103 protein-coding genes and 5 pseudogenes (1 of these 108 running past the window's edge) are annotated in these 112889 nt (G+C 73.3%); 43 read left to right on the plus strand and 65 right to left on the minus strand.

Annotation, left to right across the window (positions count from 1 at the left end; translation table 11 throughout):
• A pseudogene (locus tag FFT21_RS15970) lies at positions 1 to 91 on the minus strand (IS5/IS1182 family transposase); the annotation flags it as partial.
• Positions 92 to 248: 157 nt separating this feature from the next.
• Here FFT21_RS15970 and FFT21_RS15975 point away from each other — a divergent pair.
• Positions 249 to 887 carry an NsdA family TPR-like regulatory protein gene (locus tag FFT21_RS15975; protein WP_503826167.1) on the plus strand — a complete coding sequence of 213 codons (639 nt, stop codon included), beginning with the start codon at positions 249 to 251 and terminating at the stop codon, positions 885 to 887.
• A 16-nt stretch (positions 888 to 903) separates the two neighbouring features.
• Positions 904 to 1281: a hypothetical protein gene (locus FFT21_RS15980; RefSeq protein WP_137814676.1), complete on the plus strand. Its 378-nt coding sequence runs from the start codon at positions 904 to 906 to the stop codon at positions 1279 to 1281.
• Between the two features lie 19 nt (positions 1282 to 1300).
• Here FFT21_RS15980 and FFT21_RS15985 read toward each other — a convergent pair whose 3' ends face one another.
• From FFT21_RS15985 to FFT21_RS16000, 4 genes are read right to left on the minus strand one after another with little or no spacing between them, the layout of a single operon-like run.
• Positions 1301 to 2362, minus strand: coding sequence for an NAD(P)H-dependent flavin oxidoreductase (locus tag FFT21_RS15985; protein ID WP_137814760.1), 1062 nt, complete (start codon positions 2360 to 2362; stop codon positions 1301 to 1303).
• A gap of 8 nt (positions 2363 to 2370) precedes the next feature.
• On the minus strand, positions 2371 to 3117 hold the full coding sequence (locus FFT21_RS15990; protein ID WP_137814761.1) for a CoA-transferase subunit beta: 747 nt from the start codon (positions 3115 to 3117) through the stop codon (positions 2371 to 2373).
• Between the two features lie 2 nt (positions 3118 to 3119).
• Positions 3120 to 3977, minus strand: a complete 858-nt coding sequence (locus tag FFT21_RS15995) for a CoA transferase subunit A (protein WP_137814677.1) — start codon at positions 3975 to 3977, stop codon at positions 3120 to 3122.
• The gene (locus FFT21_RS16000) at positions 3977 to 4732 is read right to left on the minus strand and encodes an enoyl-CoA hydratase family protein (protein ID WP_137814678.1); all 756 of its coding nucleotides are present in this window, start codon (positions 4730 to 4732) and stop codon (positions 3977 to 3979) included. The genes FFT21_RS15995 and FFT21_RS16000 overlap by 1 nt, the downstream gene beginning before the upstream one ends.
• Positions 4733 to 4815: 83 nt before the next feature.
• Here FFT21_RS16000 and FFT21_RS16005 point away from each other — a divergent pair, with 83 nt between their 5' ends.
• Together FFT21_RS16005 and FFT21_RS16010 are read left to right on the plus strand one after the other, a co-directional pair.
• Complete coding sequence (locus FFT21_RS16005; protein ID WP_137814679.1) at positions 4816 to 5610, plus strand: SDR family oxidoreductase; 795 nt, start codon at positions 4816 to 4818, stop codon at positions 5608 to 5610.
• A complete protein-coding gene (locus FFT21_RS16010; RefSeq protein ID WP_137814680.1) occupies positions 5607 to 6521 on the plus strand; it encodes an SDR family oxidoreductase in 915 nt (304 codons plus the stop codon). Before FFT21_RS16005 ends, FFT21_RS16010 begins: the two co-directional genes overlap by 4 nt.
• A gap of 445 nt (positions 6522 to 6966) precedes the next feature.
• Here FFT21_RS16010 and FFT21_RS16020 read toward each other — a convergent pair whose 3' ends face one another.
• From FFT21_RS16020 to FFT21_RS16040, 5 genes are read right to left on the minus strand one after another with little or no spacing between them, the layout of a single operon-like run.
• Complete coding sequence (locus FFT21_RS16020; protein WP_137814681.1) at positions 6967 to 7413, minus strand: nuclear transport factor 2 family protein; 447 nt, start codon at positions 7411 to 7413, stop codon at positions 6967 to 6969.
• A gap of 12 nt (positions 7414 to 7425) precedes the next feature.
• Complete coding sequence (locus tag FFT21_RS16025; RefSeq protein ID WP_137814682.1) at positions 7426 to 8295, minus strand: TIGR03619 family F420-dependent LLM class oxidoreductase; 870 nt, start codon at positions 8293 to 8295, stop codon at positions 7426 to 7428.
• A complete protein-coding gene (locus FFT21_RS16030; RefSeq protein ID WP_137814683.1) occupies positions 8292 to 9467 on the minus strand; it encodes a thiolase family protein in 1176 nt (391 codons plus the stop codon). Before FFT21_RS16030 ends, FFT21_RS16025 begins: the two co-directional genes overlap by 4 nt.
• Entirely contained in the window at positions 9467 to 10522 is a 1056-nt protein-coding gene (locus tag FFT21_RS16035) for a thiolase family protein (protein ID WP_137814684.1), read from the minus strand. Before FFT21_RS16035 ends, FFT21_RS16030 begins: the two co-directional genes overlap by 1 nt.
• 18 nt (positions 10523 to 10540) lie before the next feature.
• Positions 10541 to 11494, minus strand: coding sequence for a Zn-ribbon domain-containing OB-fold protein (locus tag FFT21_RS16040; protein WP_137814685.1), 954 nt, complete (start codon positions 11492 to 11494; stop codon positions 10541 to 10543).
• A gap of 73 nt (positions 11495 to 11567) precedes the next feature.
• Here FFT21_RS16040 and FFT21_RS16045 point away from each other — a divergent pair, with 73 nt between their 5' ends.
• Positions 11568 to 12602 carry an LLM class F420-dependent oxidoreductase gene (locus FFT21_RS16045; RefSeq protein WP_137814686.1) on the plus strand — a complete coding sequence of 345 codons (1035 nt, stop codon included), beginning with the start codon at positions 11568 to 11570 and terminating at the stop codon, positions 12600 to 12602.
• A gap of 243 nt (positions 12603 to 12845) precedes the next feature.
• Here the strand turns inward: FFT21_RS16045 and FFT21_RS16050 are convergent, their stop codons facing one another.
• Entirely contained in the window at positions 12846 to 13673 is an 828-nt protein-coding gene (locus FFT21_RS16050; RefSeq protein ID WP_137814687.1) for a crotonase/enoyl-CoA hydratase family protein, read from the minus strand.
• Positions 13674 to 13759: 86 nt separating this feature from the next.
• Here FFT21_RS16050 and FFT21_RS16055 point away from each other — a divergent pair, with 86 nt between their 5' ends.
• The 3 genes from FFT21_RS16055 (at position 13760) to FFT21_RS16065 (ending at position 17252) form a co-directional block, all read left to right on the plus strand.
• A complete protein-coding gene (locus FFT21_RS16055; protein ID WP_137814688.1) occupies positions 13760 to 15397 on the plus strand; it encodes an acyl-CoA synthetase in 1638 nt (545 codons plus the stop codon).
• Positions 15398 to 15473: 76 nt separating this feature from the next.
• Complete coding sequence (locus tag FFT21_RS16060; RefSeq protein ID WP_137814689.1) at positions 15474 to 16577, plus strand: NAD(P)H-dependent flavin oxidoreductase; 1104 nt, start codon at positions 15474 to 15476, stop codon at positions 16575 to 16577.
• 75 nt (positions 16578 to 16652) lie between these two features.
• Positions 16653 to 17252: an HD domain-containing protein gene (locus FFT21_RS16065; protein WP_137814690.1), complete on the plus strand. Its 600-nt coding sequence runs from the start codon at positions 16653 to 16655 to the stop codon at positions 17250 to 17252.
• 18 nt (positions 17253 to 17270) lie between these two features.
• Here the strand turns inward: FFT21_RS16065 and FFT21_RS16070 are convergent, their stop codons facing one another.
• The 3 genes from FFT21_RS16070 to FFT21_RS16080 all read right to left on the minus strand — a co-directional run bounded on the left by FFT21_RS16070 (position 17271) and on the right by FFT21_RS16080 (position 21357).
• Complete coding sequence (locus FFT21_RS16070) at positions 17271 to 19661, minus strand: flippase-like domain-containing protein (protein WP_137814691.1); 2391 nt, start codon at positions 19659 to 19661, stop codon at positions 17271 to 17273.
• Positions 19662 to 19787: 126 nt separating this feature from the next.
• Entirely contained in the window at positions 19788 to 20159 is a 372-nt protein-coding gene (locus FFT21_RS16075) for a hypothetical protein (RefSeq protein ID WP_137814692.1), read from the minus strand.
• A gap of 67 nt (positions 20160 to 20226) precedes the next feature.
• Positions 20227 to 21357, minus strand: a complete 1131-nt coding sequence (locus tag FFT21_RS16080) for a cysteine--tRNA ligase (RefSeq protein WP_137814693.1) — start codon at positions 21355 to 21357, stop codon at positions 20227 to 20229.
• A 138-nt stretch (positions 21358 to 21495) separates the two neighbouring features.
• Here FFT21_RS16080 and acs point away from each other — a divergent pair, with 138 nt between their 5' ends.
• From acs to crcB (FFT21_RS16095), 3 genes are all read left to right on the plus strand, one after another.
• Positions 21496 to 23466, plus strand: a complete 1971-nt coding sequence (gene acs / locus FFT21_RS16085) for an acetate--CoA ligase (RefSeq protein WP_137814694.1) — start codon at positions 21496 to 21498, stop codon at positions 23464 to 23466.
• A gap of 233 nt (positions 23467 to 23699) precedes the next feature.
• Positions 23700 to 24245 carry a fluoride efflux transporter CrcB gene (crcB, locus tag FFT21_RS16090; RefSeq protein ID WP_137814695.1) on the plus strand — a complete coding sequence of 182 codons (546 nt, stop codon included), beginning with the start codon at positions 23700 to 23702 and terminating at the stop codon, positions 24243 to 24245.
• Positions 24242 to 24610, plus strand: a complete 369-nt coding sequence (gene crcB, locus FFT21_RS16095; RefSeq protein ID WP_137814696.1) for a fluoride efflux transporter CrcB — start codon at positions 24242 to 24244, stop codon at positions 24608 to 24610. Before crcB (FFT21_RS16090) ends, crcB (FFT21_RS16095) begins: the two co-directional genes overlap by 4 nt.
• Positions 24611 to 24634: 24 nt before the next feature.
• On the opposite strand, the gene FFT21_RS16100 is transcribed toward crcB (FFT21_RS16095), so the two are convergent.
• The 3 genes from FFT21_RS16100 to FFT21_RS16110 all read right to left on the minus strand — a co-directional run bounded on the left by FFT21_RS16100 (position 24635) and on the right by FFT21_RS16110 (position 26807).
• Positions 24635 to 25597, minus strand: coding sequence for a dienelactone hydrolase family protein (locus tag FFT21_RS16100; protein WP_137814697.1), 963 nt, complete (start codon positions 25595 to 25597; stop codon positions 24635 to 24637).
• 92 nt (positions 25598 to 25689) lie between these two features.
• Positions 25690 to 26220: a signal peptidase I gene (locus FFT21_RS16105; protein WP_137814698.1), complete on the minus strand. Its 531-nt coding sequence runs from the start codon at positions 26218 to 26220 to the stop codon at positions 25690 to 25692.
• Positions 26217 to 26807, minus strand: a complete 591-nt coding sequence (locus FFT21_RS16110; RefSeq protein WP_137814699.1) for a M73 family metallopeptidase — start codon at positions 26805 to 26807, stop codon at positions 26217 to 26219. The genes FFT21_RS16105 and FFT21_RS16110 overlap by 4 nt, the downstream gene beginning before the upstream one ends.
• A 288-nt stretch (positions 26808 to 27095) precedes the next feature.
• On the opposite strand from FFT21_RS16110, the gene FFT21_RS16115 reads away from it, so the two are divergent.
• Genes FFT21_RS16115 through FFT21_RS16125 form a run of 3 tightly spaced genes read left to right on the plus strand, consistent with a single transcriptional unit; the run spans position 27096 to position 30447 of the window.
• Positions 27096 to 28373 carry an iron-containing alcohol dehydrogenase gene (locus FFT21_RS16115; RefSeq protein ID WP_225978455.1) on the plus strand — a complete coding sequence of 426 codons (1278 nt, stop codon included), beginning with the start codon at positions 27096 to 27098 and terminating at the stop codon, positions 28371 to 28373.
• Positions 28374 to 28385: 12 nt separating this feature from the next.
• Positions 28386 to 29753, plus strand: coding sequence for a MadS family sensor histidine kinase (locus tag FFT21_RS16120; RefSeq protein ID WP_307722942.1), 1368 nt, complete (start codon positions 28386 to 28388; stop codon positions 29751 to 29753).
• A 49-nt stretch (positions 29754 to 29802) separates the two neighbouring features.
• Positions 29803 to 30447, plus strand: coding sequence for a MadR family response regulator transcription factor (locus FFT21_RS16125; protein ID WP_137814700.1), 645 nt, complete (start codon positions 29803 to 29805; stop codon positions 30445 to 30447).
• A 6-nt stretch (positions 30448 to 30453) separates the two neighbouring features.
• Here the strand turns inward: FFT21_RS16125 and mftM are convergent, their stop codons facing one another.
• The 14 genes from mftM to FFT21_RS16185 all read right to left on the minus strand — a co-directional run bounded on the left by mftM (position 30454) and on the right by FFT21_RS16185 (position 49162).
• Positions 30454 to 31401 carry a mycofactocin oligosaccharide methyltransferase MftM gene (mftM, locus tag FFT21_RS16130; RefSeq protein ID WP_225978456.1) on the minus strand — a complete coding sequence of 316 codons (948 nt, stop codon included), beginning with the start codon at positions 31399 to 31401 and terminating at the stop codon, positions 30454 to 30456.
• Positions 31398 to 32924: a VWA domain-containing protein gene (locus tag FFT21_RS16135; protein WP_137814701.1), complete on the minus strand. Its 1527-nt coding sequence runs from the start codon at positions 32922 to 32924 to the stop codon at positions 31398 to 31400. The genes mftM and FFT21_RS16135 overlap by 4 nt, the downstream gene beginning before the upstream one ends.
• Positions 32925 to 32936: 12 nt before the next feature.
• Positions 32937 to 34148 (minus strand): AAA family ATPase, encoded by a 1212-nt coding sequence (locus tag FFT21_RS16140; protein WP_137814702.1) that lies wholly within the window; start codon positions 34146 to 34148, stop codon positions 32937 to 32939.
• A 70-nt stretch (positions 34149 to 34218) separates the two neighbouring features.
• Positions 34219 to 35511 carry an NDMA-dependent methanol dehydrogenase gene (gene mdo / locus FFT21_RS16145; RefSeq protein WP_137814703.1) on the minus strand — a complete coding sequence of 431 codons (1293 nt, stop codon included), beginning with the start codon at positions 35509 to 35511 and terminating at the stop codon, positions 34219 to 34221.
• 30 nt (positions 35512 to 35541) lie between these two features.
• Positions 35542 to 35682 carry a hypothetical protein gene (locus FFT21_RS28845; protein ID WP_153816554.1) on the minus strand — a complete coding sequence of 47 codons (141 nt, stop codon included), beginning with the start codon at positions 35680 to 35682 and terminating at the stop codon, positions 35542 to 35544.
• 101 nt (positions 35683 to 35783) lie between these two features.
• Complete coding sequence (locus FFT21_RS16150; protein WP_225978457.1) at positions 35784 to 36779, minus strand: LacI family DNA-binding transcriptional regulator; 996 nt, start codon at positions 36777 to 36779, stop codon at positions 35784 to 35786.
• 158 nt (positions 36780 to 36937) lie between these two features.
• A complete protein-coding gene (locus FFT21_RS16155) occupies positions 36938 to 38305 on the minus strand; it encodes a GH1 family beta-glucosidase (protein ID WP_137814765.1) in 1368 nt (455 codons plus the stop codon).
• Positions 38306 to 38557: 252 nt separating this feature from the next.
• The gene (locus tag FFT21_RS16160) at positions 38558 to 40084 is read right to left on the minus strand and encodes an FAD-dependent oxidoreductase (protein ID WP_137814705.1); all 1527 of its coding nucleotides are present in this window, start codon (positions 40082 to 40084) and stop codon (positions 38558 to 38560) included.
• Complete coding sequence (locus tag FFT21_RS16165) at positions 40077 to 41450, minus strand: GH1 family beta-glucosidase (RefSeq protein WP_137814706.1); 1374 nt, start codon at positions 41448 to 41450, stop codon at positions 40077 to 40079. Before FFT21_RS16165 ends, FFT21_RS16160 begins: the two co-directional genes overlap by 8 nt.
• The gene (locus FFT21_RS16170) at positions 41443 to 43332 is read right to left on the minus strand and encodes a hypothetical protein (protein WP_137814707.1); all 1890 of its coding nucleotides are present in this window, start codon (positions 43330 to 43332) and stop codon (positions 41443 to 41445) included. The genes FFT21_RS16165 and FFT21_RS16170 overlap by 8 nt, the downstream gene beginning before the upstream one ends.
• 103 nt (positions 43333 to 43435) lie before the next feature.
• Positions 43436 to 45904: an alpha-mannosidase gene (locus tag FFT21_RS16175; protein ID WP_137814708.1), complete on the minus strand. Its 2469-nt coding sequence runs from the start codon at positions 45902 to 45904 to the stop codon at positions 43436 to 43438.
• Between the two features lie 209 nt (positions 45905 to 46113).
• A complete protein-coding gene (locus tag FFT21_RS16180; RefSeq protein ID WP_137814709.1) occupies positions 46114 to 47190 on the minus strand; it encodes a LacI family DNA-binding transcriptional regulator in 1077 nt (358 codons plus the stop codon).
• 11 nt (positions 47191 to 47201) lie between these two features.
• The gene (locus FFT21_RS28850; RefSeq protein WP_153816555.1) at positions 47202 to 47348 is read right to left on the minus strand and encodes a hypothetical protein; all 147 of its coding nucleotides are present in this window, start codon (positions 47346 to 47348) and stop codon (positions 47202 to 47204) included.
• Positions 47345 to 49162 (minus strand): MBL fold metallo-hydrolase, encoded by a 1818-nt coding sequence (locus FFT21_RS16185; RefSeq protein ID WP_137814710.1) that lies wholly within the window; start codon positions 49160 to 49162, stop codon positions 47345 to 47347. The genes FFT21_RS28850 and FFT21_RS16185 overlap by 4 nt, the downstream gene beginning before the upstream one ends.
• A gap of 174 nt (positions 49163 to 49336) precedes the next feature.
• On the opposite strand from FFT21_RS16185, the gene FFT21_RS16190 reads away from it, so the two are divergent.
• From FFT21_RS16190 to FFT21_RS16195, 3 genes are all read left to right on the plus strand, one after another.
• The gene (locus FFT21_RS16190) at positions 49337 to 51238 is read left to right on the plus strand and encodes a chloride channel protein (protein WP_225978458.1); all 1902 of its coding nucleotides are present in this window, start codon (positions 49337 to 49339) and stop codon (positions 51236 to 51238) included.
• An 84-nt stretch (positions 51239 to 51322) separates the two neighbouring features.
• Entirely contained in the window at positions 51323 to 51490 is a 168-nt protein-coding gene (locus FFT21_RS28855) for a hypothetical protein (protein ID WP_153816556.1), read from the plus strand.
• 115 nt (positions 51491 to 51605) lie between these two features.
• A complete protein-coding gene (locus FFT21_RS16195) occupies positions 51606 to 52592 on the plus strand; it encodes an oxygenase MpaB family protein (protein WP_137814711.1) in 987 nt (328 codons plus the stop codon).
• A 7-nt stretch (positions 52593 to 52599) separates the two neighbouring features.
• On the opposite strand, the gene FFT21_RS16200 is transcribed toward FFT21_RS16195, so the two are convergent.
• On the minus strand, positions 52600 to 52911 hold the full coding sequence (locus FFT21_RS16200; protein WP_137814712.1) for a hypothetical protein: 312 nt from the start codon (positions 52909 to 52911) through the stop codon (positions 52600 to 52602).
• Between the two features lie 187 nt (positions 52912 to 53098).
• Entirely contained in the window at positions 53099 to 53743 is a 645-nt protein-coding gene (locus FFT21_RS16205; protein ID WP_137814713.1) for a PadR family transcriptional regulator, read from the minus strand.
• A gap of 194 nt (positions 53744 to 53937) precedes the next feature.
• Between FFT21_RS16205 and FFT21_RS16210 the strand changes: the two genes are divergently transcribed.
• From FFT21_RS16210 to FFT21_RS16220, 3 genes are all read left to right on the plus strand, one after another.
• Positions 53938 to 54696, plus strand: a complete 759-nt coding sequence (locus FFT21_RS16210) for a sulfite exporter TauE/SafE family protein (protein ID WP_137814714.1) — start codon at positions 53938 to 53940, stop codon at positions 54694 to 54696.
• Between the two features lie 218 nt (positions 54697 to 54914).
• On the plus strand, positions 54915 to 56537 hold the full coding sequence (locus FFT21_RS16215; RefSeq protein ID WP_137814715.1) for a N,N-dimethylformamidase beta subunit family domain-containing protein: 1623 nt from the start codon (positions 54915 to 54917) through the stop codon (positions 56535 to 56537).
• A gap of 109 nt (positions 56538 to 56646) precedes the next feature.
• Positions 56647 to 57159, plus strand: coding sequence for a hypothetical protein (locus FFT21_RS16220; RefSeq protein ID WP_137814716.1), 513 nt, complete (start codon positions 56647 to 56649; stop codon positions 57157 to 57159).
• A 122-nt stretch (positions 57160 to 57281) separates the two neighbouring features.
• On the opposite strand, the pseudogene FFT21_RS16225 reads toward FFT21_RS16220, so the two are convergent.
• Together FFT21_RS16225 and FFT21_RS16230 are read right to left on the minus strand one after the other, a co-directional pair.
• Positions 57282 to 59827: pseudogene (locus FFT21_RS16225) on the minus strand (polynucleotide kinase-phosphatase).
• Positions 59824 to 61257 carry a 3' terminal RNA ribose 2'-O-methyltransferase Hen1 gene (locus FFT21_RS16230; protein ID WP_137814717.1) on the minus strand — a complete coding sequence of 478 codons (1434 nt, stop codon included), beginning with the start codon at positions 61255 to 61257 and terminating at the stop codon, positions 59824 to 59826. Before FFT21_RS16230 ends, FFT21_RS16225 begins: the two are co-directional and overlap by 4 nt.
• A 117-nt stretch (positions 61258 to 61374) precedes the next feature.
• On the opposite strand from FFT21_RS16230, the gene FFT21_RS16235 reads away from it, so the two are divergent.
• From FFT21_RS16235 to FFT21_RS16250, 4 genes are all read left to right on the plus strand, one after another.
• Positions 61375 to 62529 (plus strand): acyl-CoA dehydrogenase family protein, encoded by a 1155-nt coding sequence (locus FFT21_RS16235; RefSeq protein ID WP_137814718.1) that lies wholly within the window; start codon positions 61375 to 61377, stop codon positions 62527 to 62529.
• Positions 62530 to 62659: 130 nt separating this feature from the next.
• Complete coding sequence (locus FFT21_RS16240; RefSeq protein ID WP_137814719.1) at positions 62660 to 63826, plus strand: cytochrome P450; 1167 nt, start codon at positions 62660 to 62662, stop codon at positions 63824 to 63826.
• Positions 63827 to 64183: 357 nt separating this feature from the next.
• Complete coding sequence (locus FFT21_RS16245) at positions 64184 to 65215, plus strand: SDR family oxidoreductase (protein WP_137814720.1); 1032 nt, start codon at positions 64184 to 64186, stop codon at positions 65213 to 65215.
• 45 nt (positions 65216 to 65260) lie between these two features.
• Entirely contained in the window at positions 65261 to 66382 is a 1122-nt protein-coding gene (locus FFT21_RS16250) for an enolase C-terminal domain-like protein (RefSeq protein ID WP_225978459.1), read from the plus strand.
• Positions 66383 to 66420: 38 nt separating this feature from the next.
• Here the strand turns inward: FFT21_RS16250 and FFT21_RS16255 are convergent, their stop codons facing one another.
• The 4 genes from FFT21_RS16255 to FFT21_RS16270 form a co-directional block, all read right to left on the minus strand.
• Positions 66421 to 66900, minus strand: coding sequence for a nitroreductase family deazaflavin-dependent oxidoreductase (locus FFT21_RS16255; RefSeq protein ID WP_225978460.1), 480 nt, complete (start codon positions 66898 to 66900; stop codon positions 66421 to 66423).
• A gap of 83 nt (positions 66901 to 66983) precedes the next feature.
• Entirely contained in the window at positions 66984 to 68234 is a 1251-nt protein-coding gene (locus tag FFT21_RS16260; RefSeq protein ID WP_192909570.1) for an NAD(P)/FAD-dependent oxidoreductase, read from the minus strand.
• The gene (locus FFT21_RS29790) at positions 68231 to 68569 is read right to left on the minus strand and encodes a ferredoxin (protein ID WP_225978461.1); all 339 of its coding nucleotides are present in this window, start codon (positions 68567 to 68569) and stop codon (positions 68231 to 68233) included. Before FFT21_RS29790 ends, FFT21_RS16260 begins: the two co-directional genes overlap by 4 nt.
• A 3-nt stretch (positions 68570 to 68572) precedes the next feature.
• Positions 68573 to 69175 carry a ferric reductase-like transmembrane domain-containing protein gene (locus tag FFT21_RS16270; RefSeq protein ID WP_137814723.1) on the minus strand — a complete coding sequence of 201 codons (603 nt, stop codon included), beginning with the start codon at positions 69173 to 69175 and terminating at the stop codon, positions 68573 to 68575.
• 224 nt (positions 69176 to 69399) lie between these two features.
• On the opposite strand from FFT21_RS16270, the gene FFT21_RS16275 reads away from it, so the two are divergent.
• Positions 69400 to 70317 carry a DUF2961 domain-containing protein gene (locus FFT21_RS16275; protein ID WP_192909571.1) on the plus strand — a complete coding sequence of 306 codons (918 nt, stop codon included), beginning with the start codon at positions 69400 to 69402 and terminating at the stop codon, positions 70315 to 70317.
• Positions 70318 to 70494: 177 nt separating this feature from the next.
• Here FFT21_RS16275 and FFT21_RS16280 read toward each other — a convergent pair whose 3' ends face one another.
• A complete protein-coding gene (locus FFT21_RS16280) occupies positions 70495 to 70710 on the minus strand; it encodes a hypothetical protein (RefSeq protein WP_137814725.1) in 216 nt (71 codons plus the stop codon).
• A 1-nt stretch (position 70711) separates the two neighbouring features.
• Entirely contained in the window at positions 70712 to 70912 is a 201-nt protein-coding gene (locus FFT21_RS16285; RefSeq protein ID WP_137814726.1) for a hypothetical protein, read from the minus strand.
• Between the two features lie 177 nt (positions 70913 to 71089).
• On the opposite strand from FFT21_RS16285, the gene FFT21_RS16290 reads away from it, so the two are divergent.
• From FFT21_RS16290 to FFT21_RS16305, 4 genes are all read left to right on the plus strand, one after another.
• Positions 71090 to 71980, plus strand: a complete 891-nt coding sequence (locus FFT21_RS16290) for a helix-turn-helix domain-containing protein (protein ID WP_137814727.1) — start codon at positions 71090 to 71092, stop codon at positions 71978 to 71980.
• The gene (locus FFT21_RS16295) at positions 71952 to 72125 is read left to right on the plus strand and encodes a DUF397 domain-containing protein (RefSeq protein WP_137814728.1); all 174 of its coding nucleotides are present in this window, start codon (positions 71952 to 71954) and stop codon (positions 72123 to 72125) included. Before FFT21_RS16290 ends, FFT21_RS16295 begins: the two co-directional genes overlap by 29 nt.
• Positions 72126 to 72335: 210 nt before the next feature.
• Positions 72336 to 73487 (plus strand): right-handed parallel beta-helix repeat-containing protein, encoded by a 1152-nt coding sequence (locus FFT21_RS16300; protein ID WP_137814729.1) that lies wholly within the window; start codon positions 72336 to 72338, stop codon positions 73485 to 73487.
• A 130-nt stretch (positions 73488 to 73617) separates the two neighbouring features.
• Entirely contained in the window at positions 73618 to 74262 is a 645-nt protein-coding gene (locus FFT21_RS16305; protein WP_225978463.1) for a LamG-like jellyroll fold domain-containing protein, read from the plus strand.
• Between the two features lie 145 nt (positions 74263 to 74407).
• Here FFT21_RS16305 and FFT21_RS16310 read toward each other — a convergent pair whose 3' ends face one another.
• The 4 genes from FFT21_RS16310 to FFT21_RS16325 are packed head-to-tail and all read right to left on the minus strand — an operon-like array spanning position 74408 to position 77936.
• Complete coding sequence (locus tag FFT21_RS16310) at positions 74408 to 75367, minus strand: glycine betaine ABC transporter substrate-binding protein (protein WP_137814730.1); 960 nt, start codon at positions 75365 to 75367, stop codon at positions 74408 to 74410.
• Positions 75368 to 75389: 22 nt separating this feature from the next.
• Positions 75390 to 76145 (minus strand): ABC transporter permease, encoded by a 756-nt coding sequence (locus tag FFT21_RS16315; protein ID WP_137814731.1) that lies wholly within the window; start codon positions 76143 to 76145, stop codon positions 75390 to 75392.
• On the minus strand, positions 76142 to 77245 hold the full coding sequence (locus FFT21_RS16320; protein ID WP_225978464.1) for an ABC transporter ATP-binding protein: 1104 nt from the start codon (positions 77243 to 77245) through the stop codon (positions 76142 to 76144). The genes FFT21_RS16315 and FFT21_RS16320 overlap by 4 nt, the downstream gene beginning before the upstream one ends.
• 46 nt (positions 77246 to 77291) lie before the next feature.
• Positions 77292 to 77936 (minus strand): ABC transporter permease, encoded by a 645-nt coding sequence (locus FFT21_RS16325; RefSeq protein WP_225978465.1) that lies wholly within the window; start codon positions 77934 to 77936, stop codon positions 77292 to 77294.
• Between the two features lie 335 nt (positions 77937 to 78271).
• Between FFT21_RS16325 and FFT21_RS16330 the strand changes: the two genes are divergently transcribed.
• Positions 78272 to 79222, plus strand: coding sequence for an NADP-dependent oxidoreductase (locus FFT21_RS16330; protein ID WP_225978466.1), 951 nt, complete (start codon positions 78272 to 78274; stop codon positions 79220 to 79222).
• A gap of 33 nt (positions 79223 to 79255) precedes the next feature.
• On the opposite strand, the gene FFT21_RS16335 is transcribed toward FFT21_RS16330, so the two are convergent.
• From FFT21_RS16335 to mftB, 5 genes are all read right to left on the minus strand, one after another.
• The gene (locus FFT21_RS16335; protein ID WP_137814733.1) at positions 79256 to 79606 is read right to left on the minus strand and encodes a hypothetical protein; all 351 of its coding nucleotides are present in this window, start codon (positions 79604 to 79606) and stop codon (positions 79256 to 79258) included.
• 171 nt (positions 79607 to 79777) lie between these two features.
• Positions 79778 to 80521, minus strand: coding sequence for a mycofactocin biosynthesis peptidyl-dipeptidase MftE (mftE, locus tag FFT21_RS16340; protein ID WP_137814734.1), 744 nt, complete (start codon positions 80519 to 80521; stop codon positions 79778 to 79780).
• Complete coding sequence (gene mftF, locus FFT21_RS16345) at positions 80518 to 81903, minus strand: mycofactocin biosynthesis glycosyltransferase MftF (protein WP_137814735.1); 1386 nt, start codon at positions 81901 to 81903, stop codon at positions 80518 to 80520. Before mftF ends, mftE begins: the two co-directional genes overlap by 4 nt.
• Entirely contained in the window at positions 81900 to 82685 is a 786-nt protein-coding gene (locus FFT21_RS16350) for a mycofactocin-coupled SDR family oxidoreductase (RefSeq protein ID WP_137814772.1), read from the minus strand. Before FFT21_RS16350 ends, mftF begins: the two co-directional genes overlap by 4 nt.
• Positions 82685 to 82960, minus strand: coding sequence for a mycofactocin biosynthesis chaperone MftB (gene mftB / locus FFT21_RS16355; RefSeq protein WP_225978467.1), 276 nt, complete (start codon positions 82958 to 82960; stop codon positions 82685 to 82687). The genes FFT21_RS16350 and mftB overlap by 1 nt, the downstream gene beginning before the upstream one ends.
• A gap of 149 nt (positions 82961 to 83109) precedes the next feature.
• Between mftB and mftR the strand changes: the two genes are divergently transcribed.
• From mftR to mftC, 3 genes are all read left to right on the plus strand, one after another.
• Positions 83110 to 83742 carry a mycofactocin system transcriptional regulator MftR gene (mftR, locus tag FFT21_RS16360; protein ID WP_137814737.1) on the plus strand — a complete coding sequence of 211 codons (633 nt, stop codon included), beginning with the start codon at positions 83110 to 83112 and terminating at the stop codon, positions 83740 to 83742.
• A 92-nt stretch (positions 83743 to 83834) separates the two neighbouring features.
• Positions 83835 to 83945 (plus strand): mycofactocin precursor MftA, encoded by a 111-nt coding sequence (gene mftA, locus FFT21_RS16365; RefSeq protein WP_137814738.1) that lies wholly within the window; start codon positions 83835 to 83837, stop codon positions 83943 to 83945.
• Between the two features lie 3 nt (positions 83946 to 83948).
• Positions 83949 to 85118, plus strand: a complete 1170-nt coding sequence (mftC, locus tag FFT21_RS16370) for a mycofactocin radical SAM maturase (protein WP_137814739.1) — start codon at positions 83949 to 83951, stop codon at positions 85116 to 85118.
• A gap of 30 nt (positions 85119 to 85148) precedes the next feature.
• Here the strand turns inward: mftC and FFT21_RS16375 are convergent, their stop codons facing one another.
• The 6 genes and pseudogenes from FFT21_RS16375 to FFT21_RS16400 form a co-directional block, all read right to left on the minus strand.
• Complete coding sequence (locus FFT21_RS16375) at positions 85149 to 85925, minus strand: DeoR/GlpR family DNA-binding transcription regulator (protein WP_137814740.1); 777 nt, start codon at positions 85923 to 85925, stop codon at positions 85149 to 85151.
• Between the two features lie 9 nt (positions 85926 to 85934).
• Positions 85935 to 87245, minus strand: a complete 1311-nt coding sequence (locus FFT21_RS16380) for an MFS transporter (protein ID WP_137814741.1) — start codon at positions 87243 to 87245, stop codon at positions 85935 to 85937.
• A gap of 101 nt (positions 87246 to 87346) precedes the next feature.
• Positions 87347 to 88381 (minus strand): 4-hydroxythreonine-4-phosphate dehydrogenase PdxA, encoded by a 1035-nt coding sequence (pdxA, locus tag FFT21_RS16385; RefSeq protein WP_137814742.1) that lies wholly within the window; start codon positions 88379 to 88381, stop codon positions 87347 to 87349.
• Positions 88378 to 89631, minus strand: coding sequence for a four-carbon acid sugar kinase family protein (locus tag FFT21_RS16390; protein WP_137814743.1), 1254 nt, complete (start codon positions 89629 to 89631; stop codon positions 88378 to 88380). Before FFT21_RS16390 ends, pdxA begins: the two co-directional genes overlap by 4 nt.
• Positions 89632 to 89763: 132 nt before the next feature.
• Positions 89764 to 91397, minus strand: a pseudogene (locus FFT21_RS16395) (FAD-dependent monooxygenase).
• A 175-nt stretch (positions 91398 to 91572) separates the two neighbouring features.
• Positions 91573 to 92535: an MBL fold metallo-hydrolase gene (locus tag FFT21_RS16400; protein WP_137814744.1), complete on the minus strand. Its 963-nt coding sequence runs from the start codon at positions 92533 to 92535 to the stop codon at positions 91573 to 91575.
• A 403-nt stretch (positions 92536 to 92938) separates the two neighbouring features.
• On the opposite strand from FFT21_RS16400, the gene FFT21_RS16405 reads away from it, so the two are divergent.
• Both FFT21_RS16405 and sbnB read left to right on the plus strand, forming a co-directional pair.
• Positions 92939 to 93943, plus strand: a complete 1005-nt coding sequence (locus FFT21_RS16405; RefSeq protein WP_137814745.1) for a TauD/TfdA family dioxygenase — start codon at positions 92939 to 92941, stop codon at positions 93941 to 93943.
• The gene (gene sbnB / locus FFT21_RS16410; protein ID WP_137814746.1) at positions 93940 to 95010 is read left to right on the plus strand and encodes a 2,3-diaminopropionate biosynthesis protein SbnB; all 1071 of its coding nucleotides are present in this window, start codon (positions 93940 to 93942) and stop codon (positions 95008 to 95010) included. Before FFT21_RS16405 ends, sbnB begins: the two co-directional genes overlap by 4 nt.
• 23 nt (positions 95011 to 95033) lie before the next feature.
• On the opposite strand, the gene FFT21_RS16415 is transcribed toward sbnB, so the two are convergent.
• From FFT21_RS16415 to FFT21_RS16430, 4 genes are all read right to left on the minus strand, one after another.
• A complete protein-coding gene (locus FFT21_RS16415; RefSeq protein ID WP_137814747.1) occupies positions 95034 to 95705 on the minus strand; it encodes a response regulator transcription factor in 672 nt (223 codons plus the stop codon).
• Positions 95706 to 95768: 63 nt separating this feature from the next.
• Positions 95769 to 95990, minus strand: a complete 222-nt coding sequence (locus FFT21_RS16420; RefSeq protein ID WP_137814748.1) for a hypothetical protein — start codon at positions 95988 to 95990, stop codon at positions 95769 to 95771.
• Complete coding sequence (gene lanL, locus FFT21_RS16425) at positions 95977 to 98847, minus strand: class IV lanthionine synthetase LanL (protein WP_137814749.1); 2871 nt, start codon at positions 98845 to 98847, stop codon at positions 95977 to 95979. Before lanL ends, FFT21_RS16420 begins: the two co-directional genes overlap by 14 nt.
• Before the next feature lie 148 nt (positions 98848 to 98995).
• Positions 98996 to 99832, minus strand: coding sequence for an esterase/lipase family protein (locus FFT21_RS16430; RefSeq protein WP_137814750.1), 837 nt, complete (start codon positions 99830 to 99832; stop codon positions 98996 to 98998).
• 373 nt (positions 99833 to 100205) lie between these two features.
• On the opposite strand from FFT21_RS16430, the gene FFT21_RS16435 reads away from it, so the two are divergent.
• Positions 100206 to 101681: a sensor histidine kinase gene (locus tag FFT21_RS16435; RefSeq protein ID WP_225978468.1), complete on the plus strand. Its 1476-nt coding sequence runs from the start codon at positions 100206 to 100208 to the stop codon at positions 101679 to 101681.
• Here the strand turns inward: FFT21_RS16435 and FFT21_RS16440 are convergent.
• Positions 101623 to 103749 carry an ATP-binding protein gene (locus tag FFT21_RS16440; RefSeq protein WP_137814752.1) on the minus strand — a complete coding sequence of 709 codons (2127 nt, stop codon included), beginning with the start codon at positions 103747 to 103749 and terminating at the stop codon, positions 101623 to 101625. The genes FFT21_RS16435 and FFT21_RS16440 overlap by 59 nt on opposite strands.
• Positions 103750 to 103982: 233 nt before the next feature.
• Between FFT21_RS16440 and FFT21_RS16445 the strand changes: the two are divergent.
• The 3 genes and pseudogenes from FFT21_RS16445 to FFT21_RS16450 all read left to right on the plus strand — a co-directional run bounded on the left by FFT21_RS16445 (position 103983) and on the right by FFT21_RS16450 (position 106198).
• A pseudogene (locus tag FFT21_RS16445) lies at positions 103983 to 104857 on the plus strand (family 2B encapsulin nanocompartment shell protein).
• A 9-nt stretch (positions 104858 to 104866) separates the two neighbouring features.
• Positions 104867 to 105202, plus strand: a pseudogene (locus FFT21_RS29795) (germacradienol/geosmin synthase); the annotation flags it as partial.
• A gap of 105 nt (positions 105203 to 105307) precedes the next feature.
• Positions 105308 to 106198 carry a DMT family transporter gene (locus FFT21_RS16450; RefSeq protein ID WP_371856814.1) on the plus strand — a complete coding sequence of 297 codons (891 nt, stop codon included), beginning with the start codon at positions 105308 to 105310 and terminating at the stop codon, positions 106196 to 106198.
• Here FFT21_RS16450 and FFT21_RS16455 read toward each other — a convergent pair.
• The gene (locus FFT21_RS16455; RefSeq protein ID WP_137814753.1) at positions 106182 to 107306 is read right to left on the minus strand and encodes an isocitrate/isopropylmalate dehydrogenase family protein; all 1125 of its coding nucleotides are present in this window, start codon (positions 107304 to 107306) and stop codon (positions 106182 to 106184) included. The two genes, FFT21_RS16450 and FFT21_RS16455, sit on opposite strands and share 17 nt — an antisense overlap.
• A gap of 136 nt (positions 107307 to 107442) precedes the next feature.
• On the opposite strand from FFT21_RS16455, the gene FFT21_RS16460 reads away from it, so the two are divergent.
• The 4 genes from FFT21_RS16460 (at position 107443) to FFT21_RS16475 (ending at position 109872) form a co-directional block, all read left to right on the plus strand.
• Positions 107443 to 108264: an SAM-dependent methyltransferase gene (locus tag FFT21_RS16460; protein WP_137814754.1), complete on the plus strand. Its 822-nt coding sequence runs from the start codon at positions 107443 to 107445 to the stop codon at positions 108262 to 108264.
• A 52-nt stretch (positions 108265 to 108316) separates the two neighbouring features.
• Positions 108317 to 108883 (plus strand): peroxidase-related enzyme, encoded by a 567-nt coding sequence (locus tag FFT21_RS16465; RefSeq protein ID WP_192909575.1) that lies wholly within the window; start codon positions 108317 to 108319, stop codon positions 108881 to 108883.
• Positions 108884 to 109103: 220 nt separating this feature from the next.
• Positions 109104 to 109403, plus strand: coding sequence for a helix-turn-helix transcriptional regulator (locus tag FFT21_RS16470; protein WP_307722944.1), 300 nt, complete (start codon positions 109104 to 109106; stop codon positions 109401 to 109403).
• 40 nt (positions 109404 to 109443) lie between these two features.
• Positions 109444 to 109872, plus strand: a complete 429-nt coding sequence (locus FFT21_RS16475; protein WP_137814755.1) for a VOC family protein — start codon at positions 109444 to 109446, stop codon at positions 109870 to 109872.
• Positions 109873 to 109898: 26 nt separating this feature from the next.
• Here the strand turns inward: FFT21_RS16475 and FFT21_RS16480 are convergent, their stop codons facing one another.
• From FFT21_RS16480 to FFT21_RS16490, 3 genes are all read right to left on the minus strand, one after another.
• On the minus strand, positions 109899 to 110888 hold the full coding sequence (locus FFT21_RS16480; protein ID WP_137814756.1) for a MaoC family dehydratase: 990 nt from the start codon (positions 110886 to 110888) through the stop codon (positions 109899 to 109901).
• A gap of 97 nt (positions 110889 to 110985) precedes the next feature.
• Positions 110986 to 112200 carry a CoA transferase gene (locus FFT21_RS16485; protein WP_137814757.1) on the minus strand — a complete coding sequence of 405 codons (1215 nt, stop codon included), beginning with the start codon at positions 112198 to 112200 and terminating at the stop codon, positions 110986 to 110988.
• Positions 112201 to 112688: 488 nt separating this feature from the next.
• A protein-coding gene (locus FFT21_RS16490; RefSeq protein WP_137814758.1) for a hypothetical protein crosses the window boundary here: on the minus strand, positions 112689 to 112889 show its 3' portion. It continues 48 nt past the right edge of the window; 201 of the gene's 249 nt are visible here — the last part of the coding sequence; its start codon lies beyond the right edge, outside the window; its stop codon occupies positions 112689 to 112691.

Genomic DNA, 112889 nt, shown 5'->3' on the forward strand with positions numbered 1-112889 from the left:
ATCCGAGCCGCTTGCGGTGAGCGCGGACCAGGCCGGACACGAAGGTCAGGGTTCGATGTGACAACGGCAGAGCGGCACGGTAGAACAGCACGTGAAGCCCCTGGCATCTGCTGAGCGATCTTAATCGATAGTTCTGCTACCAGGGGCTTCGCCACATCCAGACGCCGACGCGCCAGTGCACATCAACCCGTGATCAGCAAGAAGCCTTGCACGCCAACACATCCAGCCCAGGATGAAAATGGCTCACCATGGCCGCTACCGCAGCCCGCGAGGCAGGTGCTTATGACCTGTGGGCTTGCGCGCTGACCAGACACGCGTTTATCGAGGTATATGAGAGGCATTTTGACAGGGCTGCTCCGATGTTGCACCTCGCGTCCGAACTCGCTCGCCGGGGCGATTCGCAGCTTTCCACACGCCACTGGGTCGCTGTCGTCCAAGCGGAAGCGTGGGCGGGACTCGGTGAACTGACCGCTTGCGAGCGCACGCTCGACGCGGCGGAGGAAGTGCACGGGCTGCCGGGGCCGGTGCACAACGGTGGATGGCTCAGGTTCGACGGGTCGCGCATGGCCGAGGAGCGTGGCACCTGTTACGTCGAACTTGGCCGGCTCGATCTCGCCGAGACGGCCCTGAACCAAGCACTGAACCAACCGTTGTCGGCGCGGCGACGGGGTTCGGTTCTCATCGATCTCGCCGCGCTGGGCGTGCGGCGCCAGGATGTGGATCAACTCGTCTCTTACACCAACGCAGCGCTCGTGACAGCGCGGCAGACCGGTTCGGGCGTGCTCCAACGTAAGCTGACCGTGCTGGCAGACCGGTTCGGCCCGGTCCTCCGCGACCGGCGTGCTCGCCAGGTTCGCGACGAGATTTCGTCGCTCGCTCACCCGTAACCGTATCGTGTGGACAATGGAGGAGGCATACATCGTGGCGAACGAGGGTGGCCGCATCTTTCGGGAGGCGTGGATCGAGGGAGTCAAGCGGCACTATCCAGGCGATCCGAAGCCTGGGTACATCGCGCCGTGGGAAGAGACTCCTGAGTGGGAACGGGAGAGTGCGGCGGCCGTCTTCGACCAGGTCCGTTCGTTCGTGGAAGCGTCGGCCGGTGCCACCGCCAAGCTGAGCCGGGAACAGAAGGCTCGATTCGTCGCGCTGTGCTGGATCGGCCAGATCTACAAGCACTTTCCGGACCCCAAGCCCAGTTATGTCGCCGATTGGGATGAGATGCCGGAGTGGCAGCGGGAGACGGACGCGGATATCTTCGAGCGGATCGAGCGCGAGTCGTGAGCTTCGGACCGCGCCACGGTCAGCGATCGGCCATTGCCAGGCCGCCCATGCGCTGAATGGTTTCGGTGGCCTGCTCCACCACGCCGGCGATCACCTCGGCGACGGTCGGCAGGTCGTCGATGACGCCGACGACCTGGCCGGCGGCCAGCACCCCAGCATCGGTGCGGCCCTCCACCAGGCCGGCGCGCAGCAGCATCGGGGTGTTCGCGGCCATGATGACCTGCGCCCAGCTCAGGTCGCGGCCGTGCCGCATGGCCAGGCCCTCCCGGATCATCGCCGACCAGGACAGCCCGGTGAGCCGGCGGAACCGGGCCGCGCTGGCCACCGCGCTCACCAGGCCGCGGACCGGGCCGGACCGCTCCAGGCGGTCCACCAGGTCGGTGCGCAGCACGCGGTGCGGCAGGCCGTCCACGCGGGTGGTGACCACGGTGCCGGTCAGGCCGCGCGCCAGGTACTCGCGCTTGACCGCCTCCGGCACGGTGCTTTCCCGGGTGAGTAGGAACCGGGTGCCCATGGCGACCCCGGCCGCGCCGTAGGCCAGCGCGGCGGCCAGACCGCGGCCGTCGAAGAACCCGCCCGCGGCGATCACCGGGATGTCCACCGCGTCGACCACCGACGGCAGCAGCAGGGTGGTGGCCACTCCTCCGGTGTGACCGCCGCCCTCACCGCCCTGAACGACCACCGCGTCGGCGCCCCAGGAGGCCACCTTCTCCGCGTGCCGCACCGCGCCCACCGAAGGGACGACTAGCACGCCGGCGTCCTTGAGCTTGCCGATCAGCTCCCGGCGCGGGGCCAGGGCGAAGGAGGCGACCCGGACACCCTCGCGGATCAGCAGGTCCCCCCGCTCGTCCGCGTCCACCGCGTCCGCGCGCAGGTTCACCCCGAAGGGGCGGCTGGTGCGCCGCCTGGTCTCCGCGATGGCGGCTTCCAGTTCCGGGTAGGTCATGGTGGCCGAGGCGAGGATGCCCAGCCCGCCGGCCTCCGCGGTGGCCGCCACCAGGCGCGGGCCGGCCACCCAGCCCATGCCGGTCTGCACCACGGGGTGACGCACACCGGCCAGCCGGGTCAACGCCGTCTCCAACCGGGCGGTCACGAGGGTACTTCCCTGTCGCGGAGCGACTTCGGATCGAGCACGGTGCGCAGCAGCCGCAGCTCCTCCGCGGTGGGCCGGCGGGTCTCGCCGACCTCGCCGGCGTCCACGGGAAAGCCGGTGCTCTCCCGGACCTCGTCCACCGTGACGCCGGGGTGGGTGGACACCAGCCGCATGGTGCGGTCAGGGGTGTCGAAGTCCAGCACGGCCAGGTTGGTCACCACCCGGTGCACCGCGTGGAACCGGCCGGCCGACGGATGTTTGGCCGCGTTGTCGTAGCCCACACCGGAGACGACGTGCACGGCGTCCACGAAGACGCGGGTGCTGTGCCGGGGCACCCAGTACGACGTCTTGTGGTTCACCGTGTTGCCGGGCGCGCCGCGGAACCCGAGCAGCTGCCGGGTCGGCCGGTCGTGCGGGCCGATGCAGGAGATGTTCTGGTTGCCGTACCGGTCGAGTTGGTTGGCGCCCATGACCACGTGCCGCCGGCCGTGCGCGACCACGTCGAACACCTTCCGGTACGGCAGCCAACCCTCCACAGTGGACGTCTGCTCGCCGGGCGCGGGCACCTCGGCCAGCAGGTACGCCTCGCCGTCGGAGAGCAGCAGGTCGGGCTCGCTGGTCAGCCGGGCCAGCCGGGCGCCCAGTGTGGGAATCAGCCCCATCGGGCTGGCCAGCACCTCGCCGTCGCCGCGGAACAGGTTCGCGCACGCCACCACGCAGATCTCCGCCCTGGTCGCGTCCATGGTCACGCTCCCACCCGCGCCGCGTTCACCGCGGCCTGGTAGTCGGTCTCCGTACCGGACAGGAACTGGTCCACAAAGGACGGCCACTGGTCGGGGTCGGCCGCGGCGTCCGCGTACCGGCGCTGGAATGCCTCGTCCCGGCCGTAGTCGGGCACGCAGCTGGTGAAGTGCGCGCCGCCGGGCGTCTCCACCACCCCCTCCACCATCATCCGGTTCAGCAGCAGGGACTGCGCCGGTCCGCCGGCGGTCAGCTCGGCGGTGTCCACGATCCGCTCGCACGAGACGTACCGGCGGTCGGCGGCCAGGCAGAACAGGTCGTCGAAGTACGGGTCGGGGCCGAGGTACTGGGCGTTGCCGTGCCGGTCGGCGCGGTTGAGGTGCACCAGCGCGGCGTCCAGGCGCAGCGGGGGCATGGCGAGTACCTCCTCGCCGTCGTACGGTGATCGCACCGTGCGTAGGTCCGGGTTGACCCGGAGCACGTCCGAGCCCAGCCCGGCGCGGATGGGCAGGAACGGCAGCCGGTGCCCGGCAGCGCGCAGCCCGCACTGCAGCATGCCCTCGTCCAGTTCGCGCACCCGTAGCTCGCCGGATTCGCGGGCGCGGCGGAACCACGGGTCGTACGGGATGGAGTCCAGCGAGACGAACCCGTAGACGAGTTCGCGGACCTTGCCCGCGGCGCAGAGCAGGCCCACGTCCGGGCCGCCGTAGGAGACCACGGTGAGGTCCCGCAGCGGGGACCGCAGAATGGCCCGTACCAGCGCCATCGGCTTGCGCCGCGACCCCCAGCCGCCGATGCCGACGGTCATCCCGTCGGCGAGTTCGGCGACCACCTCGTCGGCGGTCATTCGCTTGTCGCGCATCATCGCCCCCTGGAGTTGCCGTCCAGGAACGCCTGCCGCGCGGTGTCGGCGGCGTCGGTGAGGTTCAGTTCGAAGGTGAAGCCCTGCTCGAACCGGTAGCTGCGGTGCACCGGTTGCGGGTCGATCCCGTTGATCGCCTCCTTGGCGCGGCGGATTACCCGGGTGTCCTTGGCGGCGATCTCGCTGGCGACGGCGAGCGCCGCGGCGTCCAGTTCCGCCGGCGGCACCACCTGGTAGACCGAGCCGTGGTGGTGCAGTTCCGCCGCGCCGATCGTGCGGGCCGTGTAGTACAGCGCGCGCATCAGGTGCTGCGGCACCAGCCGGCCCAGGTGGGTGGCCGCGCCCAGTGCGCCCCTGTCCACTTCGGGCAGTCCGAACGTGGCGTCGTCGGCGGCCACCACGATGTCGGCGTTACCGACCAGGCCGATGCCGCCGCCGAGGCAGAAACCGCGTACCGCGGCGACCACCGGCACCGCGCAGTCGTACACCGCGCCGAACGCCGCCGCGCACCCGTGGTTCGCGCCGAGCAGCCCCTCGTGGCCCGCGCTGCGCTGGATTTCCTTGATGTCCACGCCGGCGCAGAAGCCGCGGCCCGCAGCGCGCAGCACCACGACGTGCGTGTCCGGGTTCTTCCCGGCGTCGGTCACCGCCTCGGCGAGGTCGAACCATCCCCGCACCGGCAGCGCGTTGACCGGCGGGAAGTCGATGGTGACGGCGACGACGGCGGGTTCAGGCTGACTGCTCGAGATCCCCATGGCCTTCTTCCAAACCTAGCGATTGCTTGGTTAACTTAGCAGGGGACGGGCCGCCGGAACACCCGTCGGGGACGGAGGTGCGCGTGGCAGCCGAGTTGGGCCTGCGAGGCGCGGTGGTGCTGGTGACCGGCGGGATCCGCGGTGTGGGCGCCGGGATCAGCCGGGCCTTCCTGCGCGCCGGAGCCATCGTGGTGGCCTGCGCCCGCAACACGCCCGACGAACCGGTGCGCACCGCCGGCCGCGCCGCCGAGTTCCTGACCTGCGACGTGCGGGACGCCGAGCAGGTGGAGCGGATGATGGCCACCATCACCGAGCGGTACGGCCGGCTGGACGTCCTGGTGAACAACGCCGGCGGGGCGCCGTTCGCGGAGGCGGCCACGGCGTCACCGCGCTTCCACGCCAAGGTGATCGAGCTGAACCTGCTGGCCCCGCTCGCCGTCTCGCAGGCGGCCAATGCGGTGATGCAGGGCCAGGCCTCCGGCGGGTCGATCGTCATGGTGTCCAGCGTCAGCGGTCGCCGGCCGTCCCCGGGCACCGCCGCGTACGGCGCGGCGAAGGCCGGGCTGGACAGCCTCACCGCCAGCCTGGCCGTGGAGTGGGCACCGAAGGTGCGGGTGAACGGCCTGGGCGTGGGCATGGTGCGCACCGAGTCGGCGCACCGGCACTACGGCGACGAGGACGGCGTCGCCGCGGTGGCCCGCACCGTGCCGCTGGGCCGGCTCGCCGAGCCCGACGAGGTCGGCGCCTGCGCGGTGTTCCTGGCCTCGCCGCTGGCGTCCTACGTCACCGGGGCGACCCTGCCGGTGCACGGCGGGGGAGAGGTGCCCGCGTTCCTGCGCGCCAGCAATGCCAACCACGAGGAGACAACGAGGACATGAGTGGGCTGTGCGAGGACAGGGTCGTCATCGTCACCGGCGCGGGCCGGGGCATCGGCCGGGCGCACGCGCTCGCCTTCGCCCGCGAGGGCGCCCGCGTCGTGGTGAACGACGTCGGCGTGGCACTGGACGGCACCGGCGCCTCCGGCGGGCCGGCGCAGCAGGTGGTCGAGGAGATCCGCGCGGCGGGCGGGCAGGCGGTGACCAACACCGACGACGTGGCCGACTGGGACGGCGCGGCGCGGCTGGTGAACACCGCGATCGAGACGTTCGGGCGGCTGGACGTACTGGTCAACAACGCCGGGTTCCTGCGCGACCGGATGCTGGTCAACCTGGATGAGGCGGAGTGGGACGCCGTGATCCGGGTGCACCTCAAGGGCCATTTCGCGCCGCTGCGGCACGCCGCGGCCTACTGGCGTGCCGAGTCCAAGGCTGGCCGGCCGGTGGATGCCCGAGTGATCAACACCAGTTCCGGCGCGGGCCTGCAGGGCAGCGTCGGCCAAGGCAACTACTCGGCGGCCAAGGCGGGCATCGCCGGGCTGACCCTGGTCGCCGCGGCCGAGCTGGCCCGCTACGGGGTCACGGTGAACGCGATCGCGCCGGCCGCGCGCACCCGGATGACCGAGCAGGCGTTCGCGGAGACGATGGCCGCCCCCGACGGCGGCTTCGACGCGATGGCCCCGGAGAACGTCTCGCCGCTGGTGGTGTGGCTGGGCAGCACGCAGTCCGGCAAGGTCACCGGCCGGGTGTTCGAGGTGGAGGGCGGCAGGGTGTCCCTCGCCCAGGGCTGGCGGCATGGCCCGGCGGCCGACCGGGGCGCCCGCTGGCAGCCGAGCGAACTCGGCCCGGTGGTGGCGGACCTGCTCGACCGGGCCGAGCCGCCGGAACCGGTGTACGGGGCCGCCGGCAGCTAGGGCGCGCCTCGATGATCTGGATCGCAGACCTCACCCAGACAGTCCGTTGATCACGACTCGATGCGCTCCCTGGGCGTGGCTCCCATATGCGCGGTGAGGCGGCGCTGCGTGATCGCCGGGTGAGTCCGTTGCGGTACCGTTCGTTGTCCGAACAGATCGAGCCGTTGCCGCCGTCGAACGTCGGCCGGTGTGAACACGCGGCCCCTCAGTCGAGGCAGAACTCGTTGCCCTCGATGTCCTGCATCACGATGCACGACTCGTTGTAGCCATCGGCAGGCGCTCAGGTTCTGCGCAGTCGAAGGTGACCTGGAACTGCTTGACCGACGCCATCGTCCCACCATAGTGGCGCGTGCTGTCCACCGAGACCTCGGATGTCATCGCCGCGTCGGGTCGAGGTCTCGCGTGACATGAGTTGGGCGCGGGCGAACGCCGCGGTGTACCCGGCTCAGTCCGCCTGGCGCATGGTGGCCATGGCGCGGTCGACCTCCCAGAAGGCGCGCATGGACTTGATCAGGCCGTCGTCGCCGACCCGGTAGACGAACACGCCCTCGGTGTCCACCCGGGTACCGCCGGGCAGGAACGCGGTGATGGTGCCGATGTTGGCCACCTCGTTGCCGGCGGCGAACGAGTCCCGCATGACGAACTCGAACCGCTCGACCCCGGCGATGGCCATCTCCCAGAACGCGGCGATGCCGTCCCTGCCGTGGTGGCCCGTGCCGTCCGGGTCGAACATGGACGGCCCCACCGGGTCCTCGACCACGCCGTCCTCCGCGAAGAGGGCGAGCCATTCTTCCTTGGCGCCGCGGGACACCGCGTCCATCGACCGGCGGGACGCGGTGCGCGCCGGGTGCTCCTGGTCGGTGGCCGTCCAGGTGATCGTCGACGCCGTCATGGGGAACTCCCGTCACATCCTGCTGATCACGTTGTCGGCGAACCGCCTCATCGAGTCGGCCTTCTCCGCCAGCGGCGCGTCGAACCCGAGGCCGTCGAGGACCCAGGGCATCACGATCGCGTCGGTCACCCCGATCTCGGCCTGCTGCCGGTAGCCGTCCAGGCCGAACCGGTCCACGCACACGGCTTGGATCTCGAACGGCACGTCCGCGCGGTCGTGGTCGGCGCGCAGCTTCGCCAGCGTGGTGATGGTGTCCCGCAGGTCGTCGAAGCCGATCATCGCCGAGGTCCAGCCGTCGCCGACGCGGGCGGCGCGCTTGAGACCGGCGCGGCTGTGCCCGCCGACGTAGATCGGCACCGGCTCGCTGGGCGCCGGGCTCATCTGCAGCCTGTCGAAGTCGAAGAACTCGCCGTGGTACTCGACCATGCCGCCGCCGAGGATCAGCCGCAGCACCTCGATGGCCTCGTCGGCGCGGCGGCCGCGATGTGCGAACGGCACGCCGCACCACTCGAACTCCTCCGGTGTCCAGCCCAGCCCCACGCCGAGGCCGAACCGGTTGCCGGTCAGGTTGGCCACCGAGCCGACCTGGCGGGCCAGCGGCACCGGGTAGCGGGAACCCAGCTTGAGCACCTGGGTGTAGAACCGGATCCGGGAGGTCACCGCGCCCATCGCGGCGGCGGCGACCAGCGGGTCGACCCACGGGGTGTCGGCGTCCCAGAACCGGGCACCGTCCGGGGTGTACGGGTACTGCGCGGACACCTGCTCCGAGTAGAACACCGAGTCGGGCAGGGCCACGGAGGAGAAGCCGCACTCCTCGGCCACGCGGGCGATCTCGGTCAGTTGGTTGAGCGGGCTCAGCGCGACGCCGACGGTGAACTTCATGATGGCACTCCCTGCTTGGCGGCGCCGACCAGCCACATGGCGAAGAACTGCGAGCCGCCGCCGTAGGCGTGGCCCAGTGCGGTGCGCGCGCCGGCCACCTGGTGCTCACCGGCCCGGTCCATCACCTGCATCGCCGCCTCGGCGAACCGGAGTAGCCCGGAGGCGCCGATCGGGTTGGAGCACAGCACGCCGCCGGAGGGGTTCACCGGCAGCCGGCCGCCGATCTCCGTCTCGCCGGCCTCGGTGAGCTTCCAGCCCTGGCCCTCCGGGGCGAAGCCGAGATTCTCCAGCCACATCGGCTCGAACCAGGAGAACGGCACGTAGATCTCGGCGGCGTCGACCTGCTCCAGCGGGTTGGTCACGCCGGCCTGCCGCCACAGCGCGGCGGCGGCCTCCTGCCCGGCCTGCGGGTTGACCTGGTCCCGACCGGCGAACATGGTCGGTTCGGTGCGCATCGCGGTGGCGTGGATCCAGGCCACCGGCCGGGGCGCCATGGCGTCTGCGGTGGCCTCGTCGCCGATCACCACCGCGCACGCGCCGTCCGACGACGGGCAGGTCTCGTCGTAGCGGATCGGGTCCCACAGCATGGTGGACGCCTGCACCGACTCCAGCGTGATGTCCGGCTGGCGCAGGTGCGCGTACGGGTTGCGGGCGCCGTTGCGCCGGTCCTTCACCGCGACCATCGCGCCGACGTGCTCGGGCGCGCCGGAGCGTCGGATGTAGGAGCGGACGTGCGGGGCGAAGTAGCCACCCGCCCCGGCGTGCACGGGCATGACGAACGGCGGGTGGATGGACAGCGCCCACATCGCGTTGGACTCGGACTGCTTCTCGAACGCCACCGCGAGCACCCGGCGGTGGACGCCACCCTGTACCAGGCTGGCCGCGACCACCCCGGTGGAGCCGCCGACCGAGCCGGCGGTGTGCACCCGCAGCAGCGGCTTGCCGGTGGCGCCGATCGCGTCGGCGAGGAACAGCTCGGGCATCATCACGCCCTCGAACAGGTCCGGCGCCTTGCCCAGCACCACGGCGTCGATGTCCGCCCAGTCCACGTCCGCGTCCGCCATGGCCCGGTCGATCGCCTCGCGGCACAGGCCGGCCATGGAGACGTCCAGGCGTTTGGTGGTGTGGTGGGTCTGACCGGTGCCGAGCACCGCGGCGAGTTGCTTGCCCATTACTCGCGCCCCTCCATGACGCAGACCAGGTTCTGTTGCAGCGCCGGCCCGCTGGTGGCGTGCGCCAGCACCCGGCCGGCGGCGCCGCCCATGACCGCGCCGGCAGCCTCGCCGATGCGGATCAGGCCGCCGGCGAACATCGGGTTGCCCGCCAGCGGGCCGCCGGACGGGTTGACGCGAACGGCGTCGCCCAGCCCGAGCGCCTGGCGCAGCAGGATCTCCTGGTGGGAGAACGGCGCGTGCAGCTCGGCCACCTCGACCCCGTCGATGCCGGCGGCCTTGGCAGCCGCCACGGTGGACGGGGAGGTGGTGAGGTCACGGGCGCCGATGTGCGGGGTGTCCACCCGGTGCGCGAACCCGGTGATCCACGCCGGCCGCGCGGCGATCTCGCGGGCCTTCTCCCCGGCGGCCAGGATGATCGCCGCCGCGCCGTCGGTGATCGGCGCGCAGTCGTGTTTCCGCAGCGGGTCGACGAAGTACGGTTCGGTGAGCAGGTCGTCCACCTCGACCTGGCCGGCGAGCTGGGCGTGCGGGTTGTCCACCGCGGCGGCGCGGCTGCGCGCGACCACTTCCGCCATGTCCCGCTCGGTCCACAGGCCGGAATCCAGGCCGAGCCGGGCCTGCATGCCGGCGATGCCCACGGAGTCGGGCCACAGCGGCGCGACCAGGTAGGGGTCCAGTTGCAGGGCCAGCACCCGGCGCAACTGGCCGGCCGACGACTTGCCGAACCCGTACACCAGCGCGGTGTCCACCTCACCGGTCTGGATCTTCACCCACGCCTCGTACAGCGCCCAGGCGGCGTCCGCCTCCACGTGCGACTCGTTGATCGGCGGGTACGCCCCGATCGCGTCCACCGCGGACACGAAGGAGAACGCCCGGCCGGCCAGGTAATCCGACGATCCCGAGCACCAGAACCCGATGTCCCGTTTGGACAGCCCGGTGCGGGCGAACAGCTCCTGGAACACCGGCACCAGCATCTCCACCCCGTTGGTGGTGCCTTCCGTCTCGCGCACGTGCGGGGCCTGCGCGAAGCCGACGACGGCCACGTCCGTCACTTGTGGACACCCCCAGGGCTACAGGTGCTGGGCATAGGACTCGTACGGAGCATCTGGCTCCCCGGTCGGCCGGAAGTGGTCGATGTTCTCCAGCGTGGGGCCCCACTGCTCGCGCGGCTTCCACACCGCCTCGACCCGCATGCCCATCCGCACCTCCTTGGCGTCACAGCCGAGCACGAGGTGCTGGAAGGCGATGTCCGCGCCGTCCAGCAGGATGTACGCGGCCACGTACGGCGTGGGGATGCGCTGGCCGAGGTACGGCACGTTGACGATGCAGAAGGTGGTCACCGTGCCCCGGTCCGGCAGTTCCACCTCGTCGGTGGTCGGCACGCCGTCGGTGGGGCAGGCGCCGCGCGGCGGCACGTAGACCTTGCCGCACACCGGGCAGCGCTGGCCGACCACCCGCCCCTCGGTGAGCGCGCGCAGGAACCGGGACTCCTCGGCGGACGCGGAGTGCTGGTAGTGCAGGTGCACCGGGGTGGTCACCATGGTCACCGGCTCGGCGGGAGCCGGTTCCGGCCGCGGGCGTTCCGGCGCGTCCAGCGGTTCGAAGCAGGCGATGTCCCGGATGTGGCCGGCGGTTTCCTCGGCCCAGCGCACCCGCACCCGCATGCCGGTGCGCATCGCCTCCGGGGAGCCGGCGTCCACCGCGTGCAGCATCGCGGTGTCGGCGCCGTCCAGCCGCACCAGCGCCCAGGCGAACGGGCGGTCCAGCGGCTGGCCCTCCAGCGGTTCGGCGATCCACGACCAGGTGAGCACGGTGCCCTCCTGGCCGACCTCCACCGGTTCGGTCAGCGGCTCGGCGGTGACCGGGTCGTACTCGGCGGGCGGTACGAACACCCGGCCGTCCGATCCGCGCATGCCCTCGATCCGGCGTTCGGCGAGCGCGGTCATGAACCGGCCGAGGGTGGGGCCAAGTGACCGGGTGTAGTCGAAGCCGATGTCCAGCGGAGCGCTGAGCGGTCTGGTCACGAGGCGAAGTGAAACACGTTCTCGATTTGATGGCAAGATAGCGTTGTCCGCTCGCCGGGACAGGAGGTTCGCCGTGAAGTTGGGACTGCAACTCGGGTACTGGGGCGCCGCGCCGCCGGAGAACGCGCCGGCGCTGATCGCCGAGGCGGAACGGGCCGGCTTCGACGCGGTGTTCACCGCCGAGTCCTGGGGTTCGGACGCGTTCACCCCGCTGTCCTGGTGGGGGGCAAGCACGTCCCGGATGCGGCTGGGCACCTCGGTGGTGCAACTGTCCGCACGCACCCCGACGTCGGCCGCGATGCACGCGCTCACCCTGGACCACCTCTCCGGCGGCCGGTTCATCCTCGGGCTGGGCGTTTCCGGGCCGCAGGTGGTGGAGGGCTGGTACGGCCAGCCGTTCGCCAAGCCGCTGGCCAGGACCCGGGAGTACGTCTCGATCATCCGCAGGGTGCTGGCCCGCGAGGAGAAGGTGGAAAGCGACGGCCCGCACTACCCGCTGCCCTACACCGGGCCGGGAGCGCTCGGCCTGGGCAGGCCGCTGCGGCCGATCACCCATCCGCTGCGCGCCGACCTGCCCATCTGGCTGGGCGCGGAGGGGCCGAAGAACGTGGCGCTGGCCGCGGAGATCGCCGACGGCTGGCTGGCCATCTACTACTCGCCGCGGCTGGCGCCGATGTACGACCAGTGGCTGGACGAGGGTTTCGCCCGGCCGGGCGCGCGGCGCAGCCGGGCCGACTTCGAGATCGCGGCCACCTGCCACGTCGTGGTCACCGAGGACCGGGACGCCGAGTTGGCGGCGTTGCGGCGGGTCATGGCGCTCTACATCGGCGGAATGGGCGCTCCGGGGATGAACTTCCACGCCGACGTGTTCTCCCGGATGGGCTACGCCGAGGAGGTCACCGAGATCGGCCGGCTGTTCCTCGCCGGCCGGCGGGACGAGGCCGCCGCCGCCATCCCGGAACGGCTCCTGGACGACGTGGCCATTGTCGGCGACGCCGAGTTCGTCCGCGCCGAGGTGCGCCGCTGGGAGCAGGCGGGGGTGACCATGCTGCTGGTCACCGCGCCGCACCGGAAGGCGGTGCGCGCGATCGCCGAAGCCGTGCGCTGACCCGCCCCTTGTCCTGAACTGAAACGCGTTCTAGATTGGCGGGTCACGGGCGACGTCGGGCTGTGGCACATCGCGCGGACGCGGCCGGGGCTGACGGCCGTGGTCGACCCGAGCGGTCGGGAGGTCGGCTACCGCGAGCCACCCCGGGAAGACCGGCCGACGGAGACCACCGTGGTAACTCCCTCCCGGAGAACGCTGGACCGCCGTGAGACCCGCGGCGGTCCAGCGCTTCGCGGGAGGAGTTCAGCGGCCGCGGAAGTTCGGCCGGCGCTTCTCCGCGAACGCGCGCGGGCCCTCCTTGGCGTCCTCGCTCATGAACACCCGCAGGCCGAGCCGCGCGTCCACGGCGAACGCGTCGTTCTCCGGCATGCCCTCGGTCTCCCGCATGGTCCGCAGGATGGCCTGCACGGCCAGCGGCCCGTTCGCGGCGATCGTCTCGGCCATCTCCATGGCCTTGGCCAGCGCCTGCCCGTCCGGCACCACGTGGCCGATCAGGCCGATCTCCCTCGCCTCGGCCGCGGTGATGTGCCGCCCGGTGAGCAGCAGGTCGGCCGCTACCGTGTAGGGGATCTGCCGGGGCAGCCGGACCGCCGAGCCACCCAGCGGGAACAGCCCCCAGCGGGGCTCGGACACGCCGAACCGGGCGCTCTCCCCGGCGATTCTGATGTCGGTGGCCTGCAGGATCTCGGTGCCGCCGGCGATCGCCGGCCCCTCCACCGCGGCGATCAGCGGCTTGGTCAGCCGGCGACCCTTGAGCAGCGGCTCGATCCGCGACGGGTCGAACTCGCCGCGCGCGCCGGTGTCCCCGGGGTGGTTGTCGCTCATCGCCTTGAGATCCGCGCCCGCGCAGAACGCGCCGCCGGAGCCGGTGAGGACGCAGACCCGGATGTCCGGGTCCTCGTCCACCTCGTCCCACGCCTGCCGCATGATCGCCATCATCGGCCCGGACAGCGCGTTGCGCGCCTTCGGCCGGTTCATCGTCACCACCAGCACGTGGCCGTGCCGCTCGACGAGGCAGTGCGGCTCCTCGGCGTGCTCGGTCTGCGTCTCGGGCGCGGTGGTTGAGGTCATCGGGTCTGGCCTCCTGGTGCTCGCCGGCGGAAGGTCAAGCCGCCTCAGGGATTGTCCTCGACAATAACATGTTCTAGTTTTGGGACGTGGCACTCAATATCGCGGACCTGGTGGAGCACGCCGTCGATCTGGTTCCGGACCGCGTCGCGGTCATCTGTGGCGAGCGCCGGGTGACGTACGCCCAGTTCGAGGAGCGCACCAACCGGTTGGCTCACTACCTGGCCGAACGCGGGGTGGGGCCGGGCGAGCACATCGGTGTGTACGCGCGGAACTCCATCGCGGCGATCGAGGCGATGGTGGCCGCCTACAAACTCCGCGCGGTGGCCGTGAACATCAACTACCGGTACGTGCAGAACGAGTTGCGATACGTCTTCGACAACGCGGACCTGGTGGCGCTGGTGCACGAGCGCCGGTACGCCCCGCTGGTCGCCGAGGTGCTGCCCGGCGTGCCCAACCTCAAGCAGGTGCTGGTCGTCGGCGACGAGTCCACCGAGGACTTCGCCGGCTACGGCGGCGTGGCCTACGAGGACGCGCTGGCCGGGGCGTCCCCGACGCGGGACTTCGGCGAGCGCAGCCCGGACGACGTCTACATCCTCTACACCGGCGGCACCACCGGCTATCCCAAGGGCGTGCTGTGGCGGCACGAGGACGTGTGGCGCACCCTCGGCGGCGGCATCGACTTCCTCACCGGTGAACCGCTGGCCGACGAGTGGCAACAGGCCCGCGACGGCGCGAACGGCGGCGTACTGGTGCGCTTCCCGCTCGCCCCGCTGATCCACGGCGCGGCCCAGTGGGCCAGCCTGCAGAGCCTGTTCAGCGGCGGCACCGTGGTGCTGTCCCCGCGGTTCGACGCCGACGAGGTGTGGCGCGCCATCGAGCGGCACCGGGTGAACGTGCTCGCCATCGTCGGCGACGCCATGGCCCGGCCGCTGATCGAGGCCTACCACCGCGGTGGCTACGACGCGTCGTCCCTGGTGGCGGTCTCGTCCACCGGGGCGCTGTTCTCGCCGAGCGTCAAGGAGCAGTACCTGGACGCGCTGCCCAACGTGGTGATCACCGACGCGGTCGGCTCCTCGGAGAGCGGGTTCGCCGGGATCGGCATGCTCCAGCGCGGCGCGGACTTCTCCGGCGGCGTGCGGGTCAACCCGGGGCGGGACACCGTGGTGCTGGATGAGGACAACCGCCCGCTGGAGCCCGGGTCCGGGCTGGTCGGTCGGCTGGCCCGCGGCGGTCACGTCCCGCTCGGCTACTACAAGGACCCGGAGAAGACCGCGGCGATGTTCGTCGAGGTCGACGGCAGGCGCTACGTCACCCCCGGCGACTTCGCCCGGGTGGAGGCCGACGGCTCGATCACCCTGCTGGGCCGCGGCAACATGTGCATCAACACCGGCGGGGAGAAGGTCTATCCCGACGAGGTGGAGGGCGCCCTGAAGTCCCACCCGGACGTCTTCGACGCCCTGGTGGTCGGCGTGCCGGACGACCGGCTCGGTCAGCGGGTCGCCGCGGTGGTGCAGCCGCGGCCCGGGCACACCCTGGACTACGCCGCCCTGGACGCGCACGTGCGCACCCGGATCGCCGGTTACAAGACCCCACGCAGCCTGTGGGTGGTCGACGAGATCACCCGCACGCCGAGCGGCAAGGCCGACTACCGCTGGGCCCAGCGGCTCACCCGGGAACACCAGGCCACCCACGACACCGCTCCCGCGGCCACCGGCCGCGCCTGACCCGCCCGCCGGCCGATTTCCCTGGCCGACTCAAGCCGCGGCACGCAGCGAAACCACTGGCGGCCAAGGAGGCACGATGCGTACGGCCCTGTGTGACACGCTCGGCATCGAGCACCCGATCGTCGGCTTCACCCCGTCCGAGCACGTCGCGGCCGCGATCAGCCGGGCGGGCGGGCTCGGCGTGCTGGGCTGCGTGCGGTTCAACGACGCCGCCGAACTGGACCGGGTGCTGGACTGGATGGACACCCACACCGACGGCCGGCCGTACGGGGTGGACGTGGTCATGCCCGCCAAGGTGCCCACCGAGGTCGCGGGGATGGACCCGGACTCGCTGATCCCGGCCGGGCACCGGGAGTTCGTCGACCGCACGCTCACCAGGCTCGGGGTGCCGCCGCTGCCCGAGGACGAGGCCGCGCGCGCGGGCGTGCTCGGCTGGCTGCACTCGGTGGCCCGCTCGCACGTGGAGGTCGCGCTGAACCACCCGGTGAAGCTGATCGCCAACGCGCTGGGCTCCCCGCCGGTGGACGTCATCGAGCAGGCGCACCAGTACGGCCTGCTGGTCGCCGCGCTGGCCGGCAAGGCCGAGCACGCCAGGCGGCACGTGCACAACGGCGTGGACATCGTGGTCGCCCAGGGCTACGAGGCCGGCGGGCACACCGGCGAGATCGCCTCCATGGTGCTGGTCCCGGAGATCGTCGACGCGGTCGGCGACCGGGCACCCGTGCTGGCCGCCGGCGGCATCGGCACCGGCCGGCAGGTCGCCGCCGCGCTCGCGCTGGGCGCGGTGGGCGCCTGGACCGGGTCGATCTGGCTGACCACCAGCGAGTACGAGCTGACCGCGTCGGACACCGCGGTGCAGCAGGCCCTGCTCGGCGCGTCCTCCAGCGACACGGTGCGCTCCCGCATCTACACCGGCAAGCCCGCGCGGCTGCTGAAGACGAAGTGGACCGACGCGTGGGCGGAGCCGGACGCCCCCGAACCGCTGCCGATGCCGCTGCAGAACCTGCTGGTCAGCGAGGCACACCAGCGGATGATGCGAGCCGGCGACCCCGAGGTGGTGTCCATGCCGGTGGGTCAGATCGTCGGCCGGATGAACGAGGTCCGCCCGGTCGCCGAGGTGATGGCCACCCTGCTCCGCGAAACTGAGGAAACCTTCGCCCGCCTGGACAAGCTGCGCTAGTGCCGGGGTGGCGTTCCGGGCCGGTGCCGCGTGTGATGGGGGCACGGGCAGGGACACACATGGCGGGAGCGGAACGTGGCCGACGCGAGCGGGAACAGGGCGGCGCTGTTCGAGTTCGTCCGCTACTCGGCGCGGCTGCGCGAGGTGAGCCGGCACAACGAGGCGGTGCCCGGCCGGCGGGAGTCCGTCGCCGAGCACTCCTGGCACCTGGCGCTGGTCTGCTGGGTACTGCACGGCGAGTTCGAGCGGGAGTTCGGCACCGCACTCGACCTCACCCGGATGATCAAGATGTGCCTGATGCACGACCTGGTGGAGATCGAGGTTGGCGACATCTCCGCGTGGCACGGGGACGACCGGGTCAAGAGGGCGGCCGAGGACGCGGCCGCGCGGCGTATCTTCGGCACGCTGCCGGAGGAACTCGGTGGCGAGTTCCTCCGGCTGTGGCACGAGTACGAGTCCGCCACCACGCTGGAAGCCCGGCTGGTCCGCGGTGTCGACCGGCTCAACCCCGCGCTGCTGCGCCACCTCACCGGCCAGGGATGGTCCGATGTGGACGCCGCCGCGGCCGACCTGGACGCGCTGCAGCTTCCCCGGGTCGGGGTGAGCGCCACGCTGACCGAGCTGTACCACAGCATCCGGCGGGACGCCATCGCCGCCGGCCTGCTCCGCGAGTGAACCGAACGTGCCGCCGGCTCAGACGATGCCGTGGTGCTGCAGGTAGCGGAAGGCCGCGATACCGGGCAGGACCGGCAGCCAGTAGGTGAGCAGCCGGGAGGCGAGCACCGCGGCCACGGCCGCCGTCGGTGGGATGCCCAGCGCGGTCAGGCCGGCGACCATCAGCGCCTCCACCGCGCCCAGGCCGCCGGGGATCGGGGCGATGTGTCCCAGCGTCTGGCCGACCACGAACACCACCAGCACCGCCAGCCACGGCACGTGCGAGTCGAACGCGGCCAGGCTGGTGGCCAGGCCCAGCCCGGAGATCCCGAGGTAGGCGGCCGCCCCGCCGAACAGCTGCAGCGCGCGCACCGGCTGTCTCACGGTGTCCAGCAGGTCCCGCAGCACCGGCAGCAGGGTGCGGTTGAAGTGCCGGCGGCCGAACGGTGAGCCGAGCACCGCGCCGGCGACCACCAGCGCCCCGCCGACCCCCACCAGGACCGGCCAGCCGTGCGGGATGGACACCCCGCGCAGCAGGCCCAGACTGCCCACACCGAGCGCGCCGAGCACGCACCAGACCACCCCCACCGCGCCGGTGGCGGACAGGTTCAGCATCGTCACCCCGACCGCCTGGGACCGGCGCACGCCCAGCCGCTCCATGAACGAGATGTTGATGCCGAAGAACCCGATGCCGCCCGGCGTGGTGCGCCCGGTGAACGCGGCCGCGACCTGAACGACGGTGGTGCGCCAGAACGGCAGCGGGGTCGGGCTGGACCCCTGCACGGAGATGGCCGCCGGCACGATCGCCACCAGCCCGGTCACCGTGGCCACGACCAGCCAGACCCAGTTGGCCCGCCACAGCGAGTCGACCACCGCGCGCATGCTCGACAGCTGCGGCAGCAGCGTGTAGACCGCCGCACCGAACAGCAGCAGCGTGACCACCGTCCGCGGCCGGACCGGCGCGCGGAAACCGGGGATCGGCCGGCCGGTCCGCTCGGCGAGCGTCTCCCGCAGGTCGGGAAGCAGGTAGCGATCCTGGCCGAACTGGGACCGGATCCGGCGGGGCAGGGCCAGCGGCTGCAGATACTCCAGCGCCTGTTCGAGCATCTCCACCGGGAGGGCGCGGCAGGCGCTGGCCACCGCCCGTTCGACGCCCACGATCGAGGCCAGCGACACCAGCGCCTCGGCGACGTCCTGGGCGACGCGCGCCTGGGTGGCGCCGATCCGGCCGAAGGTCAGGTTGAGCACCCACGGCCGGCCCCGGGTGTCCACCAGGAAGTTCTTCGCGCGCAGGTCGTGGTGCGCGATCCTGGCCCTGCCGAGGGTGGCGATCTCCGCCCAGATGGCGTCCAGCAACGTGTCGTCGATCTCCTCGGCGGGCAGCTCGGTCAGCCGGCGACCCTCGACCTGCCGGCGGACCAGCAGCGGGGAGCCGCGGGTGTCGCAGGCCAGTACGACCGGCGGGGTGCGCAGCCCCGCACGCTCCGCGAACAGGGTGACCAGCGCCTCGTGCTCGGCCTCGTGGTAGGTGGTGGACAGCGGTGGCTCGTCCTCCACCTCCAGGGAGGCCAGCAGCCGGCGCAGCCGGTACGTCGGGCCGGCGCGGCGATGCATCCGGCGCACCACCTCGACCCGCAGCCGGTCGCCCTCGGCGGTGGTGACCGCGAACTCCAGTGGCCCGGTCAGGTGTTCCCGCAGCGGTACCACCTCGGCCGGCACCAGGCCGGCGTCGCGTAGCGCCCGGCACACCACCGGCTGGGACGTCCGGCGGCCCGGCGCGCCCCACACCAGGTGGAAGATCGCGCCGATGCCCCAGCCGAGGAACGCCCCGGCGAAGACGCCCAGCGGCAGGTTGTTGCCGAGGTAGACGTCCGCGGCGGCGACCAGCACCACCACCGCCCAGGCCACCCCGCGGTGGCGGGCCTTCAGGTAGGGCGCGGCGACCGCGACCATCGCCGCGGCGACCGCGGGGTGCCCGGCGGGGAAGAGGAAGCCGGTTACCGCCGGCAGGTGCGGCTCGGCAGGCTGGAGCAGCCAGCCGGGCACCGACCGCCCACCGACCGCGCCGCGCACCACCACCGTGAGTCCCCAGGCGAACGCTCCGGCCGCCGCGCACTGCAGGCCGAGCCGGAACCGCCGGAAATACAGCAGCACGGCGGCGACCACGGCGATCCCGGGCCAGCCGCCGAGCCAGGTGAGCACCCGCCACACCATGGTGGAGGCGGCGGGAATGCGCTGCACCTGCTGGTAGATCGCCACCTCGACGGGGTTGATCGCACCGGAGCGGGCCACCAGCGCGCACAGCACGACGACGGCGGCGGCACCGAGCAGCACGACCACGTCGCGCGGATGCCGTCCGATCGACATCGTCGAAGGGGCATGCTCGGCCACCGCGGCCGCCGGCTGGTCCATCGCGGGCCGCTCGCCCACCGTTCCAGTCCTCGGCTCGCCATCGTTCGGGTAGGTCGGCACGTCCCAGTGTGCCCGACGGCGGCGCTGATCACGTCACGCCCGGTGGGGCGATGCGGTGGCGGCCGCGCCCGACCAGCCAGCCGGTCAGGGGCAGTTGCCGTCCGGGTGCCCCTTGCACCGGCGGGAGGTCGACGGCCGGGGCGGCGGCCAGTCCGGCGGCGTGACCAGCGTCGGCACCCCGGGTGGCGCGGTGACCGGCGGAGGTCCGGGAGTCGTGGCCGGGGCGGCTGGCGGCGGTGTGGTTGGCGGCGGCAGGGTCGTCGGTGGGGTGACGACGGTGACCTCCTGCTCCACCGGCGCCGAGGTCGTCGTGGGCGTGGTGGCGGTGGCGGGGACGGTGATCGGGTGCGGCGGCGGGAGCCGGCTGGCCCACAGTGTCCCGGTGCCGAGAAACGCCACCGCCAGGCCGGTCGCGAGCACGATGAACACCGCCGGCCGGCCCGCACCTGATGCCATTCCGCTCCCTTGTGTCGCGGTGACGCTTGCCCTACCTAACGCCCGAACGGAGTAACCGTTACGCGTTTCAGGTGAGCCCGAGGGTGGTGGCCAGCAGGCGGGCCGGTGCCCCACCGGCGTCGATGGCGACGTCCAGCGCCCCGGAGACGTCCAGGTCGCCGGCGAGCCGCCGCCGGGTTTCCGCCACGGCTGGGGCGCCGACCTCCGTGGTGCGGCCGGCGGCCCGGTAGAGGTCCTCCAGGCGGCGGGTCGCGGCCGCGAGCCGCTCGGGGGTGTAGTCCCAGGACTGCGCCCACGGCCGGTCCAGGATCATCAGCCGGACCGCGCCCGCGGGGTGGTCCGCCAGCAGGTCGTCGAGCATCACGAGGTTGCCGGCGGACTTGGCCATCCTGGTGCCGCCCACGGTGACCGTGCCGGCGTGCAGCCAGGCGCGGGCGTAGGGGGTCACGCCGGTGAACGCCTCCGCCATGGCGGCGTGGTAGGCGTGGTGCGGGAACCGCAGGTCGGCGCCGCCAGCGTGGACGTCGACGCCGAGCCCGAAGACGGACAGAGCCATCGCCACGCACTCGGCGTGCCAGCCGGGCCGGCCCGGTCCCCACGGCGAGTCCCACGCGGGGTGACCCGGTTCGGCGGCCTGCCACAGCGCCACGTCCAGCGGGTCGTCCTTGGCCGGGTCGTCCGGCCGGCCGCCGTACTCGGCGGACAGCCGCACCGCCTCGGCATGGTCGAGGCCGGCCCGGTCCGCCACGGCCCGGCCGCGGAAGTAGACACTGCCGCGCCTGACGTACGCGGCGCCGGCGTCCAGCAGCCCGGCGGCCAACCGGACGACGTGCCGCACGTAGCTGTGCGCGCGTGGCTCATAGCTGGGGACACGCACGTTGAGCGCGGCCATGTCGCGCTGGAACTCGAACTGCTGGATGGCCGCGAACGTGTCGTAGCGCGACCCGGCGCGGTCGGCCGCCGCGTCCAGCACGTCGTCCACGTCGGTGACGTTGCGGCAGATGTCGGGCTCGACGCCGAGGTGGCGCAGCACCCGGCCGAGCACGTCGACCCACACGAAGGTGGCCGCGTGGCCGAGGTGGGTCACGTCGTAGGGGGTGATCCCGCAGGCGTAGACGCGTGCCCGGTCCAGCAGCGCGATCCTCCGGCCGCCGATCACCACCGCGCCGGGCGGGGCGATCCCCCGGCTCTCACCCATGCGCCCAGTGTGACGCCGGACATCCCGGCGAGCACGCCCGTGATGACCGGAATGTGGGCCGTTGTGCCTTATCGACGCCGGTGGGCGCCGGGAACAGTGGGTCAGGGACGCCTCGGGGACACGTGAGGAGGGTCCGTGATGAGCGAGGACGCGACGCTCGCCGACCTGCTGCGCGAGTCCCGGCGGTTCCCGCCGCCGGCGGCGTTCGCCCGCGCCGCGAACGTCACCGCGGACGTCTACCGCGACGCCGAGCGGGACCCGCTGGGCTTCTGGGCGGGCACCGCCGAGCGCCTGTCCTGGGCTCGGCGGTGGGACCGGGTGCTGGAGTGGCAGCCGCCGTTCGCCACCTGGTTCGTCGGCGGCCGGCTCAACGTCGCGGAGAACTGCGTGGACCGGCACGTGGCCGCCGGCCGGGGTGACCGGGTCGCGTTCCACTGGGAGGGCGAGCCCGGGGACACCCGCACCGTCACCTACGCCGACCTGCACCGCCAGGTGTGCCAGGCGGCGAACGCGCTCACCGACCTTGGTGTGCGCACGGGCGACCGGGTGGCCATCTACCTGCCGATGATCCCGGAGACGGTGGTCGCGATGCTGGCCTGCGCCCGGATCGGCGCCCCGCACACCGTGGTGTTCGGCGGCTTCTCCGCCGAGGCGCTACGCGGCCGGATCCAGGACTGCGACGCCCGCGTGGTGGTCACCGCCGACGGCGGCTACCGGCGCGGCGCGCCCAGCGGGCTGAAGGTGCACGTGGACGCCGCCCTGAAGGAGTGCCCGCAGGTGCGAAACGTGCTGGTGGTCCGGCGCACCGGCCAGGACGTCGACTGGGTGGCCGGCCGGGACCGGTGGTGGCACGAGGAGGTCGACCGGCAGCCCGCCGAGCACACCGCGGCGGCGTTCCCCTCGGAGCATCCGCTGTTCGTGCTCTACACCAGCGGCACCACGGCCAAGCCGAAGGGCATCCTGCACACCACCGGCGGCTACCTGGCGTTCGTGGCCTGGACCCACTGGGCGGTGTTCGACCTCAAGCCGGACACCGACGTGTACTGGTGCACCGCCGACGTGGGCTGGGTGACCGGCCACTCCTACACCGTCTACGGCCCGCTGGCCAACGGTGCCACCTCGGTGCTCTACGAGGGCACCCCGGACACGCCGCACCGCGGCCGGTGGTGGGAACTGGTGGAGAAGTACCGGGTGTCGATCCTGTACACCGCGCCGACCGCGATCCGCTCGTTCATGAAGTGGGGTGAGGACATCCCGCGCGAGTTCGACCTGTCCTCGCTGCGCCTGCTGGGCACCGTCGGCGAGCCGATCAACCCGGAGGCGTGGGTGTGGTACCGGGAGCACATCGGTGGCGCTCGGTGCCCGATCGTGGACACGTGGTGGCAGACCGAGACCGGCGGCATCCTGATCAGCCCGCTGCCCGGGGTGCACGACGGTAAGCCGGGCTCGGCGTCCCGGCCGCTGCCCGGCGTGGCCGCGGAGATCTACGACGAGGGGGGCAGGCAGCTGCCGCGGCGCAACGCGGCCGGCTACCTGGTGCTCACCGAGCCGTGGCCGGGGATGATGCGCACCATCTGGGGCGACGACCAGCGCTACCGGGAGACCTACTGGTCCCGGTTCCCCGGCGTGTACTTCGCCGGAGACGGCGCCAAGTGGGACGACGACGGCGACATCTGGCTGCTCGGCCGGGTCGACGACGTGATGAACATCTCCGGGCACCGCATCTCCACCACCGAGGTCGAGTCCGCGCTGGTGTCCCATCCGGGGGTCGCCGAGGCGGCCGTGGTGGGTGCCCCGGACCCGACCACCGGGCAGGGCATCGTGGCGTTCGTCATCCCCCGGGCGGGCGGCGAGGACACCGCGGGCGAGGACGTGGTGCGGCGGCTGCGCGAGCACGTGTCGGCGCAGATCGGTCCGATCGCCAAGCCCCGGCAGATCCTCGTGGTTCCCGAACTGCCCAAGACCCGGTCGGGCAAGATCATGCGGCGGTTGTTGCGCGACGTGGCGGAGCACCGGGAACTCGGCGACGTCACCACCCTCACCGACAGTTCGGTGATGGACCTCATCAGGCAGCGGCTTCCGGACCCGCGCCACGGCGACGCCGAGTGACCCCGGGCACGGTGCCGGGACCGCGCGGGTCCGGCTGCGCTAGTCTGGCGGCCTGTTCCGGAACCGGACCGATCCTGCGACGCGATCGCGGCGGGCGTCCAGGAACAAGCACTGAATCGATCGCGGCGGTGGGGCTCGCCGCTTCCCAGCGCGGGAGAACCGCGGTGCGCACACCGCCAACGGTCCCTACTGAACCTGATGGATGCTGTCGGGCTCACGTAGGAGGCTCACCCATGGACAGCGACGTGCGTGTTCACGCCGCCGTCGATCCGGACGTCGATCTGCACATCCCCGACCAGCGCCGGGAACTGGTCCGCACCCACGGTGCCGTGCTGCTGGTCATCGCGCTCGGCGGCGGCGCCGGCGCCCTCGCCCGCTACGGGATGTCCCAGGTCCTGCCCACCGTTCCTGGCCGGTTCCCGTGGGGCACCTTCACCGTCAACGTGCTGGGCTGCTTCCTCATCGGCGTGCTCATGGTGCTGATCAGCGACGTCTGGTCGACGCACCGGCTGCTGCGGCCGTTCCTCGGCGTCGGTGTGCTCGGCGGCTTCACCACGTTCTCCACCTATGCCGTCGAGGTGCGGGAACTGCTGCGGCCCGAATCGGTGGCCACGGCGCTCGGCTACCTGGTCGCGACCCCGGTGTGCGCGCTGCTGGCCGTGCTGGCCGGCGTCGGGCTGACCCGCTGGGTGACCGGCGTGCCACGCGCGGCCACCGAGGACGTGGTGATCCCGGCCGAGGTGGAGACCGTCGGGGCGGCGGGAGCGGAGCCGCGGTGACCGTCCTGTGGGTGTTCCTCGGGGCCATGGCCGGCGCGCCGCTGCGCTACCTCACCGACCGCACCGTGCAGAGCCGGCACGACAGCGTGTTCCCGTGGGGCACGCTCACCGTCAACGTCGCCGGCTGCCTGATCCTGGGCGCACTGGCCGGCGCCGGGCGGGCGCTGCCCGGCTCCGCGTTCGCCGTGCTGGGCACCGGTTTCTGCGGCGCGCTGACCACCTACAGCACGTTCAGCTACGAGACGCTGCGGCTGGTCGAGGAGCGGGCCTACTTCTACGCCGGGGCGAACGTCCTGGTCAGCGTGGTCGCCGGGATCGGTGCCACGCTGCTGGGCTACACCGTCGTGGGCGCGCTCGCCGGCTGAGGCCGCCCGGCCCCGGTCCGGGGGTCAGGCCGGCACGTACTGGCGGAACCACTCGACGGCGGCGATCCAGGCCGCCTCGGCCTGGGTGGCGTCGTACCGCGGGCCGGTGTCGTTGTGGAACGCGTGGTCGACGCCGGGGTAGACGACGATCCGGTACGGCCGACCTGTCTTCTTCAGCGCTGCCTCGACGGTGTCCCGGGACGCGGTGATCCGCGAGTCCCGCTCCGCGTAGACCGCGAACACCGCCGCCCTGGTCCTGGCCAGGCCGGCGATGTCGCTCGGAGCCGGACCGTAGAACGGGACCGCGGCCCGCACGTCGACGCCCGCCGCCAGCGCGTTCCACACCATGCCGCCGCCGAAGCAGAAGCCGGTCATGCCGAGGCTGCCGCCGACACCCGAAGCGGAGAGCGCGCCCAGCGCCTGGCGGAGGTCCGCCACCATCGCGTCCACCGGCCGCCTGGCCAGGGCGGCCGCATACGCCGCGGGGTCGCTGAGCCGGTCGGCGCCGCCGTCGCGGGACAGCAGGTCGACGGCGAGCGCGGCGAAACCCGCGGTGGCCACCCGCCGCACCACGTCCTTGATGTGGGGCACCAGGCCGCGGTTCTCGTGCACCACCAGGATGCCGCCCGCCGGCTGCCGGCCGGCCGGCGCCGCGTGGTAGCTGATCAGCGCGGCGCCGTCGGTGCCGGTGACCGGCAACGGCGTCACCCTGATCCGCGGGTCGTCCTCGCGCACCGTCACCCCGTCCCGGGTCGGCTGAGCCGGTGGGGTGGCGAAGTCCCGGGGCACGCTGCTGGCGCGGGAACTCGGCCCGGGCGGGGTGCTGGTCGGCCGCGTGCCGCAGCCCATCGTCTCCAGCAGGGCCGCCGCGGCGGCGACGCTGCCGGTGACCAGGCCGACGCGGCGCAGCAGTTCCCGCCGGCTGATCAGCCCGTCGTTGAAGTCCTCGACGTGTTCCTCGATCACGTACCGCTCGAACTCTGTCATCGGACCTCCGGTCCTGCCGTGGTTGGTGCCGGTGGGGACGCGGGACGCCGCCAACCAGTTCACCCGCCCATACCGGCGCGCGCCAATCACGGTCAGCGCCGGCGCGGCGGCCGGGCGGCGAGACCGAGCGCGACGGCGAGCGCGAGCGTGGCGACAACGGCGGTCAGCCGCCGCCCGGCACGCCACAGCCGGACGGGCAGCCCCACCCAGGGCACCCGCAGCCGCGCCACCCCCTGGATGGCCGAGAGCCGCAGCGGGGTGGGGTCCGGGGTGGAGTTGGCGTCCCCCTTGGTGATCACCTCGTCGCCACGCGCCCCGACCACGCGGTGCGTGAGCAGGTCCGCCGGCCTGCCGGGGTCGTGGGCCAGCACGATCTGCCCGACGGCCGGCACCCGGCCGCGCAGCGGCTGGTAGAGCACGACGTCGCCGGGCAGCAGGGCGGGACGCATGGACCCGGACTGCACCACGGTCGCCGCCCAGCCCAGCGTCAGCACGGGCAATTGCGCCCACAGCAGCAGCCCGGCCAGCGCGCCCAGCACGACCCGGGCGAGGCTCGAGACGACCTCGCGGGCGCCGGGCCATGCTCGTGGAGCCGGTGGACCGCCCGGCGCGTGGTCGCTCACCGCGCCTCGTGGGCTTCCCAGCTGAACGTCACCTCGTTGGTTTCCACGCTCTGCGCGCCGTTGGGCGCGTCGGGACTGAACCGCCAGATGAAGCGGAAGCTGAGCGCGTTCGGCGGCTTCCCGGGCAGCGTCCACGGGCCCACGCCGGTGCGGAAGTCGGTGTGCAGGGCGAGGAAGGTGTCCAGCGTGCCGACAAAGGCGGTGTCGAAGGGCGAGAAGCCGGCGCAGTCGCCGAAGCGGCCGCCGGTGCCCACCTCGATCCTGAGGTCCACGAAGGACTGGAAGTTGGTGGGCCAGTTCGGCGAGGAGCTGTAGAGCTTCAGCGCCGTGGGGAAGTCGGCGTTCGACTTGATCACGATGCAGTTCGCGCCCGAGTCGCCGGGCTTCATGTTCTCGACGTTGAACATCGGCACCCGGCTGTCGTTGGCGAGGCCGAGGGATCCCGAGGACCACTTGTTACCGGCGTTGCTGGTGTTGCCGGTCCAGTCGGCGTAGGACGCGCCCCAGACTAGGGCGCCGCTGAGCACCAGGCCGAGCGGTACCGGCAGCACCCGCATCATCGCGTTCAGCCAGGAACGCCTCGTCATCAGCGGCCCCCGTGGAAGTTCCGTTCCCAGCGTCGCGTCAACATCCTGGCCGGGGAGGGGAGAGGCGCGCCCGGCGAGCGCGGGCCGTCCACCCGTTCGAGGACCCTCGACCGCCCTGCCGGGGTGCGCGGACCTGACCGATCGGACAGGTCGGCGCACCGCGAAGAACGGTGCCGGCCCCCTCCGCGCGTATTACCGTGAGCTGCCACGAATGACGGTCGCTTGCGCGTGAGGTAACCGGGCCGCGTTGTAGCCTGGCTCACCGTAGTCGGAGGTCGGGAGGTCCCCGTGCCCCTGCTGCTGGAAGGCACCGCGATGACCGACGGCGACTGGTTCGGCGCCGACTGGTGCGGTGCGGACGGACCGCGCGAGCTGTTGGGACCGCAACCGGTGGACACCACCCACGCGGCGGAGCGCGCGCATCTCGCCAAGTTCCACGCGCCGGAGATCGTCTTCGGCCCGGGTTCGCTGGCCGAACTGGGACACTGCACGCTTCGGGTCGGCGCGCGGCGCCCGTTCCTGGTCACCGATCCGGGCCTAATCGAGGCCGGCTGGGTGGACGAGGCGGTCGGTCACCTGCGGCAGGCCGGGCTGTACCCGGTGGTGTGGCACGACGTCACGCCGAATCCCAAGGACCATGAGATCGAGGCCGCCTTCGAACGCTATGTCGACAGCGGCAGCGACGTGATCATCGGGCTGGGCGGCGGGTCGTGCATCGACGCCGCCAAGGGCGTGGCCATCCTGTCCGGCAACGGCGGCCGGATCCTCGGCTACGAGGGCGTGGACAAGGTGGTGCACCCGATTCCGCCGACGGTGATGGTGCCGTCCACCTCCGGCACCGGGGCGGACGTCTCCCAGTTCGCCGTGATCACCGACACCGCCGCGCGCATCAAGATCACCATCATCAGCCGTACCCTGGTGCCGGAGATCTCGGTGATCGATCCCCGGCTGCTCACCACGATGCCCGAGGAACTGAACGCGGCCACCGGGCTGGACGCGCTCACCCACGCGATCGAGGCGTTCGTGTCCCGCGCGCACAACCCGTTGACCGACAACCATGCGCTGCACGCCGTCGAGTTGATCACCGGGCACCTGCTGCGCACCCAGCTTCGCCCGAAGGAGACCAACCCCCGGCTGGCCATGGCGCAGGGCTCGCTGGAGGCCGGGATGGCGTTCACCAACGCCATCCTCGGCGCCACGCACGCGATGAGCCACCAGGTCGGCGGGCTGCTGGACGCCCCGCACGGGGTGGTCAACGGCGTGCTGCTCCCGCACGTGATCCGGTTCAACGCGGCGACGTCGCCCCGGCGGTTCGTGCCGCTGGCCGCGGCCGCGGGGATCCGCACCGACGCGGTACCACCCGAGGAGGTGGCGCTCGAACTCGCCGAGCGGGTGCGCGACCTGGCCGACGCGGTGGGCGTGCCGCGCGGGTTGACCGCGCTCGGCGTCACCGAGGACGACGTGCCCCGGCTGGCCCGCAACACGCTCAAGGACGCCTGCCTGGCCACCAATCCACGCAACGCGGACGCGCGGGACATCGAAACGCTGTTCCGCGCGGCGCTGTGAGAGGCGGCCCGCGTGCCCGAGCCGGCGCCCGACCCGCAGGTGGCCACCGACCTCGGTGTGCTCACCGGGCTGCGTACCGGAAAGCGCTCCTTCTATCCGGAGTACGTGCGCTCCACCGAGCGGCTGGCGCGCGCGGTGCAGGCGCTGGACGGCATCTCCCGCGCCCTGGTGCGCACCGCCGAGGGGCCGAGGACGCTGGTCGAGACGGTTGCCAGGACGGCGGCCGACCACCTCCAGGCACGCTGGCTGCTGCTGGCCATCGCCGACGGCGCGCTGCGCGCGGCGCGACCACGGTTCCTGCTGCTCACCGCGGGCGATCTGGTCGAGGACGAGCGGCTGCTGCCGGACGAGGTGCGCGACCACCTCGAGGTTCTGCGCAGCCGCCCGTGGGAGGCGGAGTCGTCGGCCAGCGGTCCCCGGTGGGTGCGGGCGCCGATGACGCTGGACGACGAGCCGGTCGGCGGGATCGTCGCCAGCCCGGGCGCCGGCATCGAGGTGGCCGCCACCGACCTGGCGATCCTGCGCGTGTTGGCCAACCAGGCCGCCGTCGCGCTGCACAACTCGTACCTGTTCCACGCCGCCGCCCGGTTGCGCGGGCGTACCGAGCAACTGTCCCAGGCGGCCGAGCGGCAGGCCCGCGATCTCGCCGAGCGCAGCGCCGAACTGGCCGAGACGCAGCAGCGGCTGGTCGGCGCGATGCAGCGCCAGGCGCTGGACGACGAGCGGCACCGGATCGCCCGCGAACTGCACGACAGCGTCACCCAGTACGTGCTGTCCGCCGGCATGACGATCGAGGTGTGCCGGGCCGAACTGGACGGCCTGGGCGGCGCCGCCGCGGACATCGCCGGCCGGTTGGCCGGCGCCAAGGACCTCACCCGCCAGGCGGTGGAGCGGCTGCGCGCGGCCATCTACGCGCTGCACCACACCTCGGAGGAGCAGCCGGGACCGCTGCCGGCGATGCTGGAGCGGCTGTCCGTGGTGCACCTGCCCACCGACCTGGAGGTCAACGTGCGGGTGGAGGGCAACCCGGTGCCGCTGCCGCCGGCGGCGGAACAGTCCATCCTGCGGCTCACCGGCGAGGCGCTGTTCAACTCCGCCGCACACGGCAAGGCCAGCCGGGCGCTGGTGCGGTTGCGGTACCGGCCGGACGTGGTGGTGCTGACGGTTTCCGACGACGGCACCGGCGAGCCGGCACAACTGCGCCGCGCCCTGCGGCTGTCCCGGGCCGGCGACCTCTCCGGGCGGCACCGCGGCCTGGCGAACATGCTGGCCCGTGCCGAGGAACTGGGTGGCGCGCTGTCCATCCGCCGGTCGCGGATGGGTGGCATCCGGCTGCGGGTGGACGTGCCGCTGCCGGTGCCGACCGAGGAGGTCCCCTGATGCGCGTGCCACGTCGCGGCACCCGGCCGACCCGCTCCCGGGGCGGGCGATGACCACCGACCGTGCCGTGCGCATCGCCCTGGTGGACGACCACGCGATCGTCCGCCAGGGGCTGCGCTCCGTCCTGGACCGTGAGCCGGACCTCGAAGTGGTCGCCGAGGCCAGCACCGCGGGCGAGGCCATGGCCGTGATCGGGCGCACCACGCCCTCGGTGGTGCTGCTGGACCTGAAGCTGTCCACCGGCGAGGACAGCGAGGGCCTGGACCTGTGCGCGCGGCTCACCGAGCGGTGTCCGGCCGTCGGAGTGCTGGTGCTCACCACGTTCCTGGACGACGCCCTGGTGATGGCCGCGGTGCGGCACGGCGCCCGCGGCTACGTGGTCAAGGACGTGGACACCACCGAACTGGTGCGGGCCATCCGGGCGGTGGCGCGCGGGGAGAGCGCCTTCGACTCCCGCTCGGCCGCCGCGATGGTCCGCTCGGTGCGGGTTCGTCCCGAGCAGCCGACCTTCACCGAGCGCGAGCAGAAGGTGCTGGAACTGCTCGCCCACGGGCTGAGCAACCGGGAGATCGGCGGGCGGCTGTACATCTCGGAGACCACGGTCAAGTTCCACGTGCGCAACATCATGCGCAAGCTGGACGCGGCCAGCCGCGCCGAGGCCGTGTACGAGGCGAGCAAGATGGGGGTGATCTAGCCGAACTCAGCCGGCGTTGACCACCAGCCAGCCGCCGTGGTGCTCGGTCACCGCGAACCGGCGGCCGGTGCGCCGGCCGAGCCGGGTCAGCGCGGCGCGGTCGAACCGGCGGACGTGTCCGTAGGCGGTGGTCGGTTCGTCCTCGAACGGCACCGCGACCACCACCCGCCGCCTGGCCACCCGCACGGCCTCGCGGAGAACCGCGTCGCCGTGCGGCTCGTCCAGGTGTTCCAGCAGGTGGATGGCGGTCACCGTGTCCACCGAGCCGTCCGGCAGCGGAATCCGGGCCGCGTCGCAGACCAGCGTGTCCAGCCGGGCCCGGCGCATCCGGGCCACCGCCTCCAGCAGTCGCATGGATCCGGCGGACAGGTCGGACGCGGTCACCCGGTGCAGGGGGCGCTCGGCCAGCAGCAGCGCGAGGAACCCGAAGCAGGAGCCGAGGTCCAGCACCGAACCCGGTGGCACCAGCCGTAGCGCGCGCCGGTAGACCGGGGCGAACCCGGCGATCGACGAGTGCTCGCGACCCGGCGCGGGAACACGCCAGCACGCATGGATCCGGGCCAGCGTGTTGCCGTAGAAGGTGGCCCACGCCGGCAACGCACCGTCCACACAGGACCGTACCACCCCGGTGAAGACGCGCTCGAAGATGTCCGGGCCGGACAGCCAACCCGGGGCGAACAGCTCGTCGGCGAGCAGCCCGGCCAGGTCGTTGTCCAGCCGCCGCGGAGGCAACCGGTGGCTCACCTCCACGCGGCGGCCACGGCGGCGCAGCGAGAAGTGCTCGGTGCGCACCACGGGCGGCACGATGTCCGGCACTCCGGGGTCCTCGCGCACCACACCCACGAGGTGATCGGCGTACTGGCCGGGCGGGCACGGTGCGAGCGGGTCGATACCGCGGCCGGCGAGGCGCACCGGCCCGGGCACGGTGTCCTCGGCCTGGGCTCCGACGCTCACCGCCCGGTCACCGCCGTGGACATGCGCTGCGCGGTGTGTTGCAGCCCGGCCAGGTCGGCCACCACCTCGACGGTGTCGCAGAACTCGGCGTAGCGCGGCAGGTCGCAGGAACCCAGCCGCCAGGAGTACCGGGGTTCCGGGGTCAACCACACGGTCTGCCGCACCCGGCGGGTGATCTCGGCGAAGCCGTCCAGGTTCGGGTCGTTGCCGTTGCCCCGGCCGTCGCCGAGCACCAGCAGGGTGGTGCGCCGGTTCAGCGCCGAGCCGTACTCGGACAGCAGCAGTTCGAAGGTGCTGCCGTAGTTGGAGTTGCCGTCCACGTCGAGCAGCCCGCCCGCGGGTAGCCCGTCGAAGACCAGCCCGAGCGCGCGCTCCAGCGGGTACTCGGCGAACAGTTCGGTGATCTCGACGGGTTCGTCGACGAACGCGAACGAGCGCACCTGGGTGAACAGCGACTGCAGGCCGTGCACCAGGTGCAGGGCGAACCGGGCGGTGGCGCGCACCGACAGCGACACGTCGACCAGCACCAGCACGCGCGGCTTGTCCTCGGCGCGGGTGGTGGTCACCGGGCGGAACGGCACGCCGTCGTAGCGCATGTTCCGGCGCATGGTGCGGCCCGGATGCACCCTGCCGTGCGGGGTGGCCCGCTTCCGGCTGGTCAGCGCGCCGCGCATGGTGCTGGCCACCCGGCGCAGCGCTCGCTCCAGCCGCTGCCGGTCGTCCTCGTCGATCGACTCGGCGCGGGCTCGTTCCACGATCCGCGACTCGATCTCGGGCCGGAGCGCCACCAGCCGGTCCAGGTGCCGCTTCAGCAACTCGGGAAGGTTCGCGACGACCCCGGCGAGCTGGCGGCGCAGCGCGGCCACCACCTGCTCGTCGGGCTCGCCGGACGGGTCGTCCAGCCAGCCGAGCAGGGCCTGCTCCTGGGCCACGGTCAGCTCGGTGTCCAGCCGGGGCGCGGTGCCGGGGGAGAGCTGCCCGGGGACACCGGCGCCGTGCAGCCGCTCCGTCTCCAGTCGCACGGTGGCACCGTCCGGCGTGCCCGCGGCACCGTCGCTGGCGAGCACGATCTCGTCGGTGGTGGACGCCAGGTCGAGCTTGTTGGCCTCCTGGTGCAGGTTGTACCGCTCGGCGAGGTCCTCGGCGTCGAAGTAGTCCCGGATGTCGTCCGGTTTGCCGTGGCTGTGGCCCTGCTGCGGGGTGCCCGCGGGTTCCTCGGACACGGTGTAGGACTCCAGCTCTCCGGTGTCGGCCAGGTCGTCGTGCTCGTGGCCGTGGCCATGCCCGGTGCCGTCCGGGATGACCGGGCGCAGCGTGAAGAAGGCGTCGAACAGCTCGTCGAACAGTTCGGCGTCGCGGCGGTCCTTGACCAGCGTCACGCGCAGCGCGGCGCGCAGGGTGTCCCGGTCGGCGAGCACCCCGGGCTGCGCGGCGGCACGCATCGCGTCGGTGGCCTCAGCCACCGAGACCCGCTGGCCGAACAGGCGCATCAGCCGGACGAACCGGTGCAGGGCGCTTTCCACGGTGCCCCTGCCTCAGGTGCCGCGCCGGCGGGTCACCGCGGCGAACGACCGGGCGCCGCGGCCGCCGGCGGATGCGGCCGGACGGTCCGGGCCGGGGCCGGGCGCGCCGTAGTAGGCCGCGTCGTGCCGCCCTGGCCGGTCCATGGCGGCGCGGACCGCGCGCCCGTCCGGCTCGTCCGCCGCGCCGGCCGCATGCCCGTTGGCGGGGTTCGCGCCGTGCCGGCCCGCGTGCCCATGCTCATGTCCGTGTCCGTGGCCGTGCGGATGGCCGAGTTCGGGCAGCTCGCGGTTCGGGTCGACCAGCCGGGGCAGCACCTCCAGCGCCCGGTCCATGTCCCGCTCGTACTTGAGCACCACGTTGGCCGTCTCGGCGAGCACCGCGGGCTCGAGTTCCTCGACGCCGAGCACGGCGAGGGTGCGGGCCCAGTCCACGGTCTCGGAGATGCTCGGCGCCTTGCGCAGCGGAAGCTCGCGCAGGCCGCGCACCACGTGCACCAGTTGCCGGGCGGCCGCCTCGGCCAGCCCGGTGCGCTTGGCGCGCAGGATCGCCAGCTCGCGCTCGGCGTCCGGGTAGTCCAGGAACAGGTGCAGACACCGGCGCTTCAGCGCGGCGGAGAGGTCGCGGGTGTTGTTCGAGGTGAGCACCACGTACGGGACGGTGGTGGCGGTGAAGGTGCCGATCTCGGGCACCGAGACCTGGAACTCGGCCAGGCATTCCAGCAGCACCGCCTCCAGCGCCTCGTCCGCGCGGTCGACCTCGTCGACGAGCAGCACGCACGGCTCGTCGCCGCGGATGGCGTCCAGCAGCGGGCGCGGCGCGAGGAACTGCTCGGAGAAGAACACGCTGTCCTGCTCGCGGATGCGGCGCACCGCGGTGGCCAGGTCGGGCGCGCCCGCGGTGATCTCACCGATCTTGTCCCGCAGCATCTGGGTGTAGAGCAGTTGCTTGCCGTAGTCCCACTCGTACAGGGCTTTCGTCTCGTCCTGCCCCTCGTAGCACTGCAGCCGGAGCAGCCGCCGACCGGTCGCCGCGGCGAGGGTCTTGGCCAGCTCCGTCTTGCCCACCCCGGCCGGTCCCTCCAGCAGCACCGGCTTGTCCAGCCGGGACAGCAGGAAAACGGTGGTTGCCAGCCGCCGGTCGACGAGGTAGCCGTGCTCGGCGAACCGCCGCGTCACCTCCTCGATCGAACCGAACGGATGCTCCTCACGCGATGTTTCGGGCACGGTTCCTCCGTCCACGCCAGCCGCGGCCGGCGGGCCCACACCGGGTGGACCCGCCGACCGCGGTGCCGGGTCAGCTCAGCAGGTCATCCAGGTCACCGGTCATGCAGTGCTCGACCACCGGGCGGACCGTGTCGAACGTGCACTCCTTGGCGTTGCCCGGGGTGCAGGCGTCGCCGAGCACGTGGTTGGTGATCCGGTCCACGTCCTCCGCGTCGCCCTTGATCACCGAGGCGTTCTCGTAGAACTTCGTCGGCCCCTTGCCGAGCCGGTTCTTGACGTAGCTGTCCTGGCGGACGTCGGTGAACTTCTCCGGGATGCCCACGTCGCGCAGCAGCCGGATGCCGGCGGCGAGCGCCGCCTCGGCCGCTCGCACCCGGGTCATGCCGTGCGTGTCCACCCCCATCGCCTCGGCGATGTCGGCGAACCGCTGGTAGGCCACCGGCATGTTGAACGCCCACACCCGGGGCAGCGCGATCGCGTTGTTCAGCCCGTGGTGGGTGTCGTAGAAGGCGCTCACCGCGTGCGAGATGGAGTGGACGATGCCCAGGCCGCCGGAGTTGAACGCCTGCGCGGCGATGTACTGGGCGTACATCATGCCCTCGCGACCGGGCAGGTCCTGCCCGTTCCATACCGCCTGCCGCAGGTGCTGCGCGGTCAGCTTGATCGCGTGCAGCGCGTTACCCAGCGACGGCGGGAAGTTCAACCGCGACACGTACGGCTCCGAGGCGTGTGCCAGCACGTCGAAGCCGCACTGCGCGGTGTAGTCCATCGGGCAGTCGTAGTACAGCGTCGGATCGTCGATGGCCAGGCTGGTCACGCAGGAGTCGTCGAAGGCGACGTACTTGTGCGGGTTGTCCGGGTCGGTCGTGGTGTCGGTGATGACGTACGCCCACGACGTCTCCGATCCGGTGCCCGCCGTGGTGGACACCGCGATGTGCGGCGGATTCTGCGGGTTCTCCGACTTGTTGAACCCCTCGAACTCGTTGACGTTGCGGCCGTCATGCGCCACCGAGATGCGCGCGCCCTTGCACGCGTCGTGGGCCGAGCCGCCCCCGATGGAGACGAACGAGTCGCACCTGTGCTCCTGGTACAGCGCCACGGCGTCCATGACGTTGTAGTCCTTGGGATTCGACTCGACCCGGTCGTAGAGCACCGGCTCCAGACCGTGGTACTTCAGCGACTCGACGATCTTGTGCACGGTGTCGCTGCCGCGCAGGCCGGTGGTCATCACCAGGGTCCGCCGAAAGCCCAGCTTCTTGGCCTCCGGTCCGATCAACTCGTGCGCGCCCGGTCCGAGAAGCGCCCGGGGAAACGGGTGGAACTCCTTGATGGGAAAGGGCTTGAGCAGTTCTTCGACCTGCATCGTTGCATCGGTCCTCTCTGCGCGGGTCGGTCAGGCGGACGGCGACGGCTGCGGCGTCTCGGGCGGCGCCGCGGCCACCGAGGCGCGGACGCGGGCAGCGTGCCGCGCGGTCGCGGGTTGGCGGAACGCCGAGCCGGCGAAGACGGCTCGACCGGTCACCGGGTCCGGCACCGAAGCAGGGGAACGGCCCCCTCCGACCGGGCAGGTATCCGGCGCGCGGTGCGCCGGCCGGGACACCCGAGCCTGGAAGCGCTCCCAGAGCGGGTGGCGCGTCAGCCGCTGGCGCGGGCGACGAGTTCGGTGGGCAGCAGCACCGACGGCGGGAGTTGGTCCTCGGCGTCGAGTTCGCCGAGCAGCCGCCAGGTGGCGGTGCGCCCCAACTCCTCGACCGGCTGGCGGACCGTGGTCAGCGGTGGCACGGCGGTGGCGGCCAGGTCGGAGTCGTCGAAGCCGACCACCGCGACGTCGTCCGGGACCGTGCGGCCAGCCGCGCGCAGCGCCCGCATCGCGCCCAGTGCCATCAGGTCCGAGGCGGCGAACACGCCGTCCAGGTCGGGGTGGTCGGCCAGCAGCCGGGTCATCGCCGCCGCACCACCCTCGACGGTGAAGTCACCGTGCGCCACGCCGGCGGTGCGCCGGCCGGCGGCGGCCATCCCGCACCGCCAGCCGGCCAGCCGATCGATACCGACCGCCATGTCCCGTGGCCCGGCGATGGTGACCAGCGTGCCGCGGCCCGCGGCGGCCAGATGCCGTGCGGCCGCGACCGCGCCGTTGAAGTTGTCCGCGTCCACGTATGGCAGGTCCACGGTGGACAGTGGCCGGCCGACGAGCACGGTGGGCACGCCGGCGGAGCGGAGCTGGCCGGGCAGCGGGTCCTCGCCGTGCAGGCTGACCACCAGTGTGCCGTCGACATGCCCGGCGCACAGGTAGCGGCCGAGCGCGGCGTGGTCCTGGCCGTCCTGGTCCATCAGCAGCACCAGTTGCAGGCCGGTGCCGGCCAGCCCGGCGTACACGCCGCGCAGCAGGCGGGCGAAGAACGGGTCGTCCAGCACCCGGCTGCCGTGCTCGGAGACCACCAGGGCCAGCGAGTTGGTTCGCCGGGTGGCCAGCGACCGGGCCAGCATGTTGGGGCGGTAGCCGAGCCGGGTGACGGCCTCGGTCACCGCGGCCCTGGCCCGGGCGCTGACGTAGGACTGGCCGTTGATCACCCGAGAGGCGGTCGACCGGGACACCCCGGCCAGCCGGGCCACCTCGTCCAGCGTCGGCACCCGCCGGTCCGTGCGCGCCCCTCGTTTCGTGGCTTCCCGCTCGACCGCCGCCGTGTCGGCGGGGCTTCCGCCGGCCACCCCGGTCGCGGGCCGGACGGCGGGGCGCGCGCCGTGGTCCCCCCGAGTGTCGCGGCCTGACGCACGCATGCGGAAGCCTCCTACCCGCCGGGCAGCGCGTTGGCCCGCGCCACCCTCGAGTACCACAGCCCGCTCAGCTTGGGGGTGCGGGCGAGCGTGTCGAAGTCCACCCGGACGATGCCGAACCGTTTCGCGTAGCCCTCCGCCCACTCGAAGTTGTCCAGCAGCGACCAGCAGAAGTAGCCGCGCACGTCGACGCCGCGCTCGATCGCGTCGTGCACCGCGGTCAGGTGCCCGCGCAGGTAGTCCCGCCGCTCGACGTCGTGGGTGGTGCCGTCCTCGGCGGGATCGTCGTCGTAGGCGGCGCCGTTCTCGGTGACGTACAGCGGCAGCACCGGGTACTCGGTGTGCACCCGGAGCAGTACCCGGGTCAGGCCCTCGGGCTGCACCTCCCAGCCCATCGCCGTCCTGGGCAGGCCCCGGTACACCGGCCGGACGTGCTCCGCGCCGATCCACTCCGCCCGCCGCCGGTCCGGCCCGCCGTGCCCGGTGACGCGGTAGCCGGAGTAGTAGTTGACGCCCAGGGCGTCGACGGGCGCGGCGAGGGTGGCCAGGTCCGCCGGCCGCACGTGCTCGTCGAAGCCGAACCGCGCCAGGTCGGCGCGCACGTCGTCCGGGTAGCGGCCGCGCAGCACCGCGTCCAGCCACAGCCGGTTCTGCAGGCCGTCGACGCGCCGCGCGGCGTCCCGGTCCACCGGGTCGTCCGGGTCGGCTGGATCGACCGGGTACAGGTTGAACGTGATCGCCACCCGCGCGCCCCCGTCGGCGGCGCGGATGGCCTGGGTGGTCAGGCCGTGACCGAGCAGCAGGTGGTGCGCGGCGGCCGCGGCGGCGCGCGGATCGCGCCGGCCCGGGGCGTGCACGCCGGCGCCGTACCCCAGCAGCGCCGCGCAGTAGGGCTCGTTCAACGTGGTCCAGTGCAGCACGCGGTCGCCGAGTGCGGCGTGCACGGTCTGCGCGTACTCGGCGAACCGGAAGGCGGTGTCCCGGCTGGTCCAGCCGCCCCGGTCCTCCAGGTGTTGCGGCAGATCCCAGTGGTACAGCGTGACGAACGGGGTGATCCCGCTGTCCAGCAACCGGTCCACCAGCCGCCGGTAGAAGTCCAGGCCGCGCTGGTTGACCGCGCCGTCCGGGCGCAGCACCCGTGGCCAGGCCACGGAGAACCGGTAGCCGCCGAGGCCCAGTGACCGCATCAGCGCCACGTCCTCCGGCATCCGGTGGTAGTGGTCGGCGGCCACGTCGCCGGTGTCGCCGCCGGCGACCGCGCCGGGAGTGCGGCAGAACGTGTCCCAGATGGAGTCGGTCCGGCCGTCCTCGGCGGTCGCGCCCTCGATCTGGAACGCCGCGGTGGCCGTCCCCCAGACGAACGCCGGCGGGAAGCACCGCATCGGCGCCAGCGTCCGGTCGTGCTCCTCGGCGATGTGCACACCCCGCCCCTTCGCGCCACCCGTCTCCCCAGTTCTGAGAGCGCTCCCACATTCGGCGGCGAGTCTTCTCCGGGCCGGCGCGGGTGTCAAGGCGACCGCGCACCCGGCAACGGGGTCGGGCACCCGCCCGGGCAACAGGGTCAGGTGCCGGCCGCCGCGCCGGGATCTCCCGGCCCGCCGGGTCGCCGGTTTCGCGGGAGGCGTGGACCGTGGTCAGGCCGGGAGGGCGAGCACCTGGCCCTCGGCGGCGAGCCGCTCCTGCAGGTCGGTGACGTCCACCCGCTGCACGGCGCGGTCGCCCTTGAGCGCCAGCGCCGCGGCCAGGCCGGCGGCGTGGCCCAGCATCTCGTACTGCACCTCCATGCGGACCGAGCCGAACGCCACGTGCGAGGCGCTCAGGCACACCGGGACCAGCAGGTTGGTGCACTCCGCGTAGCGCGGCACGATGGACCGGTACGGGATCTGGTACGGCCGCACCGGGACCGACAGGTAACCCTCGTTGAACACCATGGGAATCGGGTCCGGGTGCTCGTACACCCACCGCCAGGTGCGCCGCACCTCGCGGATGTCGATGTGGTACGAGCCCATGGCGACCGCGTCGTACTGGGGTCGCGGCCGGGGCAGCAGGTCGTGCTCGGTGAGCACGTACTCGCCAACCATCCGGCGTGCCTCCCGGACGTAGAGCTGGTGCGGCAGGCCGCCGGTGTCGGTGAACTCGTCCGGCGGCAGGCCCCACGCGGTGATGCCCCGGCGCACCGCCTCGGGCACGGCGGGATCGTGGCTGAGGAAGTACAGGAAGTCCATGGTGTACTCGCGGTGCCGCCGCCGGATCCGCTCCCGGCCCGCCTCGTCGGCCTCCGGGTAGGCCCAGTTGGTGCCGTCCAGCAGATTCAGCGAGAGCGGTCCGATGGAGTTGCCGTCGCACTTGCCGTTCGGCAGGTTCGGCACGAGGCCGATCAGGTCACCGGCGGTCACCTCGATACCGCGCTCGGCCAGCAGCGCGAAGTACCGGCGGGCCAGTTCCCACTCGTCCTCCCGGTAGCCGTCCCGCCGGGGGAACGGCAGCCGGTCGCCGGCGCTGGTCAGGCACACCCGGTAGCCGTAGGCCATCACGCCGCCGTCGCCCTCGCCGGCGTCCACCGCGGGCGCGTCGTGGATCAGCGGCAGCAGCCGGCCGCCGGCGTCGAACGGGGACAGGTACGGCACGAAGTTGTGCTTGCCGGGCGCGGGCTCGCGCCGGCCGGCGAACGTCTCGCCGTACCGGGAGCGGCTCTCCCGGCCCACCCGGTAGCCGACGCCGGCGGCGGCGAGCAGGTCGCCCTCGTAGCTGGCGTCCACGTACACCCCGGCCCGGCACTCCCGACCGTCCGCACCGGACACCGAGAGGATTCTTCCGTCCACTATGGACGCGGCGGTGAGGGTGGTGCCGAAGCGCACCGTCACCCCGGCGCGGTCCAGCCATTCCAGGAAGATCCGCTCGGCCACGTGCGGTTCGGGACCGGCGTGGTGGCCCGGCGGCACGCCGTAGTAGTCGCCGACCGCGGCGGCGAACTCCCGGGCCAGGCCGCCGACCACGGCGGGGTTGCCGATGTCGGTGTAGCCGAGCCCACCGGAAACCATGCCGCCCACGTGCCGCCCCGGCTCCAGCAGGGTGACCTGGACCCCGTGCCGGGCCGCGGCCACCGCGGCGCACACCCCGGCGGCTGTCCCGCCGTACACCAACAATTCGGCGTCACTCATCGGTATCTCCGTCCACCGGCAGCACCGTGTTCGCGGCGATCACCCGTGCGTAGTAGCGTGCGCTGTCCTTGAGCGTGCGGGCCTGGGTGCGGTAGTCCACGTGCACCAGCCCGAACCGGGGCGTGTAACCCATCGCCCATTCGAAGTTGTCCAGCAGGGACCAGTGCAGGTACCCGACTACCGGGACACCGCGGTCGATCGCGGCGCGCACCGCGGCGAGATGGTCGTGCAGGAACCGCACCCGGCGCCGGTCGCGCACCCGACCGCCGGCGTCCGGCTCGTCGCCGAACGCCGCGCCGTTCTCGGTGACCAGCACCGGCACGTCGCCGTAGTCGTCGCGCAGCCGGAGTAGCAGGCCGATCAGCGCGTCGGGGGCGATGCGCCAGCCGAGGTCGGTGACCGCGGTCCCGTCCGGCGCCGGCACCACCTCCCACCCGAACGGTTCGCTCTCCGGCGCGGCCCGCACCACGCGCGGCGTGTAGTAGTTGACGCCGACGAAGTCGGCGCCGGCGCCGATGATCTCCAGGTCGCCCGGCCGCACCGCCGCCAGCGGTCCGGCCAGATCCTCGTAGCGCCGGCACATGTCCTCCGGGTAGCGGCCGCGCAGCACCGGATCGAGGAACCAGCGGTTCACGTAACCGTCCGAGCCGTGCGCGGCCTCGACGTCCTCGGCGGCTTCACTCGCCGGGACGTGCGGGAACAGGCTGAACGCCACCCCGGCCCGGCCGCCGCTGCCGCGGGCGCGCAACGCCTGCACCGCGCGACCGTGGCCGAGCAGCAGGTGGTGCATCACCCGCACCGCGCCGGCGAGATCCCGCTCGCCTGGGGCGTGCAGCCCGCGCAGGTGGCCCAGCACGCCGACGATCCACGGCTCGTTCTGCGTCACCCACCAGGTGACCCGGTCGCCGTAGGCGGCGAAGCAGGTGTCGGCGTAGTCGGCGAACCGGTCCACCACGTCCCGGTTCCGCCAGCCGCCGCGGTCCTGCAACGCCTGCGGCAGGTCCCAGTGGTAGAGCGTGACCACCGGCGTGATGCGGTGCGCCAGCAGTGCGTCGACGAGCCGGTCGTAGTGGTCCAGGCCAGCCCTGTTCACCGGGCCGGTGCCGTCCGGGAACAGGCGCGGCCAGGCCACGGAGAACCGGTACGCGCTCAGCCCCAGGGCGGCCATCAGCCGCACGTCGGCCGGCCAGCGGCGGTAGTGGTCGCAGGCCACGTCGGCGGTGTCGCCGCCGGCCACCGCGCCCGGGGTGTGCGCGAACCGGTCCCAGACGGACTCGCCGCGACCGTCCTCGCGGGTCGCCCCCTCGACCTGGTACGCGGACGTGGCCGCGCCCCACAGAAAACCTTCGGGGAACGGATCAGTCATCCGCGAACCCGCCCTCGATCGCGGCCTCGCAGGCGTGCAGCAGCACCCCCACGCACCACGCGTGCGACAACGTCAGCAGCATCCCCTTCGGCTGGTAGCACGCGGTCTGGTAGAACCGCTCGCTCACCATGCCGCGGTAGGCGTTGAAGTCGCCGTCCGCGCGGGCGACGAACTGCCGGAAGCAGGCCAGGTTCTCCCGGGCCGAGGCGAGGTAGTACTCGTCCTGCGTGCGCGTGCCCAGCCGGAACAGCTCGGGCACGCAGATCAGCCCGTAGGAGTGCAGGTGCTGGTTGGCCGGGGACGCCTGGTCCGCTCCCCGGCTACGGAAGCCGTACGCGCCGAGCAGGGTGTGCGGCGGGAAGGCGACGTCGTAGGTGTAGCGGAAGGTCAGCGTCCAGTCCGCGGCCCGCCCGGCCGCCGCCAGCCACCGCGGCGCACCGTCGTGTTCGGACAGTGCCAGGTAGCCGAGCACGGCCAGGTAGCCGTCCTCCGAGGTGGGCGCGAGGTCCACGTCCTCGGGGGCGCCGTGCAGGAACTCGTTCTCGACGGCGGGCAGGTAGGCGTAGCCGGCGCGGCGCGCCGCGACCAGGTAGCGCGGCTCGTGCCAGGCGGTGGCCGCCTCCACCAGCGCCGGGATCCACGCCATCCCGGCGGTGCCGGCCCAGTCCAGCACCGAGCCGTCCGCCGCGTGGTAGGCCGAGCCGAACGCGCCGTCCTCGCGCTGCCCGGCGCAGGCGACGTCCAGATTGGACCGCACCGCGGACTCCCACTCCGGCCGGGGCCGGCCGGCGCCCCGTTCCGCGACCGCCGCGCGCAGCAGGAACAGCGCCGCCTCGCCCAGCGTGCGGGCGTGCAGCCGCTTCGGGTCGGGCGTCCATCCGGCGCCCCAGCCGCCGGCCGCGGTCCACTGCGCCCAGAAGGTGCCGGCCGGGGCGAGGTTGCCGGCGATGTGGTCGAGCACCGCGCCCGCCGCGGCCACGTACTCGGCGTTACCGCGCCGCCGGCCGTGCCGCAGCAGCGCGGCCGCGTACGGCGCGCCGCTCAGCCAGGAGACGTGCATGGCCGGCCGGTCGCCGCGCTCGCCGAGGGCGTGCCGGTCGAACGCCGCGGTCTCCAGCAGCACCGGCGGGTCCGGCCGGTAGTGCCAGCGGTACAGGCCCCACGCCGCCAGGTCGGCGGCCTCGGCGACGGACACCCACGGCACCGCGCCGAGGTCGGCGGGCGCGGTCCGCCGGTGCACGTCGCGCAGCACGCCGGTGTAGTCGTGCCGGTCCGGGCCGAGCCGGTACACGTCGAAGCACAGCGTCGCGGTCTCCCCGGGCGTCCACCGGTGGCCGGGCACGTCCGCGGGCCGCGGTTGCGGTGAGCCGTCGTAGACCACCGGCTCCTCGCGGTACGGGAAGTGCAGCCGCAGCACCGGGCAGGTCCCGGCCATCGCGAAGCCCACCCCGGACTGGCCAAGCGGGGAGCGCTCGGTGGTGACCAGCGCGGCGCCGCCGGTGCGGTCCCAGCCGAACACGGCCGGGGTGGCGCACCGGTCCGCACGCAGGTGCCAGGTGTCCGACTCCAGCAGCGCCGGATCGGGCTTCGCGGTGGTGAACCGGGGAAACGGGGTGGTGCAGCCCGGCACCCGGTTCTCCCGGTAGAACACGCCCGGCACCAGCCAGCCCGGGTCGTCGGTGGGGCCGAGCCGCAGCTCCACCCGGAGCCCGGCGTCGATCGGCGCGGCGGCCCGGCAGGTGACGTCCAGTAGCACCCGGAACCGCCCACCGTCCTCCGTGGACACCTGCTCGGTGAACGCGAAGCAGGTCGCCTCGATCGGCTCCTCGTGGCCGTCGGCGAACAGCACGCTCACCGCGAACGGCGGTGGCTCGCCGGTCACGCCGGCCACCCTCTTCGCGGCTTCGCGCGCCCCCGCTCCCAGGTCGGGAGGGCTCCGGCCGGCCACCCTGGGAGCGGGCCTGACGGCAGGGCGCGCCCCATGATCACCTCGGGCATCGCGGCTTCATACCCGCATGAGGGAGCCACTCCAGCAGGTCGGTCTCCACGATCGGCCCGCCGTCGCGCGGCACCCGGAAGGTCTTCACCTCGGCCGGGCCGAACTCGGCGCGGATGGTGCGGCCCACCAGCGGCAGGTCGATCGACGCGGCGGCCGGGCGGCCGGCGGTCTCGTAGGCGCGGACCACCAGCGCGTCGTCGTCCTCGGCGAGTTTCAGCACGGTCGGCAGCACAGCGTCGTGGTCGACGGCGCAGAACGAGGCCTGCCGCGGCAGGTCCCCGGTGTGGTAGGACTCCAGCAGCGCGAACGGCGGCTGGTTCAGCTCCGCCGCCAACCGGACGGTGCCGGCGGCCCGCCAGTCGCCGCCGTGCGGCAGCAGCCGGTAGGTGAACCGCTGGATGCCCTGGTCCAGGTAGTCGTAGTACTCCTCGCCGTCCAGCTCCTTGGGCTCGTGCCAGGCGTAGACGGGGCTGCGCGCGACCGTGATGCCGATGTCGCCGCCGCGCACGTCGTGCCCGTACTTGCCGTCGTTGAGCACGGACAGCCCGGCGGCGCGGCCGTCCGGCAGCCGCCCGGACACGTCCACCCACGCCTGGGCGGCCTCCTCGCTGCCCACGGCCGGCCGCTCCAGATGGCCGTACGGGATCTCGAAGGTGGCGATCTCGTCGGTGACGGCCGTGGGGAAGCGCAGCTTGAACAGCCGCTGCCGCTCCCGCCAGTCCAGCGTTACCCGCACCTCGACGTGCCGCGCGCCCGCGCCCAGGACGAACTCCTCCACCAGCCGGGACGCGCCGAACCGGCCGCACACCCGCAGCACGGCGCGCACCGGTCCCTTCTCCACCAGCCGCACCGACTCCGGGGTGAACTCGCCGATCACCTTCTCGTACGCCCAGACCCGGTGGCCCCAGGTGTCCGAGGGGTCGTCCACGACGACCGCGTGCGCGCCGGGCCGCCGGACCAGCTCGACGTCGTTCACCTTGTCGTGCAGCCGGCGCAGCCACCCCGACTCCGGGTCGATCTCCACCGCGACGCACGCGTTCTCCAGCACGGAGTCGGTGGCGTGCAGCCGGCCGGCCGGTTGTTCGGCCGGCGCCGGGTAGATCCGGTACACCCGGTAGCCGAGCGGCGGCAGGTCGGCGGCCACCACCAGCCGGCGGCGCCGGCCGTTCACCGTGGCCGCGGACCGGGTGCGCTGAACCGCGACCTCGGCGCCGGTGTCGTCGACCACCCGAGCACCGGCCTCCGGGAACCCGCCGAACTCGAACTCGACGTCGGCGCCGGTGCGCCACGGGTGCGGGTTGAACACCACCAGCGGCGTCATGTCCGGCTCGGCCGGGATGTCGACGCGCCGGCTCAACGCCTGCACCGCCCGGTTGAACGCCTGCCCGGCCAGCGAGTTGGCGTGCCCGTACTGGTCCCGGCTGTCCGCGTAGGCGTCCCGGATGGCGGTGCCGCCGAGGGTGTCGTGGAAGGTGTTGAACAGCACCAGCTTCCACGCCTCGGTGAGCGCTTCTCTCGGGTACGCCACGCCGGCGGTCACCGCGCTGGCCGCGGCCCACTTCTCCGCCCGCAGCAGGGTGTTCTCCGCGTGCCGCTGCCACCGCTTGATCCCGGAGTGCGCGGAGTAGCAACCCACCGCGTGGTGCTGCAACTCCCCGGCGTGCACGGGGATCGGCGCGCCACTGTCCAGGACCCGGTCGAAGAACTCGCGCGGCGAGCTGCACCGCATCCCGGGCAGCCCGTCCGTGGCGTCCAGCCGGCGGATCGAGTCCAGGTTCGCCCGGGTGGGGCCGCCGCCGTGGTTGCCCACCCCGTAGAACACCATCAGCTCCGGCACGTCCGCCGGCACCTGGGCGAGCGAGGAGTCCACCTGGTGGCCGAGGTCGCCGGCCGGGCTGCCGTACTCGTGCGGGATGCGGTAGGCGAGCACCCGCGATCCGTCCGGCGACTCCCACCAGAAATAGGGGCCGGGCAGGGCCATCTCGTGCGGCCCGGGCCGCAGGAAGATGTAGGCGTCCATGCCGGCCTTGCGTAGCAGTTGCGGGAGGCTCGCGTTGTGCCCGAACGGGTCCACGTTGCAGCCGACCGTGGCGGTGACGCCGAACTTCTCCCACAGGTACCGCTGCGAGTACAGCGCCTGCCGGGCGAACGACTCCCCGCAGGGCAGGTTGCAGTCCGGTTCCACCCACCAGCCGCCGACCATCTGCCAGCGCCCGTCGGCGATCCGCCTGCCGATCTCGGCGAACAGTTCGGGATCGCTCTCCTCGACCCACGCCAGGTAGCAGACCGAGTCGCAGGTGAAGACGAACTCGGAGTACTCGGCCATCCGGTCGATGGCGGCCCGGAAGGTGGCCCGCACCTCCTGGTAGCCCTCCGGCCACTGCCACAGCCACACCGGGTCGATGTGCGCGTTGCCGATCATGTGCAGCAGCCGCCGGTCCGGCGCCGTGGTCATGGCGTGCCCGCCGCGGTCGGGGTGTCGCCGGCGGCTGGCGCGCCGTCGCGGCGGCGACGGCCCAGTGGTGGAACACGTATGGACATCGGGGTTTTCTCCCGCCGGGGGAAACGGGAAGGTGACAACGATTCCGTATGGGATCGTTACCACAAGCTAGAGACCGGGTGTCGCCACGTCAAGAAGGCATCCGGGGGGCTACCGGCCGGGGGTCAGCGGGGATTCCGCGTCGGTGGCGCGGTCGAGGAGCGGACCACGAGTTCGGGTTCCAGGTTCAGCACGGTGGTGCCGCGGTCCGGATCGCCCTCGGCCAACCGGTCCAGCAGGACGCGGGCGGAGCGGCGGCCCAGCTCGACGCTGTGCTGGCTGACCGTGGTGATGGAGGGCCGGACCATCGACATCCACGGCACGTCGTCGTACGCGGCCAGGGACAGTTGCCGGGGCACCGCGACGCCGCGACGCTGGATCTCCTGCAGCGCGCCCTGGGCGAGGACGTTGTTCGCGGCGAACACCGCGGTCAGGTCCGGATGCTCGTCCAGCAGCCGGCCGGTGGCCTTGCCGGCGGCCTCCGGGTCGAAGCCGGCGTTGCGCGCGATCAGCCGCTCGTCCGCCGGCACGCCGGCGGCCTGGTGGGCGGCGTGGTAGCCGGCCAGCCGGCCGGCGCCGCTGGTCCACCGGGTCTCGTCGATGACCAGGCCGATCCGGCGGTGGCCGAGGTCGAGCAGGTGCCGGGTGACCATCTCGGCACCGGCCTCGTTGGCGCCCAGCACCGCGTCGCCGTACCGGCGGCTGACCCGGCGATCCGCCTGCACCACGCGGATTCCCTGCTGGTGCAGCGTCTTGACAGCGCGGGCTGACACCGGCGTGAGGATCACCCCCGGCACCCGCATGGCCAGGAACTCGGTCACCGCCCGCATCTCCTCGTGGGCCTGACCGTTGTCGTTGACCAGCACCATGTGGTAGCCGGCGGTGCGCAGTTCCTGCTCCACGCCGGCCGCGAGGTCGGCGTAGAACGGGTCGCGTAAGTCGGAGATGAGCACGCCGATGGAGCGGCTGGACCGGTTGCGCAGGGTGCGCGCGTTGGCGTCCGGCACGTAGCCGATCCGGCGAACCGCGGCGAGTACCCGCTCCCGCACCGCGGCCGCGGCGTAGCCGTTACCGGACAGCACCCGGGACACGGTCGACGCCGAGACCCCGGCCTCCCGGGCGACATCGGCGACGGTAGGCCGGCGAGCACCGGTGCCGCGAGCGGATCGCCTGGCATGGGGCCGTACCGTTCCGCCGGTCACGACCGGAGAGTCTAACCCGGACCGGGCGCCGCGACCGGAGTCGCCAGGTAATGCACCCGGCGGTAGTCCCGCCAGACGCGGGCGACCTCGGCGAGATCGTCGGGGCGCAGTGGCTCACCGCTGTGGTCGATATAACCGGTGGTGACGGCTCCGGTCACCGCACGTCCACGAGCGCTTCCGCATGCTCGCCGAACCGCCGCCGGCCCACGGTGAGGTCGGCGGCCACCCTGGCCCGGCGGCAGGTGACCGCCGGTGGGGTCAGTGTGAAGGTGAACGTGGTGGTCCGCCCGCCGGGCACGGTGCCCGCCGCCTCGGCGGGCGCGCAGGACCATCCGGCCGGCGTCGCCATCCGTACCCGCACGGTTTCGGTGCGGTCGAACGGGTTGCGCGCCTCGACGGTCAGCCGCACCGGGGTGGCCGGCGCGGTACGCACCCGGTACGGCCGGATCCACGCGCCCACGCCCTCGGCCTCGAAGTCCACATCGGACAGCGGGAGCAGGTCGCGGTGCAGTTCGGCCAGTTCCTCCCCCTTGGCGAGCAGCATGTCCAGGTAGGACGCGTCCACCCGGCGCGGATCCCAGTGCCCGCTGATCATCAGGTCCGGGCTGAGGTTCTGGTAGAGCTTCGCGCTCGCGACGAAGTCGTCGATGCGGAACCGGTTCTTGTACTGGAAGTTGAGGATCTCGGTGCGCTCGCCGGGTTGCCAGGTGGTGGACTGCTGGTCGCCGGTGGCGATCACCCGCTGCCCGTCCACCTCGAAGCTGATCGCGACCGCGTGCAGGGTGTGGCCCGGCAGCGGGTAGGTGGTGAGTTCGTACTCGTGCCAGCGCACCGGCCGTTCCGCTTCGAGGATCCGGTCGGTGGGGATCGGGTCGTACCACAGGCAGGGCAGGTCGTACCGCCACGGCTCGGCCAGCACATCGGCGACCGAGCGCTCGCACCAGACCTCGGTGCCCTCCACCTCGCGCAGCAGGTTCAGCCCGGCGACGTGGTCGTCGTGGTAGTGGGTGGGAATGGCCACCTCGATCCGGTTCACGCCGAAGTCCCGGCGCAGCGCGGTCAGGCTGGGCAGCCAGGGCAGCCGGGACGACCGGTCGGCGCCGACCGGGGCGCCGACCACCATGTCGCAGCCGAAGTCGAGGAACAGCGCGTTACCGGTCTCGGAGAGCAGCACGTAGCTGGTGGCCAGGCTGGTGCGGTTGCGCAGCAGGTGCGGGGTGACCACCTCGAACGGCCGATCGTGCCAGTCCCGGGCGTCCCACGGCGTGTCCCGGCGGGAGTCGGTCAGCGCCCGCAGCCGCGCCTCCAGCAGGTCGAACGCGGCGGGCGGGTCGTCGATCGGATCGCCGTGCGCGGGCAGCACCAGGTCGGGCGCGCGGTCGGCCAGTTCGTACAGGGACAGCACGCTGTGCCGTACGCCCTCCAGGCCGGAGTAGGACCACTGGGTGGCGGCCAGCGACCACACCTTTCCCGGGCCGTAGATCAGGTCGCCGGTGAACGCGAGCCGGCGGCCGCCGGCCTCCAGCAGGTAGGACACCGAACCGAGGGTGTGTCCCGGGGTGGGCAGCGTGGTGATCCGGTGACCGCCGAAGTCGCGGGTCTGGTACGGGGGCACCGTCCCGGTGATCTCGACCGGTTCCCGCAGGGAGAACCGGTCCTGCCGGAGGTCGTAGTAGTTGTCCAGGTCGCGGCGCTGCCAGTGCTCGTCGACCCGGGTGAACAGGTCACGCTCCACCGGTGGCACCCATACCCGCGCGCCGGCGGCCACCGCGCGGGCCAGGCCCTGTGCCTGGTCGCGGTGGTGGTGGGTGAGCAGCACGTCGGTCACCCGGTCCGCGCCGAAGCCGTCCAGGTGGTCCAGCACGTCGCCGGAGCCGAAGTCGATCAGCACCGCGTCGCGGCCCCGGACCAGGACGTACACGTTGCAGGTGTCCCGGAATAACCACACGCCCTCGGACAGCGCATGCGACATCGACGGTCCTCCCTGCGTGTGGCAACGTTGCCACATAGTGCCGGACGGGGGTGTGGCGCACAAGAGCGGCCGCCGCGCCGCTCCGGGCGTGCCCGGACGGTTCTCGGTGGGCCGACCTGCGACATGACTCACGCGGCACTCCCAATAATAATTGTCATCTGCAACACTTGCCTCGTGCAAGAGCTTGCCGGTGACCAGGTGGCCTCCGCGCCGGCGTCGGGCCGTGACGGGCGCGGCGACGGGCTCGCGGGCGCCGGCGCCGCGGTGCCCGGTCGGGCCGCGCGCAAGGCGTCCCACCTGGGCGACTTCACCGTCCGGCCACGCATGCTGCTGATCACCGGCTGGGCGGTGGGCGTCGGCGCGGCCAGCGCCCTGGCCGCCTGGGTGCTGCAGAAACTGATTGGGCTGATCACCAACGCCGTCTTCTACCAGCGGTGGAGCACCGATCTGGTGGCTCCGGGGCTGCACCGGCACGACCCCGCGCTGGTGCTGCTCGCGCCGGTCGCCGGCGGCCTCGTCGTCGGGGTGATGGCGCGGTTCGGGTCGGAGAAGATCCGCGGCCACGGGATGCCCGAGGCGATCGAGGCCATTCTCACCGCGGGCAGCCGGGTCGCGCCCCGGGTCGCGGCGCTCAAGCCGGTGTCCGCGGCGGTCAGCATCGGCACCGGTGGCCCGTTCGGCGCCGAGGGACCGATCATCATCACCGGGGGAGCGGTGGGTTCCATCCTCGCCCAGGGCCTGAGGTTGAGCGCGGACGAGCGCAAGACCCTCCTGGTGGCCGGCGCGGCGGGCGGCATGGCCGCGACGTTCAACTCGCCGCTGGCGTCCGTCCTGCTCGCCATCGAGTTGCTGCTTTTCGAGTGGCGGCCGCGCAGCTTCGTGCCGGTGGTCGCCGCGGTGGGCACCAGCGCGGTGGTGCGCGGATTCCTGCTCGGCACCGGTGCGCTGTTCCCCGTCCACGTCACCGACCTGCACCTGGCCCCCGGCGTCCTGGCGCTGTGCGTGCTCTCCGGCGTCACCGGCGGCGCGCTCGCGGTGGCCGCGACCTGGCTGGTGTACCTGGCCGAGGACGGCTTCGCCCGGTTGCCGGTGCACTGGATGTGGTGGCCGGCGATCGGCGGTCTGGTCATCGGCTGCGGCGGGCTGTTGCAGCCCCGCGCCCTCGGCGTCGGCTACGACGTGATCGGCGCGCTGCTCACCGGCCAGGCGACGATCGGACTCATCGTCGGCATCCTGGTGGTCAAGACGATCATCTGGTCGCTGTCGCTGGGTTCCGGAACCTCCGGTGGCGTGCTGGCCCCGGTGTTCATGATCGGCGGTGCGCTCGGCGCGCTGGAGGGGGCCGCCTTTCCCACCGTGGCGCCGGGCTTCTGGGCGATGATGGGGCTGGCCGCCGTGGTCGGCGGCGTCATGCGTTCCCCGCTCACCGGGGTGGTGTTCACCCTGGAACTGACGCGCGCGTGGCCGGCGGCGCTGCCCCTGCTGATCTCGTCCACCGCGGCGTACGCGCTGTCCACGCTGGTGCTGAAGCGGTCGGTGCTGACCGAGAAGATCGCCCGCCGGGGCCTGCACCTGACCCGGGAGTACTCCACCGACCCGCTCGAGGCGTTCTTCGTGCGGGACGTCATGGACTCCGACGTGTTCATGCTGCGCGACACCGACACTCTGGCGGAGGGCCTGCGCCGCACCCGCGCCGACCACGAGGGCCCGGCGGACCGGGTGCAGCACCTGTACCCCGTGGTGGACGAGCACGGCCGGCTGGTCGGCGTGGTGACCCGCAACGACCTGCTGGAGCGGATGGCTGAGGGTGGCGACGCGGCCACCGTGGCCGACGTGATGCGCCGCGACCCGATCACCGTGCACCCCGACGACACGCTCAGCCATGTCGCGTACCTGTTCGCCGAGCACGGGCTGACCCGAGCCCCGGTGGCGGCGCGCGACGACCACCGCGCGGTGCTCGGCATGGTGACCCTGGCCCATCTGCTGCACGGCCGGCGGCACGACCTCACCGAGGACCGGCACCGGGAACGGGTGCTGTCGGCGCCGATCCCGCGGACGGTGGCCCGCCAGGGCTGAGCACAGCGTCGCGCTGCGTGGCGGCATCATGCCGCACAATCTCCGCCGGCCACACCCGTCTTCGGGTCCTTCGGCTACCAGTCGGTGTTCGTCTACATCGCCGCGTGCTGGGCGATCGTCGCGGTCACCGTCGGCGCGTTCGGCCCGCGCACCGGGATGCGGAACCTGGAGCGGCTGACCGAGTCCGCCCCCGACTCCGGCGCCGCCGTGTCCGAGGCGGCCGCGTCCGTCGCGCCGCGCGCCGCGGACTGAGCCCGCGGTCGGCGACTTTCCGATCGTTGACCGGCGGAACGTCCGGCGTTGACGGTCGGCGATCCCTGGTCATAATCGGACAACATTGGTTGTCAGTTGGCTGCGGGGCGGTCCGATGACGCGGCAGGGGAGCGGGACGAGCGCCGAGGCCTCGACCACCCGGGAGCAGCCGCGCCCGCTCGGACCCGACTCGTTGACCTGGAAGTACTTCGGGGACTGGCGGGGGCTGCTGGCGGCGCTGTGGGCAGGTTCGATGCAGAACATGCACCCCGAACTCGGCGTGGCGGTGGAGCAGCACTCCCGGTTCTTCGAGGAGCGCTGGCAGCGGTTGTTCCGCTCGATGTACCCGATCGGCGGCGTGGTCTACGACGGGCCGCGAGCCGTGCGTACCGCCCACGAGGTGCGCGGCTACCACAACACCATCAGCGGCGTGGACCGGCACGGCCGGCCCTACCACGCGCTCAACCCGGACACCTTCTACTGGGCGCACGCCACGTTCTTCATGAGCGTCATCCTCACCGTCGAGTACTTCGGCGGCGGTCTGTCCGAACTGGACAAACGTCGGCTGTTCGACGAGCACGTGCGGTGGTACCGGCTCTACGGCGTGAGCATGCGCCCGGTCCCGCCGGACTGGGAGAGCTTCCAGGCGTACTGGGAGCACATGTGCCGCGAGGTGCTGGAGGACAACGGGGCCACCCGGGACGTGCTCGACGTGCACGCGCTGGCCAGGCCGCCCGCGCTGTCCTGGCTGCCGGCCGCGCTGTGGCGGTTACTGCGGATCCCACTCGGCCGCGGCTACCTGTGGATCACCGTCGGCATGTACCACCCGGCCGTGCGGGAACGGCTCGGCTACCGGTGGACCCGCACGGACGAGCTGCTGCTGCGGTGGTTCGGCCGCCTCGTCCACCACGGGTGGAAGCTGGTGCCGCGCTCCCGGCGGTACCACCCGAGGGCGCGGGCCGGTTGGCGGCGCGCGGCCGGTGAGATCCCGGCCGACGCGCCGCCGGTGGAGACCCCGGTGCGCAATCTGCCGCCGGCCAGTGAGTGGCACAATCCCGCGCACTACGTGCCGGCGGACCTGCGGCGCCGGGCCCACCGCTGACCGTCTCCTACCGCACCCGCAGAGTGTCCTTTTCGGACTGGACGGCGGTGTCCCAGTCGATGCGGTACCGCTGCTCCGGTCCGAGGGCCTTCTCCGGCCGCATCACGGTCTTCGTCATCAGCCGCATCAGCACCGGCAGCAGCGCGCTGGTCAGCGGACCGGGTGCCTTGACATGGTTGACCTTCGCGGCGCGGGCGGCGATCCGCTCCACCCGTGGCCGCCTGCGGCGCTCGTAGGCGGCGAAGGCGGCCCGAGGGTCTGCCGCGACCGGCCCGGCGATCCCGCCGCCGATGACCAGTGCGGTCCGTACCTTCGTCATGGTGTTCTCCCAGGGGATCCGGCGGACCGGGGGATCCCGGTGCCGACGCGTGCCAACCCGCCCCGCGGGAGAACCCGGCTATCCTTGCGGCTGCCACCTCGTGTCCGGATTCGCATGCCGCGGGTATCGGTTCGAGGTTCGCCGGCCCCGGCGGTGGTGCGGCAACACCCCCGCCGGGGCCGGTGCTCTACTCCGTGCCGCCTCCTTCCGCCAGTTCGGCGAGGTCGAGCGGCACCTCACCGGTGGCATGCCAGTGCCGCCACCCGGTCAGGTCGGGAAACGTGCCGGCGGCGAGGTCGTCGACCAGCGAGCGGATCCAGGCCGCCTCCGCCTCGCGAACCGCCAGTTCGTACTCGCTCTCCACCAGGAACAGCCGGGGCACCTCGCGGCGGTACTCGGCCAGTGACTCGCGCAGCGCGGCGATGCCGCCCTCCACGGCGTCGAGCCGGCGGCGCAGCAGGGTGGTGGCCTCGTCCGGGGTGAGCGCGGCGAGCATGGAAAGGCCGGCCTTGAACCTCGGGTGTTCCGGCTGCGGGGTGGAGACCAGTTCGCGCACCCAGTCGACCAGTTCCGCGCGGCCGGCGTCGGTGATCCGGTAGACCGTCCGCTCCGGGCGGGCGCCCTCCCGCGTGCTGTCCGCGACCTCGATGAACCCGTGCTTGGCCAGGTTCCGCACCACCGTGTAGAGCGAGCCCCACTTGATCTCCATGTCGTCCTCCTTGCCGCGGGAGCGCAGCAGGGAGGCGATCTCGTAGGGGTGCATCGGCCGTTGTACGACGGTGCCGAGCACGGCGAGCCCGAGCAGGTTGCTCACCTTGCGTCGCTTCGCCATGGCCTCCGCCTCATCTGCAAATACTCGCGGCCGAGTATACGCAAGCGAATATACCGCGGGCAAGGAGGCGGCTGGGAAGGCCGTGGCCGGGAAGGACGTGACCGTTGCCGCCGAACGGTGCCGTCCACACCGCCGGCTGGCTGCCGGGTTGGGATTCTCACGTTCACCTGGTGCCGCGCGGTCCAGCCGCGAGAATGGCGGAAGTGTCGATCCCCGAGGTGGTGCTGCTCTCCGTCGCCGGCGTCGGGGCGGGGCTGATCGGGAGCGTCGCCGGGCTCGCCTCGCTGATCAGCTACCCCGCGCTGCTCGGCATCGGGCTGCCGCCGGTCACCGCCAACGTCACCAATACCGTCGCGCTGGTGTTCAGCGGGGTCGGCTCGGCGCTGGGCTCCCGGGTCGAGTTGACCGGGCAGGCGACGCGGCTGCGCCGGCTCGGCGTGGCGGCACTGCTGGGCGGTGCCCTCGGCGCCGGCCTCCTGCTGCACACCCCACCCGGCGCGTTCGCCCTGGCCGTGCCGTGGCTGATCGGCGTGGCGTCGGTGCTGATCCTGGTGCAGCCGCAGCGGCTGGTGCGGCGGCTGCGAACCGCCGAGGCCGGTGCGGTGCCCACCGCCGCCACCTTCCTGGTCGCCATCTACGTCGGCTACTTCGGCGCCGCCGCCGGCGTGCTGCTGCTGGCGGTACTGCTCGCCGTCACCTCGGAGACGCTCGCCCGCAGCAACGCGCTGAAGAACGTGACGATGTGCCTGGCCAACGCGGTGGCCGCGGTGGCGTTCGGGTTCTTCGGGTCGGTGCGCTGGGCCGCGGTGCTGCCGTTGGCGCTCGGGTTCCTGCTCGGCGGCTGGCTCGGCCCGCTGGTCGTCCGGCACGCCCCCGCCCGCGCGATGCGGGTGGCCATCGGGCTCGCCGGCCTGGGGCTGGCCGGCTACCTCGGCGTCAAGGCCTACCGCTGACAGACTGTTCCGGTCAGGACTTACCTGCGATGACGAGCACGGGAACGCGCCAGGGCGAAGCCCCGCGATCGCGGCGGCGGGGCGTTCTGTCAGGCACAGCCGAAGTGCCATGTGCGGTCGCGCCCCGGCGACGCGATCGCGGCGCGCGTTGACCGAACAGGCACTGACACCGTGGTGGCCGGCCGCCGGTGCTGGGATGCTGGCGGTGGAGGTTCCCGGTGTCCCGGAGAGCGGTGCTGCTGGCGGGACTGGTGACCGTGCTGGTCGCCGCCGCGGTGCTCGCCGCCCTGCTGGGCCGCGGTGCCCGGTCCCCGCACGCGGCCGGACCCGCCGGCCCGGCCAGCCCACCCGCACCGGCCACCACACTCGGACCGGTGGGGGTCACCGCGGCGTGGGTGATCGAGGAGAACCGGCGGCCGGGCAGCCCGGAGTGGCGGATCGGTGGCACGCCGGGCGGCATCGAGGGTTTCGCCGACCAGGTCTACGCCAGCCGGGGGCAGACCGTGACGCTGTACGTGTCCGGCGACGCACCCCGGTTCCACGTCGAGGCCTACCGGGTGGGCTACTACCAGGGCGCCGGTGCGCGCCTGGTGTGGCGCTCCGACGAGGCGCCGGCGGCGCGGCAGCCGCCGTGCCCGGTGACGCCGGGCACCAACATGGTGGCCTGCGACAACTGGGCTCCGTCCCTGCGGATGGCCCTCACCCCGGCGTTCGTGCCCGGTGACTACCTGCTCAAGCTGGTCGGCAGCGGCGGGGCACAGAGCTACGTTCCGCTCACGGTGTGGGACCCGGCGAGCCACGCCACCTACCTGGTCAAGAACGACGTGTTCACCTGGCAGGCGTGGAATCCCTACGGCGGCTTCGACTTCTACGCCGGCCACGGCACCTGCCGGGGCGGGTACCCGCTGTGCTCGCGGGCCCGGGTGGTCTCCGACGACCGCCCGTACGGCGACGGGCAGGGCACCGGGGACTTCCTCGACCTGGAGGCGCCGCTGGTGTGGTGGGCGGAGGAGAACGGGCTGGACGTCTCCTACGCCACCGATCTCACCCTGGTGCAGCATCCCGAGGTGGCGCTGGCGCACCGGGCGCTGCTGTCGCTGGGGCACGACGAGTGCTGGTCGCTGGCGGAGCGGCGGGCCGCCGTCGCCGCCCACGACCACGGGGTCAACCTCGTCTTCTTCGGCGCCAGCCCGATCCTGCGGCACGTGCGGCTGCAGGACTCCCCGCTCGGGCAGGGCCGCGAGGTGGTCGACTACCGGGACGCCGCGGAGGACCCGCTGAACGGCCGCGGTGATCCGCTGGAGGTCACCGGCAACACCTGGGCTGCGCCACCGGCGAACTGGCCGGAGAGCGACTTCGTCGGCGCCGCCTACAACGGGTTCCTCCGGCCGAACGCCCCGCCCGGCGGGTTCACCGTGGTCGACGCCGGGGCGTGGATCTTCGCCGGCACCGGGCTGCGCGACGGCGCCGTCGTTCCCGGGGTGATCCGGTCCGATGTGGACCGTTTCGACGCCGGCGGGGGCCACCCGCCCGACGTGCAGATCTTCGGCCACTCCCCGCTGCCGGTGGCCCAGGCGGAGGCGAACACCCGGAACGGGCCGGTGTTCTACTCCGACATGACGTACTACACCGACCCGCGCGGCCACGCCGGCGTGTTCGACTCCGGGACCAACAACTGGATTCCGGCGCTGGCCCCGTGCCCGCGGGGCGTCCCCTGCCCCGCCGAGGTGGTGCGGCGGATCACCGGCAACCTGCTGCGGGTGTTCGGGCAGGGCCCGGCCGGGGACGTCCAACCGTCTCAGCCGAACTGGCAACGCATCTACCCGCCGGCGGCGCGCTGAAGCGCCCGCAGGTCACGGAACGGTGACGAAAATCGGTGCTCCGGCGCTGACGAGGTGAGAGGACCGAGTGACCGGCCGTGGGAGGGTTCCGATGCCAGGAGGCGATCACATGGACGACGGTGGCCACGGATGCGGACTCGGCTCGGTGTGGACGCCGTATCCGTTCGGCGACGGCACTGGCACCGAGTCGATCCGGGCGCGGGACGTGCTGCTGCGGATGGCGGAGGTGCTGATCGCACACGGGGTCGCGGAGGAGGACGTGGAACTGGTGCTGCCGTCGCCGCGCCGGTTGCAGGTCGCGCTGGCACGGCAGCGGCAACGCGAACGCGACGCCGCCCTCGCCGCTGACCAGGACGTGTGCTCGGTGTTACTGGCGGTGTGCCCGCAGCACGGGGACACCCTACGGCCGTCGCCGGAGGGAATCCGGTGCTCGGTGCGCACCTGCCGGCGCCGCTGGCCGGGGCCGCGCTGGGTGCGGCACTGTGACCAGCCGGCGGTCGCCGTGGTCGACGATCCCGACATCGGCGAGCGGCGGCGGCTGTGCGCCAGGCACCTGGCCGCCGAGCGGGGCGAGAGCACCGGGGTGCCTCTGGTCAGCACCGCGCCCGCGCCGAGCCGCTGACAGCCCGTTCCGGAACCGGACCGACCCTGCGACGCGATCGCGGCGCGCGTTCAGGCACAAGCACCGTGGCCGGTGTCCGCGCCGAAGCCGGCCACGGAGCGTGCACCGGTCGGCGCGCTCGGCTACAGCCGGGGGTCGACGGCCTCGGACTCCAGCGCCAGGACGGCGAACACCGGTTCGTGCACCCGCCACAGCGGTTCCCCGGCCACCGCGCGGCGCAGCGACTCCAGGCCGAGGGCGTACTCCCGGAGCGCCAGCGATCGCTTGCGGCCGAGGTGACGTTGCCGGAGCCGGTCGAGGTTGCCGGGTTCGAGGTAGTCCGGCCCGTAGACCAGTCGCAGGTACTCGCGGCCGCGCACCTTCAGCCCCGGCTGCACCAGCCCCCGCGGCCCGTGGACGAGGTTGGCCGCGGGTTTCACCACCATGCCCTCACCGCCGGTGCCGGTCAGTTCCTCCCACCAGGACACCGCGGCCGCGGTCGACGCGGGGTCGTCCAGGTCGACCGGCAGGCGGCGGGTGCCGCGCAGCAGGTCGGGGTCGGCGGCGGCCAGCCGGTCCGCGATCGCCAGGTGCCAGCCGTGGTCTTGGGTCTCGTAGCCGGCCCGGTCGCTGGCCAGGACCTGGAAGGGTGCCAGGGCCACGCCGGACAGCCCGTCGGTGGGCCAGTGGTAGCCGCGGTAGGCGCGGGTGAACGCCTCGGCGTTGGCCGCCCGGGACCGGGTGCGGGCCAACAGGTCGGCGACGTCCAGGCCGCGGTCGCTGGCGCGCCGCAGCACGGCGACGGCGGCGGGCAGCGCCGACCGGGCGGCCGCGCCCACCGCGGCGTACTGCTGGCGCAGCAGGTCCTCGGCCTTCGCCGACCAGGGCAGCAGCTCACCGTCGAGCAGCAGCCATGCCGCGTCGAGTTCGGCCCACAGCCCGGCCCGGTCGGCCGCCGCCCGCACCCGGGCCAGCAGTTGCTCGGTGCGCTCGGCGTCGAAGAACCGCCGCCCGGTGCGGGTGTAGACGGCGCCGGTGACGCCCGGGTCGGCGCCGAACCGGTCCCTGGCGACCCGCTCGTCCCGGCACACCAGGGTCACCGCGCGCGAGCCCATGTGCTTCTCCTCGCAGACGACCCGGGTGACGCCGGCGCCGCGGTAGGCGTGGAACGCCTCGTCCGGATGTTCCAGGAACTCCGGGCGCGCCGAGGTGGGGCAGGGCGCCATGGTCGGCGGCAGGTAGATCAGCCAGCGGGGATGCAGCGCGAACCGGCTCATCACCTCCAGCGCGCCGGCCGCCTGGTCCTCCCGGACGGTGATCCGGCCGTGGTGGGCGGTGGCCACGACCCGCCTGCCGGTCACGTCGGTGAGGTCCAGTTCGCCCGGTCCTCGCCGGTCCTCCCCGGCCGGGCGCAGCGGCTTGACCGGCTGGTACCACTCGCGCTCGGCCGGCACCGAGACGAGTTCGCGCTCCGGGTAGCGCAGCGCGGTGAGCCGGCCGCCGAACACGCAGCCGGTGTCCACGCAGATGGTGTTGTTGACCCACTCCGGGTCCACGGTCGGCGTGTGCCCGTACACCACCATCGCGCGGCCCCGGTAGTCGTTCGCCCACGGGTAGCGGACCGGCAGGCCGTACTCGTCGGTCTCCCCGGTGGTGTCGCCGTACAGCGCGAAGCTGCGTACCCGCCCCGAGGCGCGGCCGTGGTACTCCTCCTTCAGGCCGGCGTGCGCGACCACCAGCCGGCCGCCGTCCAGCACCAGGTGGGACACCAGGCCGTCGCAGAACAGCTCGACCTCCCTGGTGAACTCCTCGCCCTCGGCGGACAGTTGCTCCAGCGTCTCGGCGAGCCCGTGGCTGACCTTGACATTGCGCCCGCGCAGCGCGCGCACCAGCTTGTTCTCGTGGTTGCCCGGCACCGCCATCGCGTGCCCGGCGCCGACCATGCCCATCACCAGCCGCAGCACGCCCGGCGAGTCGGGGCCGCGGTCCACCAGGTCGCCGACGAACACGGCCGTGCGCCCGTCCGGGTGCTTGGCGTCGACGGGGCGCCCCGCGCCGTCGCGGACGAGCCGGTGCCGAGCCGGGTCAACAGCGACTCCAACTCGGCGCGGCAGCCGTGCACGTCCCCGATCACGTCGAACGGGCCGGTCTCGTGCCGGTGGTCGTTGCGCAGCTTCTCCCGGACGATCCGCGCCGCGTCCACCTCCTCGACGCCGCGGAGTACGTGCACCACGCGGAAGCCCTCCCTGGCCAGGCCGCGCAGCGAGCGGCGAAGCTGGCCGTGCTGCCGGCGCACCACCCCGGCACCGAAATCGCGGTCGGCGCGGGCGGCGTTGCGGGCCACGCACACGTCCTCGGGCACGTCGAGCACGATGGCCACCGGGAGGACGTCGTGCGCGCGGGCCAGGTCGACCAGTTGCCGGCGCGCGTCCTGCTGCACGTTGGTGGCGTCGACCACGGTGAGCCGGCCGGCGGCCAGCCGCCTGCCGGCGATGAGGTGCAGCACCTCGAAGGCGGCCGGGGTGGCGGACTGGTCGTTCTCGTCGTCGGCCACCAGGCCGCGGCAGAAGTCGCTGGAGATCACCTCGTAGCGCCCGAAGTGCTTCGCCGCGAAGCTGGACTTGCCGGACCCGGACACGCCGACCAGCACGACCAGGGACAGCTCGGGAATCGGCAGCTCCCGGATCACGGGCTCACCTCCGTGTCGGCGCGCCGGAACACGGCCATCTGGGTGGGCGGGCCGACCTCCGGGTCGTCCTCGCCGACGGGCCGGAACCGCACCCGGTACCCGGCGTGCGCCGCGACCCGCTCCGCCCACGCGCGGAACTCGGCCCTGCACCACTCGAACCGGTGGTCGGGATGGCGGGGCGCGCCGGGCGGCAGCCACCGGAACCGCACGTTGTGCTCGGCGTTCGGCGTGGTCACCAGCACCGTCGCCGGCCGGGCCAGGTGGAGGACGTTGTGTTCCAGCGCGGGCAGCCGGTCCGGGTCCACGTGCTCGATCACCTCCATTAGGACCGCGGCGTCGAATCCGGCGAGCCGCCGGTCGCGGTAGGTCAGCGAGGACTGCCACAGCCGCAGGCGTTCCCGCTGCCGGTCCGGCAGCCGGTCCAGGCCGAGCCGGCGTTCGGCCGCCCGGAGCGCCCGGTCGGCCACGTCGACGCCGACCACCTCGGTGAAGGACGGGTCGGCGAGCAGCTCACGCAGCAGCGCGCCCTCACCGCAGCCGAGGTCGACCACCCGGGACGCCCGTGCCTCGCGCAGCTCCGCGAAGACCGCCTGCCGGCGCTGCCGGGCCAGCGACTCGCGGTGCGGTGCGTCCGCGCCGGCCTCCTCGTCGGTGGGCGTGCCGCCGTCCAGCCCCTCCAGCTCGGCCAGCCTGGCCACCGCGTCGTTCACCAGGCCGCGCTGGTTGACCAGGTACCGGCGGGTGATCAGGTCGCGTTCCGGATGGTCCGGCAGCCAGGTCCCGGCGGTGCGCAGCAGCTTGTCCACCTCGTCGGCGCCCACCCAGTAGTGCTTGGCGTCGTCCAGCACCGGAAGCAGCACGTAGAGGTGGCGGAGCGCGTCGGCCAGCCGCTGCTCCCCGGTGAGCCGAAGGTCGACGTGGTGGGAGTCGCCCCATTCCGGCACCTCGGGGTCCAGCGGCAGCGGGGTCGCGTCCACCCGCCACCCCAGCGGCGCGAACAGCCGCTCGGCCAGGTCCGGGCCGCCGCGGCAGGGCACCGCCGGGAGTTCCACCCGCAGCGGCCACCGCCGGTCGACCAGGTCGGGGCGCTGCTCGCAGCGTCCGGCCATGGCCGTGCCGAACACCCGTCGCACCGCGACCGCCAGCATCGACGACGCCGCGTAGGGCCGGTCGTTGACGTACTGCCCGAGGGCGAACGCGTCCCCGCCGGACCGCCCGCGCCGCACCAGGCCGACCGGGTCCACCTCGAGCAGCACCGCGACCGTGCACCGGTCGTCGGTCGCCTCCGGGTAGCAGACGTGCACCCGGCCGACGGACTCGTCGAAGGTCTGCGCCCGTCCCGGATGCTTGTGCAGCAGGTAGCCCAGGTCGGTGGCACGTGTCTCCGCCGGGGCGGCATCGGGAACGGTGGACGTGAGGGTCAGCAGCACGCCGTGAGTGTGCCCAATCCGGCGGCCCGCGTCCGCCGGATTAGGTGATCGACGGCGGCGAACGGCAGCGGCGTTAGGGTGCGGTCGCGCCGGTGACCGGGCACGGGGAGGGCAGCGATGGACGGGCTGGATGAGGAGCAGCGGGCGATCGTCGCCACGGTCCGCGACTTCGTCGACCGGGAGGTCCGGCCGGTCGCGCGCGAGCTGGAGCACGGCAACACCTATCCGGAGCGGCTCATCGAGCAGATGAAGCGGCTCGGCGTGTTCGGGCTGGTGATTCCGCCGCCGTACGGGGACCTGCGGGTGTCCACCGAGTGCTACGCGCTGGTGACCGAGGAGTTGGCGCGTGGCTGGATGAGCCTGGCCGGCGCCATGGGCGGGCACACCGTGGTGGCCACGCTGCTGCTGGCCTACGGCACCGAGGAGCAGAAGCGGCGCTACCTGCCCCGGATGGCCACCGGCGAGCTGCGCGCGACCATGGCGCTCACCGAACCGGGCGGCGGGTCGGACCTGCAGGCCATGCGTACGGTGGCCTGCCGCGACGGCGACGGGTACGTGGTCAACGGCAGCAAGACCTGGATCACCAACGCGCGTCGCGCCGGGCTGGTCGCGCTGCTGTGCAAGACCGATCCGGAGGCCCGGCCGGCGTACCGGGGAATCAGCATCCTGCTGGTGGAGAAGGGCCCCGGGTTCTCGGTGTCCCGTGATCTGCCCAAGCTCGGGTACAAGGGCGTGGAAAGCTGCGAACTGTCCTTTTCGGACTTCCGGGTGCCCGCGGCCGCGTTGCTCGGTGAGCGGGAGGGTGAGGGTTTCGCGCAGATGATGCGCGGCCTGGAGATCGGGCGCATCCAGGTGGCCGCGCGGGCCACCGGGGTGGCGCGGGCCGCGTTCGACGACGCGCTGCGCTACGCCCAGGAGCGGGAGAGCTTCGGCCGGCCGATCTGGCAGCACCAGTCGATCGGCAACTACCTCGCCACGATGGCCAGCAAGCTGACCGCCGCGCGGCAACTGCTGCTGCACGCCGCGCGACGGTTCGACTCGGGGGAGCGCTCCGATCTGGAGGCGGGCATGGCCAAGCTGTTCTGCTCCGAGGTCGCCATGGAGGTAGCGCTCAATGCGCTGCGCATCCACGGCGGTTACGGCTACTCCACCGAGTTCGACGTGGAGCGGTACTTCCGGGACGCCCCGCTGATGATCGTCGGCGAGGGCACCAATGAGATCCAGCAGAACGTGATCGCCCGCCAACTCGTCGCCCGCGGCGGCCTGGAGTAGCACGCGAACACCGCCGGGGCTGGACCGACCACCCGCGGCATCGGCAGCCAAGCGCTTGTTCGGCCTGTTGCCGCGCCGAGCTGGACGCTAGTCTGGACAGTAGTCTTGCAACGCGCGAGAGGCCACCGCGATGGACATCGACCTGCTCGACGGCGACCTATACGCGGGCGATCCCGGCCCGGTCTACGCCTGGCTGCGCGGCAACGCGCCGGTCTACCACGACGCGGCGAACCGGCTGTGGGGCGTCTCCCGGCACGCCGACATCTGCGCGATCGAGCGCGACCAGACACTGTGGACCAACTCCGGCGGCTACCGCCCGCAGCTCATGCCCGCCGACCCGTCGATGATCGGCACCGACGACCCGGAGCACACCCGGCGCCGGCGGCTGGTGTACCACCGGTTCACCCCGCGCGCGGTGCTCGAGTACGCGGACCGGATCCGGGCCACGGTGTCCGAACTGCTGGACGCCGCGCTGGCCGAGGGCACGGTGGACGCGGTGCCCGCGCTGGCCGCGCCGCTTCCGGCCCGCACCATCGGTTGGCTGCTCGGCTTCCCCGAGGACGCCTGGCCCCGGCTTGCGCACTGGTCGGCCGCCGCGGTGGTGGCCGGCGGCGGCCAGCGCTACATCACCGAGGCGGCCACGGTCGCCGCCGCCGAGTACGCCGAGGCCGTGCTGGGCATGGCCGAGGACCGCAGCGGCCGGGCCACCGGCGACCTGCTGTCGGTGTGGTGCAACGTCGGCGACGGCGACCCGAACTACGACGAGGCCGAACTCGCGCACGAGGCGCTGCTGCTCCTGGTCGGCGGCGCGGAGACCACCCGCACGGTGATCGCCGGCGCGATCGACGCGCTGATCCGGCACCCCGACCAGTGGGACCTGCTGCGCGCCGACCCGGCACTGGTGGAGAACGCGGTCGAGGAGTTCATTCGGTGGACCACGCCGATCCTCAACATGTGCCGGGTGGCCGCCGCCGACGCGGAGATCGCCGGCCAGCGCATTCCGGCGGGCGGCCAGGTGATGCTGATGTACGGGTCGGCCAACTGGGACGAGGCGGTGTTCACCGACCCGGACGCCTTCGACGTGACCCGGCCCGCCGGCGGGCACATCGCGTTCGGCCTGGGCACGCACTTCTGCCTGGGCGCCGCGCTCGCCCGGCTGGAACTGCGGCTGTTCTTCGAGGAGTTCGTCCGCCGGGTGGGCACCGCGGAGCGGGCGGACGAGGTGGGTCCGCGCATCCTGCCGAACGCGTTCGTCCGGGGCGTCACCTCCTTCCCGGTCCGGCTCACGCCCCGCTGACCCACGATCGGCGTGCTGTTCCGCGGGGGACAGCGCGCGGCGGCCGGGTTCGAGCAGGCTGCGGGCCATCCGCTCGGCCGCTCCGCACGACCGGCCGACCATGCGACGGAGCCGCGCTGCGCGGGTTTGGCCGCGGCGCCCAGCGGGCAATCAACGGAAAAGAATTGCACCGCACAAATGTTGTCCTAGCCGACAGTTGTGCGGGACGGTGCGACGGGCAGCGGCGGGCGGGTGGCGTGGGATGCCGCCGCGGCCAAGGCCGCGTTCGGGTTTCGCGGCGGCAGGGTATCCGCGGGTTACGGCGATGTGCGGCGCTGGCCCGCCGGCACGGTGAGCGCGGAGAGGAGCACGAACGCGATGGCCGGACATGCTGGACTGCGGGATCGGGTCGCCGTGGTCACCGGCGCCAGCGGCGGCGTCGGCCGGGTGACCGCGCGGTTGCTCGGCGAGCGGGGCGCCGCGGTGGCGTTGCTGGCCCGCGGCGAGGTGGGCCTGGAGGCCGCCGCGAAGGACGTGCGGGACGCCGGTGGCCGCGCGCTACCGGTGGCCGTCGACGCCAGCCACTACCCGGCGATGCGGGACGCCGCGGAGCGGGTGGAGGCCGAGCTGGGGCCGATCGACGTGTGGATCAACACCGCGTTCAGCTCGGTGTTCGGCCCGTTCACCGAGCTGGACCCGGAGGAGTTCGAACGGGTCACCCGGGTCACCTACCTGGGGTTCGTCTGGGGCACCCGGGTGGCGCTGGAGCGGATGCGCCGACGCGACCGCGGCGTGATCGTGCAGACCGGGTCGGCGCTGGCCTACCGTGGTGTTCCGCTGCAGTCCGCCTACTGCGGGGCCAAGCACGCCATCCAGGGCTTCACTGAGTCGCTGCGCTGCGAGTTGCGGCACGAGAAGAGCAACGTGCGGATCACCATGGTGCAGTTGCCGGCGGTCAACACGCCGCAGTTCGACTGGGTGCTCTCCCGGCTGCCGAAGCACCCGCAGCCGCTGCCGCCGATCTACCAGCCGGAGGTGGCGGCGCGGGCACTGGTGTACGCGGCGGAGCATCCGCGTCGGCGGGAGTACTGGGTGGGCGGCTCCACGGCGCTCACCCTGCTGGCCAACAAGGTCGCGCCCGGCCTGCTGGACCGCTACCTGGCCCGCACCGGCTACCGGGCCCAGCAGACGTCCTCGCTGCCGCCGACCGGAGTGGGCAACCTGTGGCAGCCCGCGGACGGCCCCGGCGGCCGGGACTACGGCGCGCACGGCGCCTTCGACCCCTCGGCGCACGGCCGCAGCGTCCAGCTCTGGGCCTCGCAGCACCACGGTGCGCTGGCCGGGGCGGCGCTGGCCGGCGGCGCGGTACTCGGCCTGCTGCGCCGCCGCCGGAACGGCCGCCCGGGGTGAGCCGTGGCACCGGCGACCGCGCGGATCGGACAGGGGTGAAGCATGATGGGCGCCGCCGTGGTGGACGAGGTACGCACGCACGCGTTCACCGTGCCGACCGACGGCCCGGACGGGGTGGAGTCCGACGGCACGTTGGAGTGGGACTCCACGACGATGGTGCTGGTCGAGGTGTCCGGCGGCGGGCGCACCGGCATCGGCTACACCTACGCCGACGCGTCGGTGGCCACGCTGATCGACTCGAAGCTGGCCGGGGTGGTGCGCGGCGCGGACGCGGCCACCCCGGCGGCGTGCTGGCGGCCGATGCTCGCCGCGCTGCGCAACGCCGGCCAGCCTGGGGCCGGTGCCATGGCGGTCGCCGCGGTGGACATCGCGCTGTGGGATCTGCACGCCCGGCTGCTTGGCGTGCCGCTCTACCGGGCGCTGCCCGCATGCCACGAGCACGTCCCGGTCTACGGCAGCGGCGGCTTCACCAACTACCCGCTGGACCGGCTCACCGAGCAGCTGGCCGGCTGGGTGGACAGCGGCATCCCCCGGGTGAAGATGAAGACCTCCCGCGACCCGGACGCCGATCCGCGCCGGCTGTCCGCGGCGCGCAAGGCCATCGGCGACGACGCGGACCTGTTCGTGGACACCAACGGGGCGCTGGGCCGCAAGGAGGCGCTGTCCTGGGCCTGGCGGTTCCACGACGAGTGGGGCGTCACCTGGTTCGAGGAACCGGTGACCTCCCAGGATCTTGACGGGCTGCGCCTGCTCCGGGACCGCGGACCGTCCGGAATGGACATCGCGGCCGGCGAGTACGCCTTCGGGCTGGACGACTTCGCCGGCCTGCTGCGCGCGGGCGCGGTGGACTGCTTGCAGGCCGACGTGACCCGCTGCGGTGGGATCACCGGCCTGCTGCAGGCGGCCGGGCTCGCCGCTGCCTGGCGGGTGGACCTGTCCGCGCACTGCGCACCGGCGGTGTCGGCGCACGCGTTCTGCGCCGTGCCCCGGCTGCGTCACCTGGAGTACTTCCACGACCACGTGCGCGTCGAGCGCCTCGCCTTCGCCGGGACTCTCGACCCGGCCGGCGGGGTGCTGCGGCCGGCCACCGACCGCCCGGGACTCGGCCTGGACGTCCGCTGGAGCGACCTGCAGCCCTACCGGGTCCACGCGACGCGCCGCGACTGACCTCCCTGCGCCGCGCGGAAAGGTGCACCGGCCGGCGTTCAGCCCGCGGGTTCGCAGATGACCACCGGGATCTGCCGGTCGGTCCAGGACTGGTACGTCTCGAAGTCCGCGTACATGCGCACCAGCCGGGGCCAGAGCTCGGCGCGCTCCCGCTCGTCCGCCACCCGCGCGCGCATGCGGCGGGTCTGCCGCCGGATCTGCACGGTGACCTCGGGATCGGCGCGGACGTTGTGGTACCAGGCCGGGTGGCGCGGCAGGCCGCCCTGGGAGGCCACCAGGATCACCCGCTCACCGTCGGCGAGGTAGAGCAGGGGAGTGGTGTGCCACTGACCGGTGCGCCGCCCCCGCGTGGTGAGCAGGCAGACCGGAACGCCGCGGGGAAAGGCGCTACCCACCCGCCACCGGCTGCCCAGCAGCCCGCCGGTGGCCCGGTAGATCCGGGTGTTCAGCCGGGACATGATTCTCATGGCGCGCGGCACGATCGGCGAGTCGAGCTGTGCCGGCCTGGTTCTGCGCACCGCACCCTCCTCTGGCCTTGCCGGACGGCGACCACCCGCCCACAGTAGAACAAGTTCTACCAAGTGGGTAGCTGCGCCGTGGCTCAGGCGGACACGGCGGCGGGTTCCTCGACGGCCAGGTCACCGGGCAGCGGCCGGTTGATGTGGTCGCGGTAGCGCAGCAGCGCGCGCGGGGCGTCGAAGGCGACCGCACCGAGCAGCACCTCCTGGCCGGTGCGGTAGTGCGGCCGGAGGAACCCGGCGACGAACCGGCCGCTTCGCATCGACCCGTCCAGCACGCGCAAATCACCCCCCAGGCCGGGCATGCCGACGCTCTGGATGCGCACCCCGTGCTGGTGCGACCAGAAGCGCGGCACCGGCGTGAACGGGTCGACGCCGCGCGGCCCGGTGAGCAGCGCGGTCGCCGCGTGCTGGCCCATCTCGATCGCGTTCAGCCAGTGCTCCACCCGGCGGGGCACCGGGTCGATGCGCAGGTTCGGCCACCGGGCCACGTCACCGGCGGCGACGATCCCGTCCAGCGGCCGGCGGTGCGGGCCGAGCACGTGGCAGGTGGGTGTGCAGGCCACGCCGTCGGAGAGGTCCAGCCCGTTGCCGGCCAGCCAGTCGGCGCGGGGCACCGCACCGATCCCGATGACCACGGTGTCCGCGCGCAGCCGCTCACCGCCCCGCAGCCGCAGGGTGATCCCGCGCCGGCTCTCGCTCCACTCGGCGACCGCGTTGTCCAGGTACAGGCGCACGCCGTGGCGCCGGTGCAGCTCGGTGGCGTACTCGCCGAGTTCGTCGCCGAGCGGGCGGGCGAGCAGGGTCGGCGCGGACGCCACGATGCTGACGTCCAGGGCGCGCTCCCGCGCGGTGGAGGCCAGCTCGCAGCCGATGAAGCCGCCGCCGACGACGACCAGGCGGCGGGCGGTGGCCAGGCTGACGTCGAGGGCGCGGGCGTCGTCCACGGTGCGCAGCAGGTGCACCCGCGGCGAGGCCGTCGGCGCGCCCGGCAGGTGCCGCGCCTCGGCGCCGGTGGCGATGACCAGGCCGTCGAAGTCCAGCCGCTCGCCGTGCGGCAGGGCCAGTACCCGGCGGCGCAGGTCCACGCCGCGCACCTCGGTGCCGGTCCGCCACACCGCGTCCAGCTCGGTGTGGCAGCGCAGCCGCAGCTCCGCCGGCTGCCGGTCGCCGGTGAGCAACTCCTTGGACAGCGGCGTGCGGTTGTAGGGGCGGTGTGGCTCGTCGCCGACGATCACCAGCTCGCCGTCCCAGCCGTGCTCGCGCAGCCGCTCGGCGGCGGACAGCCCGGCCAGACCCGCGCCGACGACGACGATGCGGTCCGGGCCGGTCACGCCGAGCGGTGCGTCAGAGTGATCGCCTGCATCGGGCAGCACCGCGCCGCCTGCACCACCCGCTCGGTGTGCTCGGCGCGGGGATGCGCGCGGTACCGCAGCCGACCGTCCGGCCCGAGCTCGAACACGTCCGGCGCCTCCTGCTGGCAGATCGCGAACAGCTTGCAGTGGTTGTTGTTCACGTCCACGTGCACCCGCCCCTTCGGCAGCAGCGGCGGCGGGGCCGTCGCGGGAGCCGGCGGGTCGATGGGCTCGGGCTCGGGCTCGGGTTCCGGCGCGGCGTGCCGGGGACGATAGCGGGTGGGGGCACTCGCCGGCGCGGCGTACGTGGTCACGGGTCACACCTCCTGGGGGGCGATGCGGGTGCCCACGGCGCGGGTGGCCGGCAGCAACCGCAGCAGGAACATCAGGCCGACCGCGCCCGCCGCGCCGACGACGAGGACGCCGATGCCGGCGAAGGCCTGGACGTCCTGGGACATCACGAAGGCGTGCGCCAGCGCCAGCCCGAACGCCGCGTAGGCGGCGTAGTGCAGCATGTGCCAGCGCCGGTAGCCGAGGAGGCGCTGCGCCCACACCGACACCGCCACGACGATGCCCAGTTCCAGGGCCATGGTGCCCAGCGCGACGTCCATCCCGCCGCCGCCAAGGAACGGCACGAACGCGGTCAGGTAGGTGAACGTCTCGGTCTGCTGGAAGGTGAACGACAGGCCGTGCAGCACACCGGAGGTCAGCGTCATGATCGCGAGCATCATGTGCGCGCCGTAGAGGGTCTGCCGCTTGACGGCGTGCCGGGCCCAGCCGGTGGTGGTCAGCATGCCGAAGCACACGGTCAACGCCATCAGGCCGTAGGTCAGGTAGCCGGCCGACGTCGCCAGGTCCAGCACCCCGGCGTCGTGGGCGGCGGCGGTGTCGGCGTCGGCCGCCGCCGTGGTCGCGGTCATCAGTGGTCCTGCGGAGAGCAGTGCGGACACGGGCCACCCCTTCCCGGTCGGGGACATCCCGGGATACGTGTGCGGCGCCGACCGCGGTTCACCATGGCCGGACCCGGGCCTGTGACCCGAACGGCCGAATGGCGGAGACGGGTGATCGTTGGTACATGTGGATCAGCCACCGGCGAGCGCCGCGTCGCGCCGGTGGTGACCAACCCGTGACGAGGGGGGTCAGTGTGGCGAACCCGTTGGCCGGGCTCCGGCAGGAGAAGCTCCGCATCGCCAGGGTGGAGAACGTCGTGGTCGGGTACCGGAGCGAGTACCCTCTGCTGGACGTCGCTGGCCCGGGAAACGTGGTGTCGCTGTGGATGGCGCTGGGTGGTGGCAACATGCCGGCGCTGGACGCGCGGCTGCGCGTCTACTACGACGGGTCGGCCTCCACCGCGATCGACATCGACTTCGGCACGCTGCTGGCCACGCACTGGGGTGCCGGCTCCGCGTACGGGTCGCACTCCACGCCGCACGTGCACGTCGAGATCAACTCGAACACCGACGACACCGGCTTCCTGATCACCTTTCCGATGCCGTTCGGCGCGCGCATCCGGATCGCGTACTACAACCCGAGCACGACCCAGCAGGCCAACATCTACTCGATGGCGACCTACGCGCTCACCGCGACCGACGAGGCGAACGGCAAGCGGCTGCGCCAGCAGGGCGCCCGTTACGTCGACCAGGCCGTCCGGCGCTCGGCCACCGACGTCACCACGCTCGCCGACATCCGCGGCGGGCCGGGTTGGATCGTCTACCACTCCCAGGTCGGCGGCGTCGACGCGGCCAACGACTCGTGGCTGGAACGCGACATCTCCATCCAGGTTGACGGCGAGGCCAGCCCGCAGATCGTCTCGACCGGCACCGAGGACTGGTTCGACTCGGCGTGGTACTTCAACGGCTGGAAGGACTACGGCACCAGCGTGCACAGCTACGTGGGCACCGACCGACCCGCCCAGCAGCCGCACGCCGTGGGCATGGCCACCGACCTGTGGAGCAAGTGGGGCGGCGTGCCGTTCCAGAGTTCCGCGGTGATGCGGGCGGAGACCGAGCCCGCCTGCACCACCGGCGACACCGTGTGCTGGTGCGTGCTGTACTACCAGTAGGACCGCGCCGGTGCCACTGGTCCGGCTCGGAACCCCCGGGAAGGCAGACCGGGGCTCCGAGCAGGTGATCACTCGTTGGCTGTCAGGAAGCTTGCGTGGACGGCATCACCTCACTTTCTCGCTCCGGCGGTGTCTCGACCCCTGGCGGCGCCTTTCTCAGCCCCGCCAGGAGGAGCCTCAGGCCGTGGTTCTGGCCTGCCACGGCGCCGGGCTTTCCTCGCCGATTCGCGGCAGGTAACCGGTCGGGCAGTCGTCCGTGGACCAACCGACCGGCGCGGAAATGTCGCCGCTCGGCCACGCCAGCCGGATCGGCAGGCCCTCGGCGGCGATGCGGTCGATGATGTGGTGCACGGGAATTCCCCAGCCGTGGTTGTCCCGGTGGTGTAATCCCATGTCAGGGCTCCACGGCGTGGCTGACCACGGATACCACCAACCCGGCGTGCAGGCGGACGGCGTGGGCCAACCGGTCGAGCACGTCGGCGAGCGCGGCCTGCTCCGCCGTGCCGTAGTGCCCGGCGGGCAGCCGGTGGGCGGCGTCGGCCAGCACCCACTCGGCCTCGCGCAGCCACACCGCGAGCGCGCGTGTGCTCGGCACCGGCGGCGCCGAGGGAATGGCTGGCGGACGCGCACGATCACTCACCCGTGACCTCCCGAAGTGCCTAGACTGCTGATCGCGCCGGAACGGGATCTCTCGTTACGAAACCGTCCCTCGTTGCGGAAAAGCACCGCAACTAGTTCGATCGGGTGAACGTCGATGACGTGCCCAGTTAGGATGTGGTTCGTGGGTGAAACAGCAGGTACGCCGCGTGCCAGGGCATTGGCGGCGGCGCTGCGGGAGGCTCGCGAGGCCAGCGGCCTGGGTGTAACGGCCCTCGCGCGCCGCCTGAACATCTCCCACACGCAGATCTCGCTCTGGGAGAACGGCCGCCGGATTCCGAACACCGAGAACGTGGCGATGGTTCTTGCCGCGCTCGGCACGCTGCCGGACGAGCGGGAACGAATACTCGAATTGGCGCGGAACGTGCGGGAGCGTAACTGGCTCACCGCGGGCGTCGAGGGCATCCCGGCGCAACTGGCCGGCGTGGTCGAGTGCGAGCGGGCCGCCTCGAAGATCACCGAGTGGATCCCGATGGGCATACCGGGGCTGCTGCAGACCTACGACTACCGGCGTGCGGCTGCCAGAACGGATGGCTTCTCGGACAACGACATCGAGCTACGCGTCATGGTGAACGCCAGCCGCAGCGAGGTGATCACGCGGCGGCGCAATCCCACCGAGTTCCTCGCGCTGATCTGCGAGGTCGGCCTGCACGAGGTACTCGGCTCCACCGAGGTGCTGATCGACCAGCTTCGGCACCTCATCGATATGGCGCAGCGCCCGAACATCACCGTGCGGGTGGTGCCGCTGCGGGTCGGCTGGCACCCGGGCTGGAACGGCCCGTTCATCCTCTACGACTTTCCCAAGTCGCCGGCCGTGGTCTACTTCGAACATTACAGCTCCGGGGCGTTCGTACCCACCGAGCACGACGTCTCGGCGTACCGGAGAGCCATTGACACGATTTCCGCTCTCGCGTTAGGTCCCGACGAGTCGCTGAGCCTCATCGACAAGGTGGCGACCAAACTAGAAGGTGAAACAGATGATCGGTCCCCGCTGGCGCAAGTCTAGCTACAGCCAAACAAACGGCGCCTGCGTCGAGGTGTCCCACACGCTCGACGCGGTGCGTGACTCCAAGAACCCGGCCGGGCCGGCGCTGCGCGTCGACGTGGCCGCGTTCCTCCGCGCGGTCAAGGAAGGCCGCTTCGACCGCTGACCCGGCACGACACGTCGGCCCCCGGGCCCGCACGGGTCCGGGGCCGACGCGTGCGTGCCGGGCCGCGTCAAGCGATGGTCCGTCTACGGAGGGATTTCGCCGGCTCGAACCGGTGAGCCGCCGGAATCTTCGGGTGTCGACCATCACGCGAGCGCGCGGCGCCGCCGATGGCCAGGGAGATCCGTCCCGACCTGGTCACGAGGAGGAACCGTGCGCCCCGTCCATCTCGCCAGAGCACTGGCCGGCGCGGCGATGCTGGTCGCCGGCATGGCCGGCCTGCCAGGGCTCGCCGCCGCCCAGCCCCCGGTGCCGTGCAACGCCGCCGCGCTGATCGCGGCGATCAACGCGGTGAACAACCCGGCCGGCGGCACGCTGGTGCTCACCCCCGGCTGCCCCTACATTCTCACCGCCCCGTTCGGCCTGACGGACGACGGCCTGCCGCCCATCCAGGGGCCGGTAACCATCTTCGGCAACAACGCCGCCATCGTCCGGTCGTCGGGAACCGACTTCCGCATCGCCGAGGTTCTCGGTAGCGGCCACCTCACCATCGACCGGCTCACCATCAGCGGCGGAAGCCTGCCGACCAGCTCCGGCGGCGGCATCGCCGTGCAGCCCGGCGGCGCCCTCGACGTGCTGGACCTCAGCACGATCCGCAACAACACCGCCGACTTCTCCGGCGGGATCGGCAACAACGCCGGCACCGTGCACGTCACCAACAGCGCGATCATCGGCAACCGGGCCAACCAGCGCGGCGGCGGCCTGGCCAACAACGGCACGCTGACCATCAGCAACAGCCGGGTCTCCGGCAACACCGCCAGCGCGGGCGGCGGCCTGGCCAACCTCGGCAACGCCACGCTCACCGACGCCACCGTCGCCGCCAACACGGCAAACGGCGCCACCGAACCGGCCCAGGGTGGCGGGATCTTCAGCTTCAACGGGCAGCTTGGCCTGGACCACAGCGTGGTGGCCGGCAACGTCGCCACCGGGCCGAACGCCCAGGGCGGCGGTGTCAGCAACACCGGGGGCAGCACGCTCACCGTCAACCGGACCGCGCTGACCAACAACACCGCCACCGGCCTCGGCGCCCAGGGCGGCGGGCTGTTCAACGCCAACGCCGCCACCATCCACCAGGGCCAGATCGCCGGTAACTCCGCGGCCGGCCCCGGTGCCCAGGGCGGCGGCATCACCAACACCGGCACCGCCGATCTGTTCAACACCGCCGTGGTGGTGAACCGGGCGAGCACCGCACCGGGCGGCATCAACAACTCCGGCACCCTGACGCTGACCGCGAGCCTGGTCGCCGGCAACGTTCCCACCAACTGCGCCGGCAGCGCCGTCGTGCCGGCCGGCTGCATCGGCTGACCGCCGGCGGGCCGGCGCGGAATGCCACGCGTTCCGCACCGGCCCGCCGTGCGTTGTGCCGGCACCGCGAAGGTCGCTACACTCCCGGACGCCAGCCGCCACGGATCAACAGTTTCGAGGAGGCTGGACTGTGCGGAGATACTCACTGCTCGCCTGCGTGCTGGCCATCGCCGCGCTGTTATGGGCGGCGCCCAGCGCATCCGCCGCAACCCCCGTCGAGTCCGGTGGCTGGGTCGAGGACTCGCCGGCCTTCGATGTCCAGGAGTGCGCCGGAGGCCAGGCGGAGGGGCTCACCTTCACGCTGCCCGCCGTGCAGACCTTCGACGCGTGCAGCAACGGCGCTCCGCGTGCGGAACGGCGCTACCACGACTACGCCGGTGACGGGAAGAACTACTCGACCGGGGTGCGGCAGTTCGCCGGCACGTTCACGATCAACAGCATGGGCGGGGACCGGATCAGCCTGAAGCAGACCTTCAACGGCGACGCCGGCCCGTACTTCATGCTCGCCGTCGACCACACCGGGCGGCTGTACAGCGTGGAGGGCGGCACCACCATCGCCGACGGCGTGGCCACGGTGGGCGCGACAGTTCGGGTCAACACCGTGCATGACGTCGCGGCACACAGCTTCCGGGTCTACATCAACGGAGAACTCGCCTACACCGACGACAACGCGCCGGACGGCGAGTTCTACGACAAGTTCGGCGCGTACCAGACCAGCAGCGGCCACGGCGACATCAGCGTCACCTGGAGCGACGTCCACTTCTGGCACAAGTAGTGGCCGGCGCGCGGCCGCCGGGATGCTGCCCGGCGGCCGCGTCACGGCGGACTGGACAGGGCGGCGGACACGCCGCGCATGCCCACCGAAGGGGAACTCGCCGAACTACTCACCGTCGCGCTGTGACCGGGTGGCACGCGGGCGGTCAGCGACCGACGAAACCCTTGTCCTGCAACCAGGTCTGCGCGACCTGGGCCGGGTCCTGGCCCTTGATGTCGACGGCGGCGTTGAGCTGTTGCAGCACATCCGTGGTCAGCGCCGCGGCGATCGGGTTGGCGATCTTCGCCAGGTCGGGGTGGGCCTGGTACACGTCCTCCCGGAGGGTGAGCGCGGGGTTGTAGATCGGGAAGAAGTTCCGGTCGTCGGTGAGCACGGTCAGGCCGAGCCCGCTGATGCGCCCGTCGGTGGTGTCCGCCTCGCCGAAGTTGCACGGGTTGTTGTTGGCGACCGCGTTGTAGATGGCGCCCTCGGCCAGGTTGGCCGGCGTGACGGTGAACCCGTACGCCCGCTCCAGGCCGGGCAGCCCGTCGTTGCGACCGAGGAACTCGCTGGCCGCGCACAGCGACGCCTTGGCCGGGTCGGTGTGCGTCAGCCGGGCGTAGTCGGAGAGCGTGCTGACACCCAACTCCCTCGCGGTGCTGGCCTTCACCGCGATCGCGTAGGTGTTGTTCGCCGGCGACGCGTCCAGCCACCGCACGTGGTTCGCGGCCAGGTCCTGCTGCGCGACGGCCTGGTACTGCCGTGCGGCGTCCGGGATCGGGTCGGTGTGCTTGAGGTAGTTGATCCACGCGGTGCCGGTGTACTCCCAGTACATGTCGATGCTGCCGGAGGTGAGCGCGGTGCGGGTGGTGTCGCTGCCGGACAGCCCGCACTTCTCCCGGACGGTCGCCCCGGCCGACTGCAGCGCCAGGCTGGTGATGTGGCAGAGCACCAGTTGCTCGGTGAACTCCTTGGACCCGACCGTGAACGTGGCTCCCTTCAGCGAGACGCCGGCGGCCAGGCTGCCGGGCTTGGCCGAGGTGGTCGGGTTGGCGTTCAGCGAGCAGGCCGCCGTGGCGGCGAGTGCGAGCGCCGCGACGGCGGCGCGGAGCGGGCGGATGCGCATGTCGGCTCTCCTCACGGGGGCGCTACAGACCACGGGGGCGCAGGACGTGTTCGGCGAGGCTGACGAGCCAGTCGATCGTCAGCGCCAGGAGTGCGGTCAACACACTGCCGGTGAGCAGGATCGGGGTGCGGTTGAGCACGATCCCGGTGTTGATCAGATCGCCCAGCCCGCCGGCGTTGGTGAAGGTGGCCAGCGTCGCGCTGCCCACGTTCAGGATGAGCGCGACGCGCAGGCCGGCGAGCATGACCGGGACGGCGAGCGGAAGCTCGACCCGCAGCAGCACGGTGGCCCTGCTCAGGCCGATGCCCCGGCCGGCGTCGATGAGCGCCCGGTCGATGCCCTGCAGGCCGACCATGGTGTTGCGCAGTACCGGCAGCGCGGAGCACAGCACCAGCGCGACCAGCGCCTCCCGAGTCCCGATGCCGACCACCACCGCGAGCAGCACCAGCACCCCGATGGTGGGCACGGCCTGGCCGATGTTGGCCACCGCGAGCACCGCCGGGATCAGCCGGCGCAGCCGCGGCCGGGTGAGGAGCACGCCGAGCGGCACCGCGATGGCGATCACCAGCAGGGTGGACAGCCCGACGAGTTCCAGGTGCTCGGTGAGGCGGGCGAGGACGACCTGGACGTTGATCGACCGCCGCTCGATGGCGTCCAACGGCTGGCCGCGCAGGTACGCCAGCAGCGCCGCCCCGGCCACCACGACGAGCGCCGGTGTGGTCAGCACCCCGAGCGCGGACAGCCGGGTGCTCTCCTCCCGCTGGGCGGTCAGGGTCATCGGGCATCCCCGAACGACGGCGCGGGGCTGGAGTCCCCGGCGGGGTGCCGGCGCACCACGGTCGACCAGGACAGCGCGCCCACCGGGTCGCCGTGCGCGTCAAGAACGAGGGCGGCGTCGTCGCGGGCCCGCACCATCGCGTCCAGCGCGTCGTACACGCTGTCCTCGGTCCGCACCACGGCGACGCCGGCGGCGCCCCGGCTGCCCGCGGACGCCCAGCGCACCGGTCGCCCGGCGTCGTCCAGCAGCACCGCGCGCGCCGACCGGTCCACCGCGGCGGCACCGGGACGGACCACCTCCACCGGTTCCAGCGCGAGGGCACCGACCCGCTCCAGCCGCAGCCCGCGCAGCGCCGCGCCGGAACCGACGAAGGAGGCGACGAAGTCGTTGGCCGGCTCGGCGAGGATCGCCGCCGGCCGGTCGTACTGGGCCAGCCGAGCGTGCGGCTCGAACAGGGCGATGCGGTCGCCCAGCTTGACCGCCTCGGCCACGTCGTGGGTGACCAGCACGATGGTCTTGCGGATCCGGGCCTGCAGGTCCAGCAACTCGTCCTGCAACCGCTCCCGGGTGATCGGGTCGATCGCCCCGAACGGCTCGTCCATCAGCATCACCGGCGGGTCGGCGGCCAGGGCGCGAGCCACGCCGACGCGTTGCTGCTCCCCGCCGGAGAGGTGTTTGGGGTAGCGGCGCCGGTAGGTCTCGGGACTCAGGCCGACCAGGTCCAGCAACTCGTCCACGCGCGCCCGGATGCGCGCCCTGTCCCAGCCGAGTGCGCGCGGAACGAGACCGATGTTCTCCGCGACGGTCATGTGCGGGAACAGCCCGACCTGCTGGATGACGTAGCCGATGCGGCGGCGCAGCCGGTCCGGGTCGACCCGGGTGACGTCCTCGCCGTCGACGAGGATGCGCCCCGCACTGGGCTCGATCAGCCGGTTGATCAGCCGCAGGGTGGTGGTCTTGCCGCAGCCGGACGGGCCGAGCAGCACCACGATCTCGCCGGCCGGGACGTCCAGGGACAGCTCGGCCACCGCGGGCGCGGGCTGGCCGGGATAGTGCTTGCTGACCCGGTCGAGGCGGATCATCACGTCGCCGCTGATCATGGCTTGTTCTCCGGGAGTTCGCGCGCGACCGCGATCGGGGCGCCCCTCACCCCAGCCCCCGCGAGGTGGTCAGCCGGGACAGCGCGACGAAGAGCAGGTCCAGCGCGAGCGCCAGGACGGCGACGCCCAGCGTTCCGGCGAGGGCGTCGTTCAGCGCGTTGGCACCGCCGATGCGGGCCAGGCCGCCGAAGATGAGCTGGCCCAGGCCCGGGCCGCTGACCCCGGCCGCGATGGCGGCGATGGCCACGGTCATGATCGTGGCCACCCGCACACCGGTGAGCACCACCGGCCAGGCCAGCGGCAGCCGCACCAGCCGCAGCCGGGCCCAGCGGCTCAGACCCATGCCGCGGGCCGCGTCCTCGACCGCGCCGGGCACCGAGGCCAGCCCGGTGACGGTGTTCCGCAGGACCGGGAAGATCGCGTAGAGCACCAGCGCGGCGATGGCCGGCGGCGCTCCCAGCCCGAGCACCGGGATGAGCAGGCCGAACAGCGCGAAGGACGGGATGGTGAGCATCGTGCCGGTGATGTTGAGGGCCACCCGGCTGGCGCGCGGGTGGCCCTCAACCACGATCCCGACGCCCACCCCGATGGCGGCCGCGACGGCCACCGCGATCAGCACCATCTCGGCGTGCTGCACCGCCAGCACCCCGATCACGGGCCACCGTTGCCCGAGGTAGTCGGCGAAGCTCACCCGCGTACCGCCGGTCGTGGTCGGGGTCGACGGGTGACCGGGGCGGTGGCTGGGTGGGCGCCTCGTTCGGGGCGTGGCACGGTGGTCGGCACGAACCCGATCTTTGCGTGATCGCCAGCGCGGCGAAAGGCCCATGGCCGCCAAACGGGTGACGAGATCGGCAACCTCACGGCTACGAACGGCGGTGCGGGGACGCTCCTGCCCCCCGCCGCCCGGCCGTAGGGGGCGACGCGGCGGCCACGGACAGGCCGTAGGCGGACCATCCGGACCTGGGTCTTCCTGCCCTGGGGCCGGCGCGCACGCGCTGCCTACGGTCCGGTCGGGAGGTGATGGCGATGCGCAGCATGCATGCGGTCCGGGCACACGCCCGGGGCGGACCCGAGGTGCTCGTCTACGAGGACGCGCCACGACCGGAGCCGGGACCGGGGGAGGTGCTGCTCGCGGTTCGAGCCGCGTCGGTGACGGCCAACGAACTGCGCTGGGAAGCGACGTGGACCGACAGTTTCGACGGCACCGGCCACGCCCGGCTCCCGGTCATTCCCTCGCATGAGGTCGCGGGCGTGGTCGCGGACGCCGGACCCGGTGTGGCAGGGGTCGGAATCGGGGACGCCGTCTACGGGCTGATCCCGTTCACCCACGACGGCGCGGCCGCCGAGTACGTCAGCCTGCCCGCGGACATCCTCGCCGCCAAGCCGGTGAACCTCGACTACCCGGCCGCGGCGGCCGTGCCGCTTGCCGCGCTGACCGCATGGCAGGCACTGGTGGTGCATGCCGGCCTGCGGCCGGGACAGCACGTGCTCATCCACGGCGCGGCCGGCGGGGTCGGCTCCTTCGCGGTCCAGATCGCCGCCGCCCTCGGTGCGCGGGTCATCGCGACGGCGTCCGCCATGGACGCCGGGTTCGTCGCCGACCTCGGCGCCGCGGAGGTCATCGACCACCGGACCCAGCGGTTCGAGGAGCACGTTCGCGACATGGACGCGGTCCTCGACATCGTCGGCGGGGAGACACAGCGGCGGTCCTGGAGTGTGCTGCGCCGGGGTGGGGTGCTGGTCAGCCTGGCCGAGCCGATCGACTCCCGGGAGGCGGACGCGCATCGGGCCCGCGGCGTGTTCTTCATCGTCGAGCCCAACCGCGAGCACCTGCGGCAGATCACCCGGCTGATCGAAAGCGGCCAGCTCGCGCCCGTGGTGGACCAGATCGTGCCGCTGGCCGAGACGCGCGCCGCCTACGAGGCGCTGGAGCACACGCACCGGCGGGGCAAGATCGTCATTGAGGTCGCGGCGTGACGGCCACCTCCGGTGATCTCGGCGGCACCGAGATCACCGGGGCGGCGGCCGCGGGCGGCGGGGCGACGTGTCCCCTTCCGCGGGGCGGAACATCAGCAGCGAAACCCACATCCCGGCGGGCAGATCCTCGCCCCGGCACATCGACCGGGACAGGCCGTAGGCCATGCACACCCCCAGGGCGGCCAGCGCCACCGCGTAGCCGATGAACAGCACACCCAGCGCCCACCGCGCGGCGGGGAACGCGGCCAGCAGGCCCAGCAACGGCGCGGCCGCCAGCGCGACCACGATGAACGCGGCGGAACCCGCCTGGTCGAGCCGGAGGACCAGGCGCAGCAGGCGATGCTGGCGGCGAGGGCCGCCCGACGGGGCTCGGCGTGGTGCCATCGTGACCGCCTCTCCGGTGCGGGGCCGCCCGGTGCCGGCCGGCGACCGCGGTTCGCCGGTGTCCACACGCGCCGGTGCACGTGTGCGGCGCTGGCCGGGCGGAACTCTCACCGATGACGGTAGGGCGGGGCCGGGCGCCTGGCGATGACCTCGCGGGTCATGGCCGGGCGGCTACCCCGGATCCCGGGCAGGCGCCCCGGGCGGATCGGCGGCCGCGGCGGGCCAGTCGCCCGGGCGCCAGCGGTCCGCGGCGGCGACCAGATCGTCGGCCCAGCGGGCGAGTAACCGGGCTCCCTCGGCGGCGGACGCGCCGGTGGGGTCGCCGAGCACGCCGTTCCCGCTCACCGCCCGCACTCCGGACTCGCGCAGCGCGGGCAGCACCTCCGCCAGCGGCCGGGTCACCCCGGGTTCGGCACGGTCGCGGCGCACCGCGCCCGGCCGGAGCGCGAGCATCGCCGCGGTCTCCGCGCCGCCGGCGTGGCTGTCCGATGTGGACCAGCGAGGTGACCAGGCGCGCACCCGGCGGCCCTCGCCGCGCAACCGGCCCACGGCGCGGCGCAGCGGGTCCGCGTTGCCGCCGTGCCCGCAGACCAGCAGCACCCCGGCGAAGGCGTCCGCGGAGCGGGCCAGTTCCACCAGCAGCGTCTCGGTGGCGTGCCGCCCGATGGACAGGGTGCCCGGAAAACCGGCGTGCTCGCCGCTGGCGCCGTAGGGAACCGGGGGAGCGACCACCACCCACGGGCGGGCCGCGGCGAGCCGGTCGGCCAGCGCCGCGGCCACCTCGGTGTCCACAGTGAACGGCAGGTGCGGCCCGTGCTGCTCGGTGGCGCCCAGCGGCACGGCGAGCACGCTGCGCCCGGCGATGCCGGCGATCTCCGGCCAGGTCAGCTCGGCCAGCCGGCGCGGCGGTCTCATGGGGCCGTCCCGGCGTCGACGCCTCCGCGGCCCGGCCAGTCGGCCAGGTCGGGTAGCAGCGGGGCGAGGGTGCGCCGGCGCAGCGCGCCCCACCACACCCCGGCGCCGTAGGCGAGGTCGTCGGCCACCCGCAGCAGCCACCAGCGCACCGGATCCACCGGCGGGCGCCGGCGGTACCACTCGACCAGGTGCCGGCCGAGGGCGGCGGCGAGCAGCCACCGGCCCCGGCGGGTCGCCGCGAGCAGCGGCACCGCGACCGGCCACCACGCCCGGGTCGCCGCGCCGGCCAGCAACCGGCCGGCGCCGAGGTGGCCGAGGCAGGCGAACCGCACCGACTCCCGGGCCGGCACGCCCACCCGGCCGAGCCGGCGGGGCAGCAGCGCCGCGGTGACCGCCGCGACGCCGACACCGGCCAGCGGGCGGCCGGCGGCGACGGCGGCCCACGCCAGCGCGCTCCACGGCGCCATCCGGACCGGGGCCACCGCCCGGCCGTGCCGCTGCCCGAGGGGTGCGGCCGAGGTGCCGTAGTCGAAACGCTGCCGCAGGAACCCCCCGAGCCCGTCGCGGGGCGCGTGGCCGACCACCGCCGCCGGCTCGTAGCGGACCTGCGCCCCGGCGGCCACCAGCCGCCACACCAGGTCGACGTCCTCGCCGAACCGCAGCCGCTCGTCGAAACCGCCGTGCTCGCGCAGCGCCGCCACTCGCACGACCAGCGCGGCGGACGGCACGTAGCTCACCCGGCCGCCCGGCCGCACCGGCGCGGGCGCGCCGCCGAGGTCCAAAGCGGACCGTTGCCGCTCGTAGCGGGCCAGCGCGGAGGGGCCGGGGACGCTGCGCACCCGGGGTGCCACCGCGGCCACGTCGGGATCAGCGAAGTGCGGCAGCAGCGGGTCCAGCCAGGCCGGTTCGGGCAGCACGTCGGCGTCCAGGAAGGCCACCAGGTCGGTGGTCGCCAGCGCCCAGCCGGCGTTGCGCGCGGCGGCCGGACCCCGCGCCACGTCGTGCCGGACGGTCGCACCGGGCACAGCGACGGTGGACCCGTCGTCCACCACGACGACCGCCGCGACCGGGCCCACCGCGGCGAGCAGGTCGCCCACCGCGCGGTCGCGAACCGGCACCACCACGGTGACGTCCCCGCGGCCGAGCCGGCCGCCGGCGTAGGCGGGGTGCGCGATGCCGGCGCGCACCAGGCGGCTGGCCAGCGCGCGGTGCGCCGGGGACACCGGTTCCCCGGCCAGCCAGCCGCCGACCAGCCGAGCGCCGGACTCGGTGAGCCGCAGCACGCGCAGCGGCGCGCCGCCGACCAGCACCCGCCCGCCGGCCCAGCTCCGTGTCCCCGCGTCCGGGACCAGCCGCAGCTCCGCCGCGTCGCCGGGCGTCATGCGGTGAACCCCCCGTCGGCGTGCACCACGGTGCCGGTGACCGCGGACGACGCCTCGCCGCACAGCCAGCACACCGCGGCGGCCACCTCCTCCGGTTCCAGTAGCCGCTCCACCAGTTGATGCCGGGCGAACTCCTCGACGTCCGGCAGGTCGTACAGGCCGGCGGTGGCGGTGAGCATGTCGGTCCGGGTGGAGCCGGGGGAGACGGCGGTGGCGGTGATCCCGGTGCCGCGTAGGTCGGTGGCCAGCCCGCGGATCAGCCCGACCACGGCGTGCTTGGCCGCGTTGTAGCCGGCCAGGTGCCACAGCCCGCGGTGGGCGGCGGCCGAGGCGAGCGCGACGAACCGGCCGGACCTCGGCGCGGGGCGGCGCAGCAGCGCCGGCACCGCCGCCCTGGCCAGGTTGGTCACGCCGCGTACGCCGACCTCGAACAGCGCGTCCCACTCCGGGTCGGTGGTCTCCCACAGCGGCCGGCCGCCGGCCATCACCGCGGCCGCGGCGACCGCCGCGTCCAGCCCACCGAACTCCCGCTCGGCCAGCTCCACCGCGCCGGCCAGCGCGCCGGCGTCGCGCACGTCCGCGACCACCGGGCGCACCGTGCCCGGCCACCGCGCGGCCACCGCCCGAAGCTGCTCCACGCTGCCCAGCGGGTAGCCGACGCCCGGCAGGTCGGCGCACACGTCCACGGCGACCACCCGCCAGCCCTGCCCGGCGAGCTGGTGCAGCACCGCCGCGCCGATGCCCCGCGCCGCGCCGGTGACCACCGCGACCCGCCCGCCCATCACGCCGGAACGATCATGTCGCTGGCCGCCAGCGAGGCGAGGGCGCGCAGGTAGGCGGCGCGCCGGGACTCGGGCAGGCCGGCCAGGGCGTCGTGCACGCACGCGTGCCGGTCGAGGTCGCGCACCAGCCTCACCAGTTCGGGCGCCTTGAGGAAGGACAGCCGCCGGTTGCCGAAGTGGTAGGCGAGCGCGCCGAACGGCTCCGGCCGCAGCGCCACGCTCGGGCTCAGCCGGTAGCGCGCGGCCGGGTCGAACGGTGTGGGCTCAGCGGGCACCGCACACCCCGCCGATGGCGACCTCATCCTGGACCACCTCGGGCTCCGCCGCCCGGTTCCGCTCCTGGGCCATGACACACTCCGGGTAGGTGACGGGGGCAAACGTCGCCCCCGACAGTATTGGCACTCGGTGCCGAAGGGAAGGGGTCATGGCGACGAGCGTGGAGGCGGACGCCGGCACGCCGGTACCGCAGGCCCGCCGGTCCGGGCGTCGGCCCGTCACCTCGCGCGCCGAACTCGAGCACGTGGCGTTCGACCTGTTCGCCGCCCGCGGCTTCGACCGGACCACCATCGACGACATCGCCCGCGCCGCGGGGATCGGCCGGCGCACGTTCTTCCGGTACTTCCCCTCCAAGAACGACATCGCCTGGGGCGCGTTCGACGAGCATCTGGACCGGCTGCGGGCCTTCCTGCGGAGCCGCCCGGCGGAGACGCCGCTGATGGACGCGATCCGCGAGGCGCTGCTGGACTTCAACCGGGTCGACCCGGCCGAGGTCCCATGGCACCGGCGCCGGATGGAACTGATCCTCCGGGTGCCCGCGCTGCAGGCGCACTCCACCCTGCGGTACGCCGCCTGGCGGGCGGTGATCGCCGAGTTCGTCGGCCGGCGGCTGGGCCAGCCGGCGGACGCGCTCGCGCCGCAGGCGATCGCCTACGCCACGCTCGGCGTCGCTGTCGCCGCCTACGAGCAGTGGCTGCGCGACGAGGACGCCGACCTGGGCGCCCTGCTGGACGCGGCCATGCGGGAACTGGCCGCCGGGTTCGCGGGTTCGCTTCGCTGATCGGTTCAGCGCATCGCCCCTTCCATTTGGGCACCCAGTGCCACTACCGTGCGAACGGTCATGCCCCGGCGACTTGACGAGGAGTGGACGCCATGAGCGAGGACCGGACCACCGCGACCCCGACCGTCCCGGACACCGACCCGGTGGAGGAGGACCTGCTGGTCGAGGACGTGTCGATCGACGGCATGTGCGGCGTGTACTGAGTCATGAAGCTGGTCGACCATTTCCAGCACGGTCTGGCCGCGCCGATCTGCCTGACCTGGGAGCTGACCTACGCGTGCAACCTGGCGTGCGCGCACTGCCTGTCCTCGTCGGGCCGGCGGGATCCGCGGGAGCTGTCCACCGCCGAGTGCCAGGCGGTGATCGACGAGCTGCAGCGGATGCAGGTGTTCTACGTGAACATCGGCGGCGGCGAGCCGACGGTGCGGCGGGACTTCTGGGACCTGGTGGACTACGCGGTCGCGCACCAGGTGGGGGTGAAGTTCTCCACCAACGGGGTGCGGTTGACTCGCTCGCGCGCCGCATGGCTGGCCGGCACCGACTACGTCGACGTGCAGGTCTCCCTGGACGGTGCGACCGAGGAGGTCAACGACGCGGTCCGCGGCCCGGGATCGTTCGCGACGGCCTGGCGGGCCATGGAGTACCTCGCCGAGGCCGGGTTCAGCGGGTTCAAGCTGTCCGTGGTGGCGACCCGGCACAACATCGGGCAGCTCGACGAGTTCCGGCGGATCGCCGAGAAGTTCGGCGCCCAGCTGCGGATCACCCGGCTGCGGCCGTCCGGGCGGGGCGCGGACGTGTGGGACGAGCTGCATCCCACCGCGGAGCAGCAGCGCCGGCTGTACGAGTGGTTGCTCGAGCACGGCGAGAACGTGCTCACCGGCGACTCGTTCTTCCACCTCAACGCCCTCGGCTCGACGCCGCTGCCCGGGCTGAACCTGTGCGGCGCGGGCCGGGTGGTGTGCCTGATCGACCCGGTTGGCGACGTGTACGCCTGCCCGTTCGCCATCCACGACGAGTTCCTCGCCGGCAACGTGCGCGACCCGGGCGGTTTCACCGCGGTGTGGCGGGAATCGGAGCTGTTCGCACGGCTGCGGCAGCCGCAGACCGGCGGCGCGTGCACCTCCTGCTCGGCCTACGACTCCTGCCGGGGCGGGTGCATGGCGGCGAAGTTCTTCACCGGCCTGCCGCTTTCCGGCCCGGACCCGGAGTGCGTGAAGGGCAACGGCGAACGGGCCCTGGCGCTCGCCGGTGCCGCGCCCCGGCCGGACAAGGACCACTCGCGCCGCACCCCCGTGCCGCTGGGCATGCCGACCGCCCGGGCCGGCGTCCCGGACCGGGCCTGTGACACCAGCCCGCTGGCCGGCTTCCGGCCCTGACCCCGGCCCCGGCCGGGGTCAGGGCCGGGGTCACGGCGAGACAACGCGCAGCGAGCAGCACTCGGCGGTGCGGAACGGCCGGAGCGCCTCCGGCCGCCCGCCGTCGACCACCACGGTGTGCTGCCGATCCAGCGGTGTCCAGTAGGAGAACGGCGCCTGCCCCAGCTTGGAGTGGTCGACCAGCACGTAGGCCTCCCGCCCGGCGTGCAGCATGGCGTACTTGAGCTGCGCCTGCTCCAGGGTGGGCGAGCACAGGCCACGTCCCGCGGTGAGGCCGTCGGTGCCGAGGAACACCCGGTCCGGCTGGATGTGCCGGAGCTGCTGCTCGACCGAGGCACCGAGGATCGCCTCGTTCGGGTGACGCAGCCGGCCACCGAGCACGACCACCTCGACCTCCGGGCTGTCCGCGAGCGCGAGCAGCACGGACAGCCCGTTGGTCACCACGGTCACGCCGGCCCGGTCGGCGAGGTGGCGGGCCAGCCGGCCGGTGGTCGTGCCGGCGTCCAGCAGCACCACCTCGCCCTCCCCGACCAGCTCGGCGGCGGCCCGGGCGACCGCGTCCTTCTCCTCGGCGTGCAGCGCGTCCTTCTCTCGCAGGGTGCGTTCCACGCTGTGCGCCGTGTCCAGGGCCCCGCCGTAGGTGCGGATGACGTGCCCGGCGCGGGCCAGCTCGGCGAGGTCCCGCCGGATGGTCGAGGGGGACACCGCGAACTGCTCGGCGAGCTGCTGGATGCTGCCCTCGCCGCCGCGGACGGCGGCGAGGAGCAGGGTGCGCCGCTGGCGGGTGGTGTGGCGAGGGACGGTCACCGGATCACCCTACGACCGGGCCGTGAGCCGCCCCGCCGGCGCGGGTGACTCGCTCGGCCGTCCGGCCGGCCGGACGCCCAGCACGGTGATCAGGGCGGCGGCCACCAGCAACCCGGCGAGCACCAGGAAGCCGGCCGCGCTGCTGCCGGTCAGATCGGTGAGCCAGCCGACCAGGTACGGGCCGGCGAAGCCGCCGAGGTTGCCCAGCGCGTTGATCAGTCCCAGCGCGACCGCGACCACCTCGAACCGCAGCACCGTGCTCGGGATCGCCCAGAACGGCCCGTACGGCGCGTACACGCCGGCGGCAACCACACACAGCAACGCCATCTGCGCCACCGCCGAACCGTGCGTGAGCTGGCCGACCAGCAGCGCGGCGGCACTCACCAGCAGCGGGACGGCCAGCGCGAGCCGGCGGTTGCCGGTGCGGTCGGACCAGAGCGCGACGCCCACCATGCTGACGAACGCGACCAGGTAGGGGATCGCGGTGAGCCAGCCGACCAGGCCGGGCGAGCCGTTCCCGGTCATCTTCTTGACCACCGAGGGCAGCCACAGCGAGAACCCGTAGAACCCGCTGATCCAGCAGAAGTAGACGGCGACCAGCAGCAGCACGGTGCGGTCGCGCAGCGCCCGGCCGTAGCTCTCCTGCGCCGCCTTCGGCTTCTCCGCCTCCTCCCGGGCCAGCGTGCCCTCAACGTACTCCCGCTCCGCCGGCGAGATCCACTTCGCCTGGGCGGGCCGGTCGGCCACCGCGAACCACCACACCACGGCCCAGAGCAGCGGCGGCAGCCCCTGGATGACGAACACCCACCGCCACGACATCGCGCCGAGCATCCAGCCGGACAGCGGCGACATGACCACCGCCGAGACCGGCAGGCAGGCCATCCACAGCGCGTTGGCCCTGGCCCGTTCCCGCTGCGGGAACCAGGAGGCGAGCAGGATCAGCACCGCCGGCCACACCCCGCCCTCGAACACGCCGAGTACGAAGCGGGCGACGTGCAGCTGGATCTCGCTGTGCACCAGGCCGCAGGCCATCGCGGCCAGCGACCACGCGAGCATCAGCAGTAGCACCGTCTTGCGGGCGCTCCACCGGGCGGCCAGCACCGCACCGGGAATCTGCAGCAGCAGGTAGCCGACGAAGAAGATCCCGCTGGCGAACCCCTTCGCGCTCGCCGAGAGCGGCAACTCCTTGCCGACGTAGGGCAGGATCAGCGCCACGTTGGTGCGGTCGATGTAGGCGAGCATGTACATCACCGCGGCGACCGGGATGACGTACGCCCATCGCTTCGCCGGAGCCGCCGCCGCGGCAGATCCGTCGCTCATGGACACTCCTTCCTTGCGCCAGCCTGCCGGCCGCGCGTGGTCGGGCCGGATGCCGCGGGCTTGCGGCGCTTGTGGACACTCCTGTTCGGACGGTCGGATCGTCAGGCGGTCGGCGGGTAGACCTCGCGCAGCCGGCCGGCGAACGGGGAGAGTTCGACGGCCGCCCGGAACGCGGCGCGCATCGTGCCCGGATCGGCCTGGCCGGTGCCGGCGATGTCGAACGCGGTGCCGTGGTCTACCGAGGTGCGCAGGATTGGCAACCCGACCGTCACCGACACGGTGCCGTTGAAGTCCACCGTCTTCGAGGCGATGTGCCCCTGGTCGTGGTAGAGCGACAGCACCCCGTCGTACCGGCCCTGTAGCCCCTGGTGGAACACCGAGTCGGCGGGGATCGGGCCGACCACGTCGAGCCCGTCCGCACGGGCCTTCTCCACGGCCGGGGTGATCGCGACGATCTCCTCGTCGCCGAACCTGCCGCCCTCGCCGCCGTGCGGGTTGAGCGCGGCCACCGCGAGCCGCGGCTCCCGGGTGCCGAAGACCTGCAACGCGGTGTAGGCCTCGCGGATCGCATGCTCCATGTTCGGCGCGGTGATCCGCTCCAGCGCCTCGCGCAGCGACAGGTGGCGGGTGGCGAAGAAGATCTTCAGGCCGCGCACCCAGAACATGGTGTTGAACCGGGTGGAGCCGGTCAGTTCGCCGAGCATCTCGGTGTGCCCGAGGTGTTTCGAACCCGCCGCCCAGATGGCCTCCTTGTTGATCGGTGCGGTGACGATCGCGTCCACCTCGCCGTCGAGCGCCGCCCGGGTCGCGGCCTCGATCGCGGCGACCGCGGACCGGCCCGCGGTGCCGTCGACCCGGCCCCACGGCAGATCCGCCGGGGCGATGCCCAGGTCCAGCACGTCGATCACGCCCGGGCTGAACCGTGCCTCGGCGACTGATCGGACGGGGTTGACCCGGACATCGAGCCCGCACACCTGCACCGCGCGGCGCAGCGCCACGGCGTCGCCGACCGCCAGCGGCCGGGCGATGTCGGTGGCCTCCGGTTCGGCGAGCGCGCGGGCGGTGATCTCCGGGCCGATACCCACGGGGTCGCCGAGGGTCACGGCCAGGATCGGGCGGGTTGATGCGGTGCTCACGGAGCGGTCCCTCTCTCTCCTCGGGCAGTCGTGGTGATCAGGTGTTCCAGGCAGGCGACGGCCGCGGTCTCGTCGCCGATCAGCCCGCCCTTCGTGGCGAAGGCCAGACCGTCGTGCGGACCGCCGACCAGCCGCCCCGCCACGGCCAGCGGCAGCACCTCGGTGTCGATGGCGAACCCGTCGCTCGCCAGCGCCTCGGTGACGGCCTGGGCGACGTCGCCGCCGGTGGCGTACAGGCCGGCGAACCGGTGCTCGCCGAGCAGGAGTGCGGTCGCCTTGGCCAGCACACCGGGAATGCGGGCGGCGACCGTCGGGTCCGGCCGCTCGCCCGGCGCGGGCGGGCAGGCGCGGATGCCGACCACCCGCCCGCCCGTGCCCAGCAGCGCGGTGACGCGGTCGGCGATGGCGCGCGGATCGAGCAGGTCGGGCGGCACGTCGACGTAGCGGGCGCCGAGGGCCTGCTCGGTCTCCAGGATCTGGTGGTGCGTCGTGGCCGTGATGCTGCCGACCACGGCGAGCACCGGCGGGGCCGCCGGCACGCCCGGCCCGATGCCGAGGGCGGCGGCCAGCCGCACCGCGAACGGCCCGCTGTCCACCGACACCCAGCGGGTGCCCCGCTCGGCCCGTACCCGTGCGGCCGCCTCGGCGATCGTGGCCAGGTGGGCGTTGGTGGTCGCGTCGCAGACCACCAGCGGTGCTTCCGAGGCGGCCAGGCGCTCGGCGACCGCGCCGGTGCCCTGCTCGACGACGTCCAGCGGCAGTTCGGCGATCGGCCGGTCCGTCCCGCGCCGCAGCACGGTGGCCACCCGGGAGTGGCGCACCGGGGCCAGCGGGTCGCGCGCGGCGAAGGTTTCCGCCAGCGGCACCCCGGCCACCAGGTGCAGCCCGCCCACGGTGGTCCGGCCGGCGTCCGGGAACGCGGGAACCACCAGTGCGCGGGTGCCGAGTTCCAGCGTGTCGAGCAGCGCGTCCACCTCCGCGCCGACGTTGCCGCGCAGGGTGGTGTCCACGCGCTTGACGAGTAGCCGCGCGCCGCGCGCCGCGGCGGCGGCCCGGCATACCAGCGCCCTCGCCCGCTCGGGCGCGGCGTGCCTGGTGCCCAGGTTCACCACCACGACGTCGGCGTCACGGGCGCAGGGCACCCGCTCGATCCCGGTCACCGAGATCGTGCGCAGGCCGGCCCGGGCGAACCTCGCTCCGGTCGCGTTGCTCCCGGTGAGGTCGTCCCCGATGACCAGAACCCGAGGCATCGGTGCCTCCCTGCCGTTGGCGGTGATGCCCCGGCAGCGTAAGAGCATCGAGCAGTGTGCGCAACTAAGTTGCTCCAACTGCGCAACCGGGGAACACGCGGCGGCCACCGCACGGCCACCGGCGCCAGCGGGTCAGCGCACGGTCGTTTCGGGGTCCCGCCGCTCGAGCCGGGCGGCACCGACCGCGCGGCGCAGGGCCCGCGCCACGTCCGCCCGGCCCGGCTCGGTGAGCACCGCGGCGACGTGGGCGTCCGGCCGGATCACCCACAGTTCACCGGGGCGGGCGTCGAGGGCCTGGCGCAGCGCGCCGGTGGCGTCGACCGCGGCGATCTCCCGCAGCCGCACCGGGCCGCCGGCCGCCCCGGCGGCCAGCCGGGCGGCGGCCGGGTCGACGCCGGGCATGGCCAGCAGCAGGAACCCGTCCCGGGCGATCTCGCGTAGCCGGGTGGCCGCCGAGCCGGCGAGGGAGATCGGCGCGTCCGGGACGATGATCCCGGGGCCGGCCGGTGGCACGGTGCCGCGCGGCGGTCGACCGGCGAACGGTCGCGAACCGTCCGGGCTGGTCAGCGGCGAGGCCACGTACCAGAACGGCTCGGCCAGCCGGCCGGAGTCCACCCGCGCGCGGGCAGCCGGGTCGGTGGCGGCGCGGGCCAGCACGTCCAGGCGGGTGCGCCGCTGGTCCTCGGTGGCCGGCACCAGGAAGTTCATCGTCGCGGTGGTGACCTCCAGGTTCTCCTCCGCGGCGGCGTGCCGCTCGGTGTGGTAGCTCTCCAGCAGTTCCGCACCGGCCCAGCCGCGCAGCACGTAGGCCAGCTTCCACGCGGCGTTCTCCGCGTCGGCCACGCCGGAGTTGAGCCCACGCGCGCCGAACGGGGAGAACAGGTGCGCACAGTCGCCGGCGAGCAGCACCCGCCCGACCCGCATGCGGTCCGCGATCCGGGAGTGGAACCGGTACACCGAGCGCCATACCACCTCGTACGGCGTCTCGCCGACGATCGCGCGGATGCGGCGGTCGAGCGCACCGGTCGCGGCCTCGTCGGCCAGGTCGTAGTCGGCCGGCACCTGCCAGTCGATCCGGAACGTCGAGTCGGGGCACGGGTGGATGAGCACCTGCCGGCCGGGGTTCCACGCCGGGTCGAAGTAGAACCGGCGCTCGTTCGCCCAACCCGGCAGCCGCGCGCGGATGTCGCAGATGAGGAACCGGTCGTCGAAGGAGTGGCCGCCGAAGGTCACCCCGAGCATTCCGCGCACGTCCTCGCCCCGGGCCCCGGCGCAGGCCACCGCGTAGTCCACGTCGACGCAGGCGGCGCCCGCCGGTGTCTCGCAGGTCAACGTCACGCCCCGCGGGTGCTGGGCGATGCCGGTGACCCGGTGGTTCCAGCGGACGTCGATCAGGGGTTGCGCCGCGATCCGCTCGTCCAGCAGTTGCTCGGTGCGGGACTGCGAGATGTTGACGAACGGGGGAACGCGGAACGCCCCGGGTCCGGCAGCGTGATACGGAGCAGTTCGCGGTCCCGGTAGAAGGTGCGGGCGGTGGTCCAGGTGACGCCCTCGGCGGCGATCCGCCGGCCGGCGCCGACCGACGCCCAGATGTCCAGCACGTCCCGCTGCTGGCAGATCGCCTTGGAACCGACCGGGTCCCGGGCCGGCCGCGAGTCCAGCAGCACCACCGGGACACCCCAGCGGGCCAGCAGCAGCGCGGTCGTCTGCCCGACCGGTCCGTTGCCCACCACCGCGACCCGGCCAGGCGCCTGGTTCACCCGCATCGCAGGGCCATCAGTGCGTGTTCCGGAACGCGCGCCGCGATCGGGTCGCCGGTGCGTGGCGCTGCCATGGACATGCCGACCGCACCCGCTGCGAGCCCCGCCGCGATCGCGGGGCTTCGCCCTGGCGCGTTCCCGGGGTCCTCATCACAGATCCCTCCGGCTTCGGAACGGACTGTCAGTCCTGTAGCTGGTCCCAGACCTCGCGGTCGCGCTGCGCCGTCCAGATCACCGGACGCTCCACACCGGACAGTTCGTCCCACAGCCGGGCCACGTCGAAGGGCATGCAGTGCTCGAAGATCGGCCAGCCCCCGTAGCGGTCGACCAGCGCGGCGTGCGCCGCCCGGAACGCCTCCCTGAGCGTGCCGCCGCGCTCGTGCACCGCGCCGACCTCGCGCAGCATCACCTCGAGGAAGTGCCGGGTCTGCTCGATCGCGGCGTCCACCGCGGCCCGGCCGCGGGCCACCGCGCCACGCCCGCCGACCAGCGCCTCCGCGCCGAGCGCCGCCACGTTGTCCAGAGTGGACGTCGCCCACTCGCGGTGGAAGGCGTCCCCGGTGTACAGCGCGGCCTGCGCCTCCACCAGGTCGCCGGCGAAGAGCACCCGCTGCTTCGGCAACCAGGCTACGATGTCGCCCTCGGTGTGCCCGCGGCCCAGGTACCGCAGGTGCACCTCGCCGCGCTCCCCGCCGAGGTCGATGGTCACCCGGTCGGAGAAGGTCAGCGTGGGCCAGGTCAGCCCGGGAATCGACGCGGGCTCCTTGAACAGCCGGGGCATCCGGCCGTACTCGGATTCCCAGTCCTCCTTGCCACGCTCGGCGATCAGTGCGCGGGTGTTGTCGTGCGCGATGATCACCTCGGCGTCGAAGGCGCTCGCGCCCAGCACCCGCACGGCGTGGTAGTGCGACAGGACCAGGTACCGCACCGGCTTGTCGGTGTGCTCGCGCAGCCGGGCCAGCCACTCCCGGGCGGCCACCGGGGTGGCCAGCGCCTCGAAGCAGACCAGGAAGTCCTCGCCCTCGATCGCGCCCACGTTCGGGTCGCCCTCGGCGGTCAGCGCGTACACGCCGTCGCCGAGGATCTCCAGTTCCTGCCGCTTCTCGGTCAGGTCGGCCGAGGACGCGAACGGCTTCGTGGCCACGATGCCACCTCCGCTTTCGGCAAGGCGCTCACCGGATCATCGGCCACCGTAACGCGCGTTACCTGGGAGCGGAACACACGAGCTCGCTGCTACCTGGCCGTCACCGCGGCCGCTGTGGCGACCTCGCCGGTCGGTCGGGCACCGTCGGCTTCTTCCACACGTGCCAGCGTGGTCGCCTGCGCCCATCGTTTCCAGACCCGCGTCGCGCGCCGGGTGCTGGCTCTCCGCACGTTGGGGGGTGCGCACCGCCGGGTGTGGGGACCGCCCGATGGTTCGGATCGCCGCCGTGGCGGACGCTTTGTCACAAACCACGAGATCCGTGGATCTCCGCGGCCGTGGGCGTCGCCGACCCGCCTGCTCGATGGGGCTCGGCGGTGAGCGACAAGCGAACAGGGAGACCGAGATGTCGTCCACGTGTCCCGCGCCACCGCTCGACCCGTCGTCGCGGGTCGGCACGCCGCCGATGGTCCGGGTGACGCCCACCGCCGACGCGCCGGGCTGGGTGGCCGCGCACCGGGACGCGCTGCGCGCCGCCGTCGCGGTGCACGGTGCGGTCCTGGTCCGCGGCCTCGGGCTGGGTGGCGCGGCCAAGGTCACCGCCGTGTTCCGGCGCCTGGCCACCAGGCTCACGGCCGAGCGGGAGCGCATCGCGCAGCGCCACGTCTACGCCGAGGGCGTGTACTCGGCGTCGCGGTGGCCGGCGAGCCAGCCGATGCCCATGCACCACGAAATGAGCCACGCCCTGGAGTTCCCCGGGCTGCTGCTGTTCGCCTGCCTCCGCGCACCCACCCGGGGCGGGGAGACCGCGGTGGCGGACGCGGCGGCCGTGCGGGGCGCGCTGCCGGCCGACCTGGTCGCCCGGTTCGAGCGGGAGGGCTGGCTGCTCGACCGCAGCTACACCGACGCGATCGGCGCGTCCCTGTCCGAAGCGTTCGGCACCGACGACCGGGCGGCGGTGGAACGTTACTGCCGGGCCAACGCGATCGAGTTCGCCTGGCGGCCCGACGGTGGCCTGCGTACCCGGCAGCGCCGCAGCGCGGTGGTGCGGCATCCGGTCACCGGGGTCCGCTGCTGGTTCAACCAGGTGGCCTTCCTCAACGAGTTGACGCTCCCGCCCGAGACGCGCGAGTTCCTGGTGGATGTGGGCGGCGCGGACGGGTTGCCGTTCAACACCCGCTTCGGCAACGGCGACCCGATCGGCGCGGACGTCGTTCACCTGATCAACAAGGTGTACCGGGTCCACACGGCGTCGCTGCCGTGGCAGGTGGGTGACCTGCTGATCGTCGATAACGTGCGCATCGCGCACGGCAGGGAGCCGTTCACCGGGCCGCGTGAGGTGCTCGTCGGGATGGCCGACCCGGTGCGCCTGGCCGACTGCGCGCCGACCATCGAGGTGACCGGGGGATGACCACCGTGCGTGCCGCCGCACGCGAGGCCACCATGCCGGTGCCGGCCAGCGCACCGCCGTTCGCGGTGATCTCCGGCGCCCAGGTGCGGCGGGCGCTGCGCGGCCGGGAGCGGGAGATCGTGCGGTTGGTCGAGGCCGCCTACTGGCTGCACAGCGCCGGCGAGGCGACCAGTTCGCCCTCGTGCGTGCTGCGCTTTCCGGACCGCCCCTCGGCCAGGATCGTCGCCCTGCCCGCCTCGATGGGCGGCCGGGTGCGGGTGCACGGCCTGACGTGGCTTGCCAGCTTCCCGGAGAACGCCACCGCCGGCCTGCCGCGCGCCTCGGCGGTGCTCATCCTCAACGACCACGACACCGGCTACCCGATCGCCTGCCTGGAGAGTTCGGTCATCGGCGTGACCAGGACCGCCGCGTTCGCCGTGCTGGCGGCCGACCGCCTCGGCCGTGGCCGGCCGCGCCCGGCGCGCGTCGGGTTCCTCGGGGCGGGGCCGATCGCCCGCGCCGTGCACACCTTCCTCGCCGGCACCGGCTGGTCGTTCCGCGAGATCGGGGTGCACGACCGGTCCGCCGCCGGCGCGGCCGGCTTCCGCGGCTACCTGGAGCGGTGGCGCACCACCGGCCGGATCACCGTGTACCGCGACGCCGAGTCCCTGATCCGCGGCAGCGAACTGGTGGTGCTCGCCACCGCGGCCGGCCGGCCGCAGGTCCACGACCCGTCCTGGCTCGACCACCGCCCGCTGGTGCTGCACCTGTCCCCGCGCGACCTCGCGCCCGAGGTCCTGCTCGCCTCGACCACCATCGTCGACGACGTGGTGGCCTGCCTGCGGGCGAACGCCTCGGCGCACCTCGCCGAGCGGCTCACCGGCGGCCGGGACTTCCTGTGCGGCACGCTGGCCGACGTGCTGGCCGGCCGGGTGGCGGTGCCGGCGGACCGGCCGGTGGTGTTCTCACCGTCCGATCTTGGCGTGCTCGACCTCGCGGTGGCCAAGGACGTCTACGATCGGCTCGCCCGGGCCGGCGAGTTGCGCGTGGTCGAGGACTTCTTCCAGGGGCCGGCGCGGCCCGGCTGAGCCGGGGGAGGGCGCCGCGCCGCTCAGCCCTGTGCCTCGATGCGCCGCTCGCGCAGGTAGGTGAGCACGGCCAGCACCCGCCGGTGGTACCGCGTCGCGTTCTCCGGCAGGCCGAGCTTGGCGAAGATGCTCGCGACGTGTTTCTCCACCGCCTTGGGGCTGACGTAGAGCTGGCGGGCGATGGCGGTGTTGGACCGGCCCTCGGCCATCAGCCGGAGCACGTCCTCCTCCCGATCGGTCAGCGAGGCGAGGCTCTTCTCCGCACCCCCGCGCGGCCGGTCCACCAGGCGCTTGGCCAGCTCGGGCTCGATGACGATCTCACCGGACTGGATCCGGGCCAGGGTGTCGCCGAGCACGTCGACGCTGGCGATCTTCTCCTTCAGCCGGTAGCCGATGCGCTCTGTGCCGATCCGCAGGATGCGCATCAGGTAGTGGGTCTCGGCGTAGTGGGAGAGCAGCAGCAGCCCCAGCTCCGGCTGCGCCGCCCGCAACCGCTCGGCGGTGACCAGCCCACCTTCCGCGCCCGGCGGCATCCGGATGTCCAGCAGCGCGACGTCCGCGGCCTGGTTCGACAGCAGCTCGATCAGCTCGTCGCCGCCGGACACGCAGCCCACCACGTCGTGGCCCGCGGCGTCGAGCAGCATCACCAGGCCCTCCCGGAACAGGGCACCGTCCTCGGCGATCGCGATACGCATGGCACCCTCACCGGGGTCGCGTCGTGCTCGGGCCCGCGCGGCTCCCCGGCGACGCGGGCCCGCTCACCTGGACCACCCCCATCGTGTGCCGGCCCCGCCCGACCCGCACCTCGGGGCCGGGATCGGCCGCTTGCCCGGGTCGGCACGGGTGGTCCAGGTGCCTCCGGTCGCCCGGCATCCGGTGATCAGGCAGGTCGGCGGAATGCAGATGGCGTGTGCCGGAGCCGGCCCCGCGTCGTCCACCTCGGGCAGTCGCTGCAGCGCGGTCACGTCACGTGTCGTCATGGGTCACCTCCAGCGGCGTGCGCGTCGATGTGGCCGGCGCGGTGCCCGGGGGCGGCGTCGTGCGGTCGGCCGCGGCCGCGTGGGCTGGGCGCCGGCCGGTGTGCCACCACTCGCCGGTGTCGACCATCCACGGCCGGGGGCCGCCGTGCCGCAGCCGGAGCAGGAACGACAGCACCCCGGCCAGGCCGGTGGCGTAGCCCGCGCTGACGCCGGTGCCGGACTCGTCGGGCACCAGCCGGTAGCCGTCCCGCAGCACGGCCCGCACGTCCAGGCAGGCGGCGAGTTCCTCGGCCCAGTCGCGGTAGCGCGGCTCGCCCAGTGCGCCGGCCAGGTCCAGCAGGAACTCGCCGTCGCCGGGCAGGCCGTGACAGGTGGCGGTGCCCGTCCGCCAGCGGGAGCCGCGCACCGCGCACGCCGCGGCCTCGGCCCATTCCCGGTAGCGGTCCACGCCGGTGGCCTGCCACAGGCGGGCGAGGAAGGTGCCCACCCCGGATGAGCCGCTGCACCAGTGGGGGAGGCGATCCGCCGCGGTGGCGTCCGGCTCCTCACCGGTCGGCCACCAGGCCGCCGCGCCCTCCCGCCGGGCCACCGTGCACAGCGTCTCGCCCGCCTCGCGCGACAGGTCGAGGCAGCGGTCGTCGTCGAGGGACCGGGCCGCGGCGAGCAGGAAGGCGCCGACACCGGCGACGCCGTGTGCGAACCCGTAGTGGGTCGCGCCGGCCAGCGCCGAGTCGAAGCCGGCGGGGATGGGCCAGCGCACCTGGCCGTCTCGCCGGGCGGCGGCCGCGCGCAGCCCGTCGGCGCAGTCCCGCACCCGCGTCCCGAGTTCCGCGTCGCCGGTGGCCCGCCACAGGTGCAGCAGGGCAAGGCCGGCGCCGGCCGCGCCGTGGCAGACGTCCGGGTTGGGCCAGCGCGGCGGGATCCGCCTCGCCATCCTGAGCGCGCTGTCCGCGAGTGCCGGGTCGCCGAGCGTGCCGGCCGCCTCGAACAGCGCCCACAGCGCGCCCGACGCACCGAAGTACAGCCCGGGGAGCAGCCGGTCGCCGGTGCGGAGCCGGCGGTCCAGCCAGGTCGCGGCGCGCCGAACGGCACGGGCCAGGCGGGGGTCGTCGCGCACCGCGGTGGCCCGGGTGAGCACCGCGAGCACCCCGGCGGCGCCGCACTGCACGGCTCGCGGGTCGTGGTCGGCATAGGGTTCGGGCGCGGGCCACAGCCGGTCGCCGGTGCCCGGCGACATGGTGTCCACCAGGAAATCGAGCCCGTCGGTGAGCAGGGCGTCCTGTGCCGGCGCGGGTAGCCGGTCCGGTTCGGGCAGCAGGGACGGCCGGTGCGGGCGGGCCAGCGCGTCGCGCACCTGCTCCAGGGTCCACCGCCGGTCCGGGTCGTCGGCCAGCAGGCCGCGGATGGTCACGCCCAGCGCCCGCGTCGCCGGGTTGCTCGCCGCCACCCGCCGGACGAGCCGGGTGAGCCGGTCCTGCCCTGGCCGGCGAGCGGGCCGGTCCGGGGCGAGCGCCGGGTCGGCTCCGCTGGTGAGGAAGAGCAGCAGCGCGCCGAGGCTGTAGCGGTCGGCCGCCGGGCCGGGCACGGGGGTGATGCCCACGGCCGCGCCCGGCGGGTCCAGTTGTTCTGGGGCGGCGTACCCGGGCGTGCCGGCAACCGGGGCGGGCGTGCCGGGCACGGCGGCGAACTCCAGGTCGACCAGCCGCACCGCCCCGCCCGGGGTGACCATCAGGTTGGTCGGGCTGAGGTCCCGGATGACCAGGCCCTCCGCGTGCAGCGTGGCGATCGTCGCGACCAGTCGCCGGGCCATGGGCAGCACCTCGGCCAGCGGGATGGACGGCTGCCCGGCCGCCTGGGCGTGGGCGATCCGCTGGTGCACCCAGGCGAACAGCGACGTGCCCTCGACGCGTTCCTGGGCGAGGAAGAGGTGACCGTCCTGCTCGAACAGGCCGAGCGGGCGCGGGGTGACGCCGTGCGGCGCGAGCCGGCGCAGCAGCGCGGCCTCGTGGCGGAGCAGGTCCCGCGCGTCCGTGCCGTCCAGCAGCGCGCCCACGTGCGGCCGGGCCTGCTTGATCACCACCGGCTCGCCGGTGTCCCGGTCGACGCCCCGGTACACGCCGCCCTTGTTGCCGTGCCGGATGGCCTCGCCGACCACGAACCGGTCGGCCAGGAGCACCGGCTCGGCGCTCGGGGTGGGCGGACGCGGATCGGGCGCCGTCCCGCCGAGCGGGCAATCCGCCCACCCGGGCGGGTCGAACCAGGGCCGGTGGTGGTCCGGGACGAGACGGCCGTCCGGCGCGCGCAGCCTCGACTCGTGCCGGCCGTCGTTGCCGAGCACCGGGTAGCCGGCGAACGCGCCGAACCGGTAGTGCACCAGGCTGCCCGGGCGGTACGGGCGGTCGGAGAGGATCGTGGGGCCCGGCAGGTGCTCGGTCGCCCGGTGCAGGCGCTCGGCCAGCCGGGCGAAGTGCTCGTCGTCGTCCGGGTAGGCCGTGACGACCTTGCCCGACCAGGCGCGTGCCGCGTTGACCGACACCAACTCGGCCACCTGCGGCAGGCCCCTCGCCACCTTGAACGCGCACGCCTCCGCCACCAGCACCTCGGCGGCCCGCCGGGTCACCAGCACCGCGGACAGCGGTGTGGCGGAGACGTGCAACTTCCATCCCTGCCGCCGCTGCCGATGGCCGGGCGGCTCGACGAAAAACCAGAAGTCGTCGGCGCGTTCGGTCCAGCCGCCCGCGCCGTGCCGCCACAGCACCCGGCGGACCTGCTCGGCCAGTAGCGAGTCCCCGGCGCCGGGCGGCTGCGGGCCGAAGAGGTCGGACGCCGTGGCCATCTGCCTGCCCGGGTCAGTCATGCGGACACCCGCCCGCCTTCCGCGACGGTTGCCTGCCGTTGCGCTCCAAGCACGCCATCCTGTCGCGCGGACGGTTCCACGGCGATGGGGCGGGCCCCCGAAGCACCGGGGGAGAACCCCCGGTTCCGCGTGGGGACCCCTCCCGCGGTCACCGGGCCGGTTCGCCGGCGGCGAGGAGCAGGGCGCAGACCCGCCGCACCACCACGGCGTCGACCGGCAGGGTCAGGTGGCCCACACCCGGCACCAGGATGTTCTCCGCGCGCAGGTCGGGATGGTCGATCCGGGCCCGGGTGGACGGGATGACCACCTCGTCGAGATCGCGGTAGAAAGCCACGAAGCGGGTGCGGCAACCGGGCGCCGGCAGCGCCAGCTCCGCGATGGCCGCGCTGTGCGGCACGAGTTGGCCGACCAGGGGCAGCCAGGGCAGCAGCCGGGCGGCGGTGATGCCGCCGTGCGGGGTGCCGAGCGTGACCAGCACGTCCACCTGCCGGTCGCCGCCGAGCCGCTGCACGAAGTACCGCGCGATCAGGCCACCGAGGCTGTGGCCGACCAGGTGCACCCGTCGCCGCCCGGTCCGCCCGCACAGTGCCTCCACCTCCGTGGACAGCAGTTCCGCCGCGGTCCGCAGTCCACCGGTCAGCGGGCTGTAGCTCACGATGTGCGTGCGGTCGGCGCCGTCACGGCGCAGCGCCCGCCGTAGCGGCTCGAAGATCGACGACGTCCCGGCGAATCCCGGTACCAGCAGCACGGGTGTGCCGGCCCGGGTGGGTTCGCGGGGCGTGCCGGGCCGTTCCGGCCGGAGGGGCGGGGCGGCCAGCTCCCAGGTCGCGGTGGCGTGGCGGTGGCGGTCCGCCGCGATGTCCACCGGGTACCGCAGGAGCTGGCCGACCAGCGAGGCCACCTCGGCGGCCGCGCCCCACGCCGTGGTATGCGTCAGCGTGGCGGCCGCAAGGTCGGGGACGAGGTGGGGAACTCGCTGGCGCATCCGACTCTCCCCGGCTTCCCGTGTTGGCCGGTCCAGCATGTTCCTCCGGGCACGGAGAATCGATGGAGGCCGCCCCCGGCCTGCCGGAGGCGCGCCACCGGTGTGGCGGTGGGACGGGCCCCACCCGGTGTCTCGGGGTGGCCCGGCACCGCACCGGGGCCGGCGACCACGCCTCCGCCCGCGGCGTGCCCACCGTGCGGGTCCTCGGGCGGCACCGGGGCCGCGCCGCCCGCTGGTCGGCCGGGACGTTGTGCCCCCGCCACCTGGGCCGTCCCGCCTACTGCGCCCGGTTCCCCCCGACCTACCGTGAGTTTCAGGGCGCGCAGCGAGGCGGCGCCCATCGCCCCGCCGGCTGCCGCTCCGGGGAGCGGTGATGGTGAACCGGGTGGTCCTGGCCCGCGTGCTGCGCCGGCTGTCGCTGGCCGGTTACGTGACGCTCGTGTACGCGGTGGCCATGACGACCGCCGTGGTGTCGATCGGCCCGTCCGGGCCGGGCGTGATCGCCATGGCCTTCGTCGCCGCCGCGCTGAGCGTGGCCGGCGCCCGGCCGGTACAGCACCAGGTCGACCGGCTGCTGCGGCGGGTGCTGCTCGGCACGCCGCTCACGCCCTACCATGCGCTGGCCGCCGCGGCCGGGCGCCTGCGGGTCCAGTCGTGGGAGCAGGCCCTGCCCGGCCTGGCCAGGGCGGTCGCCGAGGGCACCTCGGCACGGCAGGCCTCCTTCTGGTTGGCCGCCGGCGACCACCTAGTCCGCGCCGCGACGTGGCCCTCCACGGCGGGCGGCTTCGTCCGTACCGTGCCAGACCTCACCGCGCTGCGCGCGCTGCCGGACGTCGACCACGCCGTCGCCGTCCTCGACGGCACCACCGAGCGGGGCGCGCTCGCCATCCACAAGGCCGGCCCGGCCGCCGTGAGCCAGGACAACCGGCGCCTGATGCGGGATGTCGCGAACACCGCCGGGCTGCTGCTGCGCGGCCTGACGCTGAACGCCGAACTGCGCGAGCGGGTGCGGCTGGCGGAGCGGCTGGAGGAGGAGCTTCGCGCGTCGCGGAGCCGCCTCATGCAGGTCCGTGACATCGAGCGCCGCCGGTCCGTCACCGAGATCACCGGAGTCACCGGTGCCGCGCTGGCGGCCATCCGCGTTGAGCTGTCCCGCGCCGGCGCGCTGGTCACCGAGGATCCGGAAGCCGCGGCGCGGGCGCTCGCCCGGGTGCGGCCCGCGCTCGACGAGCTGATCGAGCGCTTCCGCGCCGTCGTCCGCGGCGTCTTCCCCGCGGTGCTCCGCGACGAGGGCCCGCGCGTGGCGCTCGAGGAACTCGCCGCCGACCTGCCCCGCCCGGTGCTGCTGACCGGCGGGTTCGGAGCGCGCGGGGAGTGGGAGACCGAGTCCGGCATCTACTTCGCCGCTGCCGCGGTCCTGCGGGCGCTGTGCCAGCGGTCCACTGCGGACCCGATTCGGCTCCACCTGCGCCGGAACGCCGGCCGGCTGGTCGTGCGCGTCGACGACCGCGCACCGGCGGTGCCGCTGCCGGCCGGGCTGCGGGACGGTCTGGCCGACCAGGAGGACAGGCTCGCGGCGCTCGGTGGCGGCCTGCGGCTGGTCACGACGGCATCGGCGGTCACGGTGCTGGCCTGGCTGCCCGACCGGGTACGGCCGGTCGAGGTGGCGGCGCCGGCCGGCGGTGCGCCGCCGCGGGCCGGCGCGCCGACCGGGTCGGCGACCACCGTGCCGGCGTCGGCCCGCCGGCCGCGCGCGGGCGTCGCGGTGGCCGCGTCACCACGTCACCGGGTCACCACGGAATGCGCCCCGCCACGGTGGTTCCCGCGCCGGGTGCGGAGTGGACGGTGAGCGTGCCCCCCACGGCGTTGGTCCGGTCGCCGATGCCGTGCAACCCGTGGGTTTCCGGAAGGTCCGTCGCGCCGAAGGCGAATCCGGGGCCGTCGTCGGTGATCCGGAAGGCGAGCCACCGGTCCTCGGCGCGTACCCGCACCCGTACCGCGGCCCCGGGGGCGTGCTTGCGGGCGTTGCCGACCGCTTCCAGGCAGGCGAAGTAGACGGCGCTCTCCACGGCCGGCGGGAACCGCCGTCCCGCCACCACGCCGTCCACGTCCAGGTCGACGGCGGGTTCGACGTCGCGGAACTGTTCCGCCAGCGCCGGCAGCAGACCGCGGTCGGCGAGCGTGACGGGGAACATCCCGGCCGCGGTGTCGGTGAGCACCCGCCGGGTGGTGTCCACCTGGTCCACGACGTGCCCGAGGCGCTCCCGCGCGGCCCGCGGCCGGCGGTGCGCGAGTTCGTGCTCGATCAGGCCGACCGCGGTCCGCAGCGCCACGAGGTGATGCTGTGCGCCGTCGTGGAGGTCGCGTTCGAGGGCTTGCCGTTCGCGGTCCATCTCGGCGACGCCACGGCGGCGGGACGCGGCGATCGCCTCGGACCGCCGCCGTGCCTTCCGAAGCTGATCGGCCAGTTCGACGCCGAGCCGGCTGTTGCGCAGCACGGGTCCGAGCACACCAGCGAGGTCGTCCACGAGGCGGCGCCGGTCCCCGGTCAGCCGGGTCACGCTGGTCCGGTCCACGGTCATCGCGCCCACCCGCTCCCCGTTGTGCAGCAACGGGAACGTCACGTGCTCCGCGGGCAGGGCGGCGCCGGCCGGCCACTGGTGGTGCCGGTCACCGAGGTCCGGCAGGCGCAGCGTGATCCGGCAGAAGGACGCGTCCAGCCCGCCCGCGACGGCCTCCGCGAGCGCCGCCAGGTCCGGGTGGTCGGTCTCGGCCGCCCGGGACAGGTCGGCCACCCGGGCCAGCACCGCGTACGGGACCGGCGTGCTGCCGTACACCAACCGGTCCAGGAGCCGCTCCACCTGGATGCGCAGCGGCTGGAACAGCACCGCGACGGCGAGCACCGCCAGCCCCACGGCGAGCACACCACCGCCACCGGCGAAGATCGCGTTGATGCCGGCGACGAGGACCAGGAAGACGGTGCCCAGCAGTACGGTGATCAGCGGGTAGGCCAGCCCCCGGCCGAAGAACCGCTCCACCTTCCAGGACCACGTGCGCGCGGCCACGATCAGCAGCGCGCACGGGATGGCGGCGAACACCAGCCGGACGAACCAGAACACCAGCGCCGTCGGTTCATACAGCGACCCGGCATCGGAGGTCATCGGGGCGTACAGCGTCAACCCCGGAACGTGCAGCCAGGACAGCGCCACGGTGACGGCGCCGAGCACGACCGCGAGGGTCAGCGCCATCGTCAGCGCGGTGAACAGCAGCCGGGACTGCCTGCGGACGTCCAGTGTGGACCCGTGGCGGGCGCGGTGACGCTGCGCCACCAGCCCGACGAGCGGCGTCACGGTCCCGAAGAAGACCACGAAGGTCAACGGGTGGGGATGGCCGCCGGCGGAGAAGGCCAGCAGGGCCGGTGCGCCGGCGACGCAGCCGCCGACCGCCGCGCCGGCCAGCCACCGGGCCGGCCCGCCGATGTCCCAGCGGCCGGTGGGGAACAGGGTCAGCGCCACCACGTACGCCACCCCGCCGACGCCGTGCAGCAGAACGAGCACGACCCACCAGACCGCGGCCGGTACCCGGAACGCGGCCTCCACGACGCTGATGTCGGCGTGTGCCTGGAGGTTGAAGGCGGCCGCCGAACCGACCATGGCGACGGTCAGCAGCCGGGCGGTCCGATCCCGGCGGCCGTGCCACCACAGCGCCGCTGCGATGGCCAGGTTGACCACACTGAACAGGTAGTCCAGCACCGCCTGCCCGACCGGCTCGCTGCTGCGCGCGCCCGCCAGCACCCCGCGGGCCCACGCGCCGGTCCACCCGGCGCTGCCCGGACCGCCGGCCGCGGCGAAGACGGCATGCGCGCTCGGCCAGTAGCCCGCGACGGTCACCACGGCGCCCAACGCCAGCCATGCCACGGCCAACAGTACGTACCCGATCAAAAACGGGTACCAGACGCGAATCCGCTGGCCGGGCGGCGAAACGCCGGTTCCGGCTCCCCCCATGACCGGTGCCTGGGCCATCGAGCCTCGGCTTCCGCTGAAAAAGCTCCGAGTACGTCGCGGTGGCGCCGCTCGTGCCGCCGCCGCGATCCGTTGCCGCGATTGTCGCAGCGGCGGGTCCGGCTGTCGAGGCGATCCGGACCCGGAACATGAGCGGTATTCGTTATCGGCTTCGTCGCGGCGGGCTCGCCGCGCTCTCGCTGGTCGGCTGTTGCGGTGCGGTGACATCACCGCGCCCGGCTACGTCGAGTAGTGGCGGGCCGCAGCGCGCGTTGAACGCGCACGGCGAGGCCGCGGTGAGCGTGGCGTCCGGGCACGCCGGGGAGCCCGGCCTGCCGGGCACGTTCGTGGACTACGAGGTCAGCCCGCGCGAGTACGAGCTCAGCGTCGCGCAGACCGTGCTGCGGGTGCACAGCCGGGTCGCGGATCTCTACGACAAGCCGATGGACCAAGTCGAGCAGCAGCTCCGGCTGACCATCCACGAGCTCCGCGAGGAGCAGGAGAACGAGATGGTCAACAACCCGGAGTTCGGCCTGCTGCACAACGTCGATCTCCGGCAGCGTATCCACACCCGCAGCGGCCCGCCGACCCCGGACGACATGGACGAACTGCTGTCCTGGTGTGGAAGGAACCGGCCTTCTGCCTCGCCCACCCCCGGGCCATCGCCGCGTTCGGCCGGGAATGCAGCCGCCGTGGCCTCTACCCGCACAGCGCGGAGGTGGGCGGGCACCACGTGCCGGCCTGGCGGGGTGTGCCCATCTTCCCGTGCAACAAGCTGCCGCTGAACCGGTACCGCACCACGTCGATCCTGCTGATGCGCACCGGCGAGGCCAACCAGGGCGTGGTCGGGCTGCGCCAGACCGGCCTGCCGGACGAGTACGAGCCCGGCCTTTCCGTGCGGTTCATGAACATCAGCGAGAAGGCGATCATCTCCTACCTGGTGAGCACCTACTACTCCGCGGCGGTTCTGGTTCCGGACGCGCTCGGCGTGCTGGACAACGTCGAGATCGGCCGGGAAGACTGACCACGGCCGATGCGCGAGCAACCGTTCGAGCTGCCCGAGTTCTACCTGCCCTGGCCGGCCCGGCTGAACCCGCACCTGGCGGCCGCCCTGCAACACAGCAAGGCGTGGGCCCGGGAGATGGGCATGGTCGCCGATGATCCGGCCGGGCACGGCACGGCGATCTGGGACGAGCCCACCTACGACGCGGCCGACTACGCCCTGCTGTGCGCCTACACCCGTCCCGACGCGACCGGCGAGAAGCTGAAACTGGTCACCGACTGGTATGTGTGGGTCTTCTACTTCGACGACCACTTCCTCGAGCACTACAAGCGCACCGGCGACCTGACCGGCGCAACTAATCGCTTGTGCTGGCTAATTCTCCGCGGTGACCATGGCGGGGTGGCCGAGCAATGCGAGATCCCCGCAAGCAGACCGCCGACCGCCGTCGTCGCGGGAGGGACCGGCCGGGCGGTGGCGGCCGCCGCCGTCACCGTGGTGGTGTGGGCCTCGGCCTTCGTCGCGATCCGCCAGGTCGGGCATGCGCTGTCCCCGGCGCCGATGGCGCTGGTCCGGCTGGCCGTCGCGGCCGCGGCGCTCACCGTGCTGGTGGTGCTCCGGCAGCGGCGCGCGCCGCAGGTCCAGCCATCCCGGCGGTCGCTGCTGCTGATCGCGGTGTACGCGGTGCTGTGGCTGGCCGGGTACACCGTCGCCCTGAACGCCGCGGAGCGGCACGTCGACGCGGGCACCGCCGCACTGCTGGTCAACCTCGCCCCGCTGCTGGTCGCCTTCGGCGCCGGGCGGTTGCTCGGCGAGGGCTATCCCCGGCAGCTCTTCGCCGGCCTGGTCGTCGCGCTGGGCGGGGTCGCGCTCATCGCGTTCGGTACCGCCGCGCACCGCGACGGGGCCGGCGTCGTGCTCTGCCTGCTCGCCGCCGTCCTGTACGCCGCGGGCGTGCTCGTCCAGAAGGTCGCGCTGCGCCGGGTCGACGGGCTCACCGCGATCTGGCTCGGCTGCGTCATCGGCGCCGCGGCACTGCTGCCGTGGCTGCCGCAACTCGGCGAGGAACTGCGGACCGCGCCGGCCGGTGCCGTGCTGGGCGCGGTCTACCTCGGCGTGTTCCCGACCGCCATCGGCTTCACCTCCTGGGCCTACGCCCTCCGCCGCATGGACGCCGGCCGGCTCACCGCGACCACCTACGCCGTCCCGGCCGTGTCCGTGCTGCTGTCCTGGCTGCTGCTCGCCGAGGTACCGACGGGTTTCGGGCTGCTCGGCGGCGCGATCTGCCTGATCGGGGTGGCCATCTCCCGCCGGAAGGGCCGGCTGGGCAGCGCCCGGTCCGCGACCCTCAGTGAAGGCGGCTGATCACCGCGACAACCGCGTCGGCGAACTCGCCGGTGCCGGCCATGCCGCCCAGGTCCGGGGTGGCGGTGCCGTCGCAAATGGTCCGTTCCACGCCGGCCACCGCCAGGTGCGCGGCGCGGCGGAGTGGGTCGTCGCCGTGCCGCGCACCCAGCCAGTCCAGCAGCATCGCACCGGAGAGCATCACGGCCGCCGGGTTCGCGATGCCCCGGCCGGCGATGTCCGGGGCGGCGCCGTGCGCGGCCTGCGCCATGGCGCGCTCGTGCGAGGCGTTGAGTGATCCGGCGATGCCCAGCGAGCCGGCGATCTCGGCGGTGAGGTCGGAGAGGATGTCGCCGAACATGTTCTCCGTGACGATCACGTCGAACTCGTCGGCACGGCGCAGCAGGTGCACGGTCATCGCGTCGATGTGGTAGTCGTCCACGGCGACGTCCGGGTAGTCCTCGGCGACCTCCCGGCAGACGTCCCGGAACAGGCCGCTGGTCAGGCGCAGCACGTTGGCCTTGTGCACGATGGTGACCCGGTTGCGGCGCCGCCGGGCCAGGTCGAAGGCGGTGTGCGCGACGCGTGCCACGCCGGGCCGGGTGACGATGCCGTGCGCGATGGCGACATCGGCGGTGGGCATGAACTCTCCGGTTCCGGCGCGGGTGTTGCGGTCGGCGTAGAAGCCCTCGGTGTTCTCCCGGACGACCACCAGGTCCGTGCCGGCCACGATCGCCCGGGCACCCTCGAACGCCCTCGCCGGGCGGATGTTGGCGAACAGGTCGAAGTGCCTGCGGATGGCGCCGCCAGGAGTCAGCCGCGAGCGGTGCGGCTCGGGATAGCTCGCGCTGTCGTGCGGACCGAGCACCCAGCCGTCCAGTTCGGCCAGCGTGGTCAGGGTGACGTCCGGAACGGGCGTGCCGAACTCGTCGATCGCCGCCCGGCCGAAGGGCAGCGGCACCCATGCCACGCCCGGCGCGCCCGCCGCGCGCAGCGCGGCGTCGACCACCCGCATCGCCGCGGGCACGATCTCCGGGCCGATGCCGTCGCCGTCCAGCACGCCGAGCCGGTATCGGCGCCCGGCGGTCCCGGCGCCCGGTGTGGCAACGTCCCGCTGCGCGCTGGTCATCGAAACTCCTCCCGCGAGTCCGCATGGGACAGCATGCCGTCCGGGGCCGCCGTCGCCCGCTTGGCCAGGCCATCAGTCCTTCGCGTGGTTTCCGGTAGCCTGATCGCCACGCTGAGTCGCGGAGCGAGGAGGGGCCGTGTCCGAACAGCGGACATCCTGGGTTCCGGAGAGTGTCGATGTCGACGTACCGAGCGCCGCCCGGATCTATGACTACCTGCTGGGCGGCGGCCACAACTTCGCGGCCGACCGGGAGATCGCGCGGAAGTTCGAGGAGGCGCTGCCCGGGTCGCGCGAGATCGCCCGGCTCAACCGGGCGTTCCTGCGCCGCGCGGTGCTGTTCATGGTCGACGCCGGTATCCGGCAGTTCCTCGACCTCGGCTCCGGGGTGCCGACCGTCGGCAACGTGCACGAGATCGCCCAGCAGGCCGATCCGCGGGCGCGGGTGCTGTACGTGGACAACGAGCCGGTCGCGGTGGCGCACAGCCAACTCATGCTCGCCGACAACGACCGGGCCGCGGCGATCGAGGCCGACCTCGGCGAACCTGAGGCGATCTTCCGGTCACCGGAGACGGAGCGGCTGATCGACTTCACCGAGCCGCTGGGACTGCTCATGGTGGGTGTGCTGCACTTCGTGCCGGACAGCCGCGATCCGGGCGCGATCCTGGCCCGCTACCGCGAGCGGCTGGCCGCGGGCAGCTACCTGGCCGTTTCCCATTTCACCGCCGACACCAGGCCCGCCGAGATGGCGGCCATGGTGGAGGTGATGAAGCGCAGCAAGGACCCGATCTACCCGCGCAGCCGGGCGGAGTTCACCGCGCTGTTCGACGGTTTCGAACTCGTCGAGCCGGGCGTGGTGAGCACCGCGCAGTGGCGCCCCACGTCGCACGGCGACCTCGGCCACGGGCCCGGCCGCGAACAGATCTATGCCGGCGTCGGGCGGAAGGTGGCCGGCATCTGACGGAGGTGTCCGCCGCCCGCCGGAGTTATCGTGAACCATGGCCGGCACGGAGATGATCGTGGCTGTCAGCCGGTTCCCGGTGACCGAGGTGGAGCAACTGCCCGACGACCTGCGCGAGCGGGTCACGGCGGTCGCGGAGAAGACCGGGTTCGTGCCGAACATCTTCCGCGCGCTCGGTCACCGGCCGGACGAGTTGCGGGCGTTCCTGGACTACCACGAGGCGCTGATGGACCGCCCCGGCGGGCTGAGCAAGGCCGAGCGCGAACTCGTGGTGGTGGCCACCTCGGGGGCGAACCACTGCACCTACTGCGTGGTGGCGCACGGCGCCATCCTGCGGGTGCGGGCCAAGGATCCGCTGCTCGCCGACCGGGTGGCGGTCAACCCGTGGCGCGCCGAACTCGACGAGCGCGGCCGAGCTATCGTCGACTTGGCGCTCGCGCTGACCCGCGAGCCCGAACTGTTCGGCGAGGACCACCTCGTCGCGGCGCGGGATGCGGGCCTGAGCGAGGACGAGATCTGGCACGTCGGCGCGATCACCGCGCTGTTCGCGCTGTCGAACCGGCTGGCGCACCTCACCGCGTTGCTGCCCAACCCCGAGTTCTTCACGATGGGCCGGTAACGGCCGAACAGGAGTTCGCCGGTTCCCCGCCGGGCCGGAATAGCATCGGGGCGTGACCAGCACGGTGCCCGCGGAACTGTTGCCGTACCTGCGGCGGGCACGCGACCACATCGATCGGCACTACGCGCGGCCCCTCGGCCTCGACCAGTTGGCGGCGGTGGCCGGGCTGTAACGATTCCACTTCGCCCGCAGCTTCGCGGCGGCCTACGGCGAGACGCCGATCCGCTACCTCACCCGGCGCCGCATCGAGCGCGCCCAGGACCTGTTGCGCGGCGCGAATCTCACGGTGACCGAGGTATGCATGGCGGTGGGGTTCGCCAGTCTCGGATCCTTCTCGTCCCGGTTCACCCTGCTGGTCGGGGAGAGCCCGACGACCTACCGGAACCGGTGGGCGGTGCGCGGCAGACCACACGTGCCCGGCTGCTACCTGTTCATGCGCGGCGTGCTCGACCCGCGCGGCACGGCCGGCGCCACCGGAGCGGACCCGCGCGGCGACGCCGACGCGGATCGCGCAATCTGAGAGAAGCGCCCGCCCCGACCTCCTGCCTACGGTATTTCCTATGATCACGAACGTCTCCCTGGTCACGGTGTACTGCCTGGACCAGGACAAGGCCCGCGACTTCTACGTCGACGTCCTCGGCTTCCAACCGCGCACCGACATCACCGTGGGCGACGGCTTCCGCTGGCTTACCGTGAGCCACCCGAACCAGCCCGAGTTGGAGATCACCCTGATGACCCCGGGTCCGCCGCTGGACGCGGAGGCCGCCGAGTTCATCCGGCGCCAGTTGGAGAAGGGCCAGATGGGCGGCCTCGGCCTGCGGGTCGATGACTGCCGCAAGACCCACCAGGAACTGAGCGCCAAGGGCGTGGAGTTCCTGCAGGAACCGTCGGATCGTCCCTACGGGGTCGAGGCGGTGATGCGGGACAACTCGGGCAACTGGCTGGTGCTCGTCGAGCCCAAGGAGTTCACCGACGCGGACTTCGGCTGAGGCGGAGGCGGCGGGCCGGTCCGCGGTCAGGCGAGCAGTGCGATGGGGCGCCAGTCGAGCACGTCGCGGTCCCGCGGATCGCCGGCGGTTCGGGCCCGTACGCGCACCCGCAGGTGAGCGAGCGTCCCGCCGCCGGCAAGCGGCTCAACCTCGTCGACGGTCGCCGCGCCGTACAGCGTGTCGCCCTCGCGCACCGGTCCGGTGTGGTCGCACCCGTGCCAGCCCGCCACCGTGACCATGTCCGGGATCGCCCTGACCAACTGTGACATCGCGATCCCCACGGTGTGCCCCCCGTACACCAGCCGGCCACCGGGCCCGGCGAACGCGTCGTGGTGCACGCTGGCCAGATTCAGCGTCAACCGGGCAAGTTCCGGCGCGGACGACACCACGTCACCGCCGGTGATCCGCCACGCCGCTCCCGGCGAGACGCCGCGCCCGGTGGGAACGGCACGCCGGAACGCGTCCAGATCGAAGCCGGCGGCCAGCCCCGCCAGCACCGCGCCCGCCGGGGGAGCGCCGACCGCGTCCAGGTCGGCGTGCTGCCCGGTGTCCACTCCGGCACGGCGCATCGGCAGCATCGCGCACCGCCAGAAGTCCAGTACCGGCCGAGCCTGCTGGTCGGTTGTGGTGATCCGGAGGGCGGCGAGCCCGGTCGGTCTCGATCGGTTCTGCCGCAGCGCCACGACTTCGGTGCGGGTGTGCAGCGTGTCGCCCAGCACCGGCGCCCGGTGGAACGCCAGTCCCCGGTAGAACAGGTTCGCCACCACCCGCTGGGTGACCACCGTGGACTGTCCTATTGCGACATCCCATACGAGGCCGGGGTGCGCCATGGCGGTGCCGTCGCCGAGCACCGTGCGGCTGAGAGGTTCGTCCAGCGGAAGCCGCAGTCGGTCGCCGAGGATCATCTGGTGTACGGCGGCCTGACCGGTGGTCAGTGTGACCGCGGGGGCCTGGTCGAACACCTGCCCCACCCGGAGGTCGTCGAAATAGGGCCCGTCGACGGCATGGTCGGTCATGGCTCGGCGCTCCTTCCGCGGGTTCGCGCGCCCACGATCCTCGACCGGGCGCGTTCTCGTCGATGGCGTCGGGGCCGCGGCGCGGTCCCGTTGCCTGTCAGCACGGGCCGGCGACCACACCGTCGTCATAGAGCGCGCCGATCTCCGCCTGCCCCAGTCCGAGCACCTCGGCGAGCACCTCCTCGGTGTGCTGGCCGAGGGCGGGGGCGGGGAACGCCTCGAGGTAGCAACCCGCCCAGCGCAGCGGCGAGCGAGCCGCGATCGTCGGCCCGATGCCGGGCTGGTCCACGGAGGTGAGCACCGATTCGCCGCACCCGGCTCGGTGCGCGGCGACCACCTCGACCATGCCCCGGTAGCGGGCCCACAGCACGCGTGCCGCGTCCAACCGGTTCCGGACCTCCGAGAACTCGCGCGCCGCGAACCACGGTCGCAGGATCGCGGCGATCGCCTCCCGCATCTGGTAGCGGTCGGTTTCCCTGCTGAAGTCCGCGCCCGTCGCCTGCTCCAGCGCGGTGAGCACCTCGCCGGTCCCGGTGACCGTGCGCAGCGCTTGCCACTGGCCCGCGGTGAGCGCGACCACCATGATCCGCTCTCCGTCGTGGGTCCGGAAGTCCACCCCGAAGCTGCCGTACAGGTGGTTGCCGTGCCGGGGCCGCTCGGCACCCCGTAGCTCGGCCTCGGCCAGCCATCCCAGGTTCGCCACCCCGGCCAGGGCCACATCGGCCAGGGCGAGTTCGAGGTAGGCGCCGCGCCCGGTGGCGGTCCGCTCGTGCAGTGCGGCGAGCACGCCGGTCGCCGCGGTCATGCCGGTGACCAGGTCCCATGCCGGCACCACCTGGTTCACCGGCGCCGCCGTCTCCTCGCTTCCGGTGATCAGCGGGACGCCCACCTCGGCGTTGACCGTGTAGTCCACGGCGGGCCGGCCGTCGGTGTGGCCCTGGACGCGCACGTGGATGAGGTCGGCGCGGCGGGCGGCCAGCGCCGGGTAGGACAGCCAGCGCCGGCCGACGCTGTTGTCCACGAACACGCCCGCCTCCGGGCCGGGCGCCGTGACCAGCGCCATGAGCAGTTCCCTGCCGCGTTCCGTGCGCAGGTCCACGGCCGCCGACCGCTTGCCCTTGTTCAGCGCGGCCCAGTAGAGGCTGCTGCCGTTCGCCGCGATCGGCCAGCGGTGGTAGTCCGCGCCACCGCCGATCGGGTCGACCCTGATCACGTCGGCCCCGAGTTGCCCGAGTGCCATGCCGCACGAGGGACCGGCGACGAAGCTGGCGCACTCCACGATCCGCAGGCCGCCGAGCGGGCGGGCGCTCACCACCGCCACCCCCACCCGCTGCCCGCGCCGGGGTGAGCGCCGTGCTTCCCGGGTTCGGCGGTGGTCACGGTGGCCGGGGAGGTTGGTTCCGCCGCGGCGGGCGCCGCGGTTCGTTTCGGTGCCGCGCTTGACGTGGTCATTCGGATTCCTCTCGGTCGCACGCACACTGCGCGAGTGGTGCGCCGCGATCGCGGATGCCGGAGACAGCGCCGGCGCCAGACCTGGACCGGCGAGGCGCGGGCGGTCGATGAGCCCGCGTATGCCACCGGCCCCGGGCGCCGGTTCTCGGCGGCCCGCGGCGCGGTGGCTTGTCGGGTCAATGATCCGTGCGGGCACCGGGGCCCGCGACCGCTCTTCAGCGGATCACGACAGGGCCCGTTGGGCTGTGCGGTAGGTTGCCGCGGGGAGTCAGGTCCAGACGTCTCGGCCGGAGAGGTCCGGTCCACCACCGGGTGCCGAGCCGCGACTCGCGCCGGTGTGGCGCGGGATCAGGCCTGCTCCATCGCCTGGCCGACGCCGCGGGTCACCCGCGACCAGTGCTGGTCGGCGAGCAGGTGACCGCCGGCGATCACCAGCGCCACCGGCCAGTCGATCAACCCGAGGGCGGCGAGCAGGCCGAGGCCGGCGAAGTAGGCGAGCCGGTCCGGCGGCGGCATGGTGACCGGCCCGAGCAGCGGCAGTTCGAGCGC

This window comes from Gandjariella thermophila (assembly GCF_005405885.1).
GTDB classification, from domain to species: Bacteria; Actinomycetota; Actinomycetes; order Mycobacteriales; family Pseudonocardiaceae; genus Gandjariella; species Gandjariella thermophila.

Excerpts from the sequence above, each read along its gene's own strand:
- FFT21_RS15975 (WP_503826167.1), top strand. The coding sequence starts at position 249 with ATGGCCGCTACCGCAGCCCGCGAGGCAGGTGCTTATGACCTGTGGGCT.
- FFT21_RS15980 (WP_137814676.1), top strand. The coding sequence starts at position 904 with ATGGAGGAGGCATACATCGTGGCGAACGAGGGTGGCCGCATCTTTCGG.
- FFT21_RS15990 (WP_137814761.1), bottom strand. The coding sequence starts at position 3,117 with ATGGACGCGACCAGGGCGGAGATCTGCGTGGTGGCGTGCGCGAACCTG.
- FFT21_RS15995 (WP_137814677.1), bottom strand. The coding sequence starts at position 3,977 with ATGCGCGACAAGCGAATGACCGCCGACGAGGTGGTCGCCGAACTCGCC.
- FFT21_RS16000 (WP_137814678.1), bottom strand. The coding sequence starts at position 4,732 with ATGGGGATCTCGAGCAGTCAGCCTGAACCCGCCGTCGTCGCCGTCACC.
- FFT21_RS16010 (WP_137814680.1), top strand. The coding sequence starts at position 5,607 with ATGAGTGGGCTGTGCGAGGACAGGGTCGTCATCGTCACCGGCGCGGGC.
- FFT21_RS16020 (WP_137814681.1), bottom strand. The coding sequence starts at position 7,413 with ATGACGGCGTCGACGATCACCTGGACGGCCACCGACCAGGAGCACCCG.
- FFT21_RS16025 (WP_137814682.1), bottom strand. The coding sequence starts at position 8,295 with ATGAAGTTCACCGTCGGCGTCGCGCTGAGCCCGCTCAACCAACTGACC.
- FFT21_RS16030 (WP_137814683.1), bottom strand. The coding sequence starts at position 9,467 with ATGGGCAAGCAACTCGCCGCGGTGCTCGGCACCGGTCAGACCCACCAC.
- FFT21_RS16050 (WP_137814687.1), bottom strand. The coding sequence starts at position 13,673 with ATGACCTCAACCACCGCGCCCGAGACGCAGACCGAGCACGCCGAGGAG.
- FFT21_RS16060 (WP_137814689.1), top strand. The coding sequence starts at position 15,474 with ATGCGTACGGCCCTGTGTGACACGCTCGGCATCGAGCACCCGATCGTC.
- FFT21_RS16075 (WP_137814692.1), bottom strand. The coding sequence starts at position 20,159 with ATGGCATCAGGTGCGGGCCGGCCGGCGGTGTTCATCGTGCTCGCGACC.
- FFT21_RS16080 (WP_137814693.1), bottom strand. The coding sequence starts at position 21,357 with ATGGGTGAGAGCCGGGGGATCGCCCCGCCCGGCGCGGTGGTGATCGGC.
- acs (WP_137814694.1), top strand. The coding sequence starts at position 21,496 with ATGAGCGAGGACGCGACGCTCGCCGACCTGCTGCGCGAGTCCCGGCGG.
- crcB (WP_137814695.1), top strand. The coding sequence starts at position 23,700 with ATGGACAGCGACGTGCGTGTTCACGCCGCCGTCGATCCGGACGTCGAT.
- FFT21_RS16100 (WP_137814697.1), bottom strand. The coding sequence starts at position 25,597 with ATGACAGAGTTCGAGCGGTACGTGATCGAGGAACACGTCGAGGACTTC.
- FFT21_RS16110 (WP_137814699.1), bottom strand. The coding sequence starts at position 26,807 with ATGACGAGGCGTTCCTGGCTGAACGCGATGATGCGGGTGCTGCCGGTA.
- FFT21_RS16125 (WP_137814700.1), top strand. The coding sequence starts at position 29,803 with ATGACCACCGACCGTGCCGTGCGCATCGCCCTGGTGGACGACCACGCG.
- mdo (WP_137814703.1), bottom strand. The coding sequence starts at position 35,511 with ATGCAGGTCGAAGAACTGCTCAAGCCCTTTCCCATCAAGGAGTTCCAC.
- FFT21_RS16155 (WP_137814765.1), bottom strand. The coding sequence starts at position 38,305 with ATGCGGTGCTTCCCGCCGGCGTTCGTCTGGGGGACGGCCACCGCGGCG.
- FFT21_RS16160 (WP_137814705.1), bottom strand. The coding sequence starts at position 40,084 with ATGAGTGACGCCGAATTGTTGGTGTACGGCGGGACAGCCGCCGGGGTG.
- FFT21_RS16165 (WP_137814706.1), bottom strand. The coding sequence starts at position 41,450 with ATGACTGATCCGTTCCCCGAAGGTTTTCTGTGGGGCGCGGCCACGTCC.
- FFT21_RS16175 (WP_137814708.1), bottom strand. The coding sequence starts at position 45,904 with ATGACCACGGCGCCGGACCGGCGGCTGCTGCACATGATCGGCAACGCG.
- FFT21_RS16185 (WP_137814710.1), bottom strand. The coding sequence starts at position 49,162 with ATGTCGCATGCGCTGTCCGAGGGCGTGTGGTTATTCCGGGACACCTGC.
- FFT21_RS16195 (WP_137814711.1), top strand. The coding sequence starts at position 51,606 with ATGACGCGGCAGGGGAGCGGGACGAGCGCCGAGGCCTCGACCACCCGG.
- FFT21_RS16200 (WP_137814712.1), bottom strand. The coding sequence starts at position 52,911 with ATGACGAAGGTACGGACCGCACTGGTCATCGGCGGCGGGATCGCCGGG.
- FFT21_RS16205 (WP_137814713.1), bottom strand. The coding sequence starts at position 53,743 with ATGGCGAAGCGACGCAAGGTGAGCAACCTGCTCGGGCTCGCCGTGCTC.
- FFT21_RS16210 (WP_137814714.1), top strand. The coding sequence starts at position 53,938 with ATGGCGGAAGTGTCGATCCCCGAGGTGGTGCTGCTCTCCGTCGCCGGC.
- FFT21_RS16220 (WP_137814716.1), top strand. The coding sequence starts at position 56,647 with ATGGACGACGGTGGCCACGGATGCGGACTCGGCTCGGTGTGGACGCCG.
- FFT21_RS16235 (WP_137814718.1), top strand. The coding sequence starts at position 61,375 with ATGGACGGGCTGGATGAGGAGCAGCGGGCGATCGTCGCCACGGTCCGC.
- FFT21_RS16240 (WP_137814719.1), top strand. The coding sequence starts at position 62,660 with ATGGACATCGACCTGCTCGACGGCGACCTATACGCGGGCGATCCCGGC.
- FFT21_RS16245 (WP_137814720.1), top strand. The coding sequence starts at position 64,184 with ATGGCCGGACATGCTGGACTGCGGGATCGGGTCGCCGTGGTCACCGGC.
- FFT21_RS16250 (WP_225978459.1), top strand. The coding sequence starts at position 65,261 with ATGGGCGCCGCCGTGGTGGACGAGGTACGCACGCACGCGTTCACCGTG.
- FFT21_RS16270 (WP_137814723.1), bottom strand. The coding sequence starts at position 69,175 with ATGACCGCGACCACGGCGGCGGCCGACGCCGACACCGCCGCCGCCCAC.
- FFT21_RS16280 (WP_137814725.1), bottom strand. The coding sequence starts at position 70,710 with ATGGGATTACACCACCGGGACAACCACGGCTGGGGAATTCCCGTGCAC.
- FFT21_RS16290 (WP_137814727.1), top strand. The coding sequence starts at position 71,090 with ATGTGGTTCGTGGGTGAAACAGCAGGTACGCCGCGTGCCAGGGCATTG.
- FFT21_RS16295 (WP_137814728.1), top strand. The coding sequence starts at position 71,952 with ATGATCGGTCCCCGCTGGCGCAAGTCTAGCTACAGCCAAACAAACGGC.
- FFT21_RS16310 (WP_137814730.1), bottom strand. The coding sequence starts at position 75,367 with ATGCGCATCCGCCCGCTCCGCGCCGCCGTCGCGGCGCTCGCACTCGCC.
- FFT21_RS16315 (WP_137814731.1), bottom strand. The coding sequence starts at position 76,145 with ATGACCCTGACCGCCCAGCGGGAGGAGAGCACCCGGCTGTCCGCGCTC.
- FFT21_RS16320 (WP_225978464.1), bottom strand. The coding sequence starts at position 77,245 with ATGATCAGCGGCGACGTGATGATCCGCCTCGACCGGGTCAGCAAGCAC.
- FFT21_RS16330 (WP_225978466.1), top strand. The coding sequence starts at position 78,272 with ATGCGCAGCATGCATGCGGTCCGGGCACACGCCCGGGGCGGACCCGAG.
- FFT21_RS16335 (WP_137814733.1), bottom strand. The coding sequence starts at position 79,606 with ATGGCACCACGCCGAGCCCCGTCGGGCGGCCCTCGCCGCCAGCATCGC.
- mftE (WP_137814734.1), bottom strand. The coding sequence starts at position 80,521 with ATGAGACCGCCGCGCCGGCTGGCCGAGCTGACCTGGCCGGAGATCGCC.
- mftF (WP_137814735.1), bottom strand. The coding sequence starts at position 81,903 with ATGACGCCCGGCGACGCGGCGGAGCTGCGGCTGGTCCCGGACGCGGGG.
- FFT21_RS16350 (WP_137814772.1), bottom strand. The coding sequence starts at position 82,685 with ATGGGCGGGCGGGTCGCGGTGGTCACCGGCGCGGCGCGGGGCATCGGC.
- mftR (WP_137814737.1), top strand. The coding sequence starts at position 83,110 with ATGGCGACGAGCGTGGAGGCGGACGCCGGCACGCCGGTACCGCAGGCC.
- mftA (WP_137814738.1), top strand. The coding sequence starts at position 83,835 with ATGAGCGAGGACCGGACCACCGCGACCCCGACCGTCCCGGACACCGAC.
- mftC (WP_137814739.1), top strand. The coding sequence starts at position 83,949 with ATGAAGCTGGTCGACCATTTCCAGCACGGTCTGGCCGCGCCGATCTGC.
- FFT21_RS16380 (WP_137814741.1), bottom strand. The coding sequence starts at position 87,245 with ATGAGCGACGGATCTGCCGCGGCGGCGGCTCCGGCGAAGCGATGGGCG.
- FFT21_RS16390 (WP_137814743.1), bottom strand. The coding sequence starts at position 89,631 with ATGCCTCGGGTTCTGGTCATCGGGGACGACCTCACCGGGAGCAACGCG.
- FFT21_RS16405 (WP_137814745.1), top strand. The coding sequence starts at position 92,939 with ATGTCGTCCACGTGTCCCGCGCCACCGCTCGACCCGTCGTCGCGGGTC.
- sbnB (WP_137814746.1), top strand. The coding sequence starts at position 93,940 with ATGACCACCGTGCGTGCCGCCGCACGCGAGGCCACCATGCCGGTGCCG.
- FFT21_RS16415 (WP_137814747.1), bottom strand. The coding sequence starts at position 95,705 with ATGCGTATCGCGATCGCCGAGGACGGTGCCCTGTTCCGGGAGGGCCTG.
- FFT21_RS16420 (WP_137814748.1), bottom strand. The coding sequence starts at position 95,990 with ATGACGACACGTGACGTGACCGCGCTGCAGCGACTGCCCGAGGTGGAC.
- lanL (WP_137814749.1), bottom strand. The coding sequence starts at position 98,847 with ATGACTGACCCGGGCAGGCAGATGGCCACGGCGTCCGACCTCTTCGGC.
- FFT21_RS16430 (WP_137814750.1), bottom strand. The coding sequence starts at position 99,832 with ATGCGCCAGCGAGTTCCCCACCTCGTCCCCGACCTTGCGGCCGCCACG.
- FFT21_RS16435 (WP_225978468.1), top strand. The coding sequence starts at position 100,206 with ATGGTGAACCGGGTGGTCCTGGCCCGCGTGCTGCGCCGGCTGTCGCTG.
- FFT21_RS16455 (WP_137814753.1), bottom strand. The coding sequence starts at position 107,306 with ATGACCAGCGCGCAGCGGGACGTTGCCACACCGGGCGCCGGGACCGCC.
- FFT21_RS16465 (WP_192909575.1), top strand. The coding sequence starts at position 108,317 with ATGATCGTGGCTGTCAGCCGGTTCCCGGTGACCGAGGTGGAGCAACTG.
- FFT21_RS16475 (WP_137814755.1), top strand. The coding sequence starts at position 109,444 with ATGATCACGAACGTCTCCCTGGTCACGGTGTACTGCCTGGACCAGGAC.
- FFT21_RS16480 (WP_137814756.1), bottom strand. The coding sequence starts at position 110,888 with ATGACCGACCATGCCGTCGACGGGCCCTATTTCGACGACCTCCGGGTG.